87 protein-coding genes (1 of these 87 running past the window's edge) are annotated in these 115,343 nt (G+C 66.7%); 37 read left to right on the forward strand and 50 right to left on the reverse strand.

Going from position 1 to position 115,343, the window contains the following annotated elements; translation table 11 throughout:
• The 6 genes from KA712_11550 to KA712_11575 all read left to right on the forward strand — a co-directional run.
• Positions 1–365: DUF3450 domain-containing protein (locus KA712_11550; GenBank protein MCG5053586.1), on the forward strand; the 365-nt coding region annotated here is incomplete at its 5' end.
• A complete protein-coding gene (locus tag KA712_11555) occupies positions 362–1,873 on the forward strand; it encodes a MotA/TolQ/ExbB proton channel family protein (protein MCG5053587.1) in 1,512 nt (503 codons plus the stop codon). The genes KA712_11550 and KA712_11555, both read left to right, overlap by 4 nt.
• Positions 1,870–2,514, forward strand: a complete 645-nt coding sequence (locus KA712_11560) for a MotA/TolQ/ExbB proton channel family protein (protein ID MCG5053588.1) — start codon at positions 1,870–1,872, stop codon at positions 2,512–2,514. The genes KA712_11555 and KA712_11560 overlap by 4 nt, the downstream gene beginning before the upstream one ends.
• A 23-nt stretch (positions 2,515–2,537) precedes the next feature.
• Entirely contained in the window at positions 2,538–2,942 is a 405-nt protein-coding gene (locus KA712_11565) for a biopolymer transporter ExbD (GenBank protein ID MCG5053589.1), read from the forward strand.
• Between the two features lie 31 nt (positions 2,943–2,973).
• Positions 2,974–3,609 carry a TonB family protein gene (locus KA712_11570; GenBank protein ID MCG5053590.1) on the forward strand — a complete coding sequence of 212 codons (636 nt, stop codon included), beginning with the start codon at positions 2,974–2,976 and terminating at the stop codon, positions 3,607–3,609.
• A 3-nt stretch (positions 3,610–3,612) separates the two neighbouring features.
• Positions 3,613–4,806 (forward strand): hypothetical protein, encoded by a 1,194-nt coding sequence (locus KA712_11575; protein MCG5053591.1) that lies wholly within the window; start codon positions 3,613–3,615, stop codon positions 4,804–4,806.
• Between the two features lie 665 nt (positions 4,807–5,471).
• Here KA712_11575 and KA712_11580 read toward each other — a convergent pair.
• The 8 genes from KA712_11580 to KA712_11615 form a co-directional block, all read right to left on the reverse strand.
• Complete coding sequence (locus KA712_11580; protein MCG5053592.1) at positions 5,472–6,851, reverse strand: hypothetical protein; 1,380 nt, start codon at positions 6,849–6,851, stop codon at positions 5,472–5,474.
• A 604-nt stretch (positions 6,852–7,455) separates the two neighbouring features.
• Entirely contained in the window at positions 7,456–10,965 is a 3,510-nt protein-coding gene (locus tag KA712_11585; GenBank protein ID MCG5053593.1) for a TonB-dependent receptor, read from the reverse strand.
• 252 nt (positions 10,966–11,217) lie between these two features.
• Positions 11,218–14,979 (reverse strand): hypothetical protein, encoded by a 3,762-nt coding sequence (locus KA712_11590; protein ID MCG5053594.1) that lies wholly within the window; start codon positions 14,977–14,979, stop codon positions 11,218–11,220.
• Positions 14,976–15,815: a PEGA domain-containing protein gene (locus KA712_11595; GenBank protein ID MCG5053595.1), complete on the reverse strand. Its 840-nt coding sequence runs from the start codon at positions 15,813–15,815 to the stop codon at positions 14,976–14,978. The genes KA712_11590 and KA712_11595 overlap by 4 nt, the downstream gene beginning before the upstream one ends.
• 157 nt (positions 15,816–15,972) lie before the next feature.
• On the reverse strand, positions 15,973–18,375 hold the full coding sequence (locus KA712_11600; protein MCG5053596.1) for a PQQ-dependent sugar dehydrogenase: 2,403 nt from the start codon (positions 18,373–18,375) through the stop codon (positions 15,973–15,975).
• Positions 18,376–18,508: 133 nt separating this feature from the next.
• Positions 18,509–19,342, reverse strand: coding sequence for a response regulator transcription factor (locus KA712_11605; GenBank protein MCG5053597.1), 834 nt, complete (start codon positions 19,340–19,342; stop codon positions 18,509–18,511).
• A gap of 184 nt (positions 19,343–19,526) precedes the next feature.
• A complete protein-coding gene (locus KA712_11610) occupies positions 19,527–20,249 on the reverse strand; it encodes a tetratricopeptide repeat protein (GenBank protein MCG5053598.1) in 723 nt (240 codons plus the stop codon).
• Between the two features lie 156 nt (positions 20,250–20,405).
• Positions 20,406–21,173, reverse strand: coding sequence for an OmpA family protein (locus KA712_11615; protein ID MCG5053599.1), 768 nt, complete (start codon positions 21,171–21,173; stop codon positions 20,406–20,408).
• A gap of 311 nt (positions 21,174–21,484) precedes the next feature.
• Between KA712_11615 and KA712_11620 the strand changes: the two genes are divergently transcribed.
• Positions 21,485–22,174 (forward strand): DedA family protein, encoded by a 690-nt coding sequence (locus KA712_11620; GenBank protein MCG5053600.1) that lies wholly within the window; start codon positions 21,485–21,487, stop codon positions 22,172–22,174.
• Positions 22,175–22,239: 65 nt separating this feature from the next.
• Here KA712_11620 and KA712_11625 read toward each other — a convergent pair whose 3' ends face one another.
• Positions 22,240–22,911, reverse strand: coding sequence for a hypothetical protein (locus KA712_11625; GenBank protein MCG5053601.1), 672 nt, complete (start codon positions 22,909–22,911; stop codon positions 22,240–22,242).
• A gap of 86 nt (positions 22,912–22,997) precedes the next feature.
• On the opposite strand from KA712_11625, the gene KA712_11630 reads away from it, so the two are divergent.
• The 3 genes from KA712_11630 (at position 22,998) to KA712_11640 (ending at position 26,874) form a co-directional block, all read left to right on the forward strand.
• Complete coding sequence (locus tag KA712_11630) at positions 22,998–23,810, forward strand: DUF4159 domain-containing protein (GenBank protein ID MCG5053602.1); 813 nt, start codon at positions 22,998–23,000, stop codon at positions 23,808–23,810.
• Complete coding sequence (locus tag KA712_11635) at positions 23,811–26,108, forward strand: glutamine amidotransferase (protein ID MCG5053603.1); 2,298 nt, start codon at positions 23,811–23,813, stop codon at positions 26,106–26,108.
• A 73-nt stretch (positions 26,109–26,181) separates the two neighbouring features.
• Complete coding sequence (locus KA712_11640; GenBank protein MCG5053604.1) at positions 26,182–26,874, forward strand: peptidylprolyl isomerase; 693 nt, start codon at positions 26,182–26,184, stop codon at positions 26,872–26,874.
• A gap of 77 nt (positions 26,875–26,951) precedes the next feature.
• Here the strand turns inward: KA712_11640 and KA712_11645 are convergent, their stop codons facing one another.
• The 3 genes from KA712_11645 to KA712_11655 are packed head-to-tail and all read right to left on the reverse strand — an operon-like array spanning position 26,952 to position 30,354.
• A complete protein-coding gene (locus KA712_11645; GenBank protein MCG5053605.1) occupies positions 26,952–27,620 on the reverse strand; it encodes a hypothetical protein in 669 nt (222 codons plus the stop codon).
• Positions 27,621–27,624: 4 nt separating this feature from the next.
• Entirely contained in the window at positions 27,625–28,290 is a 666-nt protein-coding gene (locus tag KA712_11650) for a TrkA family potassium uptake protein (protein ID MCG5053606.1), read from the reverse strand.
• Between the two features lie 45 nt (positions 28,291–28,335).
• On the reverse strand, positions 28,336–30,354 hold the full coding sequence (locus tag KA712_11655; GenBank protein MCG5053607.1) for a hypothetical protein: 2,019 nt from the start codon (positions 30,352–30,354) through the stop codon (positions 28,336–28,338).
• A gap of 244 nt (positions 30,355–30,598) precedes the next feature.
• Here KA712_11655 and tpx point away from each other — a divergent pair, with 244 nt between their 5' ends.
• The 3 genes from tpx to KA712_11670 all read left to right on the forward strand — a co-directional run bounded on the left by tpx (position 30,599) and on the right by KA712_11670 (position 34,271).
• Positions 30,599–31,096, forward strand: a complete 498-nt coding sequence (gene tpx, locus KA712_11660) for a thiol peroxidase (GenBank protein MCG5053608.1) — start codon at positions 30,599–30,601, stop codon at positions 31,094–31,096.
• A gap of 146 nt (positions 31,097–31,242) precedes the next feature.
• A complete protein-coding gene (locus tag KA712_11665; GenBank protein MCG5053609.1) occupies positions 31,243–33,735 on the forward strand; it encodes a transglycosylase domain-containing protein in 2,493 nt (830 codons plus the stop codon).
• Positions 33,736–33,863: 128 nt separating this feature from the next.
• Positions 33,864–34,271, forward strand: coding sequence for a CBS domain-containing protein (locus KA712_11670; protein MCG5053610.1), 408 nt, complete (start codon positions 33,864–33,866; stop codon positions 34,269–34,271).
• Positions 34,272–34,289: 18 nt separating this feature from the next.
• Here the strand turns inward: KA712_11670 and KA712_11675 are convergent, their stop codons facing one another.
• From KA712_11675 to KA712_11690, 4 genes are all read right to left on the reverse strand, one after another.
• The gene (locus tag KA712_11675) at positions 34,290–34,799 is read right to left on the reverse strand and encodes an STAS domain-containing protein (protein ID MCG5053611.1); all 510 of its coding nucleotides are present in this window, start codon (positions 34,797–34,799) and stop codon (positions 34,290–34,292) included.
• Complete coding sequence (locus KA712_11680) at positions 34,792–35,976, reverse strand: response regulator (GenBank protein MCG5053612.1); 1,185 nt, start codon at positions 35,974–35,976, stop codon at positions 34,792–34,794. The genes KA712_11675 and KA712_11680 overlap by 8 nt, the downstream gene beginning before the upstream one ends.
• 178 nt (positions 35,977–36,154) lie before the next feature.
• On the reverse strand, positions 36,155–37,402 hold the full coding sequence (locus KA712_11685; protein ID MCG5053613.1) for a hypothetical protein: 1,248 nt from the start codon (positions 37,400–37,402) through the stop codon (positions 36,155–36,157).
• 10 nt (positions 37,403–37,412) lie between these two features.
• Complete coding sequence (locus tag KA712_11690; protein ID MCG5053614.1) at positions 37,413–38,549, reverse strand: AAA family ATPase; 1,137 nt, start codon at positions 38,547–38,549, stop codon at positions 37,413–37,415.
• A 162-nt stretch (positions 38,550–38,711) separates the two neighbouring features.
• Here KA712_11690 and metK point away from each other — a divergent pair, with 162 nt between their 5' ends.
• Positions 38,712–39,992, forward strand: coding sequence for a methionine adenosyltransferase (gene metK, locus KA712_11695; protein MCG5053615.1), 1,281 nt, complete (start codon positions 38,712–38,714; stop codon positions 39,990–39,992).
• A 97-nt stretch (positions 39,993–40,089) separates the two neighbouring features.
• Here the strand turns inward: metK and KA712_11700 are convergent, their stop codons facing one another.
• The 6 genes from KA712_11700 to KA712_11725 all read right to left on the reverse strand — a co-directional run bounded on the left by KA712_11700 (position 40,090) and on the right by KA712_11725 (position 46,669).
• The gene (locus KA712_11700) at positions 40,090–41,385 is read right to left on the reverse strand and encodes a hypothetical protein (GenBank protein ID MCG5053616.1); all 1,296 of its coding nucleotides are present in this window, start codon (positions 41,383–41,385) and stop codon (positions 40,090–40,092) included.
• A 99-nt stretch (positions 41,386–41,484) separates the two neighbouring features.
• On the reverse strand, positions 41,485–43,242 hold the full coding sequence (gene dacB / locus KA712_11705; GenBank protein MCG5053617.1) for a D-alanyl-D-alanine carboxypeptidase/D-alanyl-D-alanine-endopeptidase: 1,758 nt from the start codon (positions 43,240–43,242) through the stop codon (positions 41,485–41,487).
• A 52-nt stretch (positions 43,243–43,294) separates the two neighbouring features.
• Positions 43,295–44,029 (reverse strand): formylglycine-generating enzyme family protein, encoded by a 735-nt coding sequence (locus tag KA712_11710; protein ID MCG5053618.1) that lies wholly within the window; start codon positions 44,027–44,029, stop codon positions 43,295–43,297.
• Positions 44,030–44,097: 68 nt separating this feature from the next.
• Positions 44,098–45,198 (reverse strand): hypothetical protein, encoded by a 1,101-nt coding sequence (locus KA712_11715; GenBank protein ID MCG5053619.1) that lies wholly within the window; start codon positions 45,196–45,198, stop codon positions 44,098–44,100.
• A complete protein-coding gene (locus KA712_11720) occupies positions 45,195–46,154 on the reverse strand; it encodes a tetratricopeptide repeat protein (GenBank protein ID MCG5053620.1) in 960 nt (319 codons plus the stop codon). The genes KA712_11715 and KA712_11720 overlap by 4 nt, the downstream gene beginning before the upstream one ends.
• Positions 46,154–46,669 carry a hypothetical protein gene (locus KA712_11725; protein MCG5053621.1) on the reverse strand — a complete coding sequence of 172 codons (516 nt, stop codon included), beginning with the start codon at positions 46,667–46,669 and terminating at the stop codon, positions 46,154–46,156. The genes KA712_11720 and KA712_11725 overlap by 1 nt, the downstream gene beginning before the upstream one ends.
• 155 nt (positions 46,670–46,824) lie before the next feature.
• Here KA712_11725 and KA712_11730 point away from each other — a divergent pair, with 155 nt between their 5' ends.
• The 3 genes from KA712_11730 (at position 46,825) to KA712_11740 (ending at position 53,028) form a co-directional block, all read left to right on the forward strand.
• Complete coding sequence (locus KA712_11730; GenBank protein ID MCG5053622.1) at positions 46,825–47,469, forward strand: 2OG-Fe(II) oxygenase; 645 nt, start codon at positions 46,825–46,827, stop codon at positions 47,467–47,469.
• A gap of 155 nt (positions 47,470–47,624) precedes the next feature.
• Positions 47,625–51,593 carry a DUF4215 domain-containing protein gene (locus KA712_11735; protein MCG5053623.1) on the forward strand — a complete coding sequence of 1,323 codons (3,969 nt, stop codon included), beginning with the start codon at positions 47,625–47,627 and terminating at the stop codon, positions 51,591–51,593.
• A 58-nt stretch (positions 51,594–51,651) separates the two neighbouring features.
• The gene (locus KA712_11740) at positions 51,652–53,028 is read left to right on the forward strand and encodes an FAD-dependent oxidoreductase (GenBank protein ID MCG5053624.1); all 1,377 of its coding nucleotides are present in this window, start codon (positions 51,652–51,654) and stop codon (positions 53,026–53,028) included.
• Positions 53,029–53,038: 10 nt separating this feature from the next.
• Here KA712_11740 and KA712_11745 read toward each other — a convergent pair whose 3' ends face one another.
• Positions 53,039–53,938: an RluA family pseudouridine synthase gene (locus KA712_11745; protein MCG5053625.1), complete on the reverse strand. Its 900-nt coding sequence runs from the start codon at positions 53,936–53,938 to the stop codon at positions 53,039–53,041.
• 5 nt (positions 53,939–53,943) lie between these two features.
• On the reverse strand, positions 53,944–55,521 hold the full coding sequence (locus KA712_11750) for a transglycosylase SLT domain-containing protein (GenBank protein MCG5053626.1): 1,578 nt from the start codon (positions 55,519–55,521) through the stop codon (positions 53,944–53,946).
• Positions 55,522–56,229: 708 nt separating this feature from the next.
• On the opposite strand from KA712_11750, the gene tatA reads away from it, so the two are divergent.
• Both tatA and KA712_11760 read left to right on the forward strand, forming a co-directional pair.
• Entirely contained in the window at positions 56,230–56,445 is a 216-nt protein-coding gene (gene tatA, locus KA712_11755) for a twin-arginine translocase TatA/TatE family subunit (protein ID MCG5053627.1), read from the forward strand.
• A gap of 238 nt (positions 56,446–56,683) precedes the next feature.
• A complete protein-coding gene (locus tag KA712_11760) occupies positions 56,684–56,935 on the forward strand; it encodes a polyhydroxyalkanoate synthesis regulator DNA-binding domain-containing protein (GenBank protein ID MCG5053628.1) in 252 nt (83 codons plus the stop codon).
• A gap of 184 nt (positions 56,936–57,119) precedes the next feature.
• Here the strand turns inward: KA712_11760 and KA712_11765 are convergent, their stop codons facing one another.
• A complete protein-coding gene (locus KA712_11765) occupies positions 57,120–58,226 on the reverse strand; it encodes a hypothetical protein (protein ID MCG5053629.1) in 1,107 nt (368 codons plus the stop codon).
• Between the two features lie 161 nt (positions 58,227–58,387).
• On the opposite strand from KA712_11765, the gene KA712_11770 reads away from it, so the two are divergent.
• Both KA712_11770 and KA712_11775 read left to right on the forward strand, forming a co-directional pair.
• Complete coding sequence (locus KA712_11770) at positions 58,388–59,959, forward strand: ABC transporter permease (protein ID MCG5053630.1); 1,572 nt, start codon at positions 58,388–58,390, stop codon at positions 59,957–59,959.
• A gap of 15 nt (positions 59,960–59,974) precedes the next feature.
• On the forward strand, positions 59,975–61,864 hold the full coding sequence (locus KA712_11775) for a hypothetical protein (protein ID MCG5053631.1): 1,890 nt from the start codon (positions 59,975–59,977) through the stop codon (positions 61,862–61,864).
• A 7-nt stretch (positions 61,865–61,871) separates the two neighbouring features.
• On the opposite strand, the gene KA712_11780 is transcribed toward KA712_11775, so the two are convergent.
• From KA712_11780 to moaA, 4 genes are all read right to left on the reverse strand, one after another.
• Entirely contained in the window at positions 61,872–62,927 is a 1,056-nt protein-coding gene (locus KA712_11780; GenBank protein MCG5053632.1) for a cytochrome c maturation protein CcmE, read from the reverse strand.
• Positions 62,927–64,384, reverse strand: a complete 1,458-nt coding sequence (locus tag KA712_11785; GenBank protein ID MCG5053633.1) for an RluA family pseudouridine synthase — start codon at positions 64,382–64,384, stop codon at positions 62,927–62,929. Before KA712_11785 ends, KA712_11780 begins: the two co-directional genes overlap by 1 nt.
• A gap of 191 nt (positions 64,385–64,575) precedes the next feature.
• Entirely contained in the window at positions 64,576–65,985 is a 1,410-nt protein-coding gene (locus tag KA712_11790) for a M20/M25/M40 family metallo-hydrolase (protein ID MCG5053634.1), read from the reverse strand.
• 51 nt (positions 65,986–66,036) lie between these two features.
• On the reverse strand, positions 66,037–67,167 hold the full coding sequence (gene moaA, locus KA712_11795; GenBank protein MCG5053635.1) for a GTP 3',8-cyclase MoaA: 1,131 nt from the start codon (positions 67,165–67,167) through the stop codon (positions 66,037–66,039).
• Positions 67,168–67,326: 159 nt separating this feature from the next.
• Here moaA and KA712_11800 point away from each other — a divergent pair, with 159 nt between their 5' ends.
• The 4 genes from KA712_11800 (at position 67,327) to KA712_11815 (ending at position 71,258) form a co-directional block, all read left to right on the forward strand.
• Positions 67,327–67,698, forward strand: a complete 372-nt coding sequence (locus KA712_11800) for a hypothetical protein (GenBank protein MCG5053636.1) — start codon at positions 67,327–67,329, stop codon at positions 67,696–67,698.
• 202 nt (positions 67,699–67,900) lie between these two features.
• On the forward strand, positions 67,901–68,569 hold the full coding sequence (locus tag KA712_11805; protein ID MCG5053637.1) for a succinate dehydrogenase cytochrome b subunit: 669 nt from the start codon (positions 67,901–67,903) through the stop codon (positions 68,567–68,569).
• A 2-nt stretch (positions 68,570–68,571) separates the two neighbouring features.
• Positions 68,572–70,485: a fumarate reductase/succinate dehydrogenase flavoprotein subunit gene (locus tag KA712_11810; protein ID MCG5053638.1), complete on the forward strand. Its 1,914-nt coding sequence runs from the start codon at positions 68,572–68,574 to the stop codon at positions 70,483–70,485.
• Positions 70,485–71,258: a succinate dehydrogenase/fumarate reductase iron-sulfur subunit gene (locus KA712_11815; GenBank protein ID MCG5053639.1), complete on the forward strand. Its 774-nt coding sequence runs from the start codon at positions 70,485–70,487 to the stop codon at positions 71,256–71,258. Before KA712_11810 ends, KA712_11815 begins: the two co-directional genes overlap by 1 nt.
• A gap of 73 nt (positions 71,259–71,331) precedes the next feature.
• On the opposite strand, the gene KA712_11820 is transcribed toward KA712_11815, so the two are convergent.
• Positions 71,332–72,375 carry a hypothetical protein gene (locus tag KA712_11820; protein ID MCG5053640.1) on the reverse strand — a complete coding sequence of 348 codons (1,044 nt, stop codon included), beginning with the start codon at positions 72,373–72,375 and terminating at the stop codon, positions 71,332–71,334.
• Positions 72,376–72,473: 98 nt separating this feature from the next.
• Here KA712_11820 and KA712_11825 point away from each other — a divergent pair, with 98 nt between their 5' ends.
• Entirely contained in the window at positions 72,474–73,106 is a 633-nt protein-coding gene (locus KA712_11825; protein MCG5053641.1) for a hypothetical protein, read from the forward strand.
• Between the two features lie 13 nt (positions 73,107–73,119).
• Here KA712_11825 and KA712_11830 read toward each other — a convergent pair whose 3' ends face one another.
• Complete coding sequence (locus KA712_11830; protein MCG5053642.1) at positions 73,120–74,382, reverse strand: patatin-like phospholipase family protein; 1,263 nt, start codon at positions 74,380–74,382, stop codon at positions 73,120–73,122.
• Between the two features lie 302 nt (positions 74,383–74,684).
• Here KA712_11830 and KA712_11835 point away from each other — a divergent pair, with 302 nt between their 5' ends.
• Positions 74,685–76,490 (forward strand): acyl-CoA dehydrogenase family protein, encoded by a 1,806-nt coding sequence (locus tag KA712_11835; protein ID MCG5053643.1) that lies wholly within the window; start codon positions 74,685–74,687, stop codon positions 76,488–76,490.
• Here the strand turns inward: KA712_11835 and KA712_11840 are convergent.
• Entirely contained in the window at positions 76,487–78,121 is a 1,635-nt protein-coding gene (locus KA712_11840; protein ID MCG5053644.1) for a serine/threonine protein kinase, read from the reverse strand. The two genes, KA712_11835 and KA712_11840, sit on opposite strands and share 4 nt — an antisense overlap.
• Before the next feature lie 21 nt (positions 78,122–78,142).
• Here KA712_11840 and KA712_11845 point away from each other — a divergent pair, with 21 nt between their 5' ends.
• Together KA712_11845 and galE are read left to right on the forward strand one after the other, a co-directional pair.
• Complete coding sequence (locus KA712_11845) at positions 78,143–78,961, forward strand: hypothetical protein (GenBank protein MCG5053645.1); 819 nt, start codon at positions 78,143–78,145, stop codon at positions 78,959–78,961.
• A 57-nt stretch (positions 78,962–79,018) separates the two neighbouring features.
• Positions 79,019–79,996 carry a UDP-glucose 4-epimerase GalE gene (gene galE, locus KA712_11850; protein ID MCG5053646.1) on the forward strand — a complete coding sequence of 326 codons (978 nt, stop codon included), beginning with the start codon at positions 79,019–79,021 and terminating at the stop codon, positions 79,994–79,996.
• A gap of 20 nt (positions 79,997–80,016) precedes the next feature.
• Here galE and KA712_11855 read toward each other — a convergent pair whose 3' ends face one another.
• The 4 genes from KA712_11855 to KA712_11870 all read right to left on the reverse strand — a co-directional run bounded on the left by KA712_11855 (position 80,017) and on the right by KA712_11870 (position 86,838).
• On the reverse strand, positions 80,017–80,790 hold the full coding sequence (locus tag KA712_11855; GenBank protein MCG5053647.1) for a HEAT repeat domain-containing protein: 774 nt from the start codon (positions 80,788–80,790) through the stop codon (positions 80,017–80,019).
• Positions 80,791–80,810: 20 nt separating this feature from the next.
• A complete protein-coding gene (locus KA712_11860) occupies positions 80,811–83,570 on the reverse strand; it encodes a carboxypeptidase regulatory-like domain-containing protein (protein ID MCG5053648.1) in 2,760 nt (919 codons plus the stop codon).
• Positions 83,571–83,617: 47 nt separating this feature from the next.
• Positions 83,618–85,444: a hypothetical protein gene (locus tag KA712_11865; protein ID MCG5053649.1), complete on the reverse strand. Its 1,827-nt coding sequence runs from the start codon at positions 85,442–85,444 to the stop codon at positions 83,618–83,620.
• Between the two features lie 161 nt (positions 85,445–85,605).
• Positions 85,606–86,838 (reverse strand): molybdopterin molybdotransferase MoeA, encoded by a 1,233-nt coding sequence (locus tag KA712_11870; protein MCG5053650.1) that lies wholly within the window; start codon positions 86,836–86,838, stop codon positions 85,606–85,608.
• A gap of 75 nt (positions 86,839–86,913) precedes the next feature.
• On the opposite strand from KA712_11870, the gene KA712_11875 reads away from it, so the two are divergent.
• Positions 86,914–87,927, forward strand: coding sequence for a fumarylacetoacetate hydrolase family protein (locus KA712_11875; GenBank protein MCG5053651.1), 1,014 nt, complete (start codon positions 86,914–86,916; stop codon positions 87,925–87,927).
• Here KA712_11875 and KA712_11880 read toward each other — a convergent pair.
• From KA712_11880 to KA712_11895, 4 genes are all read right to left on the reverse strand, one after another.
• Entirely contained in the window at positions 87,878–89,116 is a 1,239-nt protein-coding gene (locus KA712_11880; GenBank protein ID MCG5053652.1) for a DUF1588 domain-containing protein, read from the reverse strand. The two genes, KA712_11875 and KA712_11880, sit on opposite strands and share 50 nt — an antisense overlap.
• Positions 89,113–90,312, reverse strand: a complete 1,200-nt coding sequence (locus KA712_11885) for a hypothetical protein (protein ID MCG5053653.1) — start codon at positions 90,310–90,312, stop codon at positions 89,113–89,115. Before KA712_11885 ends, KA712_11880 begins: the two co-directional genes overlap by 4 nt.
• A complete protein-coding gene (locus KA712_11890; protein ID MCG5053654.1) occupies positions 90,309–90,935 on the reverse strand; it encodes a sigma-70 family RNA polymerase sigma factor in 627 nt (208 codons plus the stop codon). The genes KA712_11885 and KA712_11890 overlap by 4 nt, the downstream gene beginning before the upstream one ends.
• 105 nt (positions 90,936–91,040) lie before the next feature.
• The gene (locus KA712_11895; protein ID MCG5053655.1) at positions 91,041–91,940 is read right to left on the reverse strand and encodes a hypothetical protein; all 900 of its coding nucleotides are present in this window, start codon (positions 91,938–91,940) and stop codon (positions 91,041–91,043) included.
• A gap of 95 nt (positions 91,941–92,035) precedes the next feature.
• Here KA712_11895 and KA712_11900 point away from each other — a divergent pair, with 95 nt between their 5' ends.
• Entirely contained in the window at positions 92,036–94,615 is a 2,580-nt protein-coding gene (locus tag KA712_11900) for a DUF3516 domain-containing protein (protein ID MCG5053656.1), read from the forward strand.
• Positions 94,616–94,721: 106 nt separating this feature from the next.
• Here KA712_11900 and KA712_11905 read toward each other — a convergent pair whose 3' ends face one another.
• A complete protein-coding gene (locus KA712_11905; protein ID MCG5053657.1) occupies positions 94,722–95,114 on the reverse strand; it encodes a TIGR02266 family protein in 393 nt (130 codons plus the stop codon).
• A gap of 92 nt (positions 95,115–95,206) precedes the next feature.
• Complete coding sequence (rfbC, locus tag KA712_11910) at positions 95,207–95,779, reverse strand: dTDP-4-dehydrorhamnose 3,5-epimerase (GenBank protein ID MCG5053658.1); 573 nt, start codon at positions 95,777–95,779, stop codon at positions 95,207–95,209.
• A 115-nt stretch (positions 95,780–95,894) separates the two neighbouring features.
• On the opposite strand from rfbC, the gene wecB reads away from it, so the two are divergent.
• A complete protein-coding gene (gene wecB, locus KA712_11915; GenBank protein MCG5053659.1) occupies positions 95,895–96,977 on the forward strand; it encodes a UDP-N-acetylglucosamine 2-epimerase (non-hydrolyzing) in 1,083 nt (360 codons plus the stop codon).
• A 3-nt stretch (positions 96,978–96,980) separates the two neighbouring features.
• Here the strand turns inward: wecB and KA712_11920 are convergent, their stop codons facing one another.
• Complete coding sequence (locus tag KA712_11920) at positions 96,981–97,511, reverse strand: hypothetical protein (GenBank protein MCG5053660.1); 531 nt, start codon at positions 97,509–97,511, stop codon at positions 96,981–96,983.
• Positions 97,512–97,635: 124 nt separating this feature from the next.
• The gene (locus KA712_11925) at positions 97,636–99,312 is read right to left on the reverse strand and encodes a DUF1592 domain-containing protein (protein MCG5053661.1); all 1,677 of its coding nucleotides are present in this window, start codon (positions 99,310–99,312) and stop codon (positions 97,636–97,638) included.
• A gap of 176 nt (positions 99,313–99,488) precedes the next feature.
• Between KA712_11925 and KA712_11930 the strand changes: the two genes are divergently transcribed.
• The gene (locus KA712_11930) at positions 99,489–100,643 is read left to right on the forward strand and encodes a class I SAM-dependent methyltransferase (protein MCG5053662.1); all 1,155 of its coding nucleotides are present in this window, start codon (positions 99,489–99,491) and stop codon (positions 100,641–100,643) included.
• Here the strand turns inward: KA712_11930 and KA712_11935 are convergent.
• The 3 genes from KA712_11935 to KA712_11945 all read right to left on the reverse strand — a co-directional run bounded on the left by KA712_11935 (position 100,640) and on the right by KA712_11945 (position 104,830).
• Positions 100,640–102,061 (reverse strand): DUF1552 domain-containing protein, encoded by a 1,422-nt coding sequence (locus tag KA712_11935; GenBank protein ID MCG5053663.1) that lies wholly within the window; start codon positions 102,059–102,061, stop codon positions 100,640–100,642. The genes KA712_11930 and KA712_11935 overlap by 4 nt on opposite strands.
• Positions 102,062–102,239: 178 nt before the next feature.
• Positions 102,240–103,574, reverse strand: a complete 1,335-nt coding sequence (locus KA712_11940; protein ID MCG5053664.1) for a hypothetical protein — start codon at positions 103,572–103,574, stop codon at positions 102,240–102,242.
• 152 nt (positions 103,575–103,726) lie between these two features.
• Complete coding sequence (locus KA712_11945; protein ID MCG5053665.1) at positions 103,727–104,830, reverse strand: hypothetical protein; 1,104 nt, start codon at positions 104,828–104,830, stop codon at positions 103,727–103,729.
• A 38-nt stretch (positions 104,831–104,868) separates the two neighbouring features.
• Between KA712_11945 and KA712_11950 the strand changes: the two genes are divergently transcribed.
• The gene (locus tag KA712_11950; protein MCG5053666.1) at positions 104,869–106,416 is read left to right on the forward strand and encodes a protein kinase; all 1,548 of its coding nucleotides are present in this window, start codon (positions 104,869–104,871) and stop codon (positions 106,414–106,416) included.
• Here the strand turns inward: KA712_11950 and KA712_11955 are convergent, their stop codons facing one another.
• On the reverse strand, positions 106,417–107,718 hold the full coding sequence (locus tag KA712_11955; GenBank protein MCG5053667.1) for a sigma 54-interacting transcriptional regulator: 1,302 nt from the start codon (positions 107,716–107,718) through the stop codon (positions 106,417–106,419). It lies immediately after the preceding gene.
• A 171-nt stretch (positions 107,719–107,889) separates the two neighbouring features.
• Complete coding sequence (locus KA712_11960) at positions 107,890–109,623, reverse strand: DUF1588 domain-containing protein (GenBank protein ID MCG5053668.1); 1,734 nt, start codon at positions 109,621–109,623, stop codon at positions 107,890–107,892.
• Between the two features lie 170 nt (positions 109,624–109,793).
• Here KA712_11960 and KA712_11965 point away from each other — a divergent pair, with 170 nt between their 5' ends.
• A complete protein-coding gene (locus KA712_11965) occupies positions 109,794–110,384 on the forward strand; it encodes a hypothetical protein (protein MCG5053669.1) in 591 nt (196 codons plus the stop codon).
• Here KA712_11965 and KA712_11970 read toward each other — a convergent pair whose 3' ends face one another.
• Positions 110,385–111,662, reverse strand: coding sequence for a DUF1552 domain-containing protein (locus tag KA712_11970; protein MCG5053670.1), 1,278 nt, complete (start codon positions 111,660–111,662; stop codon positions 110,385–110,387). It abuts the gene before it with no gap.
• A gap of 392 nt (positions 111,663–112,054) precedes the next feature.
• Between KA712_11970 and KA712_11975 the strand changes: the two genes are divergently transcribed.
• Together KA712_11975 and KA712_11980 are read left to right on the forward strand one after the other, a co-directional pair.
• Positions 112,055–114,205, forward strand: a complete 2,151-nt coding sequence (locus KA712_11975) for a glycoside hydrolase family 55 protein (GenBank protein ID MCG5053671.1) — start codon at positions 112,055–112,057, stop codon at positions 114,203–114,205.
• Positions 114,206–114,349: 144 nt separating this feature from the next.
• Positions 114,350–115,343, forward strand: the 5' portion of a protein-coding gene (locus tag KA712_11980; GenBank protein MCG5053672.1) for a metallophosphoesterase. Its footprint extends 863 nt past the window's final position; only the first 994 of its 1,857 coding nucleotides appear in the window; its start codon is at positions 114,350–114,352; its stop codon lies off the right edge, out of view.

A 115,343-nucleotide genomic window follows, 5' to 3' on the forward strand; every position in this document is an offset into this window, starting at 1 on the left:
AGATCGACGAGCAGTACAAGGCCGGTTTGCTCACCCCCGACCGCGCGCTGGCGCGGCTGTGGGCCTTCATGGAAGACGAGTTCCGCCTGACGTCCGAGAGCGGCGTGTTCCGCCAGACGGTGAGCGTGGAAGGGCAGGAGCAGCTGGCCGACGTGGTGCGGCTGGGCATGGTGTCCATGTACTTCAAGACCGGTGACGGCACGTACGGCTACGTGACCCGCCAGGGCGATGACTGGAAGTACCAGCGTCTCGAGGGCGCCAAGGCCGCCGAACAGGTGGAGGGCCTCTTCGAAAGCTTCAAGAAACAGATTCGCGTGGGCTACTTCGAGGTGCCGCTCGCGCTTTCGCAAGGAGCCAAACAATGAATTTCCCCCGGCGTTTGTCCGTTTTGCTCGGCGTGTCGGCCTTCGCGTTCTCGATGAGCGCGGCGGCACAGCAAGCCCCCGCACCCCAAAAAGCTCCCGCCGCGCAAGCGGCGCCGGCGCCCGCCCCGGCTGCGAAGCCCAAGGCGAGCGGCTCGCTCGAGGAGGCCTACAAGCGCGAGTTCGCGTTTCTCGAAGCTGAAAAGACCAGCCTCCAGCAGCGGCTGGGTAAGCTCGAGCAAGATGCGGCCGCCAAGGTCCGCGCGGCCAAGCAGGAGATCGAGCGGCTGCAGAACCAGAGCCTGTCGCTCTCGGTCCAGGCCGACCAGCTCGGTCAGCGCCTCGCCGATGCCGAACGCAAGGTGGACGTGATCGACGAAGGTTCGAGCATCGTCGACGCCACGCTGAACCAGGCCTCGAGCCGCCTCGAGAAGGGCGGCATCAAGCTGCCCGAGGTGGAGGAGACCCAAGATAAAGCCAAAGCCGAAGCCGCACGCATCTCGCAGGTGGACTTCGCCTTCGCCAAGGCCACCGATCTCCTGGGCGAGCAGGCTGAGGTGCGCACCGTCAAGGGCGCCTTCTTCGGCCCCGATGGCACCAAGCTCGAAGGCGACGTGGTCATGCTGGGCCGCATCGCCAGCTACGGCGTGTCTGCGCAGGGCGCAGGTCCCCTGGCGCCCGCGGGCGAAGGACGCCTCAAGATCTGGTCCGTACCCAACGGGGCGGAAGCCGCCCGTGCCTTGCTGAGCGGCAGCCCGCCGAATCCCCTGCCTGTTTTCCTCTACGATTCGCTTGAAAACAGCGTGGAGCCGAAGAAGGGCAAAACGCTCCTCCAGACTGCGCAGGCCGGTGGCGTCATCGCCTGGGTGCTGCTGGGACTTGGCGTGGCGGTCATCCTGCTCGCAATCGTTCGCGCCATCATCCTGGCCCGCTCGGCTACCAACACCGAGCACCTCGTCGAACGCCTGGCGCCGCTCGTCGCGCAGGGTGAAATTCAAGAGTCGCTCGAGATCGCCCGCAAGGCCCGCAATGCCCCCGGACGGGTTCTCAAGGTCACGCTCGAGAACATCAAGCGCCCCCGTGAGCAGCTGGATGACGCGATTTCGGAAGCCGTCATTCGCGAAGAGGCCACGCTTGACCGCTTCGGCGCCATCATTCTCGTCTGTGCCGCCGTGGGCCCCCTGCTGGGTCTGCTCGGCACGGTGACCGGCATGATCGCGACCTTCGACATCATCACTGAGTTCGGCACGGGCAACCCGAAGCTGCTCTCGGGCGGCATCTCGGAGGCGCTCATCACCACCGAGTTTGGTCTCATCGTGGCCATTCCCGCCTTGGTGCTCGGCAATCTGCTCAACGGTTGGGCCGAGCGCATCAAGAACGACATGGAGAAGGGCGCTCTGCGGATCGGGAACGTGGCCAACGGCGTTCAGGTTCGCGACATCCGTCTGTCGGCCATCCGCCCCAAGGCCGGCCAACCCTCTGCCCGCCCTGAAGCGGCGCCCGTATCGTGAGCCCCAACGAGTACATCGAGCTTCTGCTCGACTACCTGGAACGGGGTGGCATCGAGGTCATGGGACCTCTTGCCGTGGCCACCCTCATGCTCTGGTACACGCTCGGCATGCGGGTCTACACGCTCCGGCGCGGCAGTCATCGTGACGCGCGCCAGCTCATCGATGCCTATCTGACCGATCGGCGAGGACCTCCGCGCGGAGTTGTCGATCGAGCCGCAGCGATCGGCGTGGCCATCGTGAGAAAGAGCCGAACCGACCTTCGACGCCTTCTCGACGACGGCTTCGCCGAACTCGAGCACGAGATGGATCAGGGACGCGTGCTCGTACGGTCCATCGTTGGGGCCGCCCCGCTCGCAGGGCTTCTGGGAACGGTCACGGGTATGATTGAAACCTTCAACTCACTCGGCGACATGAGCTTGTTCTCCCAATCGGGCGGTATCGCTGGCGGTATCGCGCAGGCCCTATTCACCACCCAGATGGGGCTCTCCGTGGCGGTCCCAGGGGTGATCGCAGGCAAGCTCCTCGAGCGCCGACAAGTGGCCCTGTCAGACGAGCTGGCGAAAATCAAAGACATCCTCTGTCATCGCTACGCTCCCGACCCGGACGCGACTCCCGACCCTAACGAAAAGCCCACCGCCTGAACCGAGACCCATAGGACTTCATCATGCGACGCCGTCACAAACCAAGCGCCTCCGCCGACATCGATTTAGCGCCTCTCATCGACATGGTGTTCATCCTCCTCATTTTCTTCATGGTCTCGACGACCTTCGTGAAGGACATGAAGATCGACATCCAACGTCCTGGCGCCGCGACAGCGACCACCGCTTCGACGAAGTCCCTTCGCGTGCAGATCGACAATCAAGGCGACGTGTTCATTGATGGCAGGCCGGTTCGGGTGTGGATGGTACAGAGCCGGGTGCGCGAGTTCATGGAAACGGGTGGGTCTCAGTCCGTGTTGGTCGTCGTGGATCGCCGCGTGCCCTCGGAGCGCTTGGTGGAAGTGGTGGATCAATGCCGTTTGGCAGGTGCCACGGACGTGGGTGTAGCCACTGAGAAAGAAGCAGGCTGACCGCAGCGGCCACGGCTAACGGAGAACGGACATGAGCATCAAGCGGCATCTTTTCGCGGGCGGCACGATGGTTGTCGGCAGCGGCCTGGTGTTCGGGGGCGTTCTAGCGATGAACCTGTACTCCGAGCCCCCCAAGCGGGATAGCTCCGAGCAGGTCACGGCCTTTTCGGTCGACAAGAAGCCGCCGCCTCCAAAGTCGCGGGAGCCCAAGCCTAGCCAACAAAGGCGCCAGGCTCGGTCGGCCTCCCACGCAGCGGCCCCGGTTCCGAACATCGGCACACAGATCGCCGGCGTCAGCTTTGGCTTGCCGACGTTCGAGGCCGACCTTTCCACGATCGCGAGCGAGTCGATGTTGGGAAGCGCCACCAAAGACATGGTGATGACCGAGGACTCGGTGGATTCTCCGGCACAGCCCGTGGCACGGGTACCTCCGGAGTATCCCTCGAAGGCTCGTCAGAAGGGCATCGAGGGCTACGTGACCTTGAACGTGCTGGTAAGCGCCGAGGGTTCGATCCAGCAGATGCGCATCCTGAACGCCGATCCCGCCGGGATCTTCGAGGATTCGGCCAAGGCGGCGCTGGCCCGCTGGGAGTTCCGTCCCGGGCAGTACCAGGCAAGCCCCGTTTCGATGTGGGTCAAGCAGACCATTCGCTACAAGTTGCAATAAGCCATGAAGATTCGTCGCCTCGTTCATCTGTTGCTCCTGGGCTCGACGGTTGCCGGGGGCACGTTCATGGTGGGCTCTGCCGACCTGGCCTTCGCCAAGAAAAAGAAGAAGGCCACGGAAGAAGAACAGGTCGACCACATCGCGCTGGCAGCGCGCATGCTCAAGGACGATCACTACGATCGGGCCGAGGCTTTGCTAAAGCAGGTGGACCTGAAGCAGGAAGGCGTGGATCTGCCGCGCTTTCACTTGCTCATGGGTCTCGTGAAGCTGAAGCAGGACGATCTGGCGGCCGCGCGGGATTCGTTCCTGAGCTCCGTGAAGGCGGGGCAGACGGAGAAGGTGGTTCACCTCTTCCTGGCGCAGGCCTATTTCGGCCTCAAGGACTACAAGAACGCGCTGTCTTCGCTCGACAAGGCAGGCACGGAGCTCACGAACAAGCCCGAGGTGTTTGCCATGCGGGCGAACGCCCACTGGCAGCTGCAAGAGCCTGCCAAGACGCTGGCAGCCCTGGACAAGGGGCTGGGGGTGTTCCCCAATGAGGAGAAGCTGTCTCGGATGAAGGTGTTCTACCTCATCGAGATGGGTCTCTTTCAGATGGCGGTGGACGAGGGGCTGGCGTACCTGGCGCGCCCTGGCGCGGGGGCAGATGACTTCGTGGCGGTGGGCGAGGCTCTCAAGCGGGGGCGGGAGTACGAAAAGGCCCGGTTGATCCTGGAACAGGCCCGGCTGCGTTTCCCGGAAGAGGCTTTGCTGACGGCTCAGCTGGCCCACGCGTACATGGAAGCCGAGCGCCCCGTGAGCGCGGCGATCCTGTTCGAGCAGGCGTCTCGCCTGGATGAGAAGTACCGGGCGGATGCCGCCGAGATGTACCGCAAGGCGGGCCGGCTCGAGTTGGCAGCGTGGCTCAACGGCGGTGTGGCCGACCAAGAGGTCAAGATCAAGCAGCGTCTGGGCATCCTGCTGAACCAGGAAGATTTCGACGCGATCACGGCCATGGAGCCGCGTCTTTCGCGCCTGGGCCTGCTGCAAGACGAGAACGTTCGCTACGCCCTGGCCTACGCCTACTATAGCTCGGGCGATTTCCCGAACGCCGAGCGCCAGCTCAAGCTGCTCCGCGACCCTCAGCTCTTCGAGAAGGCGACGCAGCTTCGCAAGGCGATGGCGTCCTGCAACGAAGCCGGCTGGGAGTGTTTCTGAGCAGGAGACGCTGGCGTCGTCTGACTGCGGGCACGCACCCGCGCTCGCCCCGGTAGAGAGTATCAGCGGCCGGGGAAGCTTGTGGCCCGGGTCCTTCGATCGCCTGCGGGCGGCCTGCATGTTCCGAGCGCGCTTGCCAACGCGTTCTATCAGGTCGCTCGCCCCTTGGCGTTCGCTTTCGTTCGGCACCGGGAGCGATTCCTTGATGCCGGGGTCTCTCGGCGCTTCAGCAGCTCGCTTCCGAGACTCATCGGCCCTTCGCCACGTCCCCATGGTTACTACGGGCCTTTGCCGACTTTTCGCTCTCGCATTCGCCCTCGGTCTTCGAGGTATGACGCGAGATCTCTCCAAGAAAGAACGCTGTCCTTCACCGCGCGACCGCCGGATTTACGCCACCTGAGCCTTGGTCATCGAAGCTTCGCGGTCATCGGCCCGCTCGCCCCGCTCGGCGTCGCCTGCCATCCGGTTCTTGTGCATCGGCCCGCGGTTTCGCTCCCCGCTTCCTTCCCACGGTCGGTCGCCCTTCCGCAGTTGCGGTTCGCTTCGATCGGGATGACCTCCTTTCGGTCGGACTTTCACCAACAAGACAGCGCCCATGCTGGGCGCACCAAAAAAAAGGCCGCCCGCTGTGAAGCGGACGGCCCAGGTTACGTTCGCACTGTCGACTACTCGATTGCGAAGGCTTTGGCCATGGCGCAGTCGAGGATCGTGTTCCGCATCACCAGGTTCGCGCCAGGATTGGTCCCTGGAGCCGGAACGTGGTTGTAGGTGTCAGACTTCCCGTCGTCGTCGATGTTCACGCAGTGAGTCGATGCTCCCTGCACGAGCGTGTTCCAGACCTGGACCTTCGTTCCCCGTCGGAAGAGGAAACCGCCACCGCGCTTCTCGCTCTCCGAAACGAACGCTGGATCCGTCGGACCGATAGCGGTGAAGTTGGCAAGGAGTGGAAAGGAGACGGGCACCTCGGCGGGCGAGGAGTTGTCGTTATCGGCCTCGATGGCGCGGTCAGCGGCGTCGTTCGCAGAGCGAATGAAGACGAACTGCGCGGCGCCGCGGAAGCCGTGGCCCCAGTCGAAAGCATCGTCAGCGTTGTCTGTAACGGCGACGTGAGCGACAGAGACCGTGGAGCCAAAGAACTCGATTCCGTCGTCGGAATTCAGGTGCGTCTGCACGTAGTTCACACGGGTACCCGAGCCCACGGCGTAGAGCGTAATTCCATTGATCTCCTTATCAAGCTCGACCGCTGAACCGCCGTTACGAGAAACCACGTACTGAATCACCCCGCTGTCGTCGGCGTCGTTATCTCCGCCGCCGAACACGTTCGGAAGGCCTTCGAGCGGTGCGTTGCAGGCAACGAAGTTCCCACGGCAACGGTTGTCGCGGGCCTTACCGATAACGACGAGACCACCCCAACGCTGGCGGATGCCCATCGGGTCAGTTGCCGGGTTACCATCGAACCGAGCTGTTAGCTGGGCGTCTGAGGTCATGACGATGGGGTTCTCTTTGGTCCCGTTCGCCATGATCTTCGAGCCACGGGTGATGACCAAAGATGTATTTGGCTCGCCATAGATAAGGGTTCCAGGCTCGATGACAAGCGTAACGGCCACATCGTTCGCGGCGTTAACATCGTCGCCGGTTCCCACCAAGACGGGCGACCCAGAGGGCAGCTTGTAGACGTTGTCGTTCGTCAGAGTTACGGTCCCCGCCGTTCCGAACTGCCCAGGAAGAACGCAGATATCATAGTCGCCAGCGGCGGCAGCGCCCGCGAACAATCCCGCTTCGTCAGCACTCAACGCGCCGAACTCCGCCGAGAACTTGCTTGCTGCGGGGTCGTTGGCCACGAGCAGGAATGTGCCAGGCGGACACGTGCCATTCGCAACCGGTGCCGTCGCGGCAGCGAGAGTGCCCTGGCCAGCCGGAAAGTCCCAAACGGCCTTGTTGCCATTGATGCCAACGGTCCATCCGTCGGTCCAGCGGCTTGCCACATTGGACGGGTCAAACGCACCCACGTAGTTGGTGGGAACGATGTAGTTCGGGAGAGGCACGTTCGTATCCCAGAGTGCCGGTGGTGTGAACTGGAAATGAGCTACGGGCCCGAGGTAGGGGGTTGTCGCGGAACATACGCCGTTCGTCGACGTAAGCCCCAAGGGGCGCAGCTGGTTATTCAGGGCAGGCATTGCCGCAGCGCCCGCAAACCAGTCTGCGGTGGACCAGGGGGCCACCGTCTTGGCCGGAAAACCAGCTACGTTCGGAACGGCAGGCGCCGCCTCGGCAGCCGCTGGGCAAGCCATTGCCACGGGGCCGGTATCGCCCCCGCCGGCATCGACAGCGCTTCCGTCCGGTCCACCGTCGACGATGCCGCCGTCGGAACCACCCGCGGAACCGTCCATCATGACGGAGCCGTCGGCAGGGTTCGGCGTGGTGGTGTCGTCGTCGTCACAGCCCGCGGTCAACATAACGCCGCAAGTCAATCCAGTGGCCAGTAGCCTTCCGATACTTCGATTTAAGCTCATAAAGCTTGCTCCTCATCCATTCGAGTTGTTCGTTCAGACCGGTTGTTTTAACCGGGTCCCTTCATAACGAGACCTCATTTCATCGAGGTGTCATGACTGCGACAGGTCGGTGACATCCAGGGGAGTCAACATGCACTCAAAACTCATAGGAAAGAGATACCGCCACGCTTCGGCCTCGACGGTAGGCCCGCTGTGAAAGTCCCGCTTGCTCGACCTGAAAAAGTGGGTCCATTAAGTTCCGCCCCTTTATTTTTAGACGGAGGCGTTCCGTGAACGCGTAAGAAGCCGTGAAATCTACGAGCGGAACCGGCTGTTCGTACGCATCCGGTATGCCGGACTGCCCCACTTCCACGATGCGTTCACCGAGCATGTTGAACGCGACCAAAAACTCAAAGCGGCCCTCTTCCGGGTCCGAATAGCCCAGCTGGAGATTCGCGATCCAAGGGCTCTGTCCCTGCATGGGCCGACGCAGATTCGTAGAACCCGCCTTGTCTGCCTCAGGTATTTCGACCTCGGACCTGATCAGCGTCAGGTTGCCAGCAAGAAAGTAGCCCTCGAGTGCATCAACGTTCCGATCGAGCTCATAGCGAAAATCCATCTCAGCACCGTAGTTGCGTGCAGAAGGAATGTTGGTGAAGCGACGGAGGTTGTTGTCTCCTGGCTCGCCCGATGGAAGGATTGTTATCTCTATCGGATTGGTGAAATCTTTGCGGAACAGCGCGAAGGAGATCATCTCTGTGGCGCTGGCGTACCACTCGAATCGTGCGTCATAGTTGGTCACATCGGCCTGTCTCAGGTTCTCATTGCCGATGTAAGGAATGCGAGTCTCTGGATCGATGAACTTCGCCGGGGAGAGCTCTCGCAGCTGCGGCCTATTGACCGTTTGACTAACCGCAATGCGCAACTGGGAGTGCTCCGTCGTGTTCAGCGTGAGAGTACCGGCTGGGAGTATGTTGGTTTGTTCAATCGCCCCTGTGACCTCAGGAACTTGCATGGGGTTGACGATCACGAAAGGGCGCGTCGTGGCACTCACCAGCGCGCTCTCGACACGAACGCCACCCTGAAAGCGAAGCCACTTCTCGCGAATGAACTCGCCCATCAGGTATCCTGCGCTTGTGCGGGTCTTTGCCGTGTAGGCGTCTGTTGGAAGGAATTCGTCTTGGATATCGAGACGTCCGCTTGCGACTCTTTCCGGGGAGAAAATCTGATCGAGTGGCAGGGCTCGTTCTTCATCTGAGAGTCCGTCAGCGACGAACCGGTATCGGAGTACGCGCGCATCCCGATCCACTCGAGAAAAAAGGCCCCCACTGGACAGGAGAAGCTCGCTTTTGGCACCAAGTGAGACTGGAAGCTTCAGGTCAAATCCGTAGACGAGCGACTCGTCCATGAGAGTTTCGTAGTTTCTCCGCAATGGACCGGAGGCTACCAGGTAGCGAAACGTTGGATTCGGAACCTCAGCCGTCGGGGTATCGCGCACGTATGAATATTCTCTGGTGTCGGGCTCGTCACGTGACGCTGTGGAATAGTTCGCCATCCACGACAGTTTGAGACGGGCGAGTCGCTCAAACTCGTGTTCACCTCGAAGTTGCTGGGCGAACAGCTGTTGTTCGTTCCAACTCAGCGTCGTCTTTTCGCGCTCACCAGAGTCGTTCGTGATACTGCGGTCAAGTGAGGAATTCTTGGCCGTCTTGCGCGTCAGGAGAGTGGTGGATTCGAGCCGGTGGTTTTTGCCAAACTCAGCGCTCACGGAGCCGACCGAGGCCATGCTCACGTCCTGCGTTGTTTGGCGAATAGCAGTTGGAAAGTCCCGTCGAAATCCGCCCGTGACCGTGTCGATGGTGATCTGCCCTCGATCTTCGCCGCGGAACATCCACCCATTGTCGTACTGGCCGGCCAGCTGTATCCCCACCTTGGCTCCATTGGAGAACGTCAAACGGTCTCCGATCTCAGCGTTGACTCCGAGATCGAGCGGCATCGTAACTTGCTGGGCGGAGTAGTTGTGCTCGAAGAGCCCAACCTTGTCTTGGGCTGAGGGCCGGGCTGAGCGTGGCGTGATGTGGCTCAGGGAGGCTGTCTTCGTGCCCCCCTCGGTGAGCCTGAGCCATTCGCCGGGCACCGATCGAGTTCCATCGTCGTAGCCAAGCCAATCTCTCCCGCCGCCACGGTGCGTATTCCCGCTCTGAAAGGTGGTCACGCTGTTGGCGCCGGTGCTCAGGCCCAGAGAAAAGTGAAACTTCTCGGGAACGCCCCGTGTCCGCAACTGAACCACACCGCCCGAGAAGTCACCCGGCATGTCAGGGGAGTACGTCTTCTGGACCACCACGCTGCCTAGAACGCTAGTGGGAAAGAGATCGAGGGGAATCACTTTGCGGCTCGGATCCGGGCTGGGCAGGTCTGCACCATTGAGCAAAGTACTTGAGTACCTCTCCCCTAGACCACGAATGTAAATGTATTTTCCTCCTACCAGAGTGACGCCCGTGACGCGTGTCAGAGCGGAAGCGGCGCTGCTGTCGCCCGCTGCGCTCATCTGCTCGGCTCCAAGGACGTCGGCGACATTCGACGTATCCCGCCGCTCGTCCATGACCGAGGCCACAGTGCCCTCGACGTGGGGGGCAGTAACCACGAACTCGTCAAGCTCGACTGAAGATGGCGAAAGCTCGATCGGAACCTCGACCTTGCCCTTCGCTGGCACGACGATGCCATCTACAGTTTGGGTCGAGTATTGCGTGTGAATGATGGACAGCGCGTACTCGCCTGCGGGCAACTCGATCCGGAAGCGACCCTGGGCATCGCTCTCAGCCTCCACAGGGGCACCTCGCACGAACACGCGCGCGCGCGCTACAGGCTTCTTTGTATCGAGTGACAACAAGAGCCCTTCCAGAAGTCCAGCCGGATTCGTAGCTTTGCGCTTCTCGAACGAGTCCTCCTCGTCCTGGCTGGTTTGCGACTTCTTGGCCACTTCGAGAAGCTGGTTGGTCACGGCTCCCGACTCGCTGAGCGTTACGATGAGTTCGGTGGTCTCGAAGGGAACCACCGGCACCTCGGAGATCTTCACCTCGACAGCTGGGCTCGAACCAGGCGCTCCAGGAACCAGTCCTCTCGGCACGAGCAAGTAGAGATTGTGAATTCCGCCTGGACCAGAAAACCCAGCCGCGCCGTCTTCGTTCGTTACAGCACGTGTCTCGCCAATGCGAGCCATGACGCCCAGAGCCGGGGTGCTCCTCCGCCCGATGAACACCACGACGTGAAGGGTCCCCCAATCCTTGGGGGCCTGCTGAGGAAGCTGGAGCAAGCCGGCCGAGGGGCCCGCTTTTGGTTGAGTATCACCCGAACCCGTCGTGGTGGGAGGCTGAGCGGCCCCTGCCTCGACCGGAGCGGCTTCGGGTGTCGGCGCTGGCGCAGCGCTTTCCTCGGGCACGCTGGACGCTTCAGGCTCAGCCGTGGGTTCCTGAGCCAACGCGGGCAGGGCAACCATGAGTAGCGCAACTGGCACAACGCTCATGAACCTGCGCGGGTTCAGCGCAAGGCCCGTCCGCGACCGCGTTAAAGGGGATGGATCCGTGGCTTGGGTCGGGAGCTTGGCTTCTTGATCATCGGTAGGCTGGCCACGAAGCGGGTTGGCACGGCTCTTGTTTTGGGGCGGCATGGGCGTTCGGGTGTAGTTGGTATGGGACGAGGTCCGAGCCCCCGGGGGAGGTTGGCCGGCAGGGTAGTGGCCGAGTTCCCCCGTTTGGAGACAGAAAAGCAACAGTTCTGCAACAGAACGACGAGCTCTATGTGCACCGTTCCCTACACCCGCAAGCAGCCTTCAGTTACCCCCGAACGTGGGCCCAAAAAGCGCCAATCGAAACCACGCGCTCCACAAGAGCGCACGCCAGCGGTACCGCGGTGGCCAGACTCAGTCCACCCAGACGACCCGAGCGTTGAAGTCGAAGTCCGGTACCGTGCCCGAACACTCTAGGTGGTAGTCGGGCGCCAACTGGCAGGCGTGGGTTGCAACACTGGGTGTCGTCGTATGTTGCCCGATGTCATCGAGCGACCTCACCGCCCCCGTTGTAGGCCACGGCGTCACGAAACTGCCGCCGCAAGGGCTGTTTCCGTTACTACAGCAAATGGAATACGAGCTCCCTATGTTGCAAGCGATGCTGCACGACTTGTACTGGGGGTGTCCCATGTTCCCCTCCACGAGGCATGCGTTGCCGTTCCCGATGCAGGTCAGCTTGCAACGGGACTGGTCAATCACGCGTCCGGTTACACGGAGTTCCACTGTGCGCGTCGCTTCGTAACACTCACAGCCGTCAGAGGTAAGGCCGTTGCAGTCTTTGCGCCCGGAAGCGCAAACGCAGCTGCCACTTGAGCATACCCTTTGGAACTCGGTACAACCCTGGCCCTGTGCTCCACTGACGTTACTGCAGGTTCCCGTTGAGCAGATCTGGCAAGCACCCGAGCAAGTCGAATTACAGCAAATGCCGGCGGCGCAGTTTCCGGTTTGGCATTCCCCCACCCGGCCGCAGCTCGCACCCTGCGCCTTCTTGGCCCTGCATACCCCCCCGCTGTCACAGTACGCCCCGGAAGCGCAGCCGTTGTCTGCACTGCAGGCGTTCGAGCAGGCTGAGCCTTTGCACGTACCGGGTGTGCAGGGGGTGGCCATCGGGGTCACGCATTGGCCATTCGAGCACGTGGGCGCGGCCGTCTGGCTCGCGCCGTCCTTGCAGGTTGCTGACCCACAAGACGTCCCGTTCGCCACCGATTGGCATACCCCGGACACACATTGGCCGGTGAAACCGCAGGCTGAGGGCGCACATTCGCTGGGGAATGACCCACTCAAAGGCTCGCACGTCCCTGTTCCGCAGGCCTGGCAGGCCCCCGTACACGCATTGTTGCAACACACCCCGTCCGGCGCGCAGAAACCAGACCCACACTCGCCCGCGGCCGCGCAAGCAACGCCCAGCTTCTTCTTGCACTGGGTACCCACGCACGTTTTGTTGGCGTCGAGGCAGTCCGCATCCTTGGTGCACGTTTCAAGGCATGTGCCGTTGTTGCAGGTGAACTCACCGCACGGTTTGACCGTCGGTGTCGTGCACTTGCGGGCCCCGTCGCACGTGGACGCGGGCGTGGCTGTTTTTTTGTCGGCGCTACAGGACGCCCCCGGGCAGGCCGCGTCGCTGGCGCCGCTCGGCAGGGCCGTGCACACGCCGTTCGTGCCGCCGCTGTCCTTGGCAGCACACGACTCGCAGGCCCCGCTGCAGTCCGCGTTGCAGCAGTACCCATCGACGCACTTGTCCGAGCCACAGGCGGCGTTGTTGGCACATCCACTGCCGTTCGCAAGCGCACATTGCTTCGTCCGTGCGTTGCACTTCTTCCCGTTGCGGCAGTCTGCATCCTCCGCACAGCTGGCCTTGCATGATGAGCCACCACAAACCAAGTCGTTTGCGCACGTGTTTCCGGCCGGCGTCGCGCACTTGCCCGCGCCGTCACACGTTGAAGCGCCGATCTCTTTGGACTTATCGCCCGAGCACGTGGCCCCCGCGCAGATCACCCCGCTATCGTAAACGGCACACTTGCCGGCTCCGTCACAGACGCCCGTGGTGCCGCAGGTCGAGCTCGTTTTGGCCTCGCACTGGTTGAGAGGATCCTGACCACTCGGCACATCCGAGCACGTGCCCTCCTTGCCTGCCACCTTGCAAGACTTACAGGTGCCGGAGCACGCCGTCGTGCAGCACACGCCCTCGCCCGTGCAGATTCCAGACGCACACTGATCGTTGTTGCTGCACAGCTGGCCCGGCTTGCGCTTGCCGCATAGAGAGCTGACGCACGAATTGGGTGCCACGCACTGATCGTCTCGCGAACAGGAATCGGCGCACGCGTTGCCGCTGCAGGTATGAGGTGCACAGGACGTGTCTTCCTTGACCTTCTTGCAGGTTCCCAAACCATCACACTGACGCGCGTAAACCAGCATGTTCGAGGTCGAGTTGCAGCTTTGTTCGGAACACGGCGTGGCCTCGGCAAAAAGCTGGCACGCCCCGTTGCCGTTGCATCGACCGTTTTCCTTGCAGGTATTGGGGTCCTTTGCCTTGCACACGTCCCTTGGATCGTCGCTGCCGGCAGGCACCTCCGTGCACTTGCCGCGGCTCGTGGGAAACGCGCAGTACTGGCACGTCCCGGTACAGGCGCTTTCGCAACAGACCTCGTCCACACACTGCCCCGAAGCGCACTCACCCCCGTTTTTGCAGGTACCGCCCAGGGGCTTGAGACCACAACTGTTGTTCGTGCAGACGGCGCCGCCCGTGCAGTCGGCGTCGGTCGTGCACTTGTCCAGGCACGCATTACCCCGACAGACGTTGGGCGCGCAGGCAACCGGCTTACCGGGTACGCACGACCCGTTTCCATCGCACTCGCTCGCCGGAATGCCGTCGTTGCCCGCACACGTCGCGCCCGCACACACCGTGCCCTTCGCAAACTTGGCGCAGACACCCTTGCCGTCGCACTTCCCCGTTTCTCCGCACATCCCCGCAGCCGTGGCCTTGCAGATGTTTCTCGTGTCGTCCGCACCCGCGGGAACAGGCAAGCACTCGCCCACCTTGTTGAGTTGGTTGCAGCTGAGGCAGGCGCCCTTGCAATCCTGGTTGCAACAGACCTCGTCCGCGCAGAATCCCGTTTCGCACTCGCCGCCCACCTTACAGGCCGCGCCGATGAGCTTTTTGCCGCAGCTTTTCCTGTTTGTCTCGGGATCGAGCTTGCAGGCCTTGCCCGTATCGCACTGTGCGTCTGTCTCGCATTCGTCAAAGCAGGCAACTTTGGCGGGATCGCAGAGGAAGCTTCCGCAAACCAGGTTCTTCTCGGCGCTGCAGCTGCCGGCCGAACAGACCTTGCGGTCGCGTGAGCCGGTGCGATCGCAAGTGCCCTCGGCACACAGGGTGCCGTCGGGATGTTTGCGGCAAGCCCCTGCCCCATCGCAGGTGCCATCGAAGCCGCAGGACGAGGCGGGATCCACTTGGCAGGACTTCATTTCCCCCGGCGCTTGGCCCGCGGGCGTGGGCAGGCAGCTGCCCATGCTTCCCTGAAGGTTGCAGGCTTGGCACGCGCCCGTGCACGCCGACTCACAACAGACGCCATCGGCGCAGAACCCGCTTTGGCATTCGCTGGCCGCACCGCAGGCGGCGCCTTTGTCCTTGTCGCCCCGCTCCGTCGAAGCGTCGAGCCTCTCTTCGACAGCCCCTGCATCCATGGGGGTCTCGCTCACCATCGCGTCGATCTCGGGCATGACGACGCCTCCCGCCATGCGAAGCGGGAACACCACGCGCGTGCATCCGCTTTCCAGGGCGACACCCGCAAGTTGGTTTGCCTCACCCACGGGCGCCGCATCGGCCAAGGGCGTGGCGCTCACGGCGAAGGTCTGCCCCGCCGCATAGTCGGGAATCTTCACCTCGAAGCGTCTTTGTCCCGGGCACGCCAGCGGGGTCTCGAAATCGACGCCGGCTTCATCCGCCCGTGCCAGCCGGAACGCCAACTTGTTCGCGGCTGCCAGGTCCTGGCCACACTGGAACTCCACCAGCAGGGTGTTGGCGTTGCACGCGCGCGGCTCGGCGTCTTTCGCGCAACCGATGAGGCCTACCGCGGCGGCAAGCAAGAAGGTCTGGATGAGACCGAAGGTCTTCATGGCTGTGCTCCCGGATTGTACGTGCCCGTGTCGTCAACCTCGGGCCCCGGAGTCGTGCCGCCACCGCCGCTCAAGGCCACCGCCACGACGGAAGCCGCCACCACGGCGCCCACGACGCCCCAAAACCAGGCCTTCTTGTACACAGGTGACCCCGCAGGCTCCGCGTCGTTGAGCTGCGTCTCCTGGGCCGACACGGACTCGAATCCATCGCTGGGCGTCGTCGGCAGCGGGTTCGCCGCCGCGGAGGCAACGGGCGCGCTTGGCGCCAGGGACTCCTCGAGACGGATCAGTACCCGCTGGTACTGCCCGCCGCTCAAGCTCAAGCTGCGGTAGCCGCGCGCAAAGCCCGCCTTGGTCACCTCGATGTCAACCGCGCCGGCGTTCACGACCACGGCGTCCTGCAAGGGCATGGTGCCCGCCTCGCGACCGTTGATGGTCACGAGCGCGCCGTCCGGGCCGCCGTTGACCTCCACGCGGGCCACGTTGGCCTTCACGGCTTCCAGCGAATCGCGAAGCACCTCGCGGTTTTTCTGAACCCACCTGTCGCCCCGCGCTTTCAGCGCCTCGGAGAGCCTCGCCTCCGCCTCGCTCCAGCGCCCCAGCGCCTGAAGGCACAGGCCCCACTGGGCGGCCGCGCGCGGCGTGGAGGACTGCGTGTAGGCTTTCTCGAACTTGGACAGCGCCTCGGCGTCCTGGCCCAGGCGCCGGAGCTCGACACCCTCGGCGATCAACGACTCTGCCGTGTCACCAGCCCAGGCGGGCCCCCCACTGAGGATGACGAGGCCCAAGAAAAACGCGCGCAGCCAGCGCCTCGCCGTTGCCGATGGATCGATCATGTCACCTCGATGAGCTCTCAAGACCTGTACCCGCGCCAAAGCGCGACGCACAAATGCCAGCGCCTCAACTGAGCGGCGCCAGTCTGCCGCTCAGAACGCAGATCCAGGTGACAGTTCTGTGACATCGGCGCAGGCGTTGCGCCGCACAGAGGCCCGTCTACGGGCAGCTCGACAAACCGGCAATCCAGGCGTCGACCACCTGGGTGCCCTTGTCGTCCACGATGACCGAGCCGATGGCGGGCATGCGGGCGTTGCCCAGGGTGTGCATACGCAGGGACAGGACCGAGCTTTGCGCGGCCCCGGGAACGACGAGCCGCGCGCCCGCCACGTCCAGATCGCCAAACTCGGGCGCCTTGCAGACGTTCATCTCGGCGAGCGGAACGGAGAACCGCAGATCCAGGTTGCCGCGGCCCGTGCCTCCGGGGCGGTGACAGTTGGCGCAGTTGCTGTGAAGGTACGCCCGGGCCCGATCGGGAACGGACGCGCCCGCCTCCTCCACCGAGGGATAGCGCGGCCGTGAATCGGGAAGCCCCGTGAGCACACCGATCCGCGCGAGCGTCTCGAGTTGGTTCGCCACTTGCGACGAGCCGCCGCTGCCGTAGGTGAAGTCGTGGTTCAGCTGCCCCACTTCCAGGCCCAGCGCGCGCCCTGCCGCAGCCGTGTGGCAGACCATGCAATCGTCCCGGCTGGGGATGTTCCAGGTGCGGGCGTTCACCACCACGCTGCCCGCGCTCGGCAGCAGGAGAGCATCCGTTTGTTCATCGTTCCAGCGGTACGTGTAGCCGCCCCACGTGCCATCCGCGTGTTTCATGAAGAAGCGGGTCTCGAGCAAGCGGCCATCGCGGCGAAACTGCTTGATGAGCATGCTGCGGTTCGGGAACTCGAAGTCGCCATCGGGCTGCACCGTCATCGATGTGCCATCGGGAATCGCAAGCCAGCGCTCCTTGGCGGCCCCGTCCGACCACAGCGCGGCCGAAGGCTCGTAGGGAATCAGCCCGGGCCCGGGCTTCGATGGGTCTGTGCTGTTCATGCAGCCGGTTTGGCTGAGCCGCGCCGGGAAGTTGCCCTGCGGGCTCTCGGAGGTGTTGCTGAGCTTGTAAAGCGCGCCGTCCATGTCCACCGCGTAGATCTCGCCCGCGTTGTCTTCGCCGAAGGCGGCGAGACGGGACAGCGGCGTCGTGGCCACCAGCACCTCCTTTTGCCACCCCTTCGCCCGGCGCAGCACACGGATCTGACGGCTGTAGTGATCGCCAAACAGGTAGTCGCCCTTGAGTGAGGGCAGCGCGCTGCCGCGGTACACGTACCCTCCGATCACGCTGCGCCCGTCTTGTTGGGGATAATCGTGGAGGGGGTCGGTGTAGCCCCCGTTGCAGCCGGGGGCGGTGGTGCGGTTGTCGCGAAAGCCTTCCTTGCACGGCCAGCCGTGGTTTTCTCCCTTGCGCACCAGGGCCACCTCTTCGCGCGCGCCCTGCCCCACATCCCCCACGAAGAGCTCGCCAGTGCCGCGATCGAAGCTGGCCCGCCAGGGGTTGCGGAAGCCCCAGGCAAAGATCTCGTCGCGCCCCGCTTTGCCCACGAAGGGATTGTCGGGCGGGTTCGCGTAGGTGGCCACACCATCCACGTCGATGCGCAATACGCTTCCCAGGAGGTCTTCGATGTCCTGGGCGTTGTCCTCACCGTCGTTCTGAACGCCGCCGTCTCCCAGGGTGCCGTAAAGAAATCCGTCGCGCCCGAACCCTATCCAGCCGCCGTTGTGGTTGTTGCGCGGCTGAGGCCACTCGAGCACCCGTTTGCGGTTGTCGATATCAATCAAAGTGCCATTCCACTGCGCGCGGGCGATCTCGCTGAAGAGGCCACCACGCGAAATCGTGTAGCTCAGGAACAGCTCTCCCGTGGCGAGGAAGTCGGGGTGGAACGCGAGCCCCAACAGGCCCCCCTCGCCGCCGGCAGCGACCGGCACGGTGCCCACCACCTTCGCATCGCTGCCGTTGCCGTTGGCGCTGAAGCGAAGGATGCGGCCGCCCTTTTCGATCACCCACAGATGGCCCGCATCTGCCGGCGCTTGAAACAGACCCACCGGCATCGACGTCGTCAGCTGCGCGTACACACGCACGAGATCAATTTGGGTGTCGTTGCCCGGCGGCGCGGGGGCCAAGCAGCTTTCGTTCTTGGGCCGCGTGGCGAGTCCCGAGAGGGGCGGTGCGCCTCCCATGCCCGTGCCCGGCATGCCAGCGGTGCCCGGCATTCCGGCCATCCCCGGTGTGCCAGCGGTGCCGGGCGTCCCTGCCGTGCCCGGTGTGCCGGCCGTACCGGGTGCCCCTGCCGTGCCCGGTGCCCCTCCCGTACCGGGTGCCCCTGCCGTGCCCGGCGTGCCGGCCATGCCCCCCGAGGAGGCGGGGGCCCCCGAAGCGCCCCCGCGGTCAGGCCCGCTGCCGGCGCTGCCGCCGCCCGCCCCGTCGGTCGTGCTCGGGCCGTCATTGGCCCCTCCGCCCCCACAGCTTTGCGATAAACACGTCATCACGACGCTGAAAACCGCAATCTTCCGGTTGTCTCGCACCATCGGTACTTCCTCCTGGGCTCGCGCGCGCGGGCGCGCGGGCAGCACCTCCACCCCGCAAACCATGCGGGGGGGGCGCGCCCGAGGCCTTAGAGTTTACGCTCAGGCGGGCGGCAGGGCCACAGCCCCGTGGGCCCTACATGGTTTCGGTGCGGGGCACTTCGGCGAACCGATACCCCATGCCGCGCACGGTCTCGATCAGTTTGCCGGCGCTTGCGAGCTTGTCGCGCAGCCGCTTGACGTGGGTGTCTACGGTGCGTGTAGACACACCGGGCTTGTAGCCCCAGACATCGGAAAGCAGCTCTTCTCGCGAGCGCACGCGGCCGCGTGACTCCATCAGATAAATCAAAAGCCGCATCTCGAGGATGCTCACGTGAATCTCCACACCCTCGACGAAGGCGTGGTGTCCATCGACGTCCACCTCCAGCGTGCCCACCACCAGCTTGCGCCGCACGCGGCCCTCTTCGTTCCCTTGCCCCTGACCCAGGACCGGAGCCGGAAGGCTGCCGTCGACGGAAGGGTGCGAGCCTGTGGGCAAACGTGCGCCCCGGAACATCGCGTTGACGCGCAAAAGCAGCTCGCGCATCGAGAAGGGTTTGACCACGTAGTCGTCCGCCCCGACCTCGAAGCCCACCACACGGTCGATCTCGTCGCCCTTGGCGGTGAGCATGATGATGGCGGGTTGCACCTCGCGCTTTTGCGCGCGAATGCGACGACACACCTCCGTGCCCTGAAGGTCGGTGAGCATGAGGTCAAGCAGGATCACGTGCGGCTCGAAGCTCTCGTAGAGTTCCAGGCCTAGCTCACCGCTTTCGGCCGCCCGCACCTCGTAGCCTGCGGTCTGCAGGTTGTAGGTCAGAAGCTCGCGCAGGTCGGGTTCGTCCTCGACCACGAGCACGCGGCGCCCCGTGAGGCGAGACGAGGGCTTCAGAGAGGAAGAAGCCGCGGAGGTAATGGCCGAAAAGTCCATGTTGGGGGAGAAACGCGGAGGCTCGAGTGCGCGCCGGGGAACGCCCCCAACGGCGTCGGCAAAGTTAGGCGCGGTCCGTAGCGTTCCCGCGATCAGCTGGCAACAGTTCTGTGACGGAACGGTGACCGTTGCTCGACGCGGCCCCAGCGCTGCGCCCCCGGGCGCCCGGCGCTCCCTCTCGGGGTCAGCTCGTGCAGCGCGACTTGTCTTTTTCGAGGCTCTTCAAGGACTTGGCTTGCTCGCGGGCGTCTTGTGCCCGCGGCGAGCGCCGGTAGCGCTTGGCCAAATCGAGGAAAATGGCTTCCGCGTCGCCACAGAACTTCAGCTCGACGAAGGCCAAGCCCAGTTGGAACATCGCCTCGGGAATCTCGGAGGACTTCGGGTAGGCCTCCAACACCTTTTGGAACTCGGCGGCAGCCTGGGTGTGTTTGCCCTCTTCCGCGAAGCTCTTGCCCACCAAGATGTAGGCCGCGGCTCCCCGCGGGTCCTGGGGGAATCGCTTGACGAACTCGCGCAGGTAGCGGCGGGCCTCGGCCCGGTCAGCCGCCTTCAGCTTCTCCTGGGCCCCTGCCCACAGGGCGTCCTTGTCGTCGGGCATCGCGGGAGCCACCTTGTCGACGATCTTCTGCTGGTTCTGCTCCAGCAGCGAAAGCCGCTCGTCCACGCGCCCCCCCGCGGTCTGAAGCTGTTCGAGCAAGTACCGGAGCTCTTCGAGCTTGCCGTGCAGTTGGTTGAGCTCCTGCCCCTGGCGCTCGACCTGCGTGCCCAGGTCCGCCGAGTTGCGCGAAAGCAGGGCCGTGGCCTCGTCGAGGACTTGACGCATGCGATCCATGGCCATGTTGGCTTCGGCGTAGCGCTTGTCCATGACGTCGATGCGCTCCTTGAGCCGCGCCGTCGCGGAGCGCATCGCGGCCCCCTCGCTGGAGGTCACGCATCCCGAAACGAACAAAAGGGCGCAGCCAGCCACCCAAAGGGAGGTCCAGCGGCGCCCGTGCGGGAGGCTCGGCCGTGGAAGACGGCACGAGCCCATGCGTGAGTTCACGTTGCCCACGCGCCCCTCAGCTCACTGCCATTCGAGGTCGACGCGGCGGTCGCGCGACCAACCTGCTTCATTGCTCCCGGTGGCGTCGAGCGAGCCACGTGGCAGGGGCCGGAGCCGGCCACCGGCGATGCCGAGACGCTCGAGGTAGTCCTTCACGGAGCGCGCGCGGCGGTCGGACAGAGCCAAGTTGTACTCGTCCGTGCCGCGAGGATCGGCATGGCCGACGAGGCTCACGGGGCGGTCCGCCTTCTTCAGGCACTGGGCGTTTTGAGCCAGAGCGTTGCTGGCCTCGTTGGAAAGGCCGGCGTCGTCGAATGCGAAGTAAACAGGGCTGAGCGGACAAGGCGGACCCGCGTTGGCGCCGGTCGACATGGCCACACAGCGACCTTTCACGCAGTCCTTGTCCTGGGGGCAATCGTCGTCGGAGGCGCATTGCGGTTGCCCACACTGCCCTTCGAGGCAGATGAGGCCCGACGGACACTCGCCATCGTCGGCGCAGGCGCGGCAGCGGTTCGCGATGCACTCTTGACCCGTGGGGCACTGCGCCTTGTCGGTGCAGTAACCCTCGATGGCATCGCACTTGCCTTCGTTACACTCGAAACCTGGCTGGCAGTCGTTGGCGCTGCGGCACTGCTGGCATTTGCGCTCGATGCAGAACTCGCTTTCTTTGCAGTCCTTATCGGTGTCGCAGTTCGGGTAGTCGGGTTTACAACCGGTCATGGTCGAGACGGTCAAGACCACGGCGGTCACGAGAAGGCCGAGCGTCAGCTGTGCAGAAGAGTTTCGCATGTTTCCCACCTCAGTCAGGGAGCGCCGCAACCCTAGGGGAGGTGAACGCGTGTGTCAATACGCCGACATCGCGGCGTGGCCTGGCTTCCGAAAGCACGACATCGGGTCATCTGCGGGCGCGTGGATGCCGTCCAAAGGGGCGCTGTGTCACGCCTCCAGCGGGGGCGGGGTCAGCCGATGACGAATCCGAAAGGCGGCAGGGTCGCGCGACCTCCGGTCGTATTCTTCACGGGGCACGCCGGGTTTCGATGCCAGGCGGCTCGAGATCGTGCTATGCCGTGTGAGGTTCACCACCTACGCCCGAACGTCTGATGGATTGGTTTCTGGCCCACCTGACTTCGCTGTCCTCCGGTTCGGTTTACCTCACGTTGGGCGGAATCCTTCTGCTCTGCGGCCTGGGGCTTCCGATCCCGGAGGACATCTCGCTCATCTCCGCTGGCTACCTCGCCCACCTGGGCCTGGTGGACGTGCATCGTGTGTTCCTGCTGTGTTTCGCGGCGGTGCTTCTTGGCGACCTGCTCGCCTTCAGCATGGGCCGCTGGTTCGGTCAGGCGGTGCTGCGCTGGAAGCGGACCCAGAAACACTTCAGCCCCCGCAAGCAGCGCCGCGTGAGGGCCTACTTCCGCAAGTTCGGGAGCAAGGTGATCTTCATCGCGCGGTTTTTGCCAGGGCTACGTTTTTCGATCTTCTTTTCGGCCGGGTGTTTGCGCGTCCGGCCCTCGACCTTTCTCATCTACGACGGACTCGCGGCCCTGGTGTCGGTGCCCGTGCTGGTGTACCTCGCCTACGCCTTCGGTGACCACATCGACCACGTCATCGCGTGGTCCCGTCGTTCGGAGTACGGCATCCTGGCGGTCTTTCTGGTGGTGACGGTGGTGGTCCTGGTCAAGATTGCGAAGCAACGGCGCGCCGAACGACGCGGCTGTGCGGCGCTCGAGAAGGCCGCCAGCTTGGCATCGCCCCCCCACGCACCGAAGCGCTCGGCCAACGAGCAAGCGTAAGAGAGACCAAGTGGCCGGCGGGGCCCCCGACCGCGCCGCCTCATCTGCCGGCGCGCCCGCGACCGTCAGGGAAAGCGCACCTGTACACCCGCTCCCAGGTCGGCTTCGATGCGAAACCAACGCTTGAAGCCAAACGTGGCCCCCACCTGAGCGAAAAAGCCGATGTTGCGGATGGGGTCGTACATGAAGCCCAGGCCCACGCGGGCGCCGACGTCCGTGCGGGAGACCGTGCCTCGCTGGTCGGTGCTGTCGTAAACACCTTGAACGAGTGTGTAGAACTTCAGGGCTTCGTCTTGGTCGAGCCAGATGCGAAGTCCCGGCATCAGGGCGAACTGCCGGGTGCTCGTGAAGTCCTTTTCGATGCCCAGGCGGGTGGCCACCACGAGGTCGAGCCGGGTGCTGAGTCCGTAAGACGCCTCGAGGTCGACGAAGGTGGGGCTGCGCGCCGTGCACACGCGCTTGTCGGCGTTTTCCTCGTCGCCGCAGTCGATGTTTTCTTCGTAGGGCACGACCATCCGGTAGCCCGAACCCACGAGCAGCGACAAGCCCAGCTGGCCCTTGTGATGGTAGGTGGGCCCCCAGGTGGGCGAAGGGGACGAGGAAAGCGGCGTCAGGCTGCTTTCGGAGGCGGCGGGCGGCGGCACCCCCTCCTGCGGCGCGGGGCTGCCGTCCTGCGCCCACGCGGACACCGGCGCCAGGAAACACGCGACGAAGCCCGCCGCGAGGGCCATACTCACCGCGCACACCAATCGAAAGCCAGCACAGGACGTAGAACGGACCATGTCAGCGGCGAGTATCGACCGGGCCGGGGAGATTTTCCACTGTGAGTGACGCGCCCTCGCCTGCCCACCCCATGACGGGCGCGTCCCTGCCGCGCCGGCGTTTCCTCGGGGGGGTCTCGGGGCTGGCGGCCGGGGCCGGCATGGGCCTTGTCTCACAACGCGCCCGGGGGGCGGGACGGCAGGCGCGCTTTCGCTTGGTGCGGCTGCAGCTGCCGGGGCTTCCCGATCCGCGACCCACGGCGCTCAAACGCTGGTCCTGGGAGCTCGAGGCCCGTACCAGCTTGGAGCCCGCGAGCGAGCCCGCGGCGCTGCGCCCCCTGGATCCCGAGCTCTTCCACGCCCCGCTCTTGGTCTTGAGTGGCGACCAAGCGTTCACGCCGCCGTCCGACGCGGAGGTGACCCGGCTTCGCAGGTTCCTCACCTTCGGCGGGTTTCTCTTCGTGGATTCGGCCGAGGGGCGCGCCGGGGGCGGCTTCGACGGGTCCGTTCGCAAGCTGCTCGCGCGGCTCTTGCCCACCGACTTACCGGAGCGCGTGCCCGAAGACCACGTCCTGTGGCGCACGTTCTACAACTTGCACGCGCCCGCCGGCCGCATCATGGCGGCGCCCTATGTGGAAGCCGTCACCCGCGACAAGCGGATCGTGGTGCTCTACAGCCAAAACGATCTGTGTGGTGCGCTCGCGCGGGACGGCTTCGGGCGCTACGAACACGAGGTGATCCCGGGAGGGGAAACGCAAAGAGAGCATGCCCTGCGTTTTGCAGTCAACCTCACCATGTACGCCCTGTGCCTCGACTACAAGGAAGAGCAGGCTCACATCGAGTTCATCCTGCGCACCCGAAGGTCCCGTTTCTAGATGAGAGTGCCCACGTTCGAGGACTGGCGCGTGGCGCTGGGCGGGCATCTCAGCCTTTCGCTCGTATGGGTTCTGTGTGCGGTGGCACTGTTGGCGTTCGTGGTGTCGGCGCTGTCTTTGTGGCGGGGCCCTCGCAAAGACAAGCGCTGGTGGCTGCTGGGGCTGCGGGGGGCCGCGATTTTGGCTTGTCTCATCGTGGCCCTCGAGCCCACGCTCGAGCTACGCAAGATCACCCGTGTGCCCAACCACGTCGTGCTGCTCGCAGACGTGTCACGATCGATGACGGTGAGCCCTCCGAAAGGGGGGGGCAGTCGACATGACCGAATGGTGAAGGCCTTTGCCGAGGCCGAGGGCCTCTTCGACACCTGGCGGGCAAACGGGCACCGCATCGATCTCTATGCGTTCGGTGAGACCCTTGCGCCGGCCACCCTGGACAGCCTGGCCCGCCCCCCCACGGCAGACGCCACGCGGCTCGGTGAAGCGCTCACGGAGCTGCAGGGGCGCTATGCGGGGCGGGATCTGGGCGGCCTCATCGTGGTGTCGGACGGGGTCGACACGGGACGGCTCGGCAAGGGCCCGCTCGATGCGGACACCGCCGCCGCGATCCAGGCCCTGGGCGTTCCGGTGCACACCGTGTGGATGGGTGAAAATTCCATCAAGGACCTCTCGATCGCCACGGTGCTCGCCGACGACTTTGCGTTCGTGCGCACCCCCATCAAGCTCGAGGCCATCGTCCGGCACGCCGGGTTGGGCGGCCGCAAGGTCGAGGTGACCCTCACGCGGGATGGCCGGCTCTTGGACGCGCGCACGGTGGAGCTGACGGCCGATCACGCCGAGACGCGCGTGAGCTTTCCCTTCACACCCCAGCAGCCCGGCAACTTCGTCTTCGAGATCGCCACGCCGGTTCTGCAGGGCGAAGCCCTGGCCGAAAACAACCACCAGGTGTTCACGCTGAAGGTGATCCGAGACCGCATCCGCGTTTTGCACGTGGCCGGGCGCCCCTCGTGGGATCAGCGCTTCGTACGATCTTTGCTTCGCCTCAACCCCAACGTGGATCTGGTCTCGTTCTTCATCTTGCGAACGGATCGCGACGAGCGCCCCTTCGACGAGCGGCGGGAGATGTCGCTCATTCCCTTCCCTCACCGCGAGGTGTTCTTCGAACAGCTCGATTCCTTCGATCTGCTCATTTTCCAGAACTTCAACTATGGTCCCTACAAGGTCGGGCCCTTTTTGCCAGGCGTGCGGGACTACGTCTCGAATGGCGGGGCGCTGGCGATGATCGGGGGCGATCTCTCCTTCGCCAGCGGCCAGTACGCCCGCAGCGCATTGGCCGACGTGCTGCCGGTGGAGCTCGAAGGGGTGCCGCTCAGCGGAGACGCTGCGTTCGACCCGGAGCCCTTCAAGCCGAAGGTGACCAATGAAGGACAAAGCCACCCGGTGACATCGCTCAGCCTGGATCCACGGGGCAACGAAAAACGCTGGGCAAGCTTGCCGGCGCTCGAGGGCACGAACCGCGTGACCCGGGTGCGCCCCGGGGCCAGCGTGCTCATGGAGCATCCACGCCTCAAGACGCTCGAAGGGGGCGCGGCGCCGGTGTTGGCGGTGACGGACGCGGGCAAGGGGCGCACGCTTGCGCTGCTCACCGATTCGGCATGGAGGTGGGGGTTCGTCGATGCCGGCAACAAGGGCGATGGGCGGGCGTTCCAGACCTTCTGGGAGAACGCCATCCGCTGGTTGGTGCGGGATCCCGCGCTCACGCTGCTGCGGCTCGAGCTTGACAAGGCCGAGTACCGCAAGGGCCAGCCGATCGCCGCCCGTGTGCGCACGTTGCATGCCGACTACACACGGGCCGGAGGCATCAAGGTCAGCGTGCAGCTCCGCCCCGCCAATCAACCTCCCGACGAGGCCCCCCTCGCCGGCTTCGAGGTCACCACGAACGGAGACGGTGAGGCGAACCTCGACTTCGACGCGCTCGAGTCCGGTGCGTACCGTTTGCGCGCGGAGGCCACGCTCGACGGAAGGGCCCTCGCAGAGGAAAAGACGCTGCTGGTGCGGCCCGAGGGCCGCGAGCTCGAAGACGTGCTGGCCCGCAAGACCGTGCTGCAGGAGCTCTCGCAACGAACGGGTGGGCAGTTCGTGGAAGGCCGCGTGGCCCCCTTTGCGCTCAAGCCTCTGCGGGAGGAGCGGCTGGGCCGACAAAGGGCGATCGAGCTGTGGGCCAACCCCGCGCTCTTGGCCCTGGCCGTGGGTCTTTTGTCCCTCGAGTGGGCCTTGCGGCGGCGGCTCGGCCACCGGTGAGCCTCCGGGGCGCGGCCCTGGGGACCGCGCGATTCACGGTTGTCTGGCCCCGGCCGTGACGTATCCTGCCGGCATGCGATACGCCATGGCTCTGCTAGCCCTGCCCCTTTGCTTCGGCGCTTGCAAGAAGGCGGGAGCGCCCGAACCTCCCCCCTTGCCTCAAAACCCAACTCCGGAGGCCCCCCAACCTCCGGCGGCGCCGTCCCCGGAGCCCACGGGCTCGCTGTCTCCGGATAAACTGACCGAGACCGCCCCCGACAAGTTCACGGCAGTGTTCGAGACCAGCGCGGGCACCTTCGAGGTGGAGGTCGACCGCAGCTTGGCGCCGAAGGGCGCCGACCGCTTCTTCAATCTGGTGAAGCACGGCTTTTACGATGAGACCCGCTTCTTTCGCGTGGTGCCGAACTTCATCGTGCAGTGGGGCCTCAGCGGGGATCCGGCCCTCAACAGCACCTGGCGCGAGGCGCGCATCGAAGACGATCCCGGCAAAACGACGAACGCACGGGGCACCCTCGTCTTCGCCACCGCGGGGCCCAACACCCGCACGACCCAGCTGTTCATCAACCTGAAGGACAACGCCTTCCTCGACAGCATGGGCTTCGCGCCCTTCGGGCGCGTGACGAAGGGCATGGACGTGGTCGAGAAGATTACGTCCGAGTACGGCGAGTCCCCGAACCAAACGCAGATCCAGACGCAGGGCAACGCCTACTTGGTCCAGGCCTTCCCGAAGCTCGACTACATCAAAAAAGCCAGCATCCAGGAGTAGGCTCCCGCCGGGGCAGCCGTTTCGAGGTGGTGTTCCCCGCGGCGAAGGCAACCTGACCCGGGGCGTGGCCCCGCCGCTCAGATGAGCTTGCGGGGCTGACCTTGCTCGTCGAGCAAGCCGTTGACCGAATCGAAGATGGCCCGAAACTCCGGGGGCACCCGGGCCGACGTGCAGCGGCGGTGTCGCTCTCCCGTGCGAAACGACTCGAGCACCTGGTAGAGCTGATCCAGGGGCTCGAGCAGTTTGCGCGTGAGCCGCCTTGCCAAGAAGGTGCTCGCGACCAGGCTCAGCAGGGCCAAGATCACGGCGAACCACGCGCCCGCCTGCCCGAGCCGCTTGGCTTCGTCGTCCGCCGCGCGCATGGCCCTTCGGTTGATGGCCGACAACGTCTCGAGCGCCAACACGACTTCGCGCCGCGCCTCCGCATCGCCGGCGAAGGCACCGACTTTCTTCTGCTCGATCCGTGTGAGCGCGGGGCGCTCTTCGGGTTCCGTCACGTTGGCCCACGCTGCCCGCAAGGCGCGGTCGAAGCTGTCCCGCGAAGCACCCACGTCTGCCACAGGATCCACGAGCGCCAGGGCCTCGAACATGCGCTCGACAGCCTCGAGCGAGGCGACGTTCTCAGACAGGATCTTCTCGATGACGGGGCTCATGCGGACGAGCAGGCCCACCGCTCCGAAGGCCGTCAGGATGTTGAGCGCCACGAGACCGAAGACGCCCGCCAGCAAGGTGCGTTTGAGTTCCATGGCCCTAATCCCTGTCCCTCTTCATGACCTTGCCCACGGCCCCCTCTTTCGAGACCACGAGCAAAACGTCTTCGGCTTCGAGTGGGCGGAGGGGATCGGGTGCCAGCACCATCTCTTTGCCTTTGTAACGAACCGCCACCACGGTGATCGCGTACTTGGCGGGAAGTTGTAGATCCTTGAGCGAACGGCCCACGAAGGCCTCCGGCGGGCGCAGCTCCGTGACGAGCAGGTCATCGCCAAGGGGCAGTTCGCCAATGACCCGATCGTAGACCATGCGTGTGGCGAATCGCTCACCAAACTCGCGCTCGGGATTGACCACCTCGTGGGCCCCCACCAGGCGCAAAATGCGAGCGTGCACGTCGTCATTCGCCCGGGCGATGACCCGCTCAGCCCCCATCTGCCGCAGCAGCGCCGTGCAGATGATCGAGGCCTCCTTGGCTTCGTCGCCAATGGCACATACGCACACGTCTCGTCGCTCCGGTGAGGTTCGCGCCAGCGCGTCGGCGTCCGTGGCGTCGAAGGCGGCGGTCTCGTCGGCGAAGCTTGCCGCCACCCGCAGACGCTCTTCGCGCAGGTCCACGGCCAGGACCTCCACGCCCCGCGTGGCCAGCGCGCGCGCCAAAGACATGCCGAATTGCCCGAGACCCACCACCAGTGCTTGCTTGATCATGCTTTCACTTCGTTCGTGTCGTTGACGCTCTCGTTCGCTTCTTGCTCACCCTACCTCGATGTCTTCGGAGGGGCGCCGCCACGGGTCGCTCAGAGCCACCGTTCCCAAGATCATGAACAAGGTCAAGGTGCCCACGCGACCTGTGAACATGCAGAGCATGATCACCGCGCGGCCGATGCCATCGAGCATTCCCGTGGCGCCAATCGACAGCCCCACCGTGCCCAGGGCCGAAACCACCTCGAAGGCCGCCCGATCGCTCGCTATGTTTTGGGTGAGCTGCAAGAGCACGAGCCCCCCCAGCACGCCAAGCCCCGCCACGGTGGCCACGGCCGCCGCCCGAAACACGGTGCGATGAGGGATGTGTTTGCCGAGCGCAAGCACCCAATCGCGGCCGCGCACGGTGGCGAGGACCGCCAACACCAGCACGCCCACCGTGGTGGTCTTGATCCCCCCCGCCGTGCCCCCGGGGCTGCCCCCGATGAACATCCAGACCATCATCATGGACAAAGTCGCAGGGCGCACCTGTGCAAGGTCCACCGAGTTGAAGCCCGCCGTCCTCAAGGTGAGGGACTGAAACACGGCGTTGTGAACCTTGTCCCAAAAGCCAAGACCCAAAAGCGAGTTGTCCCACTCGACGGCGCCGTACCAAAGGGCGCCCCCGACCAAGAGGATCGCAGAGGTGACGTAGACGATCTGGGCCTGGGCACTCGTGCGACGGCCGCGGAGGTAGTCGGGCAGGTGCAGCGCCAAGCCCGGGGACAAGCCCCCTGCCACGATCAACGCGCCCACGGTGTAGAGCACGGCGGGATCGCTTTGATAGGGGATCAGGCTGTCGGTCTGCAACGCAAATCCCGCGTTGCAGAAGGCAGAGATGGCGGTAAAAACGCCCCGCCAGGCGGCCGTCCCCAGCGCGTCTCCGTGAGAGGAAAACAGCGCCGTAAGCAAAAACGCGCCCACCGCTTCCGCCACGAAGGTGAACAGAATCAGCCTGCGAATCGAACCGAACAAGCGGCCTTTGTCCTGCGCGCTCATCAACTCGGCCATCGCGGCCTCGTGCCGCAGGCTCAAGCGGCGTCCCAGCAGGCGCAAAGCGGCCGTGGAGAAGGTCATGATGCCGAGCCCACCGAGCTGCATCAAGACGAGGATGGCAAGCTGGCCCGCGAAGCTGAAATCACGAGAGGTGTCGAGCACCGCAAGCCCGGTCACGCACACGGCGCTCACGGCGGTGAAGGCGGCGTCGGAGAGTCCTATCGATAGGTCCGTTGCGCTCGCGCCGGGCAAAGCCAGGATGAAGGTGCCCACCACGCACAACGCGAGGAAGGTGGAGACCAGCATGCGGGCCGGCTGCTCCATGATGGGATCCCACCAATCGGCGCGTCCAAGCCCGGATGCGGCCTTGACGGGCACCAGCAAGCCCGCGGCCACCGGAATGGCCGCTCCCAGGGTCAAGGTGGCGAGGCCCTGGTTCCACGCCAGGGTCCCAAGCGCCGCCACCGCCAGCACGCCGCCGAAGAGGCGCACCCGCCAGCGCCCCTCTGCTTTGGCGGGCCGCAAGAGCCGGTAGGTGACGAAACCACAAAGCGCAAACGACAGCAAAACAGGCCAAAATGGCGCCCGTTCCACGCCGCCTACCAGATAGAGCCCCCACACGGTCAGCGCGGACCAGGCAGCCGCCCGGCTGCGGCGCACGGGCGCAGCCCGCAGCGTCTCCACGTGTGACAGGCGGTTCGTGGTTTTCGCCAAGCCAGGAAACACCCACAAGTGGCTCAGCAGTCCGAAGGCAACGAGCAAGATGGGCAAGGCTGCCGCGGGACGGGTGAGCCACAAGCGCGCCGTGACGGTCAACACCGCCGCCACACCCAGCGTGGCCAGCAAGCGACCTGCATGCGGGCGACGGGCCATCACGAGCCCCGCGAGCGAAAGCGCCGCGGCGCCGAAGCCCGCCGCAACTCCCAAGGGCTGCCAGGGCTCGCGCGCAAGGCCTTCGTGAACCCAAAGCGCAAGCACCAGCACGAAGGGACCCACGGAGAGCATGAGCCCCGCGGCAGTGGCCAGCGGGTTCATGCGCCCCTCCCCGTCCCGTAGGTTCGCCGCCTTCGCTCCGCGGAGCGAAGCCACCGAGGTGTCGGGCGCCGAAACGCAGGCCGCACAAGTTCAGGGTTCATCAGGGTAAGCCGCGCCCTTCTATCGCCTTTTCGGCGGCAGAGCCACAGGTCGTAGCGCCCCCGAAGCCAACCTTGTATGTCTACCTCTTCTTCTGTCCTCCACGGGACAGAGCCACTTTTCGATTCACGACAGGAGAGACACCATGGCTAAAGTGACGTTCAAGGGGAACCCGGCGCAGACGTCCGGGGACCTTCCCGGGGTGGGGTCTGCCGCGCCGGCGCTTTCCCTCGTCAGCCGCGCGCTCGAAGAGGTCACCCTCGACGCGTACCAGGGCAAAAAGAAGATCCTGAACATCGTTCCCAGCCTCGACACGGGCGTGTGTGCCACGTCGACCCGCACCTTCAATCAGAAGGCGGCAGGGCGCGACGACACCGTGGTGCTGGTGATCTCGAAGGACCTGCCGTTTGCACAGAAGCGCTTTTGCGAGGCCGAAGGCATCAACAACGTGGTGAGCCTCTCGGCCTTCCGTAGCGGCTTTGCCAAGGATTGGGGCGTGGAGCTTCTGGACACACCCCTCAAGGGTCTGACGGCACGCGCCGTGGTGGTGCTGGACGCCAGCAACAAGGTGCTCTACACCGAGTTGGTTCCCGAGATCACGCAAGAGCCGAACTACGACGGTGCCCTGGCCGCGCTCGGCTAAACGCCTCTCGTCACGACACGTCGCTCACCGGGGCGACGGAAACGGGGAGCCCTCGGACGACGGCTCCCCGTTTCGTTTCGTGACGCGGCCGAATCATCCCGCCCCCTCTGCGCGGACGCGCCGAGAATGATAGATTGCGGTGTTCAGTGACCTGGCGACGGCATACCGACCCGCCCTACGACCGCGTGGAGCTCACCAACCCGGCCGACGGCGGCTTTGTCTACTGGCTGTTCAAGTTCTACGCCTTCGGCCTGTGCTGCCTGGGCGGGGTGGCGGTCTTGGCAGGGGGCGCAGCCTACCTGTACTTCGCGTCGACGCTGCCTCCCACGCCGGATCTGTCCCGCTTCGAGCAAGAGGCCGCGGCCACCACCACCGTGCGTGCGTGGGACGGAACCCCTCTTGCCGAGTGGGCCCAGGAATACCGCGAGATCGTTCCCCTCGCGCGCATCCCGCAGCCGCTCGTCAATGCGTTCATGGCCGTGGAAGACCGGCGCTTCTTCGAGCACGGCGGCCTCGATTACCGCGGCATCGCACGCGCCCTGATTGCCAACCTCCGCGCCGACCGCGTGGCCCAAGGCGGGTCCACCATCACCCAGCAGGTGGCCAAGTCTTTTTTGTCACCCGAGCGCACCCTCGCACGGAAAATCCGCGAGGCGATCCTGTCTCACCGGCTCGAGGCTCACAACAGCAAGGAAGAGATCCTCACGCTCTACCTCAATCAGATCTTCCTGGGGCATGGTGCATACGGTGTAGCCGCGGCCGCGCGGCGTTTGTTCGACAAGTCCCTCGACGAGCTCGAGATCGCCGATATGGCGCTCATCGCGGGGCTCGCAGGCGCGCCCAGCCGCTTTTCGCCTGTCTTGCGCCCCGAGCTGGCGCGGGAGCGGCGCGATCACGTGCTCGAAGCCATGGCGGCCGCCGGCTTTTTGGACGACGCCGAGGTCACGCGGCAAAAGGCGCACCCCGTGGTGACCCGGGCCCAACCCGACATCTTTCACGAACGCTCCCCTTACTTTGCCGAACACATCCGCCGCGATCTGGCCGCGCGCTACGGCGAAGAGACCCTGTGGCGGGGCGGCTTGCACGTCGAGACCACGCTCGTGCCGTGGATCGATGCCGCCGCCCAAGAAAACGTCGACTTCTCCCTCCGAAAGCTCGATAAGCGGCAGGGCTACCGCGGCCCTCTGACCCAGCTCCTGGACCCGCACGCCGAAGAGTTCCGCCAGCGCGCGGCTTTACGCTACGGTGACAGCCCTCCCGCCGAGGGGCGGCTTTACCTTGGCCTCGTCGAGTCAGCCAACGCCAAGGGCGCGAAGGTGCGCGTGGGCGCTGGCGTCTACGAGTTGCCCCGCGAGGGCTTTGCCTGGGCATTCCCCTACAGCACCCGCAACTTCGACAACGATCTCGAACTGCCGGAGACCGCGGTGCCGCTGCGCAAGGGCGACGTGGTGTGGGTGAAAAACGCGCATACCAGCCAGCTGCAGCGCTTCGGCGACTGGCGTTACGACGAAAAGAACGAGGTCCGCTACCTCGCCCCCTGGAGCGACAAAAAACCTCCCAAGGGGCCGCCAAAGCTCCAACTCGAACAGCAACCCAAGGCCCAGGCGGCGCTCTTCGCCTACGATCACCGCAGCGGCTACGTGATCAGCATGGTGGGAGGGCACGACGCGGACAGGTCTCAGTTCAACCGCGTGGTTCAGGCCTGCCGCCAGCCGGGCTCGACCTACAAGCCCATTTACTACTCGCTGGCGCTCGACAAAGGGTACGGCTATGCGTCCCTGCTCAATGACATTCCCCGTGCCGAGGTGGACCCCATCACGGGCGAGGTCTGGACGCCGACCAACCTGAACAACACCGTCGAGTACCAGGTGACGCTCGAGTACGCGCTCATCTGGTCGAAGAACGTGCCTTCGGTGCAGCTCTTCAAGTTGGTGGGGGGCCAAGACACCGAGGCGTGGGCGCGGCGGCTGGGCTTCACCACGAAAATCATTCCTGACCAAGCGCTGGCCCTGGGCGCTTCGTGCACCCGCATCGACGAGTCCACGCGTGCATTCTCCGCCTTCGCCCGCAACGGCGTGCTCACCGATCCTGTCTACATCCGCCGCGTGCGCGATCGGCGGGGTCGGCTGCTCGAGGATCACACCGAGCTTGGCGACCCCATGAGCAGCCCCACGGAGCGGCTCGACCGCATGGTGGCGCTGGCCACGGCCGCCCCGCCCGAGCCGGTGATCCCCCCGCGCACGGCCTGGCTGACCTCCCAGCTGCTGCGCCGGGTGGTCACGAATGGCCACGCCCCGGCCATGCGCGCCACACAGCTGCCGTTCGCCGGCAAAACGGGCACGTCCAGTGAAACCATGGACTCGTGGTTCATCGGGTACTCGTCACGCTGGATGCTCACCACCTGGATGGGTGACGACCTTCGCGAACGCCCGCTTGGGCGCAAGGATGCGTCCTTCATGCTGAGCGTGCCTCTGTCGGCCCGCTTCCTGTGGGAGGTCAAGGGCGATCAGCCGCTCGAGGACATTCCCTGGGAACGCCCCGAAGGCGTCAAGCGCACCGACACGGGCGGCACGTTGCGCACCTCGATGGAAGAGGTCAAGGCGGAGCAAGAGGCGCAGGGCCGCCCCCGCAAGGGCTGAGCCCGCAGGGGAATGCACCCCTTACCGGTGTTGCACACGGACTGCGCAGCTTCTGCGCGCTTGGCTGCCCAGGGGGCAGGTATTTCTGGCACGTTGCTTGAAATAGCGGGGCGCTGGAGGTGTTCACCATGCTGCGGGTCCGCGACATCATGACGAGGGAAGTGTTCACGTTGGAGGCCAAGGCGTCCGCCCTCGAAGCAGCCTGGGCGCTCACCCGGCGCAGCATCAACAGCGCCCCGGTGCGGGATGCGCAGGGCCGCCTGGTCGGCGTGCTTTCGAAGAGCGATCTCGTGAACCCCGAGCCCCAGGATTGGATCAAGGGAGAGGCCCTCGTCGAAGACCTCATGACGCCCAACGTGCTCGGCCTTTACGAGGATGATCCGGCCGTGGCTGCGGCCCAAGGCATGGTGGAGTCCAACGTACACCAAGCCGTGGTGTACACCGACGACGGCAAGCTTGCCGGCATCGTGGCGGCGATGGACATCGTCAAGGCCGTGGCCAAAGGCGAGGACTTCCGCAGCACCGACGACGCTTGACGCGCGACGGGCACGCCTTCAGGAGTGGCCCTTCACCTCGCCGGCCTCGAGTTCCATGAGGGCAATCACATCGCAGAAGCGCTCCTGATTCACCTTGTCCACGGCGGCGAGGCTCCGGTGGGCTTCGAGCATCACGCTGCCCAGTTCGGCCCGGTTCGGGGCCTCCCCGTCCGTGATCTCTTCGCTCGTTGGCACCTCGGGCGCGGGGGCTTCGGTCATCTGGAAGATCTCATCCAGGCACATGCTGCATAGCAGCTGGCGGATGGACTCTTGCGTGGAGATGATGACCGGGCGGTGGCTCCCTCGCTCCTGGAGCCGCTGCGCGATGCGGACCAACTCGCCCAAATTCGTGCTGTCGATCGAGTCCGTTTCGCTCAGGTCCACCACCAAGTCGTCCACGGTCTCGTTCGCGAGCAAGAGGTTGACGAACTTATCCACCGAAGGCGCCAAGGGGTAGCGAATCTCCCCTACGTAGCGCAGCACGTGAAGCGGGCCCTCGTGTGCGTAGAGTACGCGGCCATCAGCCATGTGATGGTCTCCTTTCCATGCAAAGCAGAGTGATGTCATCCTCGGCGTGGGTGTCGGCCCCGACACCGAGTGCGGAGGCCAGAGCGTCGATGTTGGCGGCGCTGGCGCCCAGTTTGAGCACGGCCTCGAGTCGCCGCGCAGGGACCACACCTTTTTCGCCTGCCAAGATACCGTCCGAGGCCACCAACAGCCGGTCCACGTCGGCGAGGGGCAACTCGGCGCGGCTGTAGCGGGCGTCGGAGAACAACCCCAGGGGCCGCCCGGGCATCTCCAAGAAACGCGGGTGCAGGCGGCCGAACACGGCCGGAAACGGGTATTGGCCTGCATTGGACCACACGAGCGTATCGGTCTCGAGATCCACCACCCCGTAAAACATCGTGGCGTGTTTGTCGATGTGCCGCCCCAGCAAGTCACGGCTGAGCTGCTCGAGCAGGCGATCGGGTTCGAGGATGAGATCGCTCACCCCCTGGGCGAAGGCCTCACGATACTTGGCGACCAGCGCCGTCAACATGGCGGTGACGAAGGCCGAAGCCGCACCGTGCCCCGCAACGTCCATGAGGTAGAGGCCCGCATACCGCGGTCCCAGCTTGAAGTAGTCGACGAAGTCGCCGCTCAGGACCCGCGAGGGGAAGATGCGACGGCTCAGCGTCCAGGCGCCGAGCTCGAGCTTGTCGGGAGGCAACATCTGGAACTGCAAACGACGGCCCGCCTCCTGATCGGCCTTCAGCTCCTCGAGCGCCACGGCCAACTGGGCGTTCAGCTGCTCGAGCCTCGCGCGATGTTCGCGGTTTTCGCGCAGCAGGCGCGCTTTGTCCAAAGCCCGCGTCACCGTTTGCGCCAAGATCTCCGACTGCAGGAGCGGCTTGGTCACGTAGTCCCAGGCGCCAAGCCGCAGCGCCTGCAAGGCGTCGTTCATGGTTCCCTCTCCGGAGACCACAATCACGGGCGTCTCGGGCGCTTCTTGCGACAGACAAGACAAAACATCGAGGCCGTCGATGCCCGGCATGCGCAGATCCACCAGCACGGCGTCGGGCAGGCGCTCACGAAAGGCCTCGATCCCGCTCTCGCCATCTTCGGCCTCCGTGACCTCGAACCCCGCGAACGAAAGGATGCGTGCAAACGCAGTCCTCACCAACTCGTTGTCATCGATGAGCAACACCTTCGTGGCAACCGCCATTGACCTCCCCATTCCTCTCGAAACCGTTGGGAATCGTACCAAAGCCAACCAACACGAGCACGCTCTAATTCAGTACGCGATTTACCGCATTCACGATCGAGCCCGCCACCGTGGCCAATCGGTGACGTGGTCCCCATTACGGAAATCTCACGGGGGTGCCTTCGTCCCCCTACTGCCGTCAGCGCGTCAGCACACTTCGGCGTGCAACATCCCCCTGCGCGGGGGTCAGCGTGATCGCACCTCGCCGGGTCGCCCAGAACATGAGGTTGCTGGCATCGTGGGCTTCGCACTCGTGGGCGTCGAGAGTGCCACTCCGATCGGTGTCGGCGCGTGGTGGGCACACGGGCGTATCGTCGAGACCGTCGGCGATCGCGGTGGGCGCCTGCGCCTCCTCTTGCTGCAGGGGACCTTCGGTGGTGTGAAACAGACCCAAGGCGTGACCGAGCTCATGCGCGATGATCTGACCCGCGAAACGGGACTCTTGCGCGAAGAGGGCCGCGCTCACGACCAGGCCCGAGCGCGCAGTGCCGCTGACCGGGGGCACAGGCACCCCCCCGGTAATCGCCCACAGGCGGCCTTCCCGGCCGAGCCGTACATCAGACACCACGAACAAAGGCACGCCGTCGTCGTCATCGAGCCCCGAGGGCGTAAGGCGCTGCAGCAATCGCTGCAGCTGGGGCGAATCACTGCCGAGCGCGGGGTCAATCTCGAGGGGCGCGAAGAGGGGCCCCTCGCCCTCCGCGAGGCGGCTCGTCTTCGTCTCGACGAGCTCGAGACCGCCGGTCCGCCAGATCGCGCGGGCCCGCGCCAGAGCGGGCGCGAGGCGCTCCGGAGGCACGCCGCCACCGGCGTCGATGATGTGCAAGGGGAGCGCCTGCGCGCGGGGCACCGTTGCAGGAACGTGTGGGTACTTGGCCCATACACGCAGCCCCAACGACTCCGCGGGCAGCGGGGAGCCCCGCCGTACCACGGTCACCTCGAAGGGAGGGATGAGCGGCAGGGCGCCGCTGGCCACGGGCAGCTGGACGGTTACGATGCCACGCCCCGCGAGCACGCGGTTGAGCGAAAACTCCGGGGACGCGCCCTCCACCAGCTGCCGACCCGCCGCGTCCCTCACGTCGAGCGCCAAGCGCCCTTCGGGCCGCCCCGTCACCATGACGGTGAGCGAAAGAAGATCCGCGCGTGCTTCGGGCAAGGGCCCCACGAAGGCCTGTGCCTCGCGCGCGCCCTCGGCCAGGGCGATCGTGCCCGCCACGAGCTCGAGCCGCACGGCGCCCTCGGACACGAGCGGCGGCAACGGTGTGGGCTCGGGCTCGCCCCCGTCACACGCCCCCAACGCCAGCACGATAGCCGCCACACGGGACAGGAGCCTGACCATCAGACGGGCCATGCTCTCGTGCGCGCGGCGACGGGTGCGAGGTCGCAACAGGTGCGGCTCACGACACGAAGCGAACCGCCAGCGCACCGTTTTCCAGGAACACGTGGACCCGCCCCTGCTCGTGTTCGGCGAAGATTTGAAACGCCATGTCTTCGAGCCGGCGGCTCAGCACCGAGGCCAGCCCGCGGGCGCCGGTCTCACGGCTCAGGGTCTCCCGCACCACGTGGGTGAGCACCTCGGGCTCGATGCGCAACTCGAAGCCTTCATCGTTGTATTCGGCGAGAAGCCGCGCCACCACGTTGTCTCGCAGGATGGAAAGCAACGTGCCTTCGTCGAGGGCCTCGAAGGGCACGACGCGCGAAAAGCGCGCCATCAGCTCCGGCAAAAAGCCGTAGGTCTGAAAGCTGCCCACGTTCTCCACGTCTTCGGGAGAAAACCCGGTCCCCACGCTGGCCGCCGGGGCCACCGCCGCGTCACGCCCAAAGCCGATGCTTTCCCGGGCTTTTCGCTGTTTGAGCACGCCATGAAAACCCGAAAACGCGCCGGCCGCCACGAACGCCACATCGGCGGTCGACATCATCACGCTATCGGAGTAGCTCGCGTGCGACACCTCGAGAGGCACCACCACCTCGGCCGCCTCGAACATCTTGAGCAGCTCCCGCTGCACCCCGAGCCCCGTCACGTCCTTCGTGGTCCCCGCGCCCGCAAAAACCGCGTTGTTTTGGCCTGAAGCGATCTTGTCGAACTCGTCCAGGCAGACGATGCCCACCGCGGCCAGCTGGGGGTTGTCGTCGGCGACCTGCAGGAGCCGCGTCAAGATGGTGCTGGGATCTTGCCCTACGTAGCCCGTTTCGGAGTACGTGGTGATGTCGATGATCACGGTGGGAAGGCGCAAGATGCGCTGAAACAGAAGCTCGACCAGGTGTGTTTTGCCGCACCCCGTGGGTCCCATGAGCAGGGTATTCGCTTTCGGCAGCAGCTCGGCCCGGCTCACGTTGTCGAGGTGGATGCGCTTGACCCTCCGTACGTGGCGGTACGCCATGAGCGACATGGCCCTGCGGGCCAGGGGCTGCCCCCGATAGCCCAAGTCTTCGAGCCGGGCGAAGATGGCGCGAGGCGACATGTCCGGGACATCTCGCAAGGTCTTGAGGAAACTCTCATGCCCCGATTTGCGGTAGCGCTTGACCGGCTCCACGAAACCCAAGGGTAGCATAGGTGAAACCGACCCCGCACTTTACGCGCGGCCGTGGGTGCCCAGCCGCAAGGCCGCTTCACCGATTGCATCGGGCCGTTGACTCAGCGGGGCCAGGCTGGGAAACTGCCGCGTCCATTCCGCTTTAGATTCACGGGAGAATCCATGTCCGAGTATTTGTTCACGTCCGAAAGCGTCTCCGAAGGCCACCCCGACAAAATGTGCGACCAGATCTCCGACGGGGTTCTCGACGCCATCATCAAAGACGACCCCACGTGCCGCGTGGCTTGCGAGACCCTCACGAAGACCGGCTTCGTGATGCTGGCTGGCGAGATCACCACGACGAGCGTGGTCGACTACCCCACGATCGTGCGGAACGTGGTCAAGGACATCGGGTACGACAGCTCCGACGCAGGCTTCGACTGGCAAACCTGCGGCGTGATGGTGGCGATTGAACAGCAATCACCCGACATCGCGCAGGGCGTGGATGGCAAAGGCGTCTACACGAAGGACGACCTTGGCGCCGGCGACCAGGGCATGATGTTCGGCTACGCCAGCGACGAGACCCCGGAGCTGATGCCCATCGCCATTCAGCTCGCCCACAAGCTCACCCGCAAGCAGGCCGAGATCCGCAAGAAGAAGAAGGTCGACTTCCTGCGCCCCGACGCCAAGAGCCAGGTTACGGTTCGCTACGACGAAAACGATCGCCCCGTGGCGATCGACACCGTGGTGCTTTCGACCCAGCACAACGAAGCGGTGAAGTACAAGACGCTCAAGGAAGCGATCATGGAGCTGGTGATCAAGCCCGTGCTTCCGGCCAAGCTCGTCACCAAACAAACCAAGTACTTCATCAACCCCACGGGCCGCTTCGTGGTGGGTGGCCCCATGGGCGACTCGGGCCTCACCGGGCGCAAGATCATCGTGGACACCTACGGGGGCATGGGCCGCCACGGTGGCGGGGCCTTCTCGGGCAAGGACCCCTCGAAGGTGGATCGCTCCGCCTGCTACTACGCGCGCTACATCGCCAAGAACGTCGTGGCCGCAGGGCTCGCCCGACGCTGCGAGGTGCAGCTGGCCTACGCGATCGGTGTGGCCAAGCCGGTATCGATGCTGGTCCAGACCTTTGGCACCGGCGTGATTCCGGACGCCGAGATCTCGAAGATCGTGGCTGCGCACTTCGATGCGCGCCCCGCGGCGCTCATCCGCGAGCTGGACCTGCGCCGCCCCATCTACCGCAAAACGGCCGCCTACGGGCACTTCGGCCGCACCGAGCCCGAGTTCACCTGGGAGAAGACCGACAAGGCCGATGCCCTCAAGGCCGCGTCCAAGTCGAACGGCACCAGCGCCGGCAAGTCCAGCGCCTCAGGCAAAAACGGCACCAGCACCAACGGAGCCGCCACCAAGCCTCCGAAGGCGCGACGCAAGCCGGCTCAGGTCTCGGTATAGCCGAGCCCCCTGCGAGGGCCACGTCGAAGGACGCCGGCCCCCCGCACGTTCCGCGGCCGTCTTTCGAGGCGGCCGCGGCCGTTTCGAAGACCCTCGTTCAGGCGAGGATGATCCGCGGCGAAGCCAGGCCTTGCCGCACCAGATGCAGGGCCGCTTCGGAGGCGGCCTCGGCCTCGGTCGCGCGGCGCACGCAAAACACGCCGTTGTGCTCCTTGCACGTGGCCACCACCTGCTTGAGGTCCTCGATCAAGGAGAACGCGGCGTCGGCCAGGGGCGAGGCCAGCGGGCCGGGCGAAGGCGCGCCCGCGGCCACCAGATGCGCCCGAAAGCGCTCCACCGCGTCCTTGACCTTGGCCGCGTCGAAGGTGGCAAGCACCGCCTCGAGCGCCGAGGCGTCGACCTGCACCAACCTAGGGAAGCCCTCGTCCATCGGAATGACCGAAGCGGCGCTCTCCACCGGGAAAACGCCGATCACGCCGTCTTCGTCGGCCGACGGCGTTTGGAAAGGAACGATGTCGACGAAGAGCAAGAGCGGATCCGCATCGGCCTCGAGCTCGGCGAGGTCGTCGGGATCGATCGGCGGAAAGGTCTCCGGGGCCCCGATGTGCAGCAGAGGCACCACCAACTCACGCCACAGCTCCTCGGGGGCCAGGCCACTCGACGCCTTGGCACCGTGGATCCACGCCAGCAGCTCACAGAGCGAGGTGGCCCGCGGCAGCTGCGCCTCGAGGGCCGTGTCCCCGTCCATTTGTCCGAGGGCACCCACGATTTGGGCCCGTACCTGGGCCTTGACGGGCTCCGGCAACTGCGCCGGCGCGCGATCGATGGCCCGATCGATTTCGCGGCGCTCTTCACTGGCCGTGCTGGCCAGCATGGTGTGCACCGCCTGGGGATCGAGGCACGCCACCTGGGCGAGACCCGGATCGAAGAGGCGCTGGTAATCGACCGGGCCCAATTTTTGGGCCGAGAGGCTGGCCGCCTCGGGCGCCAGCGTGGCCCGCGCCACCGCGGAACGCAGATCGCGGGTCATGTCGTCGAGCTCGGCGAGCTTGCCGCGCCCGAGCGCCCGCGTGGCCGCTTCGATCGGCGACACCACGGCCACCGCTTCACACAGCCCCATCGAAGCGCCAAAGCCGCTCGAGCGGTTGGGGAACCAGAATGCGCCCAAATCTTTTTCGAGGCGCTCGGCGAAGGCCGCCCCCACCATGAAGGCCACCACCCGGTGCTCCGGCCGCGCAAGCGAAAAGGCACCACCCAGCATCTTGATGACGCCCGCCTCGATCTCGGCGAAGGGAGCCACCAAGGGATCGAGGTGCGGGCCCTCGAGCTTCTGGAGGTTCGTTGTGAAATCGTTGAAGGCAGCTGGAATCTGAGGCGGTTTCGGATGGTTCACGTGTAGCTCCCATCTGCAGCCAAGGCCGCAGGAAGGGCGAGAATACGCGCCGGGCGGGGCCCTGGCCAGAAGACGTTTGGGAGGCGACGCTCGTCCGGCTCAACCGGCCGCGAACGAGAATCGCCTCGCGGGTCCGCCAGGCTCTCTCGCGGTGGGCGCGAGGCGCACCCCTTCGCGCCGGGCTTCCTCGCCGGGCGCGGGCGCGGGCGTCTCTTCTGAGCCTTCGCTGCCTTCTTGAAGGCCTTCTTGTGAGCCTCCTTCGGTGGGTAGGCCCGGCAAGGTCTCTTCCTCTTCCGTTTCGATCACGTCGTCCCCCACCTCGAAGTCGGCCCCCGGTTCGGCTTGTTCGTCCGTGGGCTCGTTGACGAGGCCTTGGGCGTACCCCATCAGCGCTTCCACCACGCGCACCTGGGCCTTCCGCACGGCGTTCACGCCCCGGCGGCGGATGTGGTCCACCATGATCGAAAACACGAGGATCTCGGACTCGTCCCCCACGTACCCTGACAGGCACGACTTGCCATTCAGCGTGCCTGTCTTGGCCCGTACCCGGTGCGCGGCCACGGAGCCGGCGAACCGATGCTTCGTCGTGCCGTCGACGCCGCCCACCGACAGCGACTGCAGGATCTCGGGCCCGATGCGGGGATCGAAATAAAGCGTGCGCAAGAGCTCCGTGAGCCCGTGGGGCGACAGCCGGTTTTCGTGGCCAAGCCCGCTGCCGTTCGTGCTGTGATAGGCGGAGTCGGGCATCCCGAGCTCCGCCAGGGCCTCCCGCAGGGCCCGCACCCCTTCCGCCATGCTGGGAACGCCCCCGTAGACCTGGGCGCCCAACGTCTCGAGCAGCCGATCGGCGTAATCGTTGTTCGAGATTTTGTTGATGGGCCGCATGAGCGCCGGCAGCGGAGCCGACAGATGCTGGGCCAGCATCTCGGAGGGCCGCGCGCCTGACGCGGGCGCCGTGGCTTCGCGCACGACGGCGCCCCCGTCGATCTTCACGCCCCGGCGTTCGAGCGCCTGGAGCAAGAGAGCGGCGGCGTAAAGCATGGGCGTGTTCGGCCGCCGGCGAAACACCACGCCGGCCTGGCGCTGGGAGATGCGCCCGCGCACCGTCACCACGATGCGCCCGCCCTGGCTGCCCACGGTCACGGTGATGCGCGTACGCCCGCGCGCCACGGTGGTGGCCTGGTTCGCCACCACGATCCCTTCGAGGGCGGGCTCGTAAGTCACCTGCGGGCGGCCCCGAGGCTGGGCGCCCGGGCGCACCCGTACCACCAGGGCCGAGCGGCTCACCGACAGGGGCGGCCGCGCGCCGGGCGCGGCGTCGTCCACCCCCAGGTAGCGGCGATCGGCGACCACGTCGCCCGCCACGCGGCGCACGCCCCGCGCCACGAGGGCCGTGGCCAGGGATTCGAGGGCCCGCGCGTCGAGCGACGGATCCCCTCCTCCCCGCAACACGAGATCTCCCGGCACGAGCCCGGTCTCGTCGGGAGGCGCCCCCGTCACTTCGGTGCGGTAGCGAAACTGATTGCCCAGCCGAAGCAACGCCGCCGCCGTGGCCAGGATCTTCTGGTTCGAGGCGGGGTCCATGAGGAGATCGGCCCTTCGGGTGAAGAGCACCCGGCCGCTGCGCGCCTCCGTGACACGAATGGCGGTGCGCACGCGCCCCAGCACCGGCCCGTGCACCAAGCTGTGCAGGGCCTCCTGAAGGCGCAGGATGCGCTCGCGGTCGGGGTCGTCGTCCGAGGGCGGCGGCGCCTCGTCTTCGGGTCTGGGTTGCGGGGCTGGCGCCAGGGTCGTGGCCTGGCCGCCCGGTGTGGGGCGAGAGCCTGCGTGCACGGGCACGGCCACGCCGACCAGCACCAGGAACGCATGACCGGCAAGGACGCTCGCGGTCCTTCGAGACCGTGAACACTCAGTAGGCACAGCGAAACCCCAGATCCCCGTCCCGGTGCGTGGGCGCCCACGCGTTGCGGTTACTCGCCCGAGGCTCCACGAAGTAGCTGCAGCACGAGCCGCCCTTGACGATCCTGCGGACTGGGTCTCGGTCGTAGGCGTCGGCCACCCATTCCCAGACGTTGCCGGCGAGGTCCAGGATCCCTTCGGGCGTGGCCCCGGCAGCGTGAGAGCCCACGGGCTGCGGATGACCCGGGTTTTCGGCCCCACAAGGCCCCTCGCGCTCGAAGCTGCCCCAATTGCCTCGGGCACACGAAAGCTCGTCGCCCCAGGGAAACACGCGCCCATTGGCCCCCCGCGCGGCCCTCTCCCACTCGGCCTCGGTGGGCAGCCGCCCCTTCATGAAGCGGCAATAAGCCCGGGCCTCGTGCCACGACACCTGCGTCACCGGCAGGGCCGCGTCCGGGGAGGGCGCGCGTTCGTTCGCCTCCAACGGTTTGCATCGGCGGGCTTTGACACAGAGAGCGTATTGGCCCTGTGTCACCTCGGTGCGGTCGATCCAGAAGGAAGGCAGATTGCGCAGGCGCTGGGGGCGCTCGTCTTCCTCGTGATCGTTAGAGCCCTGGACGAAGCGGGCGGCCCCCAGGCGGACCCGGTCGGGCTTCGGCCCCTCTGCGCGCGAGGTTCCGAGACTCAAGACGAGACCCGCCGCCACGCACCAGCGCTGGAGACGAAGCGAGGGCCGGGTCGACATGGGAAGCACAGGCTAGCGCGGGCGCGTGGACGACTCAAAACCGAATCTGCGCGTACCCGCAGCGCCCCTCAACGGCACAGATTCGGCGACACACAGACGCCCTCGGCGCACGAGCGGCTCCAACAGCCCGCCTCGCTGGCGCACGGCCCTCCCAGGCCTTGACGGGGCACACACACACCGCCGTCGCAAACGTCCCCCTCCGCACACTGCCGCGAAAACGCGCAGGCCTGCCCTCGCGGCACCCGCACCGTGCACGTGCCGGTGCCGTCCACCACGCTGCCTTCGCAGTAAGCCTGGGGAGGGCAGGGATCGGGAATGCCGATCACGCAGGTCTGACCCAGGCCCGCCCCTGCGCGGCAGGCGGGCAGCTCCCCCGCACGTTCCGAGAGTATTGGGCAGGACAGCCCGGGTCCGCAGAAGTAGCTGGCCAAGATGGCGCAGGTGGCGCCGACCGGGGCCGACCAGGTCGTCAACACCGGCAGGCACTGGCCGGGGTCGAGGATCGTGGGTGAAAAGCACGTGGTGCCAAACGCGCAGGGAGGTCCAAACACGTCGCACACACCTTCGGCGGGGATGGGCACGGCGCACCGCCCGCCGATGTCGGGGCACCGCAGGCCCGGCGCGCAATCGCGATCGACATCGCAGTCTTCCCCCGCGACGCCCCGGGGTCGACACGCACCAGGGCATTCCGCGCCCACCCGGCAACTGTGATCCGCCCGGCAGTCAAAATCCGAAACGCAAGGGGTGTCGGTGGTTCCCAAGCCGCCCGCCGCCTCGAGACAGGCCTCGGGCAAGGCCGTCTGAAACCGCGCGCAGCCCTCCGCCTCGAGCGCCGCCAGGCACGTCTTTGCGGCGCGGGCGTCATAGACCGCCGTGCCCCGCGCCACGGCGTCGGCCAGTTCGCCCACGAGCGTGCTGGCCAGGCGGCTCGTGGTTTGCGACGCGCACGTCTCGGACGGCACATCCAATGGCCTCCCCGTGCACTGCGGGCGCACGGCGCACTCGAGGGCCGCGAGCTGCGCCGGCAGCTCTGCAAGCGTGACGCCCTGCGTGCCGTCACAAGCCAACAGCCCGCAGGCCATCACGGCAAGGGGCACGAGAACGCGCGTCGCCGAGGGCCTGACGCGGGGCTGCGCCGGGGCCGGCTGGCCCCGCGGCGCGCAGCTCATCGCAGCTTTTCCAATCGCTCCCGCGCCTCGATCACCCAGGGATCATCGCCCGTCTCCTGGGCCAGGCGCAAGTACTCCCCCAGATGCTGGCGCGCCTGTGCCCGGCTGCCCAGGGCCTCGAGCGCGGTGGCCAGGTTGTAATGGGCGTCCGCGAATTCGGGGTTGCTGGCCAAAACCCGCCGGTACTCGGCAGCGGCCAGGTCCATGTCCCCGTCTTCGAGCAGCAGGTTCGCGAGATTGAAGCGCGCCTCCGACTGCTCGGGATCGAGCCCCAGGGCCTTCTCGAAGCTCGCCCGGGCGGCGTCTTCATCGCCCCGTCGGTAGGCGAGGCCACCCAGGTTGGTGTGCGCGGCGGCCAGGCCGGGATCGGCAGCCAGCGCCTGGCGGTAGCAGGCTGCCGCCTCGTCCTCTTTGCCGGGTTGCGCTTCGAGCGCCAGGCCCTCGACGAACCAGTCGTAGGCCGAAAGCCGCCCCCCCTCCACCTTGGGCGCCTTCACGGAAAGTGGCGTGGCGTCCATGGCGGCCGAAGCCTGCTGAGCCAATTCAGCCAGGCCGAAGTCGAACACGCGCTGCCCGGTCACCTCGTAGGCCGCGCCTTCGTCCAGCACCACCAGGGCCACGCCGTTGAAGGCCACACGCAAACGCAAGAGCGCCGCAGGCCCACCGTCGACGTTGGGCAAGGTGGCGTGTGCCGCGGCCAGCGCGTCGCGGATCTGCGCCGTTTTGAAGCCCCTGTCCACCAGCTCGGCAGCCGCTTTCACGCACACGAGATCGCGGAAGCTGTAGAGCTGCCGCGTGCCCCGCCGCAGCGAGGGGCCCACGAAACCGCTTTGCGCCCAGTACCTGAGCTTGCTCTCGGCCACACCGCTGATCGCGGCCACGGCGGAAAACGTATACCCATCGCTCACGGTCGGTTCGGGTGGGCCCCCGGGCCCCTTCACGGAAGACACGGCCATCACAGCTTCGCCTCCACGTCCACGTCGATCAAAATCTTCACACCTTTGGTGCTCACGCGCATCTCGGCGCTGACCTCGTGCACCTTCGTGTGAGAGAGCCGTTCGGCCTCTTTGGTCGCGATCTGGCGGATGCGGTTGCGGGCCCAGGTGTCACGGGCCAGCATGGCCCCCAGCCGCCGGGCCGTGCCCACGTCGGCAGACTCGCGAAAGAGCCCCACGGTGCCCGCCAAGTCCAAGGTCAGCATCGTCGACCCTTCGAAGATCTGGCGCCCCGTGCGGGTGATGCGCTGGCCCTCCGAAAGCACGTCGGCCCGGCCCAGCAGGACCTCGACGGCGGCTTTGGACAAGCGCTCGCGCACTTCGCGCTCGAAGATCGCGATCCGAGCGGCGCGCACCATCGGGCGCAGGCGCGTGAGCGGGCGATCGGGAACGGCGTCCGTCCCGGGGTGCGCGGACGGTCCCAGGGCAGAGTGCGTCGACGATGAAACGGGGGCTCGAGGCTTTGCGGGGACCATGTGCTCTCATGTAGGATAATGTCGTATCTAAAAAAGCGCAAGCGCCGCTCACCGATTCACCCAGGCCCCTGCGGACCACCGCAGAAGCCAAGGGCGACGAACTCGGCTACGCTGGCGTCGAACTCGCCTCGAGGACCGTCGTAAAGCGCCCGCCCATGTTCGCCGCAGAGCTGCCCCCGGAACACGACGATCCTCTTGGACCCCTCATGACACAGCTGCGGCAACGTCAGTGGGGGGTGCTCGACGGATGGCTGCCGGACGATGCCTTGCGCGCCCTGCGGGCCGATCTGCTGCGCCTGCGCCTGGCGGCGCGCTTTCGCCCGGCGGGCGTGGGACGAGGCGCTTCGTTTCGCCTGGCGCCCGAGATCCGCTCGGACTTCGTGCACTGGATGGACCCCGCGGCTCTCTCGCCACCTCAGCAGGCGCTGTGGGCGGCGTTCGAGCAGCTCCGGGTGCGTCTCAACCGCACCTTCTTCCTGGGCTTGCGGCGCTTCGAGGGACACTTGACGGTCTATCCCCAAGGGGCGCACTACCAAAAACACGTCGACCAGTTCGCTGACGCCGTTCACCGCCGCGTCTCTTGCATCCTTTACCTCAACCGCGTGTGGAGCCTCGCCGACGGGGGTGCCCTGCGCGTCTACGATCCACTGGCCACGGACACACCCGTCGCGGACCTGCCTCCCCTGTGGGGACGCATGGTCGTGTTCTTTAGCGACACCGTGCCCCACGAGGTGCTGACCACACACCGACATCGCTTGAGCGCCACGGGCTGGTTTCGCGACGACGACGCGCCTCTGTAGGCGCTTCGGCCGCGGCCCCCATCGTCGCGCCTCCTGCAGTCCGATCGAGCTGCCTTCGCCAGCGCGAAGGAAGGAAGACGTGATCTCGAATACCATTTCTTGGTAGCGCTCGACGGGCGCGCTAAAATCTCTGCTTACCGTTGGAGACGATGGCCTTGAAGACCTTACGCCCCTCGTTCGCTTTTCCTTTTGCCTTCCTGTTCCTTGCCGTGGGCGGGAGCCTCGTAGGTGGCTGTATCGAGCGCCCTCTCATCGAGATCGCGGGCCCGGGTGGTGCCGGCGGCCAAAGCACGGACGCCGCCCCGCCCGTCGACCCCCTCGACGCGTTCCTCTTTCCCATCACCGATGCCCTTGCCCTGCCCGACGCCCCCGTTTGCCCAGGTCCCCTCTGCCCCGACGATGCCGCCACATCCTTCTGTGGCGATGGCCTCGTCGACCAGGCCGAGGAATGTGACGACCGCAACGCCCGCCCCGGTGACGGCTGCTCGGGCCTTTGCCGCGTCGAAAAGGACTATGCCTGCCCTTCCCCCGGGGAGCCTTGTGTCTCCACCGTGCTCTGCGGGGACGGCCTCCTCTCCGGCGCAGAAACCTGCGACGACCGCAACACTGCGAGCGGCGACGGCTGCTCCGCCTCCTGCGACCGCGAACCCGGTTTTGCCTGCGCCACCCCGGGCGCCCTCTGCACCCCCGTCACCTCCTCCAGCCGCTGCGGCGACGGCGCCATCAACGACAGCGAAACCTGCGACGACGGCGGCACCGTCTCCTTCGATGGCTGCTCGGGCACCTGCCAGCGTGAGGCCGGCTGGAGCTGCCCTTTGCCCGGTCAGCCCTGCACCAAAGACGAGCTCTGCGGCGATGGCTCTCTGGGTCCCAACGAAGAGTGTGACGACGGCGATGTCGCCCCCGGCGACGGCTGCACCGGCCTGTGCAGGCGCGAGCCCTTCTTCTCCTGCCCCACCCCCGGCATGCCTTGTCTGTCCACCATCATCTGCGGTGACCGCTTGGTCGTCGGCGACGAGGCCTGCGACGACGGCAACACCCTGCCCGCCGATGGCTGCAGCTCCGACTGCAAATCCAGCGAACCCGGCTTTACCTGCCCCGTCGCCCTCGGCGTTGGCGGTCCCTGCGTCCCCGTCCCCTCCCAGCGCTGCGGCGACGGCCGCCTCTCCTACGGTGAGTTCTGCGACGATGGCAACGACCTCGCTGGCGATGGCTGCTCCGCCTCCTGCAGGGAAGAGCCCGGCTTTACCTGCAACGCGCCAGGCACCCGCTGCCAGCTCACTGAGTGGTGCGGCGACGGCAAGCTCAGCCTCGCCCGCGCTGAAGAGTGCGACGACATGAACACCGTCTCCGGCGACGGCTGCACCTCCGAATGCATCAAGGAAGCCAACTTCGTCTGCCCTCAACCAGGCCAGCTCTGCTCTTCCACCATCCGCTGTGGCGATGGCCGCCTCGGCGGCAGCGAAACCTGCGATGACGGCAATGCCCGCGCCGGGGACGGCTGCAGCGCCACGTGCAGAACCGAGAACGGTTGGACCTGCACCCCGGGCGGCGTCTGCCGCGCCACACGCTGCGGGGATGGCATCTTGGCAGGCGACGAGACCTGCGACGACGCCGACGCCGACGCCGGAGACGGCTGCAGCAGCCTTTGCCGGATCGAGGTGCCCGCCGTCGATGAACGCGATGGCTGGCTCTGCCCCACCCCGGGCATGAGCTGTGTGCGCACGGATTGTGGCAACGGCACCCGCGAGGGCAGCGAGCAGTGCGACGATGGCAACAACGACATGGGGGACGGTTGCTCGCCCTTCTGTCGCAAAGAGCCGATCTGTCCGGGGGGCAACGCATCGTGCCTCACCCAGTGTGGCGACGGCCTGCTGCTACCGGAAGACAAAGCCAAGGGGCAGGAGTGTGACGACGGCAACACCGTGGCCGGCGACGGTTGCTCGGCCGACTGCAAAGTGGAGAAGGGCTGGAGCTGCACCGACAAGGTGGTGACGGCCGATCCCTTGATTCTGCCCATCGTGTACCGCGACTTCAAAGCCTACGAAAATGGCGGACACGTGGCGTTCCAGTGGAGCATGGGTGACCCCATCGATCACACCCCGGACGAAGACATCTGGGTGCGCACCCGCCTCGGAACGGCCGCCGACACGCTACCCGACGGCACGTCGCTTTTGGGCAAACCCATCTTCAAGTGGTACGTATCGTGCGGAGCCACCGGCTGCGCGAACCTCGCGCCGGGCTCGGGCCAAACACAGCCGATGGGCACGGGTGGGGCGGACACCTGCAACGCCATCAAGGGCGCGGCCACCGGGCAGCGCAACATGAGCCCCTGGGGACGCCCGTTTTACTGGTGTGGTTACGGCGCACAGGACTTCCTGACGTTCAGCCAGTGGTACCGGGACGTGCCGGGTGTGAACCAGACCCTCCTCGATACGCTCACGCTCGGAAAACTCCCGGGCAACAGCTACCAGTTCTCGAGCACACAGTTCTTCCCGCTCGACGGCAAGGGCTTCGGCAACGAGAAGTGGAACCGCAACTTTCACTTCACGAGCGAGGTCCGCTACTGGTTCGAGTACGACCCTGCGGCGAACGCGCGCCTCACCTTCTACGGCGACGACGACGTCTGGGTGTTCGTGAACGGGCAGCTCGTGGTGGACATCAGCGGGACCCACGGTCAGGTTCAAGACAGTGTGACGCTGAACGCGAACACCCGGGACATGAGTGGCACGCTGCTCAATCTGAAAGAGGGGGGCGTCTACGAGATCGTCGTGTTCCAGGCCGAACGCAACACGTCCGACTCGAACTACCAGCTCACCCTGTCGAACTTCACCGCCACACGCAGCGAATGCGTCACCGTGTGCGGCGACGGCTTCGTCACCCGCGACGAGGCTTGTGACCTTGGCACTGCCAAAAACACCGGCGCGTACGGCACCTGCAACGCCAACTGCACCCTTCCTCCTCGCTGCGGCGATGCCCTGACCAGCACCGCCAACAGCGAACAATGTGACAATGGCGTCAATCTCACGCCTTACGGCGGCGCCTCCAAGGTGTGCGGCGCTGAGTGTCGCTTTGCCCCCTACTGCGGCGACGGCATGGTCGACGCCTCCTTCGGAGAGCAGTGCGATCAAGCTCAGCAAAACGGCATGGGCTATGGCTTCTGCGCGGCAGACTGCAAGCTGGGTCCGCGGTGTGGTGATGCCGTGACCAGCAACGGGGAGGAATGCGATGACGGGTCCGCCAAAAACGGCACCTCGGCGAGCGCTTGCATGAGCACCTGCAAAGCCAAATGCGGCAACGGCCTGCCAGATCCAGGCGAGCAGTGTGACGACGGCAAAGCCAACAACACGGGCGCTTACGGAAAGTGTCGCACCGACTGCACCCTCGGGCCTCGCTGCGGCGATGGCATCCCCAACGGGGGTGAACAATGTGACGATGGCAAAAACGACGGCACCTACGGCACCTGCGCGCCAGGCTGCGCGTTCGGCCCCCGTTGCGGCGACAACCAAGTGCAGGCCACTGCGGGTGAGCTCTGCGACCAGGGCCCCGCCAACGCCAGCAGCGCCTACGGCAGCAACCTGTGCACCACCCGCTGCCGGCCCGCCCCCCGTTGCGGCGATCGCACCGTGGACGTCACGTTCGGCGAGGCCTGCGACGACGGCAAAAACGATGGCACCCCTGGCTCCTGCGCCAGCGACTGCAAAGCGGCCATCCCCCTGCCCTCGTGCGGCGACGGCGTCAAGCAGCCCGACGAGGCCTGCGACACGGGCAGCGCCAACGGCACCCTGGAAAGCCCCTGCGACTCACGCTGCCGGATAAAGTGTGGCAACGGCGCCAAAGACCTGGGCGAGCAGTGTGACGATGGCGTCAACAGCGGCGCCTACGGCACCTGCAGGCCCACCTGCACCCTCGCCGATTACTGCGGCGATGGCGCCAAAAACGGCAACGAAGCCTGCGACCTCGGCGCCCAGAACGAGCCCGCCCCCTATGGCCAAGGCAAGTGCACCACCTCGTGCCAGATCGCGCCCTTCTGCGGCGACGGCCGCATCCAGTCGAGCCTCGGCGAAGAATGCGACGGCAGCATAGGCTGCAACACGATCTGCAAGATCGTCCCCGTCCTCTAGCCAAGCCCTCCCGAGGTGTGAACTCCCAAAGCCCACCTCGATGAGCTAACCTCTCGTCATGTCCCTCGAGGCCGTGATGGGATCCGGAGCGGCGGCTGCCGGACACTGGGTGGCGGTGATTGGCGGTGCCACGGCAGGCGCCGAGGTGGCCGCCCACCTCGCCGACAAGCAGGTGAACGTGGTGGTGTTCGATCAGAACCCACGCCCCTACGGCAAAATCGAGGACGGTCTGCCGCGCTGGCACGAAGCGCTGAGGAAGAAGGAATACCACCTCATCGACGACAAGCTCACGCGCCCGCGGGTGCACTACGTGCCCCTGTGCAAGATTGGGCGTGACGTCGACTTCGACGATCTCACGGATCGTTGGGGCTTCTCCGTCGTCGTGCTGGCCTGTGGGGCCTGGCGGGACCGCACGTTGCCGTTACCCGAGGCTGCGCGCTTCGTGGGCAAGGGGCTCGTTTACCAAAACCCCTTCGTCGTCGCGTTCAATCACGCCGAAGCCCCTGGGCAGCCCGGCCCGCCCCTCGCAGACGGCGCGCTGGTCATCGGAGGGGGTCTTGCCGCGATCGACGTCGCGAAGATCCTGATGCTGGAGACCACCCGGCGGGCCTTGGCGCTCCAGGGCGTCGACGCCCCCCTGGTCGAGCTCGAGCACAAGGGCATCCCCGCCTTCCTCACGGCGCACGGTCTGCAGTTCGCCGACCTCGGTCTGCGCGCCTGCACGATCGTCTACCGCCGTCGGGAAGAAGACATGCCGCTCGTCGAGATTCAGGACGGCGCTGATGCGGCCCAGATCGATAAGACCCAGAAAACCAGGCTGCGCATCTTGCACCACGCGCAGGAGAAGTTTTTGTTCCGCGTGCAGCCGCTCGCGCTCGCCGAGGCGATCCTGCCGGACGAAGACGGGCACGTGCGGGCACTCCGCATCAGGCGTGCCAAGGCGAAAGACCACGACACCCTGACCCCCACCGACGATCTCTTCGATATGCCGACCACGCTCATCGTGAGTGCGATCGGCAGCGTGCCAGAGCCCATCAAAGGGGTTCCTTTGCGCGGCGAGCTCTTCGATTTTTCGGACTGGCACCTGGGCCGCCTCGCCAGCCACTCGAACGTGTTTTCCGTGGGCAACGTGGTCACCGGCAGAGGCAACATCGCGGCCTCGCGCAAGCATGCCCGCGAGATCTCCGAGTCCGCCGTCGCCGCTTTTTTGGGCCTCAACGCCGACCGTGCGGCCGAGTCGGAGGTGGCATTCCAGCTCTCCGCCCCCGCGCGCAGCCAGGCCCAGAACGTGGCCCACGCCGTGGCGATACAGCTCGAAACACAGGTCCCGCCGGCGTCCTCGACCCTGCTCACGCGTGTCCATGCTTTGCAGGCCCGCGTGGGATATACCGGCGACTACGCCGCCTGGATCGCGGCGCATCCGCCCCGCGCCTGAAGGGCCGCCCTCAGCGGGCCCAGTCGGGTGGAGGCGCCGTGACCCGCAAGGGCGTGCCCGTCACGGGGTGTTGCAACCGCACCGATTCGGCGTGCAGCCTGAGGCCATCGACCTGCAAAGCAGCGGCGATGAGGCGTGCGGGCCCGTCGGCGTACACCTCGTCGCCGAGAACGGGGTGTCCCAGGTGGGCAAGATGGGCGCGCACTTGATGAACGCGCCCCGAGGCCAGGCGAGCCCGTACCAAGGTGGACTGGGACCGCAGAGCCACCCGCTCGACCTCGGTCCGGGCCGGCAAGGGATCCCGCCCTCCGCCCACCACGGCCTGACCCCCACGGGGACCGCCCCGCCCGATGGGCTCGAAGACCACCTCCGACAAGGGCGTGTGCCCCGCCACCTCGGCCAAGTACGACTTTTCGCAGGACACATCACCCAACGCGGCCCGCAGGCCATGCCAGGCGGTGCGCGTGCGGGCCGCCAGCAACACGCCAGACGTGCCTCGATCCAGGCGGTGGCCCAGGCCGCCCTCACGCGGATCTTCGGACGCGCTGGCACACTCGGAGAACCGCGCGATGAGCGCGCCCGCCGCGGTGGGGCCCTCGTCCGCGCGCAGGGGGTGCGAAGGCAGCGGTCCTGGCTTGTTCACGGCCACAAGGTGTTCGTCCTCGTAGAGCACGACCAGCTGCACCTCGGGCTGCGGCCGCAAGACGACCTCCGCGGGCGCCTCACCTACGTCCACCTCGATCCATGCCCCTGCCTCCATGCGGCGGCCTTTCGCGAGGCTTCCCCCCGAAACCCTCACCGCGCCTCCCTCGAGCAACGCGCGTGCCTGCCGAAGCGAAAGGCCACATCGCGCAGCGATCAGCCCGTCGAGCCGCTCGCCCGCGGACACAGCGTCCACCTCGATGCGCATCGGTGCTACTTCTTCGTGCGGCCGCCCTTGGGGGCCGCCGTCGCGGTCTTCTTGGGTGCGGATCGCTGCGAGGTCGTTTTGCTCGCCGGCTTGCCACCCGCTTGCGACGCCGCACTCGTCTTCGTGCTGGCGCTGGGCGGACGCGCCCGCTGATGAGCGGCGTCCGAAGCACCGCCCGCAGGCCGCCGGGCGCCAGGGGCCGTGTGCCCCACGGCGTGTTCGCGCGGCAGCTCGGGCGAAGGCGAGTAAACGATGACGTCCTGTCCTTCTTCCAGGGACGCGTTGTACGACAGGCGGTTGATGCGGGCGAGGTCGTTCGGTCGCAAGCCATAGCGCCGCGCGATCTTGGCCAACGTGTCCCCCGGCTTGGCCTTGTACGAAAGGCGTGTTTTGCCTCCCTGTGCCGCGCGCAGCGCCAGGAACTCTTCCGAGCCCAGCGTCACGACCTGAAGCTTCGCAGGGTCGAGCAGGGCCACGCTGTTGCGATCGAAGTCCTCGGCGATGAAGAGCTGCAAGATCATGCCCTCCTGGAGCTTCGCCTCGGGATCCACGTTGTTCCACTCGAGCAGGTTTTCGATCGAAACCTCGAACCCCGCGGCCACGTCCTCCAGCGTGTCCGCGCTCTTGGTCTGGTAGAACACACGCTCGCGCCCCTCGTAACTGAATTCCCGGTCGGGCACGGCCACCAGGATCGTCTCCTCCGCCGGAGGCGCCGACGCCTCACGGGTTTTGGCGGCCAGCTCGTCTTCGGCGGGGCGGGGGCCGAGCGGCACCACGACCGTCGTTCCGCCCGCCAACTCCCGGCTGTCGCCTAGACCGTTCAATTTCCGCAGCTCGCGGGCGCTCAGCCCCCGCGCCTTGGCCAGATCGTCGAGCGTCTCGCCGAAGCGCAGAACCACAGCTTCGAGTTGGTCGGACTTGGTCGCCGACTTGTGAAAGTTCCGAGCGAAGGCCTCGCCAACACCCGGAGGCACCCGCAGGAGCGAGGGACCTCGATCGGGCGGCGTGCGGCCCCGGATGAGCTCCGGGTTGAGATTTTGCACGTCTTCCACGGCCACCCCCGCCGCGCGCGCCACGCGCTCGAGAGCCGTGCCCGGCGCAACCTCCACCACGTCGTAGGCCAGGGGCGGATCGGGGGCCACGGCATCGAAGCCGAAGGCGTTGAGGTTGTGCCCGATCACCGCACACGCCAGGATCTTCGGGACATAAAGCGTGGTCTCCCAGGGAAGACCCGCCTCGTGCCTGACCAGCTCCCAGAAGTCGTTCGTGTTGTAGCGGGCGATCGACTTCAACACTGCGCCATATCCCGCGTTGTAGGCCGCGAAGGCCAGCGGCCACGAGCCGAAGCGCACGTAGAGATCTTTCAGATAGCGGGCAGCGGCCTCGGCCGCCCGCTCGGGGTCCCGGCGGTTGTCCACCCAGTAGCTGACCTCCAGCCCGTACGCGCGGGCGGCCCCCTTGATGAACTGCCATACCCCCCCAGCGCCCGCGTTCGACAACGCGCCGGGATCGAAGCCGCTCTCGACCATCGCCAGGTAGACCAGGTCCTTCGGTACGCCCTCGCGCGTCGGCAACCGCGGCAAAGGCGGCCTGGTAGCGGCCCAGGCGGCGGCGCCAGCTGCTCATGATGGCGCGCCCCCGCTCGTCCGACTTGAAGAACTCGAGATAGCGCAGCACGCTCGGGTGCCAGCGCACGGGCAGCTCGGGCACGCTGAGCGATTGCAGCCACGGGGCGTGCGGCGCGAGCGCGGGCTCTTCCGCCGTCCGGTCGTGCGCGGGGGAGCGCAACACGGGAGGCAAATCACCACTGCCGCTCCACCGGCCGGGCAGCCTATCGGGCAGGGCCTCCCCCACCGCTTCCCCCTGGGGATCTTCAGGCTCGTACACCTTGACGGGGGGGGCTCCGGGGCGCGGGAACGTGCGCGCCTCGAAGCGACGCAGCTCGCGCAGCTCCGGGCTTTCGGCAAGGCCCGTCTCGTCGAGCGGCACACCCCGAACGGCCCGCCTCTCGCGCTCGTCCGGGCCGTCGAGGGGCTCCGCGCGCACCACGCGCGCTCCGGGGACCACGGAGGGAAGCAAGACCAGCCCCAGCGCGACCGAAAAGCCGAGCCGAATCTGGGTGTGGACAGAGCGAGCCATGCGCGTCTCGTGATGGTAGCGGCAACCCGGGCGGGCCTCCAAAAAAGGCGTCACGCGCCCCCCGGCAGAGCCCAGATCGTTTGTGGGAACGCGTGTTTGCTCGCTCTTGGGGCAGGTGGTATAGAGGGGTTTCAGTTCACTGGAGGGTTCCCATGCTCGGCGGCTCCGAATGGATCGTTATTCTCGTCATCGTCATCATCGTCTTCGGTGCCACGAAGCTCCCTCAGCTGGGCGACGGCCTCGGCAAGGCCATTCGTAATTTCAAGCGCGCTGTGAACACGGGGGGCGAGATCGACGTGACCCCGAAAAAGCCCGAGCTCAAAGACGGGCCCCAGGCGCCCGAACCCGGCGCCAAGAGCGAAACGTAACCGCACCGGAACACCACCGGGTGGTCTTTCCCAAACAGCTTGTAACTAGCTGTTTACATTAGAGAATCCCTCCTAGCCCCGGACTGTACCTCCCCTCGCGGTGGGGCCCGTTGCGGCTCGTCGCATCATTCGCAGATGTGGGCTTGTCGAGGAGCCTGGCTCGGAAAAACCCGAGTGATTTCAACGCACTGCGAATTAGAAGTTGACGCATTGAACCGTGGGGGTCAAACTGACAAGCATGGCCACGCGCGTGATCAAACGTTACTCGAACCGCAAACTGTACGACACAACCGACAGCCGTTACGTGACGCTGCAGCAGATTGCGCAGATGATTCGCAACGGCGACGAGATCCGGGTGACTGACAAGACCACCCAGCAGGATCTCACCACCGCCACCCTCGCTCAGATCATTTTCGAGGAAGAGAAACGCTCCCCGAAGCTGCCTGTCGAGGGACTTCGGCGGATCATCCGTACCGGTCTGCAGGCGTGACCTGTCGCCCTTTCTTGCGGCGCCGGCGGACGAAGCTGGTGTCGGAGGAACGACCCGACAAGCACGCTCCGGCAGGGCCGCTCTGCGGCTAGGCACCGAGATCGCATCTCGGCGAGGCGAAAGACGCCCGCCGCCAGGCGAACTGCGGTGCCTTTTTCTTTGGTGGCCTTGCGCGCCGCCACACTCAAAAGTCGAACCCACCGCTGAGGGTCACGCGGTCTTGCCGGCCGCTCCCGTCGCGAGCCGCGCTGCCTCCACTCACCTGCACATCATCGCGGGAGCGGCCCGGAGGGGCGTATTCGTACTGCCCCGCCACGAAGACGCTCGCAAACTTCAGCTTCACGCCCCCGAAGAACCTTTGCCGCACGATGGTGCTCTGGTCGGAAAACGAAAAGTTCGCCTGGAGGTCGCGATCGGGCAGGGCCGGGCCGCACCCCGGACCGCCCGAGAGACCTGCCTCCGAGAGGACCCCGTCGCAGGCCGGCGTGGCATCGATGACCCCGCTTTTGGCCTTGATGAGGAGGTAGCTCCAGCCCCCGAAGGGCTCGAACCGAAAGGTGCCTCCGATGCCAAAAGCCTTCGAGGCCAGAGCATCGAAGCTGGCCACGTCGAGCCGCGCCTCCGCCGAACCGGTCACATGGGATAGCCCTGCGCGCAGCGCCACCGAGGGCAAAGGCCAATCGTGAAAGCCCTCGTGCAACGCCAGCTTGGCATACGCCTGGTAAGCGACGAGCTGGGACTGAAGCAGGTGAACCACTCCCGTGCCCACCTCCATGGAAGGCAGTGGCAGCCAAATGCCCTTCTTCACGAAGACACCGATCGTGGACAACCAGGCGTCGGGACGGTCAGCGAGACGGTTCTGGGGAGACACGCCCTTGACCCCGTCCCAGTGGCGCTCCTGGTTGCTGATGCGGGTGAGGCCCAGCTCGGCCGAGACCTGAAATCCGGCAAAGCCGATGGTATCCGCGGGCGTCACCACCTGCGGGGCCATGACCATGCCGAGCTCAGACATCAGACTGCGAAACCGGCTCGACGCCTCGGGGTCCAGCACCACGCGCGACACCGCGCCGTCTGCGTCTCGCTCTACCCACGCGCACTCGCTCGCCTGGCCGCCGGCCAGGCCGCGGGGCGCACTCGGCTGGCACAGATTCAACAACGAAAGGTCGAGTCGTCCCGCCTCGGCCACACCGGGGAGCAAGGCAGCGCCCAGCACGACGGCGTTCGTCAGGCGCCCGAGCAGGCGGCGCGAGCATCGCGACCATCGGGGGCCAAAGCGGCGCGGCACAGGCATGCGTTCACACGGTAAGGGGCCAGGCTTTGGCCTGTCAAGGAACGACGACCCGAGGCCGCCTTCATTTGACCGGACGTGCCCGGGCGGCTAGCGTCCCCCGCGTCTGGCTCGCGGAATTCGCGACCTCCCCGCGAAAACGCCTGTCCTGTTTCGTCTCGTCCATGCTCGCCCGCATCGCCCGCCTCATCGCTCTTTTCGCCACCCTGGCGCTCATCGCCTCTGCCGTGGCGATTCCCAGCGAACGCACCGTGTTGTCGGTGCTGGCGGCCGAGGTGGCCGTGTTCGGCTTCGTGGTGCATCTCTTCGGGTTCGACCTCGAGCGCACCGTGGCCCTCAGATACTTGAGACGCCGCACCGCTTCGAAGGGCGCGCGGATGGCCCTCGTCGTCTCGGCCGGCTTGCTGCTGGTGGGCCTTGTCACGTTTTTGGGCGGCCACGGCCGGGGCCGGGCCCTCGAGACCCTCGGCGCCTTCCTGCTCTTCGGAGCCTCCGTGGCGTTCGCCCTTACCTTGCTGCTGAACCTGTTTTCCATCTTCACGGCGGTGTCCACGTTGGGGGTCGCCCTGGGGGTGGCATCACTCGTGGTGGTGCTGTCCGTGACGAGTGGCTTCGAGCGCGAGTTCCAGAAGAAAGTTTTGGCCGTGAACGGCCACTTGATCGTCACGAGCTATGGAAAGCCCGGCGAAGCCGAGACCGCACGAGAGGCCGCCGAGATCGAAGCCAAGCTCGCCGGGCTTCCCGGCCTCGTTCGCATGGAGCGCTTTTCGCTTTCGGCGGGCGAGGTGATGATCGGCAAAGCCGGCGCGAATCTCAAAGGCGTGGACATGTCTCGCGGCGGCACCGATCTCGCTCCCACCGTCGAAGCAGGGAGCTTTGCAGCCCTGGGGCAAAACGCCCAGTGTCAACCCAAGCCTCTGTTTCCCGGGGACGTGCCAGGCCCCCCGGAAGACGCCGGCCGCATGTTGCTGGGCGTGGAGCTGGCGCAAAAGCTCCGGGCGAAGGTCGGCGATTGCGTTGCGGTGCTGGTGCCGTTCTCTGCCAAAAACGACGATTCCGTCCCGTCCTACCCGTTCAAGGTCGTGGGTATCTTCCATCTGGGCTTCAACGAGTACGACTCGCGGCTGGCCTACGTGAACCTCGAGGACGCCCAGCGGCTGGCAGGCGCACGGCAGTCCATCTTTGGCATGGAGCTTCGCTTCGCAGATCCCTTCGCGGCGCTTGCGCTGGTGCCCGAAGTGGAGCAGCGCCTTGGCCCCGCCTTCCGCGTGATGGACTGGCGCACGCTGAACGGCAATCTGTTCACGGCGCTCACGATGCAGAAGGTGGTGATCTCGATCGTCCTGCTCATCATCATCGTGGTGGCGGCGTTCAACATCCTGGCTTCTCTCTTTCTGATCGTGCGCACGAAGGAGCGAGAGATCGCCATCCTGGGATCCATGGGCGCCCGGGCCCGCCCCATCTTGGGGATCTTCTTGGCGGCGGGGGCCGTGGTGGGCATCGCCGGAGGCGGCTTGGGGCTGACCCTCGGGCTCTCACTCTGCAGCATCGTGCAGCGCTACGGCTACGCACTGGATCCCAAGGTTTATCTCATCGAGCGTCTGCCCGTTCAGATCTCCCCCGTGGAGGTTCTTTTGGTGCCCGCGCTGGCTCTGGCGATCTGCCTGCTTGCCACCCTTTATCCGGCGATCAAGGCCAGCCACCTGCGCGCGGTGGACGGCTTGCGACAGGACTGAACCCCAGGTGAAAGCATGATCCGCGGTGGACGCGCGCTGAAGACGTGCGGCTTTGCTTCGACTCTCCTCGCGCTCGTGGCGTGCGGCTACATGTCACAGGGCTTCCGGGCGCCCGTAGATCGGGGGGCCAAGCCAAGTCCCAACGACCCCTTGGGGGATCACACCCGCCGCATCGTGTACGTGGACCAGGGCTGGGACGAAACCGACAGCCTTTGGTTCTACAACACCACCCAGGGCTCGAACCTCTTGCCCTACGAGCTGTTTTTGCATCTCGAGCAAGCGTCCTCGACCCAAGCGTTTCGCGACGACGCCAACATGCTTCGGTACCGGTACCTGCTCTCCAAGCCCACGTGGGACAATCCGGACGCTCTGCCGGTGGGCTTCGTCAAGGACACGTACCGCGGCCGCGCTTACGTGGGCTTGACCTGCGCCGCCTGCCACACAGGGCAGCTCGACTATGGCGAAGTGGGCATTCGGATCGATGGCGGCCCTGCGCTGGCCGATCTACAAGGGTTTCTGGAAGGCCTCGAAGCGTCGCTCGCCGCCACCTTGCGGGACGAAGCAAAATTCCGGAGGCTGGCCGCCGCGGTACAGGGAACCGCTCCCGCAGCGACGTACGAGCAACGTGCAAAGCTGCGCACGGAACTCGCAACGTGGCACGCGCGGCTGTCCGGAGAGAACCGCCAGAACCACGGCGGCGTGCCTCGCTACGGCTACGGCCGGGTGGACGCCTTCGGCCGCATCTTCAACCGTGTCTTCACGCGCCTGACACCCGACGATCCCCACAACACGAACCCCAGCAACGCACCCGTCTCGTATCCTTTTCTCTGGGACACGCCGCTACACGATTACGTGCAGTGGAACGGGCTCATCAGCAACGAGAAGAACCAAGTGGCCGCGCGCAACGTGGGCGAGGCGCTGGGCTCCTTCGCCAGCTTCGACCTCGATACGGGCGCGTCCTCGGTGGTGCTCCCGAACCTGAACCGCATGGAGCGGCAGCTCCGCGAAAAGCTCTGGTCACCGCTTTGGCCCGCCGTGCTTCCCGCCATCGATCCGAAGCGGGCGGCGCAGGGGCGCAAAGTGTTCGAGCGGTACCGATGCGGGACCTGCCACGAACCGATCGGCGATCGCGAAAGTACGAAGCGACGGGTCGTCGCCCAGCTCATCAGCTTGCCCCGCGTGGGCACCGATCCCACGATGGCGCGCAACGCAGCCACCCTCGAGGGGCTCGCGGGCTTGATCGAGGGCGAGCCCTACGCGAACAGCCCCGGGCGCCATGGGCGCACCACCCCCGCGCACAAGGCCTTGGGCTCAGCCATCAAGCGCGTGATCACGCGGCCCGATCCCGACCGCTGGTTCCTGCGGCGCTGGTGGGACCTGGGCTACGAGCTGGCCACGGGCCTCTTGGACACGACCATCAAAAACCCCTCGAGGCACGTCGATCACGTGCCCGTGGGCAACCGCGACGTGGTCGACGATCTGCTGGTCTACAAGGCGCGCCCCCTCAATGGGATTTGGGCCACGGCGCCCTACCTGCACAACGGCTCCGTGCCGAATCTCTACGAGCTGTTTTTGCCCAGCTGCGCCGAAGGCCCGCCTGCGGACCCCGGCACGCCCTGCCGATCACGATCGTTTACCGTGGGTAGCCGACGCTTCGACCCGGTCAAGGTCGGCTTCGAGACGCCCTCGGCCACCAAACGACCCGCACTCTTCGTCTTCGACGCGACCCTACCCGGCAACAGCAACGCGGGCCACGAGTACGCCGCCGGTGTCACCCCCGTAATGGAACTCGACCCCGAGGGACGGCCGGCGCGGGGTCCCGACGGTGCGCCCCGGCTCGCGTGGCTGCCCCCGATTTCGGAGGACGACCGCTGGGCGCTGGTCGAGTACTTGAAGACGCTTTGAGGGACGCCTACGAGCCGGTGTTGGGCGTGGGCGCGTTGCCGATCAAGTTCGAGCCCTCTTTCGCTTCGTAGCGCGAGGGGCACTTGGCCTGGATGGATTCACCTTTGAGCTGCTCGCTGCCTTCGAGCATGCCCGTCACCACCACTTCGGAGTCTGACTTGAAGGTGTCCGGCACGATCCCGCGGTAGTAGACGGCCAGTTTTTGCGGGGCGCGGGGCGAGCGGCTTTCCACGATGAAGCGGTAGTCGAGGGTGCCGGGCTTTTTCTCGATGCTGGCCGGCACCACGTAGCCATGCACCTGCAGCTTTTTGCCTTGCCAGGCAGCGGGGGAGGTCATCACCTCGTCCACGTGCTTGTAGTAGGCCGTTTCTTCCTTCGTCGAAGTCAACAAAAGCCCGGACACCAGGCCCACGATGACCACCACCGTGGCCACGATCTTGACCGCAGCCGACTTGGACACGGGGGCAGGTGCGGTGTTGCTCATGCCGGCAATCGTAGCAGCCCGGGGAAAGCCGAGCCAAACCGATCGTCGGGGCGCGGCGCGCGCCTGGCGCAGGACGCCATCCGGGGGGCCGCCTGCCAGCCGCGCCAGAAGCTGCCTGACGGCGGCTTCCAGGGCGGGCAACACCGTGGTGGCGGGCTGGTCGTAGACGTCGTCAAACGCCCAGTACAAAATCCGGTCGGTCCACTGCGGAAAGCGCGCTGCCACCATGGGCCGGTGCTCGTCCTCCTTGACCGCGATCACCAGGGTGGCCGACGCGAGCGCTTCCTGCGTCACATCACAGGGCAGGCGGTTTGGGTCGTACGCGATGCCGCGGACGCTCAGCGCCTCGCGCGTGTGGGGGGACAGGGCGCCGGGGTTGCGCTCCCAGCAGCGCTCCGCGAGCCCGGCGGATGACGCCTGGTGCGGCAAGCCGAGCTGACGGGCGTGGTGATTGAACACCAGCTCGGCGAAACGACTCCGGTAGTAGTTTCCGGTGCAGAGGAAAAGCACGTGAGCGGCAGCGGAAGGCATGATGGTGGCAGTGCGGTCGTTTGTACCACCGTCGCGGGCAGGGGACATCAGAACGGCACCTCCGTCGTGACGTGCAGAGGCAGTCCAGAGGCGGGATGTGTGAACGCAAGCCCCGCCGCATGCAACATCAAGCGGCCCCCTCCCCGCCCATAGAGGCGGTCGCCCACCAGAGGCGCAGCCAGGCCCAGCGGGTGCGCCGCATGCACCCGAAGCTGGTGCGTGCGCCCGGTCAAGGGTTGCATGGCCAGGCGCGTATGCGGCCCCTCGTGTCCCAGCACCTTCCAGCGGGTGGACGCTGGCTTTCCCCTTTCCGGATCGTGCAGCTGGCGGGGCCGGTCATCCACGTCGAGACGCAGGGGCAAGTCGATGCACCCTGCCCCCTGCAAGCGCCCCTCGGCCAGGGCGACGTAGTCCTTTTTCACCAACCGATCCCGAAACTGCTTCTGGAGGTTCACGTACGCCGCTTTCGTTTTGGCGGCCACCAGCAGCCCCGAGGTGTCCTGGTCGAGACGGTGAACGAGGAAAAGGGGCTGCCCTGCCCGGGCGTGCGCCTCGAGCCGACGAAGCACGCTGTCCTGGTTTTCGGCGCCCCGGCCAGGCACGGACAGCAGGCCCGCGGGCTTGTTCACGACGCAGAGCCACTCGTCCTCGAACACGATGGGCAGCGGTGGCGGCACCGCAGGCGTGGCGCTGTGAGCGGCCGCCACCGGGAGCCCCTGCAACAGGAAACCGAGCACGGGTCCACACTTGCCGCGGCACGCGGGGTAGAACACACCGTGTGTTCGGGTTTCGGACCGCGGGGAGGCCCCCCACCAGAACTCGGCCAGCGCGAGCGGGCGTAGACCCTCCGCCAGCGCGAACGCCAAAAGCTTGGGTGCGGCGCAGTCTGCTGCCCCCGCAGGCGGCGCCGCGGGGGCGAAGGCCGCACGGAGCGGCAGAGACATGCCGTGTGCATTCGTCAGAACGTAGGTGTCGTGAAGCGCGCGCATGAGGCGTCTGCATACGAGTCGCTTGAGCCGACCGTGCGCCCTCAGCCGCCGGGCCAGCGGCGCAAAGCGGGCCTCGAGAGCTGCCGTCGCAGCCGCCTGCACGGCCTCGAAGCGCCGCCGCCGCGCTTTGTCGCCGCGGCTCTGCCCTTCGAGCTCCTCGAACGCCGCGGCGGCCGCCCCTTCCGCCTGCAGCCGCTGCCGTGCCTCGGCCCGCGCCTCCTTGCGCGCCCGGAGCTCCGCCTGCAGGGCCGCGCGCTCCGCGTGCGTTTGCTGTGCATGCGCCTCGCGGGCGGCATGCGCCGCTGTGAAGCCCGACGACGCGGCGAACGCGGCCTCACGCGCCTCGAGCGCCGCCACCACCGCGGCCCCGGCGGGCTCGAGGGACGCCCGCGCGGCGCGGTCGAAGACGGGGGGCACGAAGCCAGGCAGCTCCCAGGCCCCGAACCAGGTGCCGGAGAACGCTTTGAGGTACCCAAGCCGCCCCCTCCGATCCACGCCCACGAGCACCCCGAACATCTTCCCTTCGCCTGCCGCGGCCAGCGCACGACCCAGGGCCCCCGCATCGAGATCCTGCATGACCTCGAGCGCCGCCGCCCGGGCCAGAGGCTCTGGCCCGAGAGGGTCGAAGGGACTTCGCAGCAAGGCCCCCGCGGCCGGCATGGCCACATCCGGGGGAGGCGTCCAGAGGTGGAAGGGGACGACCCGGGTCAGGCGCGCGCCCCCTTCTTTCGCTTGGGGGACTGCGCGGCCTGTGGCAGGTTGGCCAGCTCGAAAAAGTACCGATAAAACATGTTCATGCCGCCGGCGCTCTGGGGCCAATCGAAGTTCTCGTCGACGGCGTGGTAGCCGTGCTCGGGCAACGAGAGGCCCGCGAACACGATGGGCGCCGCGAGGCGACGCTGCATGGTCAAGACGGCGCCGATCGAGCCCCCCTCGCGCGTGAACGCGGGCGCCCGCCCGAAGGCTCCTTTCATGGCCCGGGCCGCTGCGTCCTGGTAGGGGCCACCGAGGTCCCCCAAATAAGGCTCGAGCACCCCTTCCTTCTCGACGATGGCGTCGGGGCAATGCTTCTTGATGAAGGCCTTGATGAGAGCGAACACCTCGTTCGGATCTTGGTCCGCCACGAGCCGCGTGGACAGCTTCGCCTCGGCGGCATGGGGCACGATGGTCTTGACGCCCGGTCCGGTGTAGCCGCCCACGAGGCCGTGTACCTCGAAGGTGGGTTGCGCCATGATCGCCTGCATCAGGGTCTCGTCGTCGTCGAAGCGCACCTTGTGCAGCTCGTGAGCCGCCTGGAACTTGCGGCGAGAGAACCCCGCCCGGGCAAAGCTCTGCCGCTCCCTGGTCGTCAGCTTGCGTACGTCACGGTAAAACCCTGGGATCTTCACCTTGCCGGTCCGCGCGTCGTAACAGGTGGCGATGAGCGCGGCCAGTTCACCCACAGGGTTGCGGGCAGCGCCTCCCGTGGTCCCAGAGTGCACGTCCTTCGCCCCCGTTTCGAGCCGGACGGTGAACGCCAGCAAACCCCGCAAGCCGTAAGGGATCGCAGGGCGGCCCGCGGAGATCCAGATCGTGTCGGAGACCACCACCGAGTCCGTGGTGAAGGGCTGCTTTCCCTTCGTGAGCCGGGCCAGGCCCGCGTCGAAGTTGGGGCTTCCTATTTCCTCTTCGAGCTCCCACAAAAACTGAATGTTGAGCCCCACGTCGTCGGCGACGGCCAGCTTCGCGCCGAACAAAGCCGCCAAGGCGGGGCCCTTGTCGTCGGTGGTCCCTCGCGCGAAGTAGCGCAGCCCCTTGCGCGTGAAGGTAAAGGGCGGGGTCTTCCATTCGGCCGGATCCGCCGGCTGCACGTCCAGGTGGTTGTAGATGGTCACCGTGGGCAGCTTCGGATCTCGCATCAACCGACCCACCACCAAGGGGTTGCCCCCCGTGGGTACCAGGTCCACCTCGGCGCCGATCTCGCGCAGGCAGGCTGAGGCCTCCTCGGCGCAGCGGGCGATGTCGGTCTTGCGCGCCGGGTCCATCGACACGGAGGGAATCTCCACGAGGCGCGCCAGGCGCTCCTCGAACGCGCCCCGCAGGCGCTGAATCTGGGTCTCGAGCTTGGCAGAGGGCATACGACGCGGAGTTTATACCGAAGCCCCGGGGTGTCCCCTTTTCGGATGCGCTCAGCCGCCGATGTGGACCATCAGCTTGCGCGGCCCCCCCGTCCCCCCGGCCTGAAAAAGATGGGACGGCGGCTTGACCGCCACGGCCTGCCGAATGGCAGCGGCAACGGCGTCGGGTCCCCCGCGACGAAGCGGCTCGCGCAGATCGGCGCCCCCATCGTGGGCAAGACAGGTGGCCAGGGTGCCCGCCGACGAGAGCCGTACGCGGTTGCACGTGTCGCAAAAATGCTCGGTGATTGGACTGATGATGCCCACGCGGCGGGGCGGCCCTGCCCAGTCCTTCGCTTCGAGACGAAGATAGCGCGCAGGCCCGCCGCCCCGGACGTCGTGGGCCTCGTCGGCGATCAGCGCGGCCCCCGGGTGGGCGGCCAGCAGGGCGTGGCGGATCTCGGCGGCCGACATGAGCGCGCCGGGAACGTAGAGGGCGCCCTCGCCCATGGGCATCTGTTCGATGAAGCGAGGCACGAAGCCCTGCTCCCAGGCGAACGAACACAACGAGGCCACCTCGTCATCGTTGAAGCCCTTGATGGCCACCGCGTTGAGCTTGATCTGCGCAAACCCTGCGTTCCGCGCGGCCGACAAACCTGCGAGCACCTCCGCGAGCACCCCCCGCCGGGTGATGCGAGCGAACTTGTCGGGGTCGAGGCTGTCGAGGCTCACATTCAGGCGGCGCACGCCTGCCCGCGAAAGAGGCTCGGCCAGCTCCGCCAGCCGATGGCCGTTCGTGGACAGCGCCAGATCTTCGAGCCCCGGGATGGCCGCCACCATGGCCACGAGCGTGAGGAGATCCTTCCTCACGGTGGGCTCCCCCCCGGTCAGACGGACGCGGCGAAGCCCCAGCGCCACGAAGACCTGCACCAGGGCGGCGATCTCCTCGAAGGAAAGCACGTCCTCTTTCCGGGTGTGGTCCACACCGTCCTCGGGCATGCAGTAGGTGCACCGGTAGTTGCAGCGGTCGGTGATCGAGACGCGCAGGTACGTCAGGCGGCGGCCGCTCGGGTCCTCGAGGCCGAGAGGCGCTCCGGGCGACGGCAGCGCCGCGGACAACGAGGAGGCCGCGGACACGATGCCGTTTCCCCCTGCCGCGGGGGCCGCTTCGAGCGAGGCGCTGTCCGTTGGTCTCGTTTCCACCGTATTTCTCGTCGAGAGGCCACCGCTGCCCCCGGCCGGACCGTCCCGGACGATGGCCCGCGTCACACCAGGCTCGCCTGGGCCGAGCGACTCGACCTGCGAGAGTATGCGAGCGCGCGTTGACCCCGGCCACACCTCGTGGGAAAACACCGCTTCAAGATGTCCCTTTTCAGCTCCGTAAAAGACGTGATGATGGGCCAGGCCATGAAGCTGGCTGGCAGCCCCCAGGTGACCCGCCTCATGACCGATCCCCGGCTCATGAACGCCGCGATGAAGGCCATGAGCCTGGGCGGAACGGTCAAAACCAAGCTCGACCAGTGCGGAAAGGTGGCGGGCGGCATGTTCGGCCTGGCCACCCAGGACGAGGTCTCGAACCTGCGCAACACCATTCAAAACCTGGAAGACCAGGTGGCCGTGCTCGAAAGCCGTGCCAGCGCCGCCGAGGCCGAGGTGGAAGCCGCACGCGCCGAGGGCGAGGGCGAGGGCGAGGGCGAGGGCGACAAAAAGCCCCGCGCCAAAAAGAGCAAGTAAGCGGGCGGGGCAGCACGTACGTCAGCGGCAGGCCTGACGTCGGCCAAGCTCCCTCGGCCGGGGCGACGCCAGCCCAGGCAGGGCAGACCGGAGCCCTCGAGCGTCCTGCCGCGCGCACGCCCCGGCACGCCTGCAAAAAGCGCAGCAATTGCGGGGCCGACTTAGTCGCGCTTTTGATCGGTCTCTGATATGAGTAACCACCATGCAGAGAGTCGTAGCTCTCTATCAATCGACGATAGGTAAGAAGGTGCTCATGGCACTGTCGGGGGCCGCCATCTTCGGCTACCTGATCGTGCACATGATCGGGAACCTCCAGATCTTTCTGGGTCCCGACGTAATCAACCGTTACGCAGCCCTGCTGCACGACACCCCCGTCCTCCTCTGGGCGGTGCGGATCGTGTTGTTGGTGGCGTTCCCCGTGCACATTGCCATGGCGGTGCAGCTGAACGCCCGGAACAGGCAAGCGCGGCCGGTGCCCTACGCATCGTACAAGCGCAAGGTGTCGAGCTACGGGGCCCGCACCATGATGTTCTCGGGTCCCTTTCTGCTGGTCTTCCTGCTCTTCCACCTGGCGCACCTCACCTTGGGCGTGCAGGTGGTGCCCTCGGCGTATGTCGAGGGTGACGTTTACCTCAACATGGTGAACGGGTTCACCGTGCCGTGGGTGTTCGTGTTCTACGTGGCGGCGGCGTCGCTCGTGGGGCTGCACATGGTGCACGGCGCCTGGAGCATGTTTCAAACCCTGGGCGTGTCACATCCACGCTACAACGGCATCTTGAAAGAAGTGGCCTTCGTCGCCACGGTGGTGGTGGCCGGCGGCTTCGCCCTGGTGCCCCTCGCCGTGTTCCTCAAGCTGGTGGGGGCTCAATGACCATGCAACTCGATTCCAAAATCCCCTCGGGCCCCATCGACACGTCGTGGGATCGTCACCGCTTCGATCTCAAGCTGGTCAATCCGGCCAACAAGCGCAAATACGACATTATCGTCGTGGGCTCGGGGCTGGCGGGCGCCTCCGCAGCCGCCACGCTGGCCGAGCTCGGCTACAACGTCAAATGCTTCTGCTTCCAAGACAGCCCCCGCCGCGCCCACAGCATCGCGGCCCAGGGTGGCATCAACGCAGCCAAGAACTACCAGAACGACGGCGATAGCGTCTATCGCCTGTTTTACGACACGGTCAAGGGTGGCGACTACCGCGCCCGCGAGGCCAACGTCTACCGCCTGGCGCAGGTTTCGGTGAACATCATCGACCAGTGCGTGGCGCAGGGCGTGCCCTTTGCCCGAGAGTACGGCGGCCTGCTGGCCAACCGCTCGTTCGGTGGGGCCCAGGTCTCGCGTACCTTTTACGCCCGGGGGCAAACCGGGCAGCAGCTGCTCCTCGGCGCCTACCAGGGGCTCGAGCGCCAGATTGGTCTTGGCAAGGTCAAGATGTACGCCCGGCACGAGATGTTGGACGTGGTGCTGGTCAACGGCCAGGCCCGTGGCATCGTGACGCGCGACCTGGTGTCGGGAACCCTCGAGACGCACACCGGGCATGCCGTGCTGCTCTGCACCGGCGGGTACGGGAACGTGTTCTTCCTGTCGACCAACGCCAAGGGCTGCAACGTGACGGCCACCTGGCGCGCCCACAAAAAGGGCGCTTACTTCGCCAATCCCTGCTTCACGCAGATTCACCCCACCTGCATTCCCGTTTCGGGCGACCACCAATCGAAGCTCACCCTCATGAGCGAGTCGCTGCGCAACGACGGTCGGGTCTGGGTGCCAAAGACTGGGGGCGACAATCGCGCCCCGAACGACATCCCCGAAGCCGACCGAGATTATTTCCTCGAGCGCCGCTACCCGTCTTTCGGAAACCTCGTCCCGCGGGACGTCGCAAGCCGAGCCGCAAAATCGGTGTGTGACGAGGGCCGCGGGGTAGGTCCCGGCGGGCTGGGCGTGTACCTCGACTTCGGCGACGCCATCAAGCGGATGGGGGAGTCGGTGGTGCGTGAGCGCTACGGCAACCTCTTCGAGATGTACGAGCGGATCACGGGCGAAGATCCCTACAAGGTGCCCATGCGGATCTACCCCGCCGTGCACTACACGATGGGCGGGCTCTGGGTGGACTACAACCTGATGTCCACCATCCCGGGTCTGCACGTTCTCGGCGAAGCCAATTTTTCCGACCACGGCGCCAACCGCCTGGGGGCCTCCGCGCTCATGCAGGGCCTTGCCGATGGCTACTTCGTCATCCCCTACACCCTGGGTCACTACCTGGCCACGACCAAGCTCGACCCGGTCTCCCCCGACCACCCCGAATGCAAGGCCGCCCAGACCGCGGTGAAAGAGCGGCTCGACAAACTGCTCGGCATCAAGGGCAAACGAACGCCCGACTCGTTCCACCGGGAACTGGGAAAGCTGATTTGGGACAAGTGCGGCATGGCCCGCAGCGCGGCGGGTCTGAAGGAAGCGTTGCAGAAGATCCCCGCCTTGCGTGAGGAGTTCTGGCAAAACCTCAACGTGCAGGGTGTGAATGAATCGCTGAACCAAACGCTCGAGAAGGCAGGGCGCGTGGCGGATTTCCTCGAGTTCGGCGAGCTGATGTGCCTCGACGCGCTCGAGCGCGAAGAGTCGTGCGGCGGTCACTTCCGCGAAGAGCATCAAACGGAAGAAGGAGAGGCGAAGCGCAACGACGACGAGTTCTCGTACGTCGCGGCCTGGGAGTGGAAGGGTGCGGGCGAGCGCCCTGCCCTGCACAAAGAGGCCCTCAAGTTCGATTACGTCAAGCCCTCTCAGCGGAGCTACAAGTGATGAAACTGACCCTGCGCATCTGGCGTCAGAAGAACGTCAAGGACTGCGGCCACTTCGAGACCTACGAGGTCCCGAACGCCAGCCCCGACATGTCCTTCCTGGAGCTGCTCGACGTCCTCAACGAAAAGCTGCTGGCCGAGGGCAAGGAGCCCGTGGCGTTCGACAGCGATTGTCGGGAAGGCATCTGCGGCACCTGCGGCGTGGTCATCGACGGCCGCCCCCATGGTCCCATGGCGAACACCACCACGTGTCAGTTGCACATGCGCGTGTTCAAGGATGGCGACCAAATCACCGTGGAGCCGTGGCGCTGTGGCTCGTTCCCCGTGGTGCGCGACCTCGTGGTGGACCGTGGGGCCTTCGACCGCATCATCGCGGCGGGCGGGTACATCTCGGCCCGCACCGGCAGCTCGCCCGACGCCAACGCGCTGCCGATCCCGAAAGAAAACGCCGACCGGGCCATGGACGCTGCGGCCTGCATCGCCTGTGGAGCCTGCGTGGCCGCCTGCCCGAACGGGTCCGCGATGCTGTACACGGCCGCGAAGGTGTCGCATCTCAATCTCTTGCCTCAGGGGCAACCCGAAGCCCTGTCACGTGTGCGCAGCATGGTGGCGCAGATGGACAGTGAAGGGTTTGGGGGATGCACGAATACGGGCGAATGCGAAGCGGCCTGCCCGAAGGGCATCAGCCTCGAGACCATCGCCCAGCTGAACGGCTATCTGCTCAAGGCCTCCCTCAAAGCCCGGCCTGCCATGGCTGAAAAGGGCGGCGAGTAAAGCAATGCCTGACCCCCGTGGGGACGCCCCTGGCCGCATGCAGGCCCGGGCGCCCTCGGGCGGAAGCCGCCGCTTAGTTGATCCGGCGGAGCATCACCAGCACGCGCAGCGTGAGCCACAGCGACGTTTCGCGCTCTTTTTCGGCTTCCTCGGCCGACAGCTTGCCACTGGGTCCGGCGTACCAAAACCCGTCCTCGGCCTGGCGTCCGCGCAGGTAAGCTTCGGCGGTCCGAACCCCGGAGTTTTCCTTGCCGAGACCGATCGAGGTCACCGAGTCGAGAGCGTCCGCCACATCCACGTACTGTCGGGGTTCGGTGATCTCCTCCCAATGCGAGGACGCCTTGCGATCGGGGTAGCGATCAGGCTGCAAGAATCGCGTGGCCAGCAACTCGGCCGCCCGGCGCGCCTCGCGCGAGGAACGGCGCTTCTTCGATGCCGCGAAGGCACGCAGCACCATCCCGGTGATGAGGTGGCTCGAGGGCCGCGCGGCCGAGTCGGTCCGCACGCCTCGCCAGGCCCAGCCCCCGTCGTTTTGGCGATGAGCCAAGAGGAACGCAAACCCCTTTTCCACGCGGGGGTCTTCGTCGAAACCGGCCCGGCAGAGGGCCGAAAGGGCCCAGCCCTGATAATGCAGGGCGGCCATCTTGGCCTTGTCGGTGGGCGTTGCGCCCACCGCGAGGTCGGCCAGGCCCCCGTCTTCGTCTTGAGACCCCAGCAAAAACGCGGCAGCGCGGTGAAGCGGTGTGTCTTGCGGCCCCTCATCGGCACGCACCCCGAGGTCCGCCAGCCGGTCGATCGCCTTCGCCGTGGACAGCGCGGCGGCAAAGGGCGCCGGCCCCAGAGCTTTTTCGGCCGCTTTGGCGGGAAAGGCACCTGTTTTTCCGAACTTTTTGGCGTAGGCCTGAACCTCTTTGTAGGCCCAGACGTCCGCCACCGACGGCGCCTCGTCGTCGTCGATGAGGTCACGACGCACCCGAGCCACGATGGCCGGAGAGCCCTCCCGCAGGAGCTTGGGAATGGGATCCTGGGCCAGGCGCGCGCGCCAACCGGTCATCGCGCGTGGCGGAGCAGGCGATGCAGGCGTGTTGCTGGGAACGGAAAACCGGGGGCGGTTCATCGGCACCTCAAGGTTATCGCATCTGACTACGTTCTGTAGGCGAATGTACGGCGATTTTTGATAAAACCCCGGTACTCGCGTTAGAACGGGCTCCAAGAGTGACACCGACCGATCGCCCCAGCAAGCGTGATGCTTTCCTGACCTTCCTCCAGGACGGGTGGGTCACGATTTACGTGGATGCTCGCCGTGCGGGTGTCTCGGTTCCCGAGCACCTGCGCAGCGAGCCCCGCCTCGTTCTGCAGTACGGGCTCAACATGCCCGTGCCCGTCGAAGATCTCGAGGTCACCGAGGGAGGCATCAAGGCCACGCTCTCGTTCTCGCGTCAGCCTTACACCACGATGGTGCCCTGGACGGCGGTCTACGTCATCGCCTGCACGGACGGGCGGGGCGTGCTCTACCAGGAGGACGTGCCCGGCGAGCTGCTCGAAGAAAGTCGCGGGAGCGAGCTGGCGGCGGACGAGAGCGACGAAGAGCCGTTCACGGCCGAGCTCGAGCCACCGGCTCGCAAGACGGAGGGAAGCGAAGCGGCCGACGACCCGGGCGACACGGAGACCACCAAGGCAGAAGCCGCGGAGGCCGCCGACGCGGCTGCGCCTGCTCCCCCTCGCCGGCGCTTGAAGTCGGTACCCATGCCCGACGACAACGTCGCAGCTCCTGTGGACGAGGGAGACGAGCCCGAACCCGAGGCCAAACCCCGCGGCCGGCCCAAGCTGCGTCTCGTCAAACCCTGAGCGCGGACGCGGCTCAGAGCTCGGGGACCACGCAGTCTTGCAGGAACCGGCAGAGCGGCTCGTGCTGGGCGCGTGCGTCCTCGTAACCTATCCGCACGAGCTCCGCACCGTAGACGCCGTCGAAGAGAATGTACGAGAGCAGGTCGGCGTCAGAGACGCCGCCGGCCGTGGTGGCCAGGCGGCGCAGCAGCCGAATGCCCGGCCCCCCGCCCAGCCCCTTGAATTTCCCGGCGCGCGCGATCTCGCCGGCGATCTTGCCGAGGTCCGTGCTGGGGCTTATCACCATGTCCTCGATGACCCGGTAGGGCGCGCCCCGTTTTCGGGTGACCACCTCGGCCACGCGCTGCTTGAGGTTCTCGTCGCCCGACTCGTTGACCACCTTCATGATGGCGCTCAGCCGTTCCATGCGCTGCAGGTCGTAGTCGATGTGGTCGAGAAGAAACGCGTTCAAGATTTTGCCTGCGAGAAAGGCAGCGCCCGGGTAAGGCTGGGCTTCCTCCGGCAAGGTGGTGGCGGCGCGCTTCTCGTATTTCAGGCTCAGAACCAACACCTTGTCGGCCCCCAACCGCAAGGCGGGCGAAAGCGGCGTGTTCTGGCGTAGTCCCCCATCGCAGTAGAACCGCTCGTCGACCTGCACCGCCGGAAACAATAGCGGCAGGGCCGCCGAGGCCATGCAGTGCTGGGGGCCCATCTTCACCATCTGCGCCCGCACGAAGGGATGAACGCTCCAGGGCGGCAACGGGCGCGCGCTTTCCACGAACACCACGGTCTTGCCCGAACCGATGTCGGTGGCCGAGATGGACAACGACTCGAAGTGCCCCACCTCCTTGTTCTTGCGGATGCGGGTCCAGGGGATCATCCGGCGCACGAGGCGCTCGAGGTTGCGGGTTTGCACCACCCCGCCGAGCCGCCGCTCACCGGGTTCCATCTCCATGATGTTGCCGCTGCCCAGCAGGGTGCCTGGCGCGCGCAAAAAATCCTTGATCCCGAACGAGACCACCTCTTCCAACACCAGGCCCTCCCACCGGTCGCAGAGGATCTTGCCTTGCTGCCGAGGGATGTCCGCGTGGGACGCCATGAAGCAGGCGTGAATGGCGCCCACCGAGGTTCCGCAGATGACGTCGAAGTGCACTTGCCCACCGAGGTCACCCGCGAGATCCTCGCGAATGTACTTGAGCACCCCGGCCTCGTAGGCGCCCCGGGCACCACCCCCGGAGAGGACGATGGCCAGGCGAGGCCGATCGCCCCGTTGAGGGATGCGGCTGGGTGCGCTCACGACCGCCCTCCGCAGTGGTGGGCGGGTGTAGGCAGAGACATGTGCCTCACGTTCGTGAACATCGTCGGACCGAGGGGCTTTATTGAACGTGGTTGTATCACACCTGCAGGCCTTCGAGGCCCGCGGGCGTGCACCCGCACCCCAACGCAAAGGGCCCGGGTAAAAAAAGTTGGATGCCTTCGCACCCCGTGTGGTGACCCGTACCTCACCGGAATCCGAAACCCGCCGCGTCCCTGGCACCCGATCTCGCCTTGCTTGTCGAAGCGCGCGCCTTCGCGAAAAAAGCAGGCTAAAATCTCTTCATGGCCGACGCGAAACCCCCTTTCGAATCGATCACCCTCACCCCCGGCGGTGGCTTTTTGCTCGAGCCCACGGGCAAAGCCCGGGTCTTCACACCCGAGATGCTCACCGAAGAGCAGCGCATGATGCGCGACACGGCGGAAGACTTCTTCAGGCGAGAGGTCGAGCCGCACATCGCGCAGATCGAAGACAAGAAGCCCGGCATGATGCCCGCGCTTTTGCGCAAAGCCGGCGAGGTGGGTCTGCTGGGACACGACGTGCCCGAAGCCTACGGAGGGCTGGGCGGCGACAAGACCAGCTCGAGCCTCATCTTCGAGGCCATGAGCCGCCTGGGGTCCTGGGCGGTGACCTTCGGGGCCCACGTGGGGATTGGCGCCATGCCGATCGTGCTCTTCGGCAACCAAGCCCAGCGCGAGACGTACCTTCCTCCGATTTGCACGGGCGAAAAGCTTGCGGCCTACGCGCTCACCGAGCCCGGCTCCGGTTCGGACGCCCTGGCCGCCAAGACGAAGGCGGTGTTGTCTGCGGATGGCAAACACTATGTGCTCAACGGCACGAAGCAGTACATCACGAACGCAGGCTTCGCGGATGTCTTCGTGGTGTTTGCCCAGATCGACGGGGACAAGTTCACGGGGTTCATCATCGAGCGCAACAGCCCCGGGCTCACCGTAGGCCCCGAAGAGCACAAGCTGGGCATTCGCGGCAGCTCCACCTGTCCCCTGATCTTGGAAGACTGCCAGGTGCCAGTGGAGAACGTGCTGGGGGACATCGGCAAGGGCCACAAGATCGCCTTCAACATCTTGAACCTCGGCCGCTTCAAGCTCGGGGTGGGCTCACTGGGCGGCGCCAAGTTCTGCCTGGAGAGCGGCGTCAAATACGCCATCGAGCGCAAGCAGTTCGGAAAATCGATCGCCGAGTTCGATCTCATTCGCAAGAAGATCGGGACCATCGCGACGAACATCTACGTGGCCGAGTCGATGGCCTTCCGTACCGTGGGGCTCATTGACGCCCGCTGCATCGGCATCTCACCCGATGATCCAGCCGCGCAGACCAAAGAGATCGAAGCGGTGGAGGAACACTCGATCGAGGCGTCGATCATCAAGGTCTTCGGCTCCGAGATGCTGCACTTCACGGCCGACGAAACGCTGCAGATCTTCGGCGGCGCCGGGTACATCACGGACTACCCCATCGAGCGCGTGAGCCGCGATGCGCGCATCAACCGCATCTTCGAGGGAACGAACGAGATCAACCGTCTCTTGGTTCCCGGCACCCTCCTCAAGCGCACCATGCAGGGTCGGCTGGGCTTGATGGGCCTCGTGGGGTCCGTGCAAAAGGAGCTGGCCGACCCCTCGAAGATCGATCGCAGCGTGCCCGAAGGGCCTCTCGGTCTCGAGCGGAAAAAGTGCGACTTCGCCAAGCGGGCGGTGGCCTACGCCGCATCACTCGGGGTGCAAAAGTACATGCAGAAGATCTCCGACAAACAAGAGCTGTTGGGGGTTCTGGCGGACTGTCTCATCGATATCTATGCGATGGATTCGGCGATCAGCCGCTCCTTGCAGCTGGTCGAGAGCCAGGGCGAGCAGGGCTCGGAGATCCCCATTGCCATGACCCGTCTTTACACGGCCACGGCGCACGAGCAGGTCTTCGATCGACTCCGCGAGATGCTGATGTGGATGTCGGAGGAGGCCGAGTGGGCCAAAGAGGTCAAGGACATCAACAGCTACTACGAGCTCACGCGGGTCAACACCTTCTCGCTGCGCCGGAAGATCGCTCTTCACACCATCGAGTCGGGTGGGTACGCGCTTTAGGGTCCACCGAGGTCCATGCCCGCGCGGGCACAGGCGGCCACCACGAGGCCGCGGTCGGCGCGGGCGACGTTTTGGAGGTAGGCCCGCGCGTTCGTGAGGTCCCCCTCGCGGCAGGCGGCGCGCGCGATGAGCGCGAACGCGCGGCTCGATTTGCGTTCGTAAAGCGTCTGCTTGGCCACGCGGATGGCCTCGCGGGTTTGGCCTGCCGACAGGAGCGCTTCGGCCTCATCCAGCCGGGTGACCACGGCCTCCGGCAGCGCCTCTCGGGGGCGGCGGGGGGCCTTGTCGCCCCGGCGCGGGCTCGGGGGCTCGGCAGGCGGCTCCGGGGTGGCTACGGGAGCGGCCTGTGCGGCGGCTTCGGGCCCTGCTAACGCGGGGGGTGCGGGCTCAGCGCCTTCGGGCGGTGTGGGCTCAGCGCCTTCGGGGGGTGCGGGCGCGGGAATGGGATTCGGCACAGGCGCCCGCGACAGGGCCTGAAATCCGAAGAACGCGCCGGCGCTCACGGCCACCGCAAGGGCGGTGCCGAGCAGCACGATGCGCCCCGAGCGGCCCTCCGCCCGCAGGGATGACGAGGTTGGCGTCGGCGAAGAGGAAGGGGGATGTGCGGCCGCCGCAGGCCCCGGAGCCGCCTTCGGGGCCGCCGTGACGGCCCACGCATCCACCGGAGCGGACGGGGGGGCGCCCGCAGCCGCGGGCTCGAGCGTGGGGGCGTCGAGCGGACGGCCACTCAGGGCGTTTACGAAGGTGGCCACGTCGGGACAACGCGCTTGCCAGGGCTTGGTGAGGGCAGAAGCCACGGCGGCAAGCACCGGCTCCGGCACGTCCTTGACCAGCGCCGCAAGCGGTGTGGGCTCAACCTGGATCACTTGCACCATCACGGCCAGTGGGTTCTCTCCCTGGAACGCAGGCTGGCCCGACAGCATTTCGTAGACGATCGCCCCCAAGGCAAACACGTCCGTGCGGTGATCCACCTCCTGGTTTCGGCCCGAGGCCTGCTCGGGTGACATGTACTGGGGCGTCCCCATGACCACCGATTCCTGGGTCTTGAAGGAATGGGCACCGCGAATCTTGGAGATACCGAAGTCGAGGATCTTCACGCGCGGGTACAGCTGCCCCTCGCCCACGGGCGGGGTCAGAAAGATGTTCTCCGGTTTGAGGTCCCGGTGCACGACGCCTTCCCTGTGGGCCGCGGCCAGGGCCGAGCCCACTTGCCTGACGAGCGCCACGGTCTCGGCCAGCGGCATCGGTCCCCGTCGCAAGCGTTCCCCCAGGCTTTCGCCCACCAGCCGCTCGAGGACCTGGTAAGGCGTGCCATCCGGCAGCGTGTTGAAGTCGAATACGTCGACGATGTGCGGATGCCCCAGGCGAGACGCGATCTCGGCCTCCCGCCGAAACCGCGCCAGAACTTCCTCCGAGCCTGCTCCGCCCAGGAGCACCTTGATCGCGACCAGACGCCCCGGCAGACGCAGATGTTTCGCCTCCCACACGGCCCCCATGCCGCCCCGGCCGATGAGCCGGGTGATTTCATAGGTGTCGGCCACCACGAGCCCCGGGGCCAGGCTCTCGGCGAAAAAGGGGCGTGGTCCGGTCACCGGCACATCGGACGCGTCGGAGTTCCCGTCGGTGGGCATCTGCCCTACTATAACCCGCGTATGCAACGCGAACTTCGGCCCCTCCGACTCGGCGCTCTGGCGGTGACCGCCGCCCTGGCCTGGCCCGCGCCCCCGGCCGGAGCCAAGCCGCGTCCGCCGAAGGTCGAGAGCACGACGCCCTCAGCCCCCCGGGTCGAGCTGGGCGAAGCGAAAGCCAAGCTGACCGTACTGTCCGATGGCCAGGGGCACTACGTGGTGCTCATGCCCTTCGGGTCTCACGACCACACGTACTACGGCGACGGCAAGAGCTTCTTCGCCCTGCGGGTGGGGTCCTCGAGCTCCGTGGGTACGGAGGCCTTCGATTTCACCTTCTGGGAGCCTCGTGTGAAGGCGCGGTACCAAGCGTCGGTGCAGTTTCGCGACGGCGCCTACAGCTTGCAGTGTGGGGACCGAAAAACCGCTTTCGCACCGCTGCCTGCGGCAGAAGCGGATGCTTTGCTCGCCGCCGCGGCGTTCTTCGGGCCACGCTGGCCCTACGAGGCCTACGCCCTGGCACGCGACGATCGGGGCACGTACTACTACGTCGACCATCAGAGAGAACCCGAGGGCAACCTGGCGTTCCGCGTGTACCGTGGGCCACGCGGCAAGCTCAAGCCGCTCAAGATGGTGAACGTCGTCAGTGACTCCGAGGGCGAGATCTTTGCGACGCGTGCGGGAGATCTTCGTCTCGTGCTGGACAAAAAAGAAACCTCGTGGGTGGCAGGCCAACGAAGCACGAAGCTCGTGAGCCTCGATCTTTACGAAAACGTCATGCTGATCTACACGGATCTCGGGCCGTATCTCGGGGAGCGACTTGGCACCCCTTGCGACGACCTGTGACCCCCCAAAGAACCCCCGTCGTCCTTCGAGGCCGACTTTTCAAGGAACAAACACGATATGAACGTACTCATCACCGGCGGCGCCGGCTACATCGGCAGTGTGCTGTCTCGGCAGCTCTTGGCCGAGGGCCATCACGTCACCATCTACGACAATCTCTCCCGCGGCTTTCGTGAATCCGTGGCCCCACTGGCGCGGTTCGTCCACGGCGACATCTTGGACCGCGCGTACCTGGGCGAGACCTTGCGGGCCCACAAGGTGGACGCCGTCGTGCACATGGCGGGCCTCATCGCCGTGGGCGAATCGGTGCGTGAGCCCGCGCTCTACTACCACCAGAACGTGACGGGTGGCCTCACGCTGCTGGACGCCATGCGGGACGCCAACGTGTCACGCATCGTTTTCTCTTCGACGGCGGCGGTCTACGGTGAACCGCAGCGGATCCCGATCGAGGAGAGCGATGCGAAGCTGCCGACCAACCCCTACGGGGAAACCAAATGGACCTTCGAGAAGGCGCTCGCATGGTACGGACCGGCCTACGGGCTGCATACGGCCTGCCTGCGCTACTTCAACGCCGCAGGCGCGACCGAGGATGCCGGCGAACGCCACGAGCCCGAAACGCACCTCATCCCGCTCATTCTGCGTGCCGCGGCTGGGGTGTCGCCAGCCATCACGATCTTCGGCGATGACTTTCCCACCCGTGACGGGACCTGCGTGCGCGACTACATCCACGTGCTCGATCTGGCACGGGCCCACGTTCTCGCCCTGGAAGCGCTGGCCCGTGGCGACAAGGCGCTGGTTTACAACCTGGGCTGCGGCGGCGAGGGCTACACGGTCAAGGAAGTCATCGACGTGGCCAGGAAGGTAACGGGCAAGGAGGTTCCCGTAAAAAAGGGCCCGCGCCGCGAAGGCGACTCTGCGGTGCTGGTCGCAGGTTCGGACAAGATCAAGCGCGAGCTGGGCTGGCGCCCGGAGCGACAAGACCTGGGCGTCATCATCGAATCTGCCTGGAAGTTCATGCGCACCTACCAGCTGGGCTGAGACGTACAGGTCACCCGCCGTCACGGGCGAGCGAAGAACGCTCTCAGTTTCTCGTGAGCGCCGGCGGCGGCCAGGCGGGCCGCCTCCTCCTCGAGGGCCACGCGGCGCTCCGGGCGGTATCGGCTCCGGGGCACCTGTACGGAGGCCTCACCGGAGGTCACGAGCACGATGCCCCGGGACGAGCGGCTCACCACCAGATTCACGACACAGCTGACCTCCACGTCATCCCCCCGGGGCACGAGACCAAGCGACGTGATCGCGCCATCGACCACGAAGGACGCGTGGACGTCCCCAAGCGCGACGAGGGACACGTGGGGCTGGCGCCGCAGCATCTCCACGATCTCGCCGCGCACCGTATTTCTCAAGGCCGGAAGAGCCTGTCCCGACCGGTCCCCGAACTGAGCCACTGCCACCGCGAGGGGCTGGCCGCCACCCGCCTGCGTGGCTTCGAGGGCGGCCAGCGCCGCCCGTGCCGCGCGCCTGACCCGCCTTGCCTTGTCCCGCCCCGCAGCGATCAAGGCCGTGCGGGCCAGGGTGATGAGGGGCTCTCGTTCAGAGGTCTCGCCGAGCAGCTTTGCCACGAGCGCCCGGACCACCTCTTCTTTGTCGCGCGCGAGCGCCGCTGTCAGCGCAGGCACCGCGCGCTCGTCCCTGGTACGGGCGAGCAGCAGGGCCGCCTGCACCCGCACCTTGAACGAGCGCGCGGTGGCAAGTTCGCGGCCAAGCCGCGTCACCGCGTCTTCCGCGCCTGCGCGTCCTGTGTACAGGCACGCGGCGGAGGCGACCAACAGCAAGCGGCGACTCGGACGCCCCATCAGAAGCGATAACGCAGACCAAGGCGGGCGCGCAGCGGCGGATTCCGAAAAATGACCTGCCCCCACAGCGGTGTGTCGGCCTCGACCACGGCCAGCGTGGTGCGCAGCGCGAGCACGTTCAGCACGTCGAAGAACACATCGATGTTTTGTCCGATGAGCGTGCGAAGATTCGCGCGGGCCTGAAAATCGATGGAGGTGAAATCGGGCAGGCGCAAGGCCACGTCGTCATCCGGGTTGAGAGTGCCCCGTGAATCGAAACCTCGGCGGGTCGCAAAGCGCGAAAAGCCTCCGAAGACCGGGTCGAAGATGTACCGGTTGTAGGGCGGGCCCGACTGAAACTCGTAAACGCCCCCCATCGAGAGCCAGGGCAGCACCTGATAGCTGGCCAAAAAGCGCGCCACGTGGCGGATGTCCGCGTCGAGTGGGCCGTAGAAGTAGGGGGTTTGGCCGGGGTTATCCAAAAAGAGCGTGGCGAAGCTGGAATCCGCCGTGCCTTCGTAGCGCGACCAGGTGTAGGACGCGTTCATCCGCAAGAGCCCTTCGCGCTTGAGCATGCCCGCGGTGAAGCCCACGTAGCGGCGGCGGGCCTCATCGGGCGTCTCGAGATCGAAGACGAACTGGCTGCGGCCGTTTTTGAAGCCACCGTCTTGGCGAATGGCCGTGCCGCTTTGGTTCCAGATCGCGTTGGTCTCGAGATCCTCCCACTGGTGGTTGAACTTGCGGTAGACGAAGTCGCCCTTGGCCACGATGCCCGTCACAATCTCCCGCTCTGCACCCAGCGTCACTTCGTGGGTGCGCGGGGCGCGCAGCTTCGTGGCGCACGACGTGCCATCGGGGTTGCGCCCGTCAGGACCACAGGGCAAACCCACCGTCGTGGCCTGGTCGCCCCCCGTGAAGCGACAATCTCGCACGAACCCACCGATGTCCGTGTCGTAGAAGCATTGTCGGGTGGTCAGCTGCCGGCTGGTGAAAGCGGCCAGCGCCAGGAAGCCGGTATCGACGTAGTTGTTGTAGCTGGCCTTGATGACGGTGCGCCCGTCGTGGGTGGGATCCCAGGACACCGCGATGTGGGGCGTGACCGTGGCGATGTCGGTCACGATGCGTTCCCGATCGTCTTCGGACGTGGCCCGGTGAAATGCGAGCCCAGGCGTGATCGTCACGTAGCGGGTGGGGCGCCACTGATCGGACAGGTGCAGGAGCAGCTTGCGGCTGCCAATTTCGGTGCGCAGCCACCCCGAACGGCAGTTGCCGTTTTCGTCGCGGGGATCGTTCACACAGACTTCCTGGCGCAGGAACTCTTGTTGTCCGATGAAACCCAACACTTCATCCCCCGGCACGGTCCGGGCCGCCGGGTTGGACAGCGCCTCGAAGCGCAGGCCCAGCTTGAGGCCGTGGCTGCCGGTGCTTTTCGTATTCTTGAAGTAGGTCAGGTCACCCGAAAGCTCGGCCGTGCGCCGATACTGGCGGCTTTGGGACGTGAAGTTTCGGCGGGACAGGCCCGTCGCAAAGTCCACCTCTCCTGCCACATTCGAGCAGTTGGGGTCCCACAGGCAGGACTGAGGGCCCACATCCAAATAGATCTGCTGAAAACCCGCCCTGGCCACCGCGATGAGATCGTCCGTGAGGACCGAGTTCAAGGACAGTCCGGTAAAGAGCGTGCGCTGAAACTGGCGCGCCTCGGCCTCCGGTTCCACGAGGGGACTCTGCAAGACGTTGCGGAAATCGCCCACAGAGTAGCTTCCCTTGAGCTCGAGCTTGTTGCGGGGGTTGACCTGCCAGGTCACCTTGGCGAGCCCATCGAAGCCCAGCACGGAAAAGGGCGGAGGGTCCGGCAGCTGCCGTGCCGGATCGGCCACGATGGTCGACGTCACGTTGACGAGCTGGCCGGAGACAAAAAACCAGATGCGGTCTTTTTGGATGGGACCGCCCACGTTCAAGCTCATCGTGGCCTGACGGTTGTTCCCGCGGTCGCGGTTGTCCTCGAAGAAACGCATGTGCTCATCGGTGTAGGTCGCGGTGCCGTCCGCCTCGAAGCGGTTCGAGCCGCTCTTCGTGACGATGTTGATCACGCCCCCCGTGGTGCTCGAGTTTTCGGCGCCGAAGGACGCCGTTTGCACGTCGACCTGCGACATCGCATCGAAGCTGAAGTTCTGGCCGAAGGTCTGGGTGACGGGGTCGGTGGTCTGGAAGCCGTCCACCTGGTAGCTGTTGTTGAAAAACGAGCCGCCCCGCACCTGCGCGTTGCCGGTTCCCTGGCGGTCCACCGCGCCGGGGGTCAGCGCGGCGACGCCCTGAAAGCTGCGCGACGACAAGGGCAGTTTGTCGAGGAACTCGGCGTCGTAGCTTTCTCCCACGGTCGTGTTGTTCGTGTTGACCGCTGGCGCTTTGTCCTCGACGACGAACTCTTCGGCATTCTCGACACCCGCGCCCTCGACCTCCATCACCACGTCGAGATCGAGGGTTTTGCCCTGGCTGATCCGGAGATTGGTCTGCACCAGGGTCTTGAGCCGGGGCGCGGACGCCGTGAGCTTGAACGCCCCCGGCGTCAGCGCGGCGAACCGAAAACGCCCACCTTCGTCACTCACGGCCTGTTGGGCGCCGCCGATCTGCGTGGGCGATTCGAGCGTGAGCCGCACCCCCGCGAGCGGTGTGCCCGTTTGGTCCCAGACGGTGCCGCTGAGCGTGCCCGTGGTTTGCGCCCAAGCCGCCCCCGGGAGACATATCGACGCCAACGCCATGAGCACGTACACGAACTTCATGAAGGGAACTTCCTTGCGAGGATCGTCATGGCAACGCCGGCTGTCTCCTAATTGCGAGGCGAATAGTCATCGGGCCAGGCGCAGATCTGAACGCCGAAGTTTTGACACACCTGCCCCTGCCCGAGGTCGAGCGGCACCGACATGCCCTCGCGGGTGATCTCGGCCACCGCCCGGCACTGCTTCACTGTCTCCGTGTCGAGCAGGTTCTCGTCACAAAAGCGCAGGCAGACGCCGCGGTTGTTGTACGGAAAGCAGGAATAGCCAGGTAGCGACTTACAACGCGAATCCACGAAGTCTTTCGGCTCTCGGCCTCGGTTCTGCTCCGCAAGACGGTTGAGCGCGAAGGGGTCGCAGCCGAGGTAGCAGAACCCCACGTCGGCGGGGAAACAGGTGTAGCCCAGTTCCGAGAGCTCGTCTCCCGTGTCGTCGCAGCGGGCAAGCCCCACCCCACAGCGCTGCCCGTACCTGACGGGCGGCGAGTCGCAAAAACACGTGTTGCGGTTGCAGGCGAGGCCGAGCGCCGTGCACGTGGGATCGCCCGAGGCGTCGACCACGAGCTTGCCGTTCACCGTCGTGTTCACCCCACACTGAACCGCGCTGCGCCCGTTGATGATCTTGTCGAGCTTCGGCAGTGAACAGGCGGTTTGCACGCCCCGCAGCGGCAGATTGATCACCTGCTGGGGCGCCCGGGGGAGCACCTGGCCGTTTTCGTCGAGCTCACGGACTTCGTCGAACGAATCTTCACGGTATTCACCTTCCACCTGGATATCCCAGAGCCAGCGGATGGGCGTGTACCCGGGAGGATCTCTGCGCGTGCGGCGCGGGCGGCCTGCGCTCACGATCTGCCCGCCGACCCGGGTGCGGGATACACCGTTGATCGGATCGAAGGCCACCTGCGCCGGCACATAGGCCTTGCCCACGGGCACGGTGAGCACGGTGGTGGCCGCGGGGCCCTGCCCCGAGACGATCCGGGACACGTCGAAGGTGTCGAGGCGGGCGGCGTCGCTGCCCGCGGGCAAACGGTTGTTCGCCGCATCCGCCAAGGTCAGCCAGCCATCGGCCACGTAGCAGAAGGCCAGCTTGCGGCGGTACCAGATCTCCATCCGGGGACGGAAGGTGGCAGCGTCGGCCACCCCTTGCGGAACTTGCGTGCGCTCGTCGAGGATGGGGCAGTTGATCACCTTGCCGGTGTTCCGGGCCCGAAAGCCGCCGTCGTCGATCGCGTCGCGAAGCGTTCGGTACTGTTTGATGGCGTCGGGCTCGTACCCGGAGGGCACGGTGACCTCCACGATCTCCCAAAGCCCCGAGTAAAGCGCCCGGCTTCCGGCCACGTCGGCCGGGGAGACATCGACGACGGGCCGCTGGTAGTCGTCGACGTTGCGCAACGGATCGATGAGCGCTTCACGAAACCGCACCGAGTAAACCCGTGCCCGCTGGCGATCGTCGAGCGCCTGACAACCGAGCGGATCCGCGCCGTCGACGTCGCAGAAGATCTTCGGGTTCACGTTCACCACGTTGGGGCCCCCGTTGATGAAGTCCTGCCGGGTGCGTACCTCCCGCATGACGGGCGCCATGAGCGGCTTGCCGTCGGGGGTGAAGAAAAAATACATGGGGTTGACCCGCGCGGAGACGGGCTCCCCGAAGGCGTCGCGCTGAACGGCCACGGACCCGAAGTTGTAGTACTCGGCCCGTGCGCCGCCCTCGAAGCCTGCTTCGGGGAACAAGGTCTCCGGCGGCTCGCCCCCCGTGTTGCCCGTGGACGGAAACAAGGCCGATAACTCCAACACGCCGAACGCCTCGTCACGGTATTCGTTCGTACAGGCGGAAGCCACCGCGCTCAGCAGCGCCCAAGTCAAAAGCAGTCGCCGGCTCATCGTTGCTCTCCGGGCCAGGGCTCTTTCCCGGCGCCGATTCTTCCTTTCAGCGGCCTCGAGACGCACGCCCCGACGTCGACAGTGCCCTCGTTTGTAACGCGTCCCCTGCCTGCGGGGAAGGAAATAGACGGAGCGGGGTCTGGCTTTCCCCGTCCCGCAGCCTAGGCCTTGTCCACCACCCGCACGAACGATCCGGCGGCGACCGCGGCCGTCTGGGGAGGCAAACAGATCAGCACGTCAGCGTCCGCCATGGCGACGAGATCTCCCGAGCCCTGGAAGTCGAGGGGCTCCACCGTGAGGTCGACGCCCTGGCCCGCAAGACGCGCCGGCGCAAGGCTCGTGAAAGCCACCGGTGCCTGCGCCAAAGGCACCGCCAGGGGGAGCGCAAAGAAGCGGGGGGCCCAGGGGGGCAGGCCGGCCAGCCGGGCCAACACGGACCGTCCGAACAAGCCAAACGCCACGAGGGCGGAGAGCGGATTGCCCGGTAGCCCCAACACCGGCACCCGCCGCCGGCCTGCAGCCACCTCCGCCAGCACGAAGGGCTTGCCGGGCCGCATGGCCACACCGGCCAGGTGAAACGTGGCGCCCAGGCTCTCGAGCACGGCCTTGACGTGATCGTGTTTTCCTTTCGAGACGCCGCCCGTCACGATGACCAGGTCGGCGGCCAGCGCCACCTGAAGCATGTGCCGCAGTGCCGAGGGATCATCCGACACCGGGCCAAGGCCATGGCACTCCCCGCCGAAACGCTGCACGGCCGCGGTCAGCATGGCTTCATTGGAGTTGCGGATCTGGTGAGGGGCCGGACTGCCCCCCACGGGTACGACCTCGTTACCCGTGGTGATCACGGCCACCCGGGGGCGCCGGGTCACCAAGGGTACGGCCTTGCCCACGGAGGCGAGCAAGCCGAGGGTGGCCGGGTCCAGGCGCCGGCCCACGGGCACCACGGGCGCCCCGGCCAGCGCTTCGGCGGCCCGGGGAACCACGTTGTCCCCCGCTTGGATCCCGGCGGTGAAGAGCACGGTCGCTGCGTCGTTTGGGCTTCGCGACGTGTGCTCGACCATCACGACGGCATCTGCCCCTTCGGGCAGGGGGGCGCCCGTCATGATCTCCACGCACTCACCGGCCGCGAGCTGCCCCGCGAAGCGCTCGCCTGCAGCCACCGTGCCCACGCAGGTGAGGCTGCGAGGTTCCGCGACGAGGTCGGCGGCTCTCACCGCGAAGCCGTCTCGGGTGCTGCGATCGAACGGAGGCTGGTCGCGATCGGCGCGCACCTCTTCGGCAAGCACGCGCCCCACGGCTTGGGCCAACGACACTCGTTCATGTCGTGCCGAGACGGGCAACGAAGCCGCGAACGCCTGAACCTGACCCAGAGCTTCCTCGAAGGACGCCAGCATGGCGGCAAGGTTACCACCCCCGCCCGGCACACCGAAGAATCGAACCGGCGACGGCGCTCAGGCTAGACTTGAAGTATGAAGTTCGCCACACGGCGCGACGGCAGCCGCGACGGGACGCTGTGGGTCGTTCGGCGCGATGGGTGTGTAGGCACGCCGGCCCCGGCGCCGTTCGACACGCTCCAGCGTGCGCTCGACGCGTGGCCGCGGGCCGCTCCCGTGCTCGAGGCGGTCCAGGCTGCCCTGGAGGCCGGTGCCGTGGCCGGCCACCCCGTGGACCCGGCCACTTTGGCGGCGCCGCTGCCTCGCGCCTACGAATGGCTCGACGCCTCCGCTTTTTTGAACCACGTCGTGCTGGCACGCACAGCGCGGGGAGCGCTGCCCCCGGAGGACCTGGAGACGAACCCGCTCATGTACCAGGGCGGCAGCGGGGCGCTCGCAGGCCCCTGCGAACCGTTTTTGCTCGACGATCCCAGCTTGGGCCTCGACTTCGAGGCCGAGCTCGGCGTCATTCTGGGTGACGTGCCGCTCGGGGTCTCGGAAGACCATGCGCTGGCCTGCGTACGCCTGGTCACGCTGCTCAACGACTGGACGTACAGAAACCTTGTGCCGGGCGAGCTGGCCAAGGGGTTCGGGTTCCTGCAGGCGAAGCCCACGACCGCTTTTGCGCCCTTTGTGGTCACGCCCGACGAACTGGGCGCGTATTGGAACGAGGGGCGCCCCGACCTGACCGTCACCTGCTCACTGAATGGCCGCCGCGTGGGCCAGTTGTCCACGCGGCAGATGCACTTTTCGTTCGGCGCGTTGGTCGCCCACGCGGCGCGCACGCGGAGGCTGACGGCAGGCACGCTGCTCGGCAGCGGCACCATCTCCCAGGACGATCCCCATGGCGGCTTCGCTTGCATCGCCGAGCAACGCGCCCGGGCGCTCGTTGCGGGCGGCGAGCTACACGCCTATCTCGCGGCGGGAGATCGGGTGCGTATCGAAGCGGAGGCGCCGGGGCTACCCGCGTTGCGGCTCTTCGGCGCGCTCGATCTGCACGTCACGGGACCACAAACCGGTCCAGGAACGCCTCCGAGAGCAGGAGCCTGACGGGAAACTCCTGCACATCCGCTTGCGCGTTGGCCAACTCCTCGGCAAGCGCCCGCTGCTCTGGGTTTTCGAGGTCGACGGGCTTCCCTGTAAGGTACTTCCACCAGTGGGCCAGGTGGCATTGGTAGGCCCTCACGGACGTCACCACGCGCGTGCCAAACTCCTCGATGCCCAGTCCCTTCACGCCCGGGGACTCGAGGGTCAAGGTCCATCGGGGCAGGGTGGGAAAGCCATTTTCTTCCGTGCGATGGTTACCCAGCCGGTCGTAGTCCTCGAAGAGCGTGCCGACGCCGTCAATCTCCTTGTGGCACGCGAGGCACTCCGGCTCGTACAGACTCCGGTACCTGTCCACTGTCGTGTCGCCCTTTGTACGAACGAGGGGTCGGGTGGGTCCGGGGGGCGTGGGCGTCTTCGCGCAGAGGACCTTTTCGAGGACAAAAACCCCACGCGCCGGGAGGTTGTAGAGGGGCTCGTCCGAGAGGATGAACTGGGAGACGCTTTGCAGACTGCCCGCGCGCACCACCACACCCGGCAGGCTCAGAAGGCCCGAACGGGTGTTATCTTCGTAGCTTCCGAGCCGCAGGTCCTTGAAGTTCCCAGGATCGAAGGCTGAGGGCCGGAAACGAAACCGCGTGGGGCGCCTGGCGAGGAAGTCGTCGAGTGCGTCTTGGCTTCGGTACGCGAAGATCACGAAGGCCTGCACCTCTTGCGACTTCATCTTCACGTCGCTCAGCGTAGCGTCGTCCGAACGCTCGAGCGGCTCGAGGTCGAGCCACTCTCGGGTGAACGCACTCAGCCCGCGGCCGGATCTCTCGTCGCGCAGGGCCGTGCGCACCACGTTTTCGAGGTCCTGGGGTGTGGCCGCGCCTGGGTTGCGGACCGCCTCTGCCAAAGTGGCATCCGGCGCACCACGCCACAGCAGTTTGGCAACCTGGGTGATGAAGGCCTCCTCGTCCACACGCGGGGGTGTGGCAGGCTCGCCCATGTCGAGAGGGGCGCGTGCCTCCCTGCCCTGGCCATCTGCCGGCGGAGACGAGGGACTTGCGGCATCGAAGGACTCGCTGGCGCCTGCATCAACCCCCGCCCGGACGGCCAAAAGATGGGACTGCGGCTCGCAGGCGCACACGGCCCCCACGAGGGCACCGGCGGCCCCCCACACACGTACCCTGTGCATCGACGCCCGGGTCATCGCAACGCCCGTGCGAACCGCCCTTCTGGAAACCGCGCGAGATAGGCCGCGCGATCGGCCGCGGCCTCGCGGTCGCGCCCGAGCCGCCCGAGGCAGCGTGCACGGCCCCACAACGCACGCTCTTTCACGTCGTCGCTCACGCCGCCGGCAGCCGCCAGCACCGCCGTGAAGTCGGTCACCGCCCGCTCGCAGCGCGAAAGACCCAGCAACTCGGCGCGAATCACGCGCAGTTCGGCGTCGCGGCCTGTGTTCCCCAGCTGCGCGTCCCCAAGCAGCGCCAGGGCTTCCGACCGGCGGTTCAGGACGAGGTACGCGTCGATGCGCGCCCTTTGGGCCTCGTGGGAAAGAAGACCGCGAGGGAAGCGTTGGGCATAAGCGCGCAAGTCGACGAGCGCGCCCTCGGCGTCGCGCGCGTGGCGCAGCTTCCCGAGCGCCTGCGCGAGCAGGGCGCTTTCCTGCGCCAGCGGCCCCGGCGCCCGCGGCGGCTCCGGGCGCACCGAGCCGGGCGCGGGCCACGACGAAGAGGCTCCGCGGGGCGGGGCCATCGGCGGGAGGGCCGCAGGCGCCAGTTCGGGCCCGGGCGGCAGGGGTTCCGGCACCGCTGGCATGGCTGCCACGGCGGCGTTGGCCTCGGGTTGCGGGACTGCAGCCGCCGCGGCCAGCTGCACGCGCCGGCGGGCGCGCGGCCGACGGCCCGCCTCGTTCGTCAGCGCGGCCACGGCTGGGCTGGCCACGGCTGGGCTGGCCACGGCTGGGCTGGCCACGGCTGGGCTGGGCGCCGCAGGCGCAGGCAGAGGGGGCACGGAAGCCGGCGGCGCGGGCGGCTCCAGACGCTCCTCCGCCGCGCGGGGCGGCCGCGGGCGCCGAGGCCCTGAGCGGGCGGGCGGCGCGCCCAGGGTGACCACCAGAGGCCCGATTTCGATGCGCCCCCGCAAAAGGCCCGACTGCGCCGCTGCCACCACCCCGGCGCTGAGCCCGAGCACGCCCACGACAGCCCAGCGCACGAAGCCCAGCGTACGCCGCGGGCGTGCCTGCGTTGCCCCGCGCACGCGGCGGTACACCCGAGACAAAGCCGCGTCGTCGAGGGGACGGGGTTCGCTCACGCGCCCGAACAACGAGGCCAATTTACGGAGGTCCTCAGGAGCGCCTTCGCGCGAGGCCTCGCTGAGAACGCGGACCGGCTCCGAAGGCTTCATTGCCGCGCCTCCCCCGCGGTCCAGGCCAACAAAGCCTGGGCCAGCTTTTCGCGTCCCCGGGACAACCGCACCCAAACATTTTGCACCGAGGCGTTCGTGACTGTTGCGATTTCTTGGCAGGAAAGCCCCTCGAGCTCGAACAAGATCACCGCCGTGCGGTACTTATCATCGAGATCATCCAGCAACTTGTAGAGCAACGCCGTGGACTGCCGCCGCTCGATGTCCTCGACAATCGAGGGCCCCCCGTCGGGCACACACGCAAGCAGCTCGTCTTGTGCCAAGCCGCGCTTGAAGGGCCACAGCAGGCGGCGCCGGCGCACCGACCGGCGGCGGTCCTGAACGACCCGCACGGTGATCTCGTAGAGCCAGGTGGAAAGCTTGGCGTCTCCCCGCCACTCGGGCAGGCGGCGTTGAACCACCAGGAACACGTCGTGAACGATGTCCTCGGGATCCATGCCCGGACCGCCGAGACGCTGGGCCCACCGGGACACCTCGGCTGCGTGGCGGCGGTAGATGGACGCGAGGTCGCGCACGTCGTCCTCCCTTTCGGGATCGCGGTCGGACGGCCGGGACGGCCGGCGTTCGACAGCGGGGCGCGAGGAGACCAGGGTGAGCTTCGACACTTTCGGGAAGGTGAGTGGCCGCGACGGGGCCGGGCCTTACAAACCTAGGTGAGAAAAGCGCCGCCGGCCGCCCGAAGCGGCGCAGCGGGCGTCAAGCCCATGGACTCATTGAGGATTTTGCCACCCAAGTCCCACCGACAGGAGCACGTCGATGTGGGGCAACGCCCCGGTTTGGCCCGTGGGCCCCTCGATTTCGTGGGCGCGCGGCCAGGCCGACAACGTGAGACCACCGAGGATCCGGAGTCCCCTCCCGAGGCTGCGCCCAAGCCCGGTGGCGGCCTCTGCCCCCGGCTCCCAGCTGCGCTCGCGCCGGTTTTGAGCAAATCCACGGCCCTCGACCGTCAGCCAGCCGGCCAGCACGGACAGGGCAGCGCTCACGTGCCAGAGGCCGGCCCCGAAGACCCTTTGGCCCTCGAGCCCCAGGCCGGCCCCGAGACGCTGCCAGGCGGCTTGCCCCTCACCCAGGGCCTGCGTCCGCATGCCCTGCGCGAACCCTGCCAGGCGAAGGCCGACCGGCCACCTCGCGGGTCCCCACGTGGCGGATGTGGCAACCGCGGGGGCGACCCCGCCCGTCGAAACGGACGAGAGGCCTCCAGCCGCCACGACCAGCAACAGCCCCGGCCGCGCCAAAGCCACCGGGAATTCGGCCGCCACCACCGGGTGCGGAGCCGCCAAAGCGGGTGGGGAGGGTGCGGCCGCAAACGCAGGGTGCACGTCGCTCTGCCACGAGGCGATGGCGACCGCCGCGGCCGCCGCAAGCTCGTCGCAGGCATGGTCCCTCGGCAGCCGCCGCACCCCCGCGGGGGCGCCGTCGGCGGTGCGCAGGTAAAGCACCAGGGCGGTCTCTTCGGCCACCAGCTCGACGACGTCGGGAGCATCGGTGGACGCTTCGCCGGCCGGCAGCAGCTCTGCCAGCCGCGCCTCGACGGCGAACGGCAAGGGGCAGCTGGTGGCGCCCTCGACCCGGACGGACAGGGCCCACTGCAAGGCCAAAAGCCACGCCATCGGCACTTGTGTAGCACGATCTCGGCCGCGGCCCGGCACACTTTGGCGGCCTGCCCCTTTCACATCCCGGCGCCACCCCCCAAACTGCCGGGCCCATGGCGAAGCTTCTGCTCCCCCCCTCCTCGTCGCCCGCCGACGCCGACGCCTTGCTCGGCGCGTTCCTCGACCACGTGTCAGAGCTCGGCCTCTCGCTCTACCCCGCTCAGGAGGAAGCCATCTTCGCCCTGCTCGACGAACGGCACGTCGTGCTGTCGACGCCGACGGGCTCGGGCAAGTCACTCGTGGCGATGGCCCTGATGTACAAGGCATTGAGCCAGGGAAAGTCAGCCCACTACACCTGCCCGGTCAAGGCGCTGGTGAACGAGAAGTTCTTCGATCTCTGCCGCACTTTTGGGCCCAAGAACGTGGGTCTGCAGACCGGCGACGCGTCGGTCAACCCCTCCGCCCCGCTCATCTGCAGCACGGCCGAGATCCTCTCGAATCAAACGCTGCGAGGCAGCCGGGCGCCGGACTGCGTGGTGATGGACGAGTTCCACTACTACGGTGACCGGGAGCGGGGCATCGCGTGGCAGCTCCCCCTCATCGCGCTGCCGAAAACGCAGTTTCTGTTGATGTCGGCCACTCTGGGCGACATGTCCGGGATCATCACGCGCCTCGAGGGCCTGTCGGGACGGCAGGTCGTGCACGTGCGAGGCATGCAGCGGCCCGTGCCGCTCACGTTCTCGTACCGGGAGGAATTGATTCACGAGGCCGTCGTGGATCTGGTGACCCGCGGGCGGGCGCCGGTGTACGTGGTGAACTTCACCCAGCGCGCGGCCGCCGAACAAGCCCAAGCCCTCACGAGCCTCGATTTCATGAGCAAGGAGGAGAAGGCAACCCTCAAGGGCCACTTGGCCAAAGAGCGCTTCACCAGCCCCTACGGCAAGGAGCTGCTGCGCTTTTTGCGCGCGGGCATCGGGCTTCACCATGCGGGGCTCTTGCCGCGCTACCGGCGCCTGGTTGAACGCCTGGCCCAGCAGGGCTTGCTCAAGGTGGTGAGCGGCACGGACACGCTCGGCGTGGGCGTGAACATCCCCATCCGGACGGTGCTGTTCACGCAGCTTTGCAAATACGACGGTGAGAAGGACACGCTCTTGCCCGCCCGCGACTTTCACCAGGTGGCGGGCCGCGCCGGGCGCAAGGGCTTCGACGACGAAGGCTTCGTGGCGGCTTTGGCCCCTGCGCACATCGTGGAAAACCGGCGCCTCCAGGACAAGGCCAAAACCAAGAAGTTCACGAAACGCCAGCCGCCCAAAAAGGGCTTCGTGCACTGGGATCAGGGCACCTTCGAACGTTTGATCGCCGCCGTACCCGAACCGCTGGCGTCGCAGTTTCAGGTGAGCCACGGCCTCTTGCTCGCGGTGCTGCAAAGCGAGGGCACAGACCCGCGCCGGGGCGCAGGCTACCGCAGGCTGCTGGATCTCATCGCCCACTGCCACGATAGCGACGTACTCAAGCGGCGCCACAAGCGCGGCGCCGCCCGCATGTTCCGGGCGCTCTGCGCCGCGGGGCTCATCGAGCTGCAACGGGACGAGCGCGCCCGCAACCCCTACCCCGTGGTGCACACGGATCTTCAGCAAGACTTCTCGCTCAACCAGACGCTGGGGCTTTACCTGGTAGAGACGCTCGACCTGCTCGATCCCGGCACCGAGACCTACGCGTTCGACGTGCTGGCGCTCGTCGAGTCGATTCTCGAAAACCCCCGCACGCTGCTCTTGGCGCAGCTCGATCGCGCCAAGGGAGAGCGCGTGGCCGAGCTCAAGGCGGAAGGTGTCGACTACGAGGCCCGCATGCAAGAGCTCGAGGGCATGGAGTGGCCCAAGCCGAACCGCGACTTCATCTACGAGACGTTCAACGCCTTCGCCGATCGTCACCCCTGGGTGGGGCAGGACAACATCTCTCCGAAAGGCATCACCCGCGAGCTCCTCGAGCAGCACGGCAGCTTCAACGACTTCGTGCGCAGCCTGGGTGTGGCGCGCTCGGAGGGGGTGCTGCTGCGCTACCTCACCGACAGCTACAAAACGCTGGTTCAGTCGGTGCCTCGCAAGCACCACACGGAGCCCGTGGAAGAGCTGGCGCTGACCCTGGGGGCCGTGGTGCGCACCGTGGACGCCAGCCTGCTCGAAGAGTGGGAGACCTTGATGGACCCGGAGGCCGCCGCGGCCCGGCTGGCCGAAGGCGAGGCCCTCGAACGCGCAATGGCGGAGGCCACCCGCAACCGCAACGCGCGCCGGCCGTTGTGGGAAGATCCGAAGGCGTTGCTCGTGCGGGTCCGCACCGAGCTGCACAGGCTGGTGAGTGCTCTGGCCCGGAAGGACTGGGAAGAAGCGCTCGACGCCCTCCACCAGCCCGAGACCGCGGAGACGCCCTGGTCGGCGCTGCGCCTGTCCGAAGCGCTCGCCCCCTTCTTCGCTCAGTACGGCACGCTCTTGGCCACACCCGCGTCACGCGCCCCCCAGAACACCACCCTTCGCCCGCTCGGCGACAGGAGCTGGGAAGCTGTCCAGCGGCTCTGCGACCCGGAACGCCACGATGACTGGGCCCTGGTCGCCCGCATCGAGCTCGATCCTGCGCTGCGCGCGGGGCTGCCTGAAGACACGCCCCTCATCACGCTCGACAGCATCGCGGGCACCTGACGGAGGCCCCTTCGAAAAAGGGGCGGCCCCCTTGTGGGGGGCCGCCAGGGAACCAACCAGAACCAAACCGAATCGAAACGAACCAATCAAGGATCGGAAGACGCTCTCATTCGTCGTCGTAGAACAACGACTCACGCTGTTTGAGGAAAAGCTCGATGCGGCTGCGTTGCTCGTTCGTGAGGTTCACGAAACGAACGCCCATGCCGTGAGGACCATCGGAGCGGTGCAACGACGAGGTTTCCCGGAGCCACCGCACCTCCACCTCGAGCTCCATGGCCACCGACGCACCGGGAAGCTTGAACTGAAGCATGAACTTCGAGCCCACGGGCTTCAGGTTGTGTGTGGCTACGAAGAGGCCGCCGGAGCTGATGTCCTGAGTCAACCCCGTGTAGAAGTTGGTTTCGGTCTCGAAGCCCACCTCTACCTCGAAGTCGAAGCGGTGGTGCTGACGCCGCTCGCTTCCCTGGGGCTCTGGTGCTTTCGCCGGGTTTGTCGCCACGAAGGGACCATCGGATTCTCACGGCGACAACTTTAGCCCGCGAGCGTCCGCAGGCGGCCCGGCTGGACCACGGCCACGGGCCTCCCGCCGCGTCAGGGGCGCGGCGCGGGGGGCTTCCACGTGGGCAGGTCAGCGCGATCTTCGGACAAAGCCTCGTAAACTTGATCCTTTTCCGAAAGCAAGGGCGCCGCGACAGGCCACGGGATGCCGAGCCGCGGATCGTTCCACGTCACACCCCGCTGGTCGGCGGCCCCCGAATAGTAATCGGAGCACTTGTAGATCACGTCGGCCGGCTCATCGCCCAGTACACAAAAACCGTGGGCGAACCCTGCCGGGATGAAGAGCATCGAACGGTTCGCCTCAGAGAGCTCCCGCGCCACCCAGCGCCCGAAGGTGGGCGAACCCCGGCGGATGTCGACGGCCACGTCGTAGATGCGGCCGCGGACCACCCGCACCAGTTTGGCTTGCGGCCGGTCCAGTTGGTAATGCAAGCCCCGCAGGGTGCCCGGCACCGATTGCGACTGATTTTCCTGCACGAAGCTTGGCAGACCGGCTTCGGCGAACACGTTGCCCCTGAAGGCCTCGAAGAACGCCCCCCGCGGGTCGGCGAACACGCGCGGCTCGATGTGCAGGACCTCGGGTAGCTCGGCAGGAGAAAAATTCACGGCGGCAACGGTCATACGCAGCGGGCCCGGCCCCGGTCAAGCAGGATCGGGCCGCCCGGGACTGACGCCCCCCGGGCCACGTCAAGACCCCGATCCTGTTGTAAAGTCCCGCGACATGTTCTTCACCATCGTGGGCGCTCGCCCCAACTTCATGAAGGCCGCACCCATCCACGAAGCGTTTCGGGCCGCGGGCATTCCCCACGAGCTGGTGCACACGGGCCAGCACTACGACGAGGCCATGTCGAAGGTGTTCTTCGAGGATCTCGGGATGCCGCGCCCCATCGTGGATCTCGAGGTAGGCAGCGGCTCTCACGCCCAGCAGACCGGCGCCGTGATGGTGGGGCTCGAGACGTTTTTCGGAAAAACGAAGCCTCGGGGCGTGCTGGTTGTGGGGGATGTCAACAGCACCATGGCGGCCTCGATCGTGTGCGCCAAGATGGGCATCTTCGTGGCGCATGTCGAGGCGGGCCTGCGCTCGGGCGACTGGCGCATGCCCGAGGAGGTCAACCGCGTGGTCACCGACTCGGTCTGCGATCTTCTGCTCACGCCCAGCCCCGAAGCCGACGAGAACCTGCTCCGCGAGGGATGTGACGCTGCTTCCATCGTGCGCGTGGGCAACGTGATGATCGACACCCTCATGGCCCACCTGCCACGGGCCCAGGCTTTGGACGTGCCGGCCCGCTTCGGCGTTTCGCCCGGCCAGTACGCCGTGCTGACCCTGCACCGCCCCTCGAACGTGGACGATCCCGCCGTGCTGGGCGGCATCCTGGGCGCGGTGGCCCAGATCGCCGCCCGCTTGCCGGTGGTGTTCCCCGTACATCCGCGGACGCGCAAACAGGCGGCGGCAAGTGGCCTGGCGGACGTGATGGAGAAGACGCCCGGCCTCGTGCTGTGCGATCCTCTGGGGTACCTCGAGTTCCTCAGCCTCTCGAGCCGTGCGCGGCTGGCGCTCACGGATTCGGGGGGGCTTCAGGAGGAGACCACGGCGCTCGGCATTCCCTGCCTTACGCTGCGCGAGAACACCGAGCGCCCCGTCACCCTCACCGAGGGAACCAACACCCTGGTGGGCACCAACCCCGACGCCATCGTGCGGGAAGCCATCGCAGCCCTCGAGGGCAAAAAGGCCGGGCGCGTGCCCGCGCTCTGGGATGGGCACACCGCCCCACGCATCGTGGACGCCATTCGCCCCTTCGCCTGACGTTCACGAAGCGGGGATCGGCAGCTTCAGCGCGATGCCGAACGTCACGGTGAAGCCCGCGCCCGACACGGCCTGGGCCCTCACGAACGGCACCAGCGGCGAGCCCAGCGGCAGCTTGCGACGCCGGGCCAACGCATAGTTGAGCCAGAAGGTACCCTGGGCCCCGTAGCGGGGCTCCTGACCGTTGACGTCGATCACCAGCCCCGGGTTCAGGCCCAGGACGAGGTTGTGCGTTTTGCCCCCCAGGACGAGGGCGGGCTGCAGCTCCCCGTACATGCGGCCGTTCGTGCTGGCACCGAAGGCCGCGCCGTAGCCCCAGCCCCCCACGTATTGCGCCAGCGCCACTTCAGCGCCAAAACGCCACGCCCCGTCCAAGCCCAGCTCGAGCGTCGGGCCCGGCGTGTAGACCGCCACGGGTCGCCGCTCGCTGCCCACGTCGGCGGCGCCGCGCCCGATCCCGGCACCCGCGGCGAGGGCCCCACAGACCGCCCCCACGAACACGCGCCGGGCCGGAGTGTGTGTGCGCAAAAACATGGCCCCTACCGTTCATGATAGGGGCGCTTTCCCGGTTCGACCAAGTTTCGGGGGAAAAACCTGTCCTCCTTCGCACCCGCGCTTCCCACCCGCGCCCCCAGCGCCGGGCGCGCGCAGGGGAGGCTCAGGGGCGAAGGATCTGCCGGAAGCCTTCGGCGCGAACGGTGGCCAGGACCAGCGATTCGTAGGTATTCGCGCTCGTCACGGCCTCCGTCAGAGCGGCCAGCGTCTTCTCGTCGGCCGTCTCGTCTTCGGCTCGACCGAAGGCGTAGCGGAACCACTGCCGGGCCACACAGGCCTTCACGTCGTTGCTCGCCGCCAGGCGTTGGCCAAGCTCGGTGAGGCCATCGAAGGTGCCCACGTCGGTGTCACTGGCGTCTCCGGTCGCGTCGATCGGTTTGCCGTTTTCCATGCTGCGGGGATGCCCGATGGCATCGTAGCCCTCGAAGGCAAAGCCGATGGGATCCATGGGCTTGTGGCATCCGGAGCACTTGACGTTGTCGATGTGCTGGGCGTAGTGCTCGCGGGTGGTTTGGTTCGGCGGGGCCGGGCCGATCATCACGTTCACGTCGGGCGGAGCCTTGGGCAACACGCCGCACAGGAACTGCTCGCGGACGAACTTGCCGCGGAAGGTCGGTGATGTAGAGGCAAACCCCGCGTGGCTGAGCAGCATGCCGCCCTGGGTGAGAAAGCCTGCGCGACGGCTCGCGTCCGAGAGCTGCACCTTCGTCATGGTCGCCGAACCGGGCGGATCGATGCCGTAGTAGGGCGCCAGATCGTCGTTCACGAACACGGAGGCAGACGTGAAGAGATCACCGATTTTGCCCTTCGCCGCGATGTCAGCGGCCATCGCAAAGGCGCTTTGCCGGAGCAAAGACGCGTACTCGTTGTTCCAGGCGGGGAACTTGTTCGGATCCTTGGCCGCCAGGCCGATCGGATCGAGCTGCAACCACTGGCGGTTGAAGGTCTCGAAGGTGCGACGGGAACGCGCGTCGGCCAGCAGGCGCTTGGCCGCCGCTTCGATCTGCGCCGCTGTCTTGAGCGCGTCCTTGTCCGCCTCGGCAAAAAGGGCCTCGTCCGGCAGCGTATTCCACAGCAGGTACGAAAGACGCGAGGCCATCTCGAACGACGTGGCCTGCGTGGCCGCCGCCGTGGCTCCCCCCTGCCCCTTCTCGATGCGGTAGAAGAACGGAACGCTGATGAACAGCGCCTGAGCGGCAAGGCCAATGCCGTCCTCGAAGCCGTCGCCTTTCGCGAACACCTTTTCGAGGCGCGCCACCTCGGCTGCCTCCAAAGGCCGACGCCAGGCCCGCTTGCCCAGGTTTTCGATGAAGGTGCGCGCACAGGCTGCGTCCGCGTTCGGCGCCGCACAGGGTGCGAAGCTCTTGGCCTTCTTGACCGCCGCCGACGCCAGTTCACGGGCCGCGCTCGCGGCTTGTTCAGCCAAAAGGTGGGGGAACGACAGCGCCTTGGCGTTGTTGTCGAATCCGAATACGGTTTCCTCGGCAGGAAACGCCCGCGCGGGCAAAGACTCGAGCTGGAGTAGGTCCCGCACGGTGTTGTTGTACTCCGTGCGGTTGAGGCGCCGCATGATGGTGCCTTCGGTGTCGCCCGAACAGACAGCCCCCGGGGCGCAGCCCGACGTGTCCGTTCCGCCTTGACCACCGCCAGAGCCCGGCGCGCTTCCCCCCGCCTTGCCTCCGCTTTGGGCTCCCGAGCCGCCGCTGCCGCTCGACCCTTCCGCGTCTCCGGACCCCGCGGTGCCCACGCACCCACCCGTGAGCGCGAGAGCCCCCAGCACGAACCCCGCTCCGCGAAGCCGGGAGCCACGAAGGCGAGAACCAAAAAATGTAGTGAACGTCGTCATCGTTTTTCGTCTCCTGCTCGGAACGGCATCGAGCGCAGCCATTGCGAGAATCGAAAGCAGCAAAGTCCGGGTCGTCGGCGCCACGGGCTCGTGGTATCCCCCTCGGGCTCATGCGACGCCCACCCAAGCCCCGCGTGGGGGCGAAAAAGCGCGCCTCGTCCCCGCCCGAGGCGGGCGTCGGGCAAGACATCGCGCGCTGGTCTTCGCAGCGCGAGGGCTTCGAGGCCCTGCACGAACGCATCGTCCGTGACGTCGTTTGCGATGCGCTCACCGCGCCCGAAGGGCCCGTGCTCGAAGTGGGCGCCGGCGCAGGCCAATTGCGCGCGTGGCTGCCCACACCCTTGCACGCCCGGCTCGTTCACCTCGACCGCAACCGCGGCTACCTGCGTGTGTTGCAGGGCAGGGCGCAAGCCCACGCGGTGCTGCAGGCGAACGCACAGGCTCTGCCCTTTCAGGACGGCGCGCTCGTCGCGGCCCTTGGCCTCTGCGCGCTCGACGTCCTGCCCGATTTGCCGGCGTTCGCCCACGAGCTGCACCGGGTGCTGAGGCCTCGGGCCCGCCTGGTTCATTTCCTCGACCTGGCCACCAACCTCGAACCCGTGCTGGCCGACGCCATCGCCTCGCACGCGGTGGCCCTGCCGAACTTTCTGGCGGCCCGTCCGGATCTGGTGCCGCCCGCACTGCACAGCGCGCTCGGCCCGGAGGTCGACCTGCTGTTGCTGCCTCACACCCGCTACGCCGAGTGCGTACGCCGATTGGCGGCTCTTGCGCATCCTTTGGCGGGCACGCTCGCCGCCTGGGGCCAGGCCTTTTTGCCAGGCAGCACGGCGAAAGACGCGGCCCGTGTCTTCGTGCAGAGCCTGCAGACCATCGGCCAGCGCCAGGAATTCGTCGCGCTGTGGCTGAGGCTCTTTTTGCTGTCCCAGCAAAACACGCCCGCCCTCGCCCCCCTGCCCTTCGCGCCCTTGTCCTCCACCGCTCACTTCCGGCGCCGCCTGAAAGCCGCGCTGGAAACGGCCGGCTTCGAGACCCTGCGCGACGAGGTCGTGGTGACCACGGAGCGCCGGCCGAACGGCGGACAGACCCCGCCCGGTTTGCGTACCCTGCGCGCGCTCGTGGGCCAGGTCACGCCCCTGACCTACGACGAGCCTCACCCACCGGGCACGTCCCCCCTGGCCGGCGACGCCACGCGCCTCCAGGCTCCGGACGACGCGCACCATCTGGTCGTCTGTGGTGTCCATGTGTTCGTGGCCGAGCGGGTCTAGCGCAGAAGCTCCGCGAGCACGCCCTTGCTCTTGTTCGCATCGCCGAAGCTTTCGAGCTGTACGCCCATCGCGCGGGCCAACGTCAGGTGCAGGTCGTTGAAGGCGCGCGTCGAGTTGCCTCCGTTTTTGTCGTGCTCGTAGCGCACGTGGCGCCCCGTCTTGAGCACACCTCCTCCGTTGCCTGCGATGAGAATGGGACAGTTACGGCTCTTGTGGGCGCCCCCGTGGTTCATCGACGTGAGGAAAACCAGCACCGTATCGTCGAAGGCCCCGAGCCCCTTGAGCCGCTCGATGAGGTAATTGAACTGCGACAGGCTCCACTCGGCCACGGCACGCCAGCCTTTGGCATTGTCGAGCTGTGCGGGCCACTGGGCGGGGTTGTCATTCTCGAAGTGCGAGGCATCGTGCCACCGCCAGTCCGGCAGGCCCAACCACGGAAAGGTCCCGTTGTTGGCTTCCGCTCCGTACTGGAACGTGGCCACGCGGGTCATGTCGCAGGCCAGGGCCATGGCGAGCATGTCGAGCTGCATCTTCATCACGGTGGGCACGTCGGCGATGGCGCGCAGCTCGTCCTCCTCGAAGAGAACCTCCCCCGTGGTAGGGCTCGTCATGTTGGGTTTGGCGGGGGGCTGGCAGCCCATCTGGGGCGCGGCATCGAGACGCCGCTCCACCTCTCGAAAGGCATCCAGGTACTGATCCACCTTGTCTTTGTCTGCCTTGCCCAGCTCAGCCTTGAGCGCGTCCGCTTGCTCGAGGGCGGCGTCGAGCACGGACTGGTTGCGCTCACGCAGCCGCCGCGCCTCGTCCGGATTGCCCGAGGCATCGGCGAACAAGCGCTCCCACAGACGTTGGGGGTTGTCCGTGGCCGGGGCCGCCTGAGTTTTCGAGAGCCACGACGCCGCCGACTTGTTGTCAGACCCGGCGTTCATCACACCCACTTGCAGTGAACGGAACTTGGTCTCGGCGCCCACCTGCTTGGCGATGAGCTGGTCGATCGAGATCATGTTGGCCGGTGAGTTCGCCAGCGTGTTCGTGCCCGTGAGCGTGGTGCTGTAGGCGTCGTGGTTGCTTGCCGAATTGTCGAGCCCTTCGACGAAGATCAAATCGTCACGATGAGGCTGCATGAAGCTCAGCATCTCGGGCAGCGCAAAACTGGGGTTGTCCAGCGCACCCTGCCCACTGAAGCGCGTCTCGGAGATGGGGTCGGTCTTCCAGTCGTAGGGCTTGGCCCCGGGGGACGCGGGCCAGAACACGTCCGCGTAAATGGATAACGGCTGCACCCACGCCACCAGGCGCTTGGCTTTCCCCTGGGCTTTGGCCGGCCGCACAGGACGCATGGCATCCAGCAGGGGAAGCGCCAGGGAGATCCCGGCTCCGGCGCGCAGGATCGAACGTCGTGACATCGGCTTGCGCTGCATCTCGATGGAACTCCTTGCGAGAAAATCGGGGCGAGACCTGTCTCGGCCGGTAGGTTCGTAAGAAGCAAAAACGGGACCAGTCAGCGGCCACGAAAAATCAGGTAGTTACGCCACCGCGCCCGGGTCGCCTGTTGGGTGCAGACGACAGGGCCCCGTGGGGCCGCCTCAACAGCCCCGCTCAGGGTTTCGTTTGTACGGGGCCTGCCGCTACCGTGGCCACGGGGTCCACCATGTTCTCGTACACGGCCTTCATGAAAGCGTCGCTGCGCAGCGTCCGCTCGAGCCGCACCTCGTCGATGCCCCCGTCGAAGTGGCCATAACTGCCGCCTGAGCTGGCACCGATGTGCAGGGACTTTGCCTCGTGGTCGGACGAAAAGACCGTGGCTTCCAGGTCACCCATGTCGATCCAGTCGCTTACCGGCAGGCCGTCGATGAAAAGGCGGCCCCGCTTCGTTGCCAAATTCACGATGCCCGCCACGTGGGTCCACGTCTCCTTGGGCACCTTTTGCGCCGAGCCGGCGGTTTCCTCGTCACCCTGCGGCCGCGCCCCCACCACCACCTGCCCCCCACCCTCGCCGGGCCGGTCGAGCCCCAGACCCAAAAACGCCGCTGCATGATTCAAATTGCTGTCGGACTTGGGCGTTCCCACGGACAGGATTTGGCGTGCGAAGGGCTTGTCGCCCAGCTGAGAAAACGCGGAGGGCCGCACCCAGGCCGACACCGTGAACGCCGTGGCCCCGGGCAAAAGCTTACGGTTCACGCCGTCTTCACGGGAGATGCCCAAATTGGTGCCCTGGGCGGATTGTCCCACGTACCCGCGGCCGATACGCCCCGCGCCGAAGGGGGTGCCCTCGGCTTGTGTGTCGAACGCAGCCGCACTCGATTCCTTGCCGCTGTCCTGCAGGTGCCACACCACCATGTCTTCGCCCCATACCGCGCGGGCATGTCCGGCTGGCAGGTTCTCCGCGCCGTCCTTGCCGAAGTACAGCCAGAAAGGCTCCTCGGGCCGAGGCACCCGGACCCAGACGAGGGCGTGCGGGCCCGCCACGGCGTCGAACTCGTGCGGCAAGAGCGTGCCCGCCGCCGAAACGAAGCGCACGGCCTGAGCCGAAGGGGCGTCTTCCGCAGGCACGGCCACCAGCAACGGAAGGTCCGAAAGCCCCTCCTTGCCTTCCAGGTTCACCTGGTAGGCGCGCCGTTTGGGCCATGACCCCTCCCACCCGCTGCCCGGGCTCCCGCCCCCGGTCGACGCCCCTCCCGCCCCCGGAGCGCCCGCGGCGCCGCCAGCGCCACCCGACCGTGCCCCCCCGGCTCCGGCGCCCGCCGCCCCCGCAGCTTTGCCGCCCGTGCCCCCGCCGCCCCCGGCCCCGCCCTGCCGGGCTTCGCCCCCGGCCCCACCCGCAGACGCGCCGCCCTCACCGGTCGCGTCGTCGTCAGGCGTCGAGCCACCGGAACAGGCCCCAAGGCCAAAACAAACGACGACCGTGGAAACCAAACCTGAAATCCGTGGCATGCAAACTCCTCGAGACTGAAGGATTAATAATGTGCAAAAGCCGGGCCCGGCTCTCCCGCCCCCCCAGGCCCGCGTTCGACTTCTTTTTGCGGGGTGCGCCCCAACATCAGGCTTGCCTGTTGACCCTTCCCAACAGGGCGGCGCCTGCGCCCTCACGGAGGATCGCGCCGAAATACCAGGTCGTAGCGTGGCCCCTCATCCCGGGTGAGCAGCAAGGCTGCCGTGGTGGCCCCCGCCACCACGAGAGCCGCCGCCGCCCAGGCCCACGGTCTACGCCACAGGGGCGGCGGGGCCCGAGACCTGTCCCACGCGCTCAGAGCTTCATCGGTCGCGCGGCTCGCCTCGGCCGCCCGGGCGGCCGCCACGATGACCCCGGTACGGGCATCGAAGAGCGCCGCCTCAGCGGCCCGGGGCTCTGCCGCAACGCCCAGAGCCAGAGGCAGGCCCGTGGCCAGCGTGACCGCCTTGAGCAGGGCCTCGTCGGTCGGCGCCTTGCCGCCTGCGAGCGCCCGGGCCACCTGCGTGCCCGCTTCCTCGGACGTGGCCCAATCCAGCGTCAGCGTCACAGCCGTGGGGGCGTCGACCGCCACGGGCACCACCATGCCCCGGCGGCCAAGCGCGCGGGCGACCACCACGTGCTCGCCCGGCTTCACCAGCGCCACGCACGGGCGGGAAGGACAAGCGAGCCTGCGACCGTTGATCTCCAGGCTCGCCCCCTCGGGATTCGTCGTGACCGTGAGGGGGAACTCGGGCAAAGCGGCCGTGGCCTTCAGCGCCGCCGCCATCAAGGGCCGGAAGTCGGGACGCACGGCCTCCTGGGGCGCGGGCAGGCCCGTCGCGAAGAGGTCCCTCAAGAGCTGCCGGGCACGCGCCTCGTCGCCGATGGCATGGAGGCACGCCGCCGACAAGAGCCCCGCGCGCGCAGCCTGGTCGCGGGCCCCCGCGGCCAGCAGGCGGTCTCGGCGCAGGGCCGAGTCTTGCGCGATCGCCAGACATCGGAGGAAGTCGGCCTCGAGGTAGGCTGCACGAAGCTCATCCACGGGCGCAGCGACAGATGCAAGGCCTGCCGGCACCGCGGGTTCGTAGGCCTCGAAGGGCAGCGGGCGCGTACGCAGCACCGACAGAGCCGCCGCCCGCGTCGGGGCGTCCGGAGCCACCAACACCCCGCGCGCCTCCCCGGGCTGCGCCTCGGCCACACCCACGTCCCGCCAAGGGGCCCCTACCCCAGCCCAGGTGCCGAGGAGCAGCGCAGTCAACCATTTCGCAACACCTCGGCTTCGACTAGGCTCGACACGTGTCCGCTCTTCCCGCTGCCCGCTACCGACTGGTCCGGACCATTGCGTCCGGAGGTATGGCGCAGGTGTACGACGCATGGCTTGTGGGCGAAAAGGGGTTCGAGCGGCGGGTGGCGATCAAGCGGGTGTTGCCCGAGCTGCTCGATGATACCGCAGTTCGGCGCATGTTCTTGGACGAAGCCCGCATCGTGAGCCGGCTTCATCACGGCAACATCGTTCAGGTCATCGACTACGGCACCATCGACGGTACCGAATTCCTGGCGATGGAGTACGTGGACGGCATGGACGCGCGCAAGGCCGTGCGCGTGGCAAGTTCCCTCGGCACGCCCATGCCCGTCGGCGTTGCGGCTTACGTCGTGGCTCAGGTGGCGCACGCGCTCGACTACGCGCACGAGCTGCGCGACGATCGGGGCGTGCAGCTTGGCATCGTCCATCGCGACGTGACCCCTCAAAACGTGCTCTTGTCGTGGACGGGCGACGTGAAGCTGTCCGACTTCGGCATCGCGCTCGCCGAGGGGCGGGACGAGCGCACAGCCACAGGCATCGTGAAGGGCAAGGTGGGCTTCATCGCGCCCGAGCAGCTTGCCGGCGACGACGTCACCGGGGCGGCGGACGTCTTCGCCCTGGGTGCCACGCTCCATGCGCTGCTCACCGGTCAATCTCCCTGGTCCGACGCTCTGCCGGGGCGGGGCGCTGACCTGCGCGTGGATACCGAGCTTCCCGGCCCCGTGGCGTCGCTCGTTCACGCATGCATGGCCCTCGAGCCTGCGAACCGCCCCACGGCCCGACATGTCAGCGAGAAGGCCTCGGCCATCGCCGCCAGCGGCCTTGCCGGGGATGGGCGCAGCGCCCTGCGCGACTGGCTCGCCCCCCTGGCCCGCGAGACCACCCAGCCCCATCACGTGCTCGACGATTTGATGCGGCTCGCCCTCGTTCCCGTATCGCCCGCGAACCCCCGCACGCTGAGGGTGCAGATGCTCGATGCGTCGGCGCCCTTGCCCCCGACGCCGGTGCCTGCGCCGCCGCGGCCGCGCCGCCGCGCCCTGGCGGGGGTGGCGGCGTCCGCCGCGCTGCTGTTGGCCGGCGGAACGTGGGCCTACCGCGAGCGCACCGCCGCCTCGCCCCCGCCCGGTGCCCCTGCACAAGCCACGGCCGTCAACGAAGCGCGGGGAGCCGCCGAGCCCCCCCCGGAAGAGTCAGCCCCGCAGCCGCCTCCTTCTGCGGCGGCCGAACCGGCCGCGGTGGCGCCCTCTGCAGCGGGACGATCCGGCGGAAGACCCCGCGCCCGTCCTGTCGCCCGCAACCGCCCCCCGGCCGCCCCGGCCGCGGGTGTGGGCTGGCTCCGCGTGGGGGGCGCCCAGCTGCTGGGGGCCCGCGTGAGCCTCGATGGCAAACCCGTTGGCCTGGCGCCGCTCGAGCAGGTGGTGCCCGCCGGCAAACACCGGCTGCTCGTCACCGAGCCCTCGTCCGGGCGGCCCCTGGTGGACACAGCGATCGAGATCGCCCCCTCCCACTCCCGCCAGCAGCCGCTCCAGGTGATGCGCTAGTCAGCGCAGGCCGTGGCGGCGCAAAAGCGAGAGCAAGTAGGGACGATCCATCCGGGCCTGCCGGGCCGCTTCGGACGCGTTGTTGTCGAAGCGAGCCATCAAGTCGCGCAGATAGACCTGCTCGAAGCGCGTGAGCGCAAGGGCGCGTGCGTCTCGGTAAGATTGCAGCTGCTCGGCGCCCGGCTCCAGGTTGCCTTCGGCGCCGCCCTCGAGCTTCAGCTGCCCCATCGTGAGCGCGGCCTCCACCACGTTGCGCAGCTCGCGGATGTTGCCGCTCCAGCTCTGCGTACGCAGGAGCGCCAGAGCCTCCGCAGAGAACAACGCCGTGTGAGGCTGCCCCGAAAGATGCTCGGCGAAGTGGGACACCAACGCGTCGATGTCCTGCGTGCGCTCGCGCAGGGGGGGCAAGAGCACCTTGGTGATGGCCAGGCGAAAGTACAGATCGGCCCGGAAGGCACCCTTGTTCACCTCGGCGCGCAGATCCCGGTTCGTTGCGGCGATCACCCGCGCCTTGACGTCGAGTTCCCGCTCACCGCCGATGCGGCGGAACTCACGACGCTCGAGCACGCCCAGCAGCATGCTTTGCACCTGGAGCGGCAGCTCCCCGAGCTCGTCGAGAAAAATGGTGCCCGTGCCCGCCCGCTCGAACGCCCCTTGGTGCCGGCGATCGGCCCCGGTGAAAGCCCCCCGCTCGTGGCCAAACAGCTCCGACGCGATCAACGTGGCGGGCATCGAACCGCAATCCACCACCACGAAGGGATGCCCCGCGCGATCCGACAAATCGTGAATCGCCCGCGCCACGAGCTCCTTGCCCGTGCCGGTCTCGCCCTGGATCAAGACCGAAGACGAAGCGCCTGCCAGCTTGTAGACCGTGCGGCGCACCTGCCGGATCGCGGGGCTATCGCCCACGATCGAAGGGATCTCCACCACGTCGTCGTCTTGCGGTGCCTCGCGGCTCTCGGCGTCCTCGAGCCGCAGCATCGTGTTGCCGAGCCGCACGGTGCTTCCCAGCGGCGCGATCACGTCGTTGACCCCCAGCGATCCCAGCTGCGTGCCGTTCAGGCTGCCGAGATCGCGAATCCGCAGGCCGCCGATCGCACGGGTGAGCTCGACGTGATAGCGGCTCACCGTTTGGTCGGCGAGCACCACGTGGTTATCCGGAGCGCTACCCACCGACACGGGCCGATCGGCGTCCACCTCGAACGTGCGCCCCTTGCCTTCCCCCTCGACGACCGAGACCCGCAGGCGATCCACCAGCAGAACTTCATTGAGCCCGATCCTCCGGGTCGCGTCGGATTTCACCCGATCCATGTTAGACCGGAAGACCCTGAACCGCTAAGGGTGCCGCAGGGCCACGGGCCCTCGAGCGCCTGCGCCGTGTAGGAAGTTCGGGGTCCAGGGCCCACGTTGCGGCCCCCACGTCCTGCCGGAGGACGCGATGCGCCTCAACTTGATGCGAAGCCACGGGGTCGTTTACTCGAACACCGCCGCCCGTTGCGAAAACGCGGGGCTGGTGACCAGGTCCAGAAGGAGGGTGCGCAGGTTGCCCTGGGCGTCCGCGAAGCCCTTGGCGAACTTGTCGAGCTGGCAGGCGTCGATGCTCTTTTCGACCCGCCCGAACGCAAACCGGAAGCCGTGCTTGACGATGCACGCGTGAACCTGCGGGGAAGCCGCCAGGTGCTTGGCCAGCGCGACCGCGCCGTCGAAGCTCCCGTTGCTGGCTTCCGAGTTCACGATCTCGCCCCGGGCGTCGATCGGCTTGCCGTTATCGGTCTCGCGGAACTTGCCCACGCCGTCGAAGCGTTCGAAGGCGAAGCCGATCTTGTCCATCTGGTCGTGGCAACCGGAGCAGTTGGGATCTTGGGCGTGCTGAACGAGCTTTTCCCGCAAGGTCAGGTCTCCGCCCGGGGGCGGGGGCACGGCTTTGATCGTGGGGGGCGGATCGGGCACGCTCTCGCACAACAACATCTCCCGCACGAAACGGCCCCGCTTGACGAGGTCGTTCTGTCCAGCGTGGGCCAGGAGCGACAGCCAGCCGCCCTTACCCAGGATGCCTGAACGAGGTTCGCTGCCATAGTCGATCTTCGCGAAGCTGTCGCCAAGGCTGTTGGCTCCGGAAAGTCCGTAGAACGTCGCCAGCCGTTTGTTGGCCATCGTGTAGGGGGCCGTGAGCAGGGTGTCGAGCCGCCCATCGTCTTGCCACAGCACGTGGTCGATGAACGCTTCGGCCTCGGTGCGTGTGTCGGCCGCGATCTGCGAGCTCCACCCTTCGAACACGTCGTCCTTGACCACGGAACCCATGGACTCCGTGCGGAACAGCTCGCGGAACAGGCGGCGCGCGCCCGCGGCATTCTGGGCGCCCCCCAGCAGGCGCTCGGCCTGTTGCCGCATGCCCGCGGCGCTGTCGAGCTTGCCGGACGACGCCGCTTCCATCAGCTCGGCGTCGGGCGGACCATCGGTGAGGGTGAAGGACAGGACAGAGGCCTTTTCGTACCCGTCGAGCTCGGCCACGCCCTCCTTCACCGTGCCCACCTCGCTGCGGAACATGAAGCGCGGTGAGAGCAACACGCGGCGAAGCAGCAAGGCCAAAGCTTTTTCGTCGCCGTGCGCGGTCTTCTGCGCCGAGGCGAACGCAACCAGATCGTCGACCTCGGACGCTTCCACGGGACCCCGGTAGGCGAGCTTGGTAAAGCGCTCGACGAAGCTGCGCACGCACGCCGTGGCAAGCCCGTCCTTCAGGCAGGGCGCGAGCGCCGCCGGGTCGGCCGCCGCCGCATCGGCCACCACGGCCATGCTGGTGACCTGCTTCTGCACGTCGCTCACGGTCAGCATGAGCCGGTCGCTGTCGTTCGAGAACCCGTTTTCGCCCCGCCCGGGACGGGGCAGGTCGAGCGCTGCCTTCACCTTCGGAAACAGAACCGCCAGCGCGTTTTCAACCTGTTGCGCCGTGAGCTGGCGCAAGCGGCGGGATGGCAATGCGCAGCCCTGGGCATCCACGGGACGGTTCCCAGCGCCGGTCATACCAGCCCCGCCCGTGCCCGCACGGCCCCCTTGCCCGCCGGCCCCCGGCCCCGTTCCCGGTTCGTCCGTGCCCGTATCGCCGTTGGGCTGGCTGCTGATGTTGCCGCTGCAGGCGAAAAGCGCCCCCGCCATCGCCGGGGCAAGCCAGAACGTTCTTGGGTGTCGAGCCGCTGGGTGAAGAGCCATGGAACTCCTTTGCTCCGGAGTCCTACGATGCAGCTTCCGTACCATCGGCGTCACACGCTCCGCGCCTTGGATCTGGGGCCCCTCGGTCGCCGCGCCGTTGGCCCAGGCCAACACCCGGATGGACCGTGCCAACAGGACGGCAGCACGCGTGGCGGTGTATGATCGGGATCGTGAGCACCGCTCTACCCTGTCCACCCGCGCGGGCGCGCCGGCTCCGCAAGCTGTGGCAGGTCGCCTGGAGCGCCGCCGCCCTGCTGACGGCCTGCGATCGCACCAACGTGCTCGAGACCCGCATGATCCTGGACAACAACGGGACGGCGTGTGCCGCCGAAGCCGACGGAGAGGCCCTGCCCATGGACACGGTCGTCCTACGCCTCGAGGAGGCCCCGGGGCCCAGCTGCGCGAGCTGCCCCGCCGGGGGCTGCACGGTGGCAGACGTGCGCTGCCGCTGCACCCCACCGAAGACGGTCGACCTGGCGACACTCGAGGGCATGGTGGACGGTTTACGCGCCACCAACGTCGACCCCTCGAAGGCCTACTGCATCACCATGGCGGTGCTCCAGGCAGACCACGGAGCGACCAGCACCGGGGACTGCGCGTGCGACCCCGCATGGCTCGAGCCCGCGCGCTTCAGTTCTTGGGGGCGCGCTTGCGGCAAGGGCCGCGGCGGGGTCTCGGCAGTCGACGTACGCGTGTCGGTGGCGTGTCTCGACAACGGCCGAGACCTGCCCATTCACGATTGCCTCGGCAAAAGCGAATGACTACGTCAGCACGCCTGGCAGCGTGGCGCTCTTGAGCTCGGCGCTGCCGAACGAGTTGGCCTGCATGCCCAGCGCCTGCGCGGCCGTCAAGAACACATCCGCCATCGAGCGCTGCTCCTTGGCGAACTTGAGATAGCGGCCAGTCCCCAGCTTCCCCGCCAGCTTGCCAAGCAGCACGGCGTAATACTCGTCCTGTCCGTTGTGGTGGGGGCCCCCCGTCACGCAGAAGTTCATGAGCAGCGTGTGATCGGCCACGCTGCCGCTTCCTTCCGAGAAGGTGCCGAGCCGCTTTCGCACTTCGGCCATGTTCGCGAATTGGTACTGGTAGTAGCGGATGTGATCGGCGCGGCTGCCTTTGCCGTGCCACATCTGGTGCGTGCCGCAGAACTTCGCGTCGCCGCCTTGCGCATCGAGCGGCATGAAATCGAGATCGCCCTCGGAACTGTAGAAAGTGACCACCTGTGTGAGGCCACAGGCCATGGCGTTGATGCCGATGCTGAGCATCGCCTCCACCACAGGTTTTTTCGGGCTTTCCCTGCCCTCGCTGTAGATGTTGGCGGGCGGTGCGGCCGGGGCGCTGCACCCGGTCTGGGCAGTGGCCAGGTCCTTCATCTGCTTCTCGAGATCCCGGATGGACGTGAGGTACTGGTCCAGCTTGGCTTTTTCGGCACCCGCCAGCGACTTGTTCATCTTGTCGATGTCGCCAACCACGGCGTCGAACACGCTCTTGTCTTGCGCAAGCCGCAGCGTCGTTGCCTCTTGGCCCGAGTTGTCGCCCGGCTTGACGTTGCCAAAGATCTGCGCGAACGTCTTGACCGGGTTCAGCATGGGCGGGACGATCGCCTTGGGCCCATCCGCGGTCAACGTGCGCTGGGGATCGCTATCGTCCACTTCGTGGGTGCAGAGGTTCAGCGAAAGGATGGGCGCCTGCGCCCCGATGCCCTTGGCCACCCAGCGGTCGAAGCTGATGGCCGAAGGCACGCTCACCTCACCATCGCCCTGGTCGGGAACACAGGTGGTGGTGGAAAAGCCGTTGCCGTGAAGGTGCTTGTTGTAGGGGTTGTAAAACGACTCCAGGAACAAAACCTCGCTCTTGTAGGGCTCGAGCGCGGGCATGGAAGGACCGAGGTCGAACGCGGCGGGGTTGGCGCCCGGCTTGGGCCAGTAGCCCTCGTGGTCCACGCCGTCGTCCTCGTACGCGGGAGGGAAGCCGCCCCCCGTCATGTAAAGGAAAAGCCGCCGCCGCGTCTGGGGCTGCCCCATCGCTTCGGACAGCATCTGTCGGTGCAAGGGCGAAAGCAGGTAAGCACCTGCGCCAAGACCGAGGGAAGATAGGAACCTGCGTCGTCCGATGAGATGCATGCTGCGGTGAACCTCTCCGAGCCACGTCGTCTCCGGGCCCTTTTCGGCTTTATGCAGACTTCGGACCAACGGCCTCGGCCCCCGCAAACCCTCCGTCTCGTGGGACTTGGCCCCGGCCCACGGGTTGGCTGCAGGCAACACCCCTGTTGGCGTCCAACAACAGCCTCGGCCCGATTTTTGCCTCACGTCAAACAGGCCCCACCTCCGCATCGGGCTTGCCACGCCGGCGCTTTTGTCCCACCGTTGACCTCTTGGCCCCTGCGCATACGACTTGCTCATAGGCCATGTTCTGCCGGGGGGGTCACATCATGAAGTACGATGTTCGGAAGCTCGCGTGCGTCTTGTGTTTTTTCGCGGCCTGCAGCGCCGGCGTCTCGCCCGGTGAGGAGGACGGCCCCGGGGGCAGCGGCAGCGGCGGGGAGGAGAACGCGGGAGGGACGAATCCGGGCAGCGGCGGACGCGGGGGCACCGCGGGCCGCGCAGGCGGCGCGGGAGGCGGCAGTGCGAAAGGCGGCAGTGCGGGCAGCGATGCACCGGATGAGCCCGCGGGCGGCAGCGGCGGGGGCCTGACGTCCAGCGGAGGCATGACGGGCGGCGGCTCGAGCCAAGGCGGGGCGCCTCCGCTGCCCGGCCCTCCCCCACAGGGAAAGTCCCTCTTCGCGCATCATCACGGCTTCGAGCCCAAGTTCGTCGAGCCACCGGGAAGCGGGATGGCCAACATCAAACGCGACTTCAACGCCGTGGGCGACGGCAAAGCCGACGATACGCAAGCCTTCAAAAAGGCGATCGAAGGCGACGACCCCCGCACGATCTTCATTCCTGCGGGCACTTACCTCATCAAGTCGCCGCTGCGCTACGGCGAGGCGGCCATGAAGAAAAAACGGGTGTTGCTGATCGGCGAGCAGCGCAGCCGCACCATCATTCGTCTGGCGGACAAGGCCGCAGGCTTCGGCAACGTCAACGAGCCGCGCGTGTTCATCCACACCCGCGCCTCGGCCCAGCAGGCCGAGCAGAACATGCACATGTACATCTATCACCTGACGATCGAGATCGGCAAAGACAACCCCGGCGCGATCGCCTTGAACTTTCACACCAACAACACGGGCGCGATCAAAGACGTCGCCGTGCGGGCGGCTGACCCGGTCAACCATCCGGGCCACGTGGGCGTGGCCTTCGATGACATCTGGTTTGGCCCCGGCAACGCCCGCTACCTGGACATCGACGGGTTCCGCACAGGCATCCGGATCGGCAGCGCGCAGAACCACACCACGCTCGAGCACATCAGCGTGCGCCACTGCGAAACCGGCCTCGAGAACACGGGCTACGGCGTGAGCATCCGCAATCTGCAAACCTTCGGGTGCAAGCGCGCACTCAAGGCTTCGGGCGGACTCACCGTGCTGGTGGACTCGACGTTCGCAGAGGGCCCCGGCGGCACCGCCGTGGAGCTCGGTGAGGGCCGGGCGCTGCTCTCGGACGTGAACACCAGCGGCTACGAAACGGCCATCGATGCCAAGTCGGGCAAGGTCACCGGACCGAAGATCGGCACCTGGACGTCGTCGCCTCCCACGGGCAGCTGGCCCAACACCGGCAGAGGCCCCTTGAACCTTCCGGTGCAGGAGAGCCCCGAGCGGCAATATCCAACCGATCCCACCCGCTACGCCGTGGTGGGCGGCAGCGGAGACATCTCGCAAGCCCTGCAGGCGGCGATCGATGGCGGCAAAGAAACCATCTACATCACGGGAGGCAACATCGAAAAAACGGTCGAGTTGCGCAACAAGGTGCAGAAGCTCATGGGCCTGGGCGTTCGTACACTCAACTACAAAACGGGAACCACCCCCGTGTTTCGTTTGGGCGCGGGAGAGTCGGAGGCGGTGATCCTCGAGCTGCTCTACGAGAACTATGGCTCGACCTCAGGCGTAACGGTGGAACAGGCCGCTCCCCGCACCGTGGTTTTCCGGCACGGCAGTGGCTCGTACCGCACGGCTGCCGGCGGCAAGGGCGGACGCGTGTTCATCGAGAGCATCGTGGGCCACCCCTTCCTCTTCGACGGGGTGGACGCCTGGGTGCGCGACATCAACACCGAGATGGGCGGCAACGACCGCGCCAACATCGTGAACACGGCAAGCAAGGTCTGGATCTTGGGCCAGAAGACAGAGGACTACGCCACCAAGCTCGCCACGCGTGACGGCGGCCGCACCGAGCTTCTGGGCGGCACTTACCGTCAAAACTGGGACGCCGCCGACGGCGTCAATGCCCTCATCGAGGGCAACCCCTTGTTCGTGATCGACAACGCCAGCGCGAGCCTTTCGTATGTCACCTGGGCGACCCACGACGGTGCGCCCGTGTACAAGTACCTCGTGCGCGAACGCCAAGGCACCGAGACGCGCAACTGGGTGAACACCAAGAACGGCGGCAAAGGCGAGGGCAACGAAGCGCTGTACGTCGGCCTCGAGCCCTGACACGCCCCCTACGCGACGAGACCAGCAGACGCAAAGCCGTTCACGGCTCTGCGTCGCCTTTGATGCCTCGAAGGCAGGGTATCACACGTACCATTTCAAGCGACACGTCGGCCCATGCCGTGAGATGCTTGACGTCCCTCGACCATGAAGCACTTGGCGACTCTCTTCCTGGCGTCAACCTTGGTACTGGCGTGCGCTGAGGATGGCGCATTCGTTCGGGATGGTGGCGTGCCCTGCGTTGGCGATGCAGGCGTGGGCTTCTCCCTTCATGATGGCTCCCTTGCCGACGAAGGGGCCGCGGACTGCATTCCGGCCTCCGGCGCCGGCTTGCGCGCCGCCGTTTGGGAATTGAGGGACGCCCGCACCGGGTTGGCCGGTCTTTCACGAGCTCTGCAGGACGCCGGCTTCCAGGTGGTGAGGCTACCGCTCGACAGGGACCCCGATACGCTGGGGGTCGACCTGATCGCCCTTGGCAGCTTCGTCTCTGACGATCCTCGCTATGCCACCTATGCATCCGCCCGTGCCGCAGGCATGCAGCGCTTTGTCGACGCTGGGGGAACCTTGCTCCAGCTGACGCAGGCTTCCGAGCGCGAAGGGCAGCCTGCGCTCTTACCTGCGAACCTTTCTTTCAAGCGCACCCCCGAGGACATCGCCGAAGTGTTCGTCGTGGCGCCGGGTCACCCGCTGGTGGCAAACCTGGCCGAGGCAGACCGCACCGATCGCCTCATCCTGATGCCCAGCCCCACCCCGCCCTCGGGCATTCCCTTGCGACCCGCGTGTTGGGACTGTTTATACGACCAAACCGGCTTTTCCGTTCTCATCGCTGGACGTCGCAACGGCGAGTTCCCCGCACTCCTGGAAGGCGCTTCGGCCAGTGGTGCCGGCAGAGTGCTGATGACGGCACTGCCTTTGGACAAGCTGACCGACAACAAGGGCCGTGTGGTCGTGGAGCCCGAGGTGTCTTTCCGAGCCCAGACGTTCTTCAGGAACCTCGGTACGTACGTTCATCTTCTCGAGCGGGGCCTTCTCGGGCCACCGCAAGTCACCGCCCCTTACGTTCCTCCCGCGCCGAGTGTGTTCGAGCCCGGCAGTACGTCCCTCATCGTGTTCCCTGACACGCAGAATTATTCGTACATCA

This window comes from Myxococcales bacterium, from assembly GCA_022184915.1.
Taxonomy (GTDB): Bacteria; Myxococcota_A; Polyangia; order Fen-1088; family Fen-1088; genus JAGTJU01.

Bases quoted from the DNA above. Each gene is read 5' to 3' on its own strand.
- wecB (MCG5053659.1), top strand. From the start codon at position 95,895: ATGTTCTTCACCATCGTGGGCGCTCGCCCCAACTTCATGAAGGCCGCA.
- KA712_11745 (MCG5053625.1), bottom strand. From the start codon at position 53,938: ATGCGCATCGAGGTGGACGCTGTGTCCGCGGGCGAGCGGCTCGACGGG.
- KA712_11680 (MCG5053612.1), bottom strand. From the start codon at position 35,976: ATGGCGGTTGCCACGAAGGTGTTGCTCATCGATGACAACGAGTTGGTG.
- KA712_11585 (MCG5053593.1), bottom strand. From the start codon at position 10,965: ATGCCGCCCCAAAACAAGAGCCGTGCCAACCCGCTTCGTGGCCAGCCT.
- KA712_11670 (MCG5053610.1), top strand. From the start codon at position 33,864: ATGCTGCGGGTCCGCGACATCATGACGAGGGAAGTGTTCACGTTGGAG.
- KA712_11775 (MCG5053631.1), top strand. From the start codon at position 59,975: ATGATCCGCGGTGGACGCGCGCTGAAGACGTGCGGCTTTGCTTCGACT.
- KA712_11555 (MCG5053587.1), top strand. From the start codon at position 362: ATGAATTTCCCCCGGCGTTTGTCCGTTTTGCTCGGCGTGTCGGCCTTC.
- KA712_11800 (MCG5053636.1), top strand. From the start codon at position 67,327: ATGTCCCTTTTCAGCTCCGTAAAAGACGTGATGATGGGCCAGGCCATG.
- KA712_11620 (MCG5053600.1), top strand. From the start codon at position 21,485: ATGGATTGGTTTCTGGCCCACCTGACTTCGCTGTCCTCCGGTTCGGTT.
- KA712_11740 (MCG5053624.1), top strand. From the start codon at position 51,652: ATGTCCCTCGAGGCCGTGATGGGATCCGGAGCGGCGGCTGCCGGACAC.
- KA712_11785 (MCG5053633.1), bottom strand. From the start codon at position 64,384: ATGTTCGGGGTGCTCGTGGGCGTGGATCGGAGGGGGCGGCTTGGGTAC.
- KA712_11960 (MCG5053668.1), bottom strand. From the start codon at position 109,623: ATGGCTCTTCACCCAGCGGCTCGACACCCAAGAACGTTCTGGCTTGCC.
- KA712_11635 (MCG5053603.1), top strand. From the start codon at position 23,811: ATGAGAGTGCCCACGTTCGAGGACTGGCGCGTGGCGCTGGGCGGGCAT.
- metK (MCG5053615.1), top strand. From the start codon at position 38,712: ATGTCCGAGTATTTGTTCACGTCCGAAAGCGTCTCCGAAGGCCACCCC.
- KA712_11710 (MCG5053618.1), bottom strand. From the start codon at position 44,029: ATGTCGACCCGGCCCTCGCTTCGTCTCCAGCGCTGGTGCGTGGCGGCG.
- KA712_11730 (MCG5053622.1), top strand. From the start codon at position 46,825: ATGTTCGCCGCAGAGCTGCCCCCGGAACACGACGATCCTCTTGGACCC.
- KA712_11840 (MCG5053644.1), bottom strand. From the start codon at position 78,121: ATGCCCACCGACGGGAACTCCGACGCGTCCGATGTGCCGGTGACCGGA.
- tpx (MCG5053608.1), top strand. From the start codon at position 30,599: ATGGCTAAAGTGACGTTCAAGGGGAACCCGGCGCAGACGTCCGGGGAC.
- KA712_11770 (MCG5053630.1), top strand. From the start codon at position 58,388: ATGCTCGCCCGCATCGCCCGCCTCATCGCTCTTTTCGCCACCCTGGCG.
- KA712_11865 (MCG5053649.1), bottom strand. From the start codon at position 85,444: ATGAGCCGGCGACTGCTTTTGACTTGGGCGCTGCTGAGCGCGGTGGCT.
- KA712_11885 (MCG5053653.1), bottom strand. From the start codon at position 90,312: ATGAAGCCTTCGGAGCCGGTCCGCGTTCTCAGCGAGGCCTCGCGCGAA.
- KA712_11895 (MCG5053655.1), bottom strand. From the start codon at position 91,940: ATGGCGTGGCTTTTGGCCTTGCAGTGGGCCCTGTCCGTCCGGGTCGAG.
- KA712_11595 (MCG5053595.1), bottom strand. From the start codon at position 15,815: ATGATCGATCCATCGGCAACGGCGAGGCGCTGGCTGCGCGCGTTTTTC.
- KA712_11725 (MCG5053621.1), bottom strand. From the start codon at position 46,669: ATGGTCCCCGCAAAGCCTCGAGCCCCCGTTTCATCGTCGACGCACTCT.
- KA712_11930 (MCG5053662.1), top strand. From the start codon at position 99,489: ATGCGACGCCCACCCAAGCCCCGCGTGGGGGCGAAAAAGCGCGCCTCG.
- KA712_11805 (MCG5053637.1), top strand. From the start codon at position 67,901: ATGCAGAGAGTCGTAGCTCTCTATCAATCGACGATAGGTAAGAAGGTG.
- KA712_11565 (MCG5053589.1), top strand. From the start codon at position 2,538: ATGCGACGCCGTCACAAACCAAGCGCCTCCGCCGACATCGATTTAGCG.
- KA712_11975 (MCG5053671.1), top strand. From the start codon at position 112,055: ATGAAGTACGATGTTCGGAAGCTCGCGTGCGTCTTGTGTTTTTTCGCG.
- KA712_11720 (MCG5053620.1), bottom strand. From the start codon at position 46,154: ATGGCCGTGTCTTCCGTGAAGGGGCCCGGGGGCCCACCCGAACCGACC.
- KA712_11835 (MCG5053643.1), top strand. From the start codon at position 74,685: ATGGCCGACGCGAAACCCCCTTTCGAATCGATCACCCTCACCCCCGGC.
- KA712_11715 (MCG5053619.1), bottom strand. From the start codon at position 45,198: ATGAGCTGCGCGCCGCGGGGCCAGCCGGCCCCGGCGCAGCCCCGCGTC.
- tatA (MCG5053627.1), top strand. From the start codon at position 56,230: ATGCTCGGCGGCTCCGAATGGATCGTTATTCTCGTCATCGTCATCATC.
- galE (MCG5053646.1), top strand. From the start codon at position 79,019: ATGAACGTACTCATCACCGGCGGCGCCGGCTACATCGGCAGTGTGCTG.
- KA712_11875 (MCG5053651.1), top strand. From the start codon at position 86,914: ATGAAGTTCGCCACACGGCGCGACGGCAGCCGCGACGGGACGCTGTGG.
- KA712_11820 (MCG5053640.1), bottom strand. From the start codon at position 72,375: ATGAACCGCCCCCGGTTTTCCGTTCCCAGCAACACGCCTGCATCGCCT.
- KA712_11940 (MCG5053664.1), bottom strand. From the start codon at position 103,574: ATGCCACGGATTTCAGGTTTGGTTTCCACGGTCGTCGTTTGTTTTGGC.
- KA712_11575 (MCG5053591.1), top strand. From the start codon at position 3,613: ATGAAGATTCGTCGCCTCGTTCATCTGTTGCTCCTGGGCTCGACGGTT.
- KA712_11615 (MCG5053599.1), bottom strand. From the start codon at position 21,173: ATGCGAAACTCTTCTGCACAGCTGACGCTCGGCCTTCTCGTGACCGCC.
- KA712_11810 (MCG5053638.1), top strand. From the start codon at position 68,572: ATGCAACTCGATTCCAAAATCCCCTCGGGCCCCATCGACACGTCGTGG.
- KA712_11640 (MCG5053604.1), top strand. From the start codon at position 26,182: ATGCGATACGCCATGGCTCTGCTAGCCCTGCCCCTTTGCTTCGGCGCT.
- KA712_11570 (MCG5053590.1), top strand. From the start codon at position 2,974: ATGAGCATCAAGCGGCATCTTTTCGCGGGCGGCACGATGGTTGTCGGC.
- KA712_11765 (MCG5053629.1), bottom strand. From the start codon at position 58,226: ATGCCTGTGCCGCGCCGCTTTGGCCCCCGATGGTCGCGATGCTCGCGC.
- KA712_11845 (MCG5053645.1), top strand. From the start codon at position 78,143: ATGCAACGCGAACTTCGGCCCCTCCGACTCGGCGCTCTGGCGGTGACC.
- KA712_11815 (MCG5053639.1), top strand. From the start codon at position 70,485: ATGAAACTGACCCTGCGCATCTGGCGTCAGAAGAACGTCAAGGACTGC.
- KA712_11900 (MCG5053656.1), top strand. From the start codon at position 92,036: ATGGCGAAGCTTCTGCTCCCCCCCTCCTCGTCGCCCGCCGACGCCGAC.
- KA712_11870 (MCG5053650.1), bottom strand. From the start codon at position 86,838: ATGCTGGCGTCCTTCGAGGAAGCTCTGGGTCAGGTTCAGGCGTTCGCG.
- KA712_11655 (MCG5053607.1), bottom strand. From the start codon at position 30,354: ATGAACCCGCTGGCCACTGCCGCGGGGCTCATGCTCTCCGTGGGTCCC.
- KA712_11935 (MCG5053663.1), bottom strand. From the start codon at position 102,061: ATGCAGCGCAAGCCGATGTCACGACGTTCGATCCTGCGCGCCGGAGCC.
- KA712_11920 (MCG5053660.1), bottom strand. From the start codon at position 97,511: ATGTTTTTGCGCACACACACTCCGGCCCGGCGCGTGTTCGTGGGGGCG.
- KA712_11610 (MCG5053598.1), bottom strand. From the start codon at position 20,249: ATGCGCTCCGCGACGGCGCGGCTCAAGGAGCGCATCGACGTCATGGAC.
- KA712_11590 (MCG5053594.1), bottom strand. From the start codon at position 14,979: ATGAAGACCTTCGGTCTCATCCAGACCTTCTTGCTTGCCGCCGCGGTA.
- KA712_11605 (MCG5053597.1), bottom strand. From the start codon at position 19,342: ATGGACTTTTCGGCCATTACCTCCGCGGCTTCTTCCTCTCTGAAGCCC.
- KA712_11880 (MCG5053652.1), bottom strand. From the start codon at position 89,116: ATGACCCGGGCGTCGATGCACAGGGTACGTGTGTGGGGGGCCGCCGGT.
- KA712_11645 (MCG5053605.1), bottom strand. From the start codon at position 27,620: ATGGAACTCAAACGCACCTTGCTGGCGGGCGTCTTCGGTCTCGTGGCG.
- KA712_11760 (MCG5053628.1), top strand. From the start codon at position 56,684: ATGGCCACGCGCGTGATCAAACGTTACTCGAACCGCAAACTGTACGAC.
- KA712_11790 (MCG5053634.1), bottom strand. From the start codon at position 65,985: ATGCCCTCTGCCAAGCTCGAGACCCAGATTCAGCGCCTGCGGGGCGCG.
- KA712_11650 (MCG5053606.1), bottom strand. From the start codon at position 28,290: ATGATCAAGCAAGCACTGGTGGTGGGTCTCGGGCAATTCGGCATGTCT.
- KA712_11780 (MCG5053632.1), bottom strand. From the start codon at position 62,927: ATGTCCCCTGCCCGCGACGGTGGTACAAACGACCGCACTGCCACCATC.
- KA712_11860 (MCG5053648.1), bottom strand. From the start codon at position 83,570: ATGAAGTTCGTGTACGTGCTCATGGCGTTGGCGTCGATATGTCTCCCG.
- KA712_11600 (MCG5053596.1), bottom strand. From the start codon at position 18,375: ATGGTGCGAGACAACCGGAAGATTGCGGTTTTCAGCGTCGTGATGACG.
- KA712_11970 (MCG5053670.1), bottom strand. From the start codon at position 111,662: ATGCTGTCCGAAGCGATGGGGCAGCCCCAGACGCGGCGGCGGCTTTTC.
- KA712_11675 (MCG5053611.1), bottom strand. From the start codon at position 34,799: ATGGCTGATGGCCGCGTACTCTACGCACACGAGGGCCCGCTTCACGTG.